74 protein-coding genes, 2 tRNA genes and 1 pseudogene are annotated in these 82,716 nt (G+C 66.9%); 40 read left to right on the top strand and 37 right to left on the bottom strand.

The genetic code is table 11. The features are described from left to right. The 3 genes and pseudogenes from NS1_RS41045 to NS1_RS32820 form a co-directional block, all read left to right on the top strand. A pseudogene (locus NS1_RS41045) lies at positions 1-539 on the top strand (serine/threonine protein kinase); the annotation flags it as partial. Then, positions 536-2,431 (top strand): Stk1 family PASTA domain-containing Ser/Thr kinase, encoded by a 1,896-nt coding sequence (pknB, locus tag NS1_RS32825; protein ID WP_062990788.1) that lies wholly within the window; start codon positions 536-538, stop codon positions 2,429-2,431. The pseudogene NS1_RS41045 and the gene pknB, both read left to right, overlap by 4 nt. Positions 2,432-2,534: 103 nt before the next feature. Continuing rightward, positions 2,535-2,954 (top strand): CBS domain-containing protein, encoded by a 420-nt coding sequence (locus NS1_RS32820; RefSeq protein WP_056822566.1) that lies wholly within the window; start codon positions 2,535-2,537, stop codon positions 2,952-2,954. 1 nt (position 2,955) lies between these two features. Here the strand turns inward: NS1_RS32820 and NS1_RS32815 are convergent, their stop codons facing one another. From NS1_RS32815 to NS1_RS32805, 3 genes are all read right to left on the bottom strand, one after another. Next, on the bottom strand, positions 2,956-3,414 hold the full coding sequence (locus NS1_RS32815) for a deaminase (protein ID WP_056822568.1): 459 nt from the start codon (positions 3,412-3,414) through the stop codon (positions 2,956-2,958). Between the two features lie 144 nt (positions 3,415-3,558). After that, positions 3,559-4,239 (bottom strand): RibD family protein, encoded by a 681-nt coding sequence (locus NS1_RS32810; RefSeq protein ID WP_062990787.1) that lies wholly within the window; start codon positions 4,237-4,239, stop codon positions 3,559-3,561. Further along, positions 4,236-4,898, bottom strand: coding sequence for an aminodeoxychorismate/anthranilate synthase component II (locus tag NS1_RS32805; protein WP_062990803.1), 663 nt, complete (start codon positions 4,896-4,898; stop codon positions 4,236-4,238). Before NS1_RS32805 ends, NS1_RS32810 begins: the two co-directional genes overlap by 4 nt. Before the next feature lie 93 nt (positions 4,899-4,991). Here NS1_RS32805 and crgA point away from each other — a divergent pair, with 93 nt between their 5' ends. Beyond that, on the top strand, positions 4,992-5,255 hold the full coding sequence (gene crgA / locus NS1_RS32800) for a cell division protein CrgA (RefSeq protein ID WP_056822573.1): 264 nt from the start codon (positions 4,992-4,994) through the stop codon (positions 5,253-5,255). An 84-nt stretch (positions 5,256-5,339) separates the two neighbouring features. Next, positions 5,340-5,789 (top strand): PH domain-containing protein, encoded by a 450-nt coding sequence (locus NS1_RS32795; RefSeq protein WP_062990786.1) that lies wholly within the window; start codon positions 5,340-5,342, stop codon positions 5,787-5,789. A gap of 71 nt (positions 5,790-5,860) precedes the next feature. Here NS1_RS32795 and NS1_RS32790 read toward each other — a convergent pair whose 3' ends face one another. After that, positions 5,861-6,394, bottom strand: a complete 534-nt coding sequence (locus tag NS1_RS32790; RefSeq protein WP_062990784.1) for a peptidylprolyl isomerase — start codon at positions 6,392-6,394, stop codon at positions 5,861-5,863. Positions 6,395-6,446: 52 nt separating this feature from the next. Between NS1_RS32790 and NS1_RS41040 the strand changes: the two genes are divergently transcribed. Continuing rightward, complete coding sequence (locus tag NS1_RS41040; RefSeq protein WP_165610294.1) at positions 6,447-6,596, top strand: hypothetical protein; 150 nt, start codon at positions 6,447-6,449, stop codon at positions 6,594-6,596. 13 nt (positions 6,597-6,609) lie between these two features. Here NS1_RS41040 and NS1_RS32785 read toward each other — a convergent pair whose 3' ends face one another. Further along, on the bottom strand, positions 6,610-7,404 hold the full coding sequence (locus tag NS1_RS32785; protein WP_062990801.1) for an ABC transporter permease: 795 nt from the start codon (positions 7,402-7,404) through the stop codon (positions 6,610-6,612). 56 nt (positions 7,405-7,460) lie between these two features. Continuing rightward, complete coding sequence (locus NS1_RS32780) at positions 7,461-8,462, bottom strand: ATP-binding cassette domain-containing protein (protein WP_062990781.1); 1,002 nt, start codon at positions 8,460-8,462, stop codon at positions 7,461-7,463. A gap of 607 nt (positions 8,463-9,069) precedes the next feature. Between NS1_RS32780 and NS1_RS32775 the strand changes: the two genes are divergently transcribed. Continuing rightward, positions 9,070-10,653, top strand: coding sequence for a serine hydrolase (locus tag NS1_RS32775; protein WP_062990779.1), 1,584 nt, complete (start codon positions 9,070-9,072; stop codon positions 10,651-10,653). Here NS1_RS32775 and NS1_RS32770 read toward each other — a convergent pair whose 3' ends face one another. From NS1_RS32770 to dnaA, 11 genes are all read right to left on the bottom strand, one after another. Next, entirely contained in the window at positions 10,654-11,553 is a 900-nt protein-coding gene (locus NS1_RS32770; RefSeq protein ID WP_062990777.1) for an acyl-CoA dehydrogenase family protein, read from the bottom strand. 5 nt (positions 11,554-11,558) lie between these two features. Then, positions 11,559-11,631, bottom strand: a tRNA-Ala gene (locus NS1_RS32765). A 32-nt stretch (positions 11,632-11,663) separates the two neighbouring features. Next, entirely contained in the window at positions 11,664-11,771 is a 108-nt protein-coding gene (locus NS1_RS41380) for a DLW-39 family protein (RefSeq protein ID WP_214516728.1), read from the bottom strand. A 29-nt stretch (positions 11,772-11,800) separates the two neighbouring features. Continuing rightward, positions 11,801-11,874: transfer RNA gene (locus NS1_RS32760), tRNA-Ile, on the bottom strand. Positions 11,875-12,007: 133 nt separating this feature from the next. Continuing rightward, positions 12,008-12,979 carry a DUF3566 domain-containing protein gene (locus tag NS1_RS32755; protein WP_062990775.1) on the bottom strand — a complete coding sequence of 324 codons (972 nt, stop codon included), beginning with the start codon at positions 12,977-12,979 and terminating at the stop codon, positions 12,008-12,010. A 42-nt stretch (positions 12,980-13,021) separates the two neighbouring features. Beyond that, entirely contained in the window at positions 13,022-15,529 is a 2,508-nt protein-coding gene (gyrA, locus tag NS1_RS32750) for a DNA gyrase subunit A (RefSeq protein WP_056822588.1), read from the bottom strand. A 58-nt stretch (positions 15,530-15,587) separates the two neighbouring features. Beyond that, the gene (gene gyrB, locus NS1_RS32745) at positions 15,588-17,621 is read right to left on the bottom strand and encodes a DNA topoisomerase (ATP-hydrolyzing) subunit B (RefSeq protein WP_062990773.1); all 2,034 of its coding nucleotides are present in this window, start codon (positions 17,619-17,621) and stop codon (positions 15,588-15,590) included. Between the two features lie 408 nt (positions 17,622-18,029). Then, positions 18,030-18,566 (bottom strand): DUF721 family protein, encoded by a 537-nt coding sequence (locus NS1_RS32740; protein ID WP_056822592.1) that lies wholly within the window; start codon positions 18,564-18,566, stop codon positions 18,030-18,032. A gap of 132 nt (positions 18,567-18,698) precedes the next feature. After that, positions 18,699-19,901, bottom strand: coding sequence for a DNA replication/repair protein RecF (gene recF, locus NS1_RS32735; RefSeq protein ID WP_062990771.1), 1,203 nt, complete (start codon positions 19,899-19,901; stop codon positions 18,699-18,701). 25 nt (positions 19,902-19,926) lie between these two features. Beyond that, on the bottom strand, positions 19,927-21,102 hold the full coding sequence (dnaN, locus tag NS1_RS32730) for a DNA polymerase III subunit beta (RefSeq protein WP_056822597.1): 1,176 nt from the start codon (positions 21,100-21,102) through the stop codon (positions 19,927-19,929). A 787-nt stretch (positions 21,103-21,889) separates the two neighbouring features. Continuing rightward, positions 21,890-24,154: a chromosomal replication initiator protein DnaA gene (gene dnaA / locus NS1_RS38685; protein WP_063816338.1), complete on the bottom strand. Its 2,265-nt coding sequence runs from the start codon at positions 24,152-24,154 to the stop codon at positions 21,890-21,892. A gap of 649 nt (positions 24,155-24,803) precedes the next feature. On the opposite strand from dnaA, the gene rpmH reads away from it, so the two are divergent. From rpmH to NS1_RS32675, 9 genes are all read left to right on the top strand, one after another. Continuing rightward, positions 24,804-24,947, top strand: coding sequence for a 50S ribosomal protein L34 (gene rpmH / locus NS1_RS39550; protein ID WP_082843828.1), 144 nt, complete (start codon positions 24,804-24,806; stop codon positions 24,945-24,947). 22 nt (positions 24,948-24,969) lie between these two features. Then, on the top strand, positions 24,970-25,389 hold the full coding sequence (gene rnpA, locus NS1_RS32715) for a ribonuclease P protein component (protein WP_062990768.1): 420 nt from the start codon (positions 24,970-24,972) through the stop codon (positions 25,387-25,389). Then, positions 25,386-25,685, top strand: a complete 300-nt coding sequence (gene yidD / locus NS1_RS32710) for a membrane protein insertion efficiency factor YidD (RefSeq protein WP_056822602.1) — start codon at positions 25,386-25,388, stop codon at positions 25,683-25,685. The genes rnpA and yidD overlap by 4 nt, the downstream gene beginning before the upstream one ends. Positions 25,686-25,689: 4 nt before the next feature. Next, positions 25,690-26,769 carry a membrane protein insertase YidC gene (gene yidC / locus NS1_RS32705; protein WP_062990766.1) on the top strand — a complete coding sequence of 360 codons (1,080 nt, stop codon included), beginning with the start codon at positions 25,690-25,692 and terminating at the stop codon, positions 26,767-26,769. A gap of 26 nt (positions 26,770-26,795) precedes the next feature. After that, positions 26,796-27,332 carry a Jag family protein gene (locus NS1_RS32700; protein WP_062990764.1) on the top strand — a complete coding sequence of 179 codons (537 nt, stop codon included), beginning with the start codon at positions 26,796-26,798 and terminating at the stop codon, positions 27,330-27,332. Between the two features lie 86 nt (positions 27,333-27,418). Beyond that, entirely contained in the window at positions 27,419-28,165 is a 747-nt protein-coding gene (gene rsmG, locus NS1_RS32695; protein WP_062990762.1) for a 16S rRNA (guanine(527)-N(7))-methyltransferase RsmG, read from the top strand. A gap of 2,287 nt (positions 28,166-30,452) precedes the next feature. Then, a complete protein-coding gene (locus NS1_RS32685; RefSeq protein ID WP_062990758.1) occupies positions 30,453-31,448 on the top strand; it encodes a ParA family protein in 996 nt (331 codons plus the stop codon). 34 nt (positions 31,449-31,482) lie between these two features. Continuing rightward, a complete protein-coding gene (locus NS1_RS32680; RefSeq protein WP_062990756.1) occupies positions 31,483-32,520 on the top strand; it encodes a ParB/RepB/Spo0J family partition protein in 1,038 nt (345 codons plus the stop codon). Between the two features lie 80 nt (positions 32,521-32,600). Next, on the top strand, positions 32,601-33,326 hold the full coding sequence (locus NS1_RS32675) for a hypothetical protein (protein WP_056822618.1): 726 nt from the start codon (positions 32,601-32,603) through the stop codon (positions 33,324-33,326). A gap of 55 nt (positions 33,327-33,381) precedes the next feature. Here NS1_RS32675 and NS1_RS32670 read toward each other — a convergent pair whose 3' ends face one another. The 6 genes from NS1_RS32670 to NS1_RS32645 form a co-directional block, all read right to left on the bottom strand. Beyond that, positions 33,382-34,581, bottom strand: a complete 1,200-nt coding sequence (locus NS1_RS32670) for an N-acetylmuramoyl-L-alanine amidase (protein WP_062990754.1) — start codon at positions 34,579-34,581, stop codon at positions 33,382-33,384. A gap of 132 nt (positions 34,582-34,713) precedes the next feature. Further along, positions 34,714-35,046 carry a thioredoxin gene (trxA, locus tag NS1_RS32665; RefSeq protein WP_056822621.1) on the bottom strand — a complete coding sequence of 111 codons (333 nt, stop codon included), beginning with the start codon at positions 35,044-35,046 and terminating at the stop codon, positions 34,714-34,716. 32 nt (positions 35,047-35,078) lie between these two features. Beyond that, a complete protein-coding gene (gene trxB / locus NS1_RS32660; RefSeq protein ID WP_062990752.1) occupies positions 35,079-36,065 on the bottom strand; it encodes a thioredoxin-disulfide reductase in 987 nt (328 codons plus the stop codon). A gap of 122 nt (positions 36,066-36,187) precedes the next feature. Then, positions 36,188-36,958: an RsmA family anti-sigma factor gene (locus NS1_RS32655; protein ID WP_157125512.1), complete on the bottom strand. Its 771-nt coding sequence runs from the start codon at positions 36,956-36,958 to the stop codon at positions 36,188-36,190. A gap of 84 nt (positions 36,959-37,042) precedes the next feature. Then, complete coding sequence (gene sigM, locus NS1_RS32650) at positions 37,043-37,576, bottom strand: RNA polymerase sigma factor SigM (protein WP_062990799.1); 534 nt, start codon at positions 37,574-37,576, stop codon at positions 37,043-37,045. Between the two features lie 358 nt (positions 37,577-37,934). Beyond that, the gene (locus tag NS1_RS32645) at positions 37,935-41,552 is read right to left on the bottom strand and encodes a murein biosynthesis integral membrane protein MurJ (protein WP_157125513.1); all 3,618 of its coding nucleotides are present in this window, start codon (positions 41,550-41,552) and stop codon (positions 37,935-37,937) included. A gap of 918 nt (positions 41,553-42,470) precedes the next feature. Between NS1_RS32645 and NS1_RS40490 the strand changes: the two genes are divergently transcribed. Then, positions 42,471-42,800, top strand: a complete 330-nt coding sequence (locus tag NS1_RS40490) for a hypothetical protein (RefSeq protein WP_131816843.1) — start codon at positions 42,471-42,473, stop codon at positions 42,798-42,800. Positions 42,801-42,872: 72 nt separating this feature from the next. Here the strand turns inward: NS1_RS40490 and NS1_RS32635 are convergent, their stop codons facing one another. Next, a complete protein-coding gene (locus tag NS1_RS32635; RefSeq protein ID WP_062990746.1) occupies positions 42,873-45,332 on the bottom strand; it encodes a DUF6049 family protein in 2,460 nt (819 codons plus the stop codon). Continuing rightward, a complete protein-coding gene (locus tag NS1_RS32630) occupies positions 45,329-45,784 on the bottom strand; it encodes an NUDIX hydrolase (protein WP_056822633.1) in 456 nt (151 codons plus the stop codon). Before NS1_RS32630 ends, NS1_RS32635 begins: the two co-directional genes overlap by 4 nt. A 549-nt stretch (positions 45,785-46,333) precedes the next feature. On the opposite strand from NS1_RS32630, the gene NS1_RS32625 reads away from it, so the two are divergent. After that, positions 46,334-47,797 (top strand): CCA tRNA nucleotidyltransferase, encoded by a 1,464-nt coding sequence (locus NS1_RS32625; protein ID WP_235569875.1) that lies wholly within the window; start codon positions 46,334-46,336, stop codon positions 47,795-47,797. A 15-nt stretch (positions 47,798-47,812) separates the two neighbouring features. Here the strand turns inward: NS1_RS32625 and NS1_RS32620 are convergent, their stop codons facing one another. Further along, a complete protein-coding gene (locus NS1_RS32620; protein WP_062990744.1) occupies positions 47,813-48,628 on the bottom strand; it encodes a hypothetical protein in 816 nt (271 codons plus the stop codon). 138 nt (positions 48,629-48,766) lie between these two features. Between NS1_RS32620 and NS1_RS32615 the strand changes: the two genes are divergently transcribed. The 7 genes from NS1_RS32615 to NS1_RS32585 all read left to right on the top strand — a co-directional run bounded on the left by NS1_RS32615 (position 48,767) and on the right by NS1_RS32585 (position 54,468). Next, entirely contained in the window at positions 48,767-49,165 is a 399-nt protein-coding gene (locus NS1_RS32615; RefSeq protein ID WP_062990742.1) for a TOBE domain-containing protein, read from the top strand. After that, complete coding sequence (modA, locus tag NS1_RS32610; protein ID WP_062990740.1) at positions 49,162-49,914, top strand: molybdate ABC transporter substrate-binding protein; 753 nt, start codon at positions 49,162-49,164, stop codon at positions 49,912-49,914. The genes NS1_RS32615 and modA overlap by 4 nt, the downstream gene beginning before the upstream one ends. Then, complete coding sequence (locus tag NS1_RS32605; RefSeq protein ID WP_084504700.1) at positions 49,911-50,780, top strand: ABC transporter permease; 870 nt, start codon at positions 49,911-49,913, stop codon at positions 50,778-50,780. Before modA ends, NS1_RS32605 begins: the two co-directional genes overlap by 4 nt. Further along, positions 50,777-51,970: a sulfate/molybdate ABC transporter ATP-binding protein gene (locus NS1_RS32600; protein WP_062990738.1), complete on the top strand. Its 1,194-nt coding sequence runs from the start codon at positions 50,777-50,779 to the stop codon at positions 51,968-51,970. Before NS1_RS32605 ends, NS1_RS32600 begins: the two co-directional genes overlap by 4 nt. A 99-nt stretch (positions 51,971-52,069) precedes the next feature. Further along, positions 52,070-52,819 carry a LamB/YcsF family protein gene (locus NS1_RS32595; RefSeq protein WP_062990736.1) on the top strand — a complete coding sequence of 250 codons (750 nt, stop codon included), beginning with the start codon at positions 52,070-52,072 and terminating at the stop codon, positions 52,817-52,819. 15 nt (positions 52,820-52,834) lie between these two features. After that, complete coding sequence (locus tag NS1_RS32590) at positions 52,835-53,509, top strand: 5-oxoprolinase subunit B family protein (RefSeq protein ID WP_062990734.1); 675 nt, start codon at positions 52,835-52,837, stop codon at positions 53,507-53,509. 68 nt (positions 53,510-53,577) lie between these two features. Next, complete coding sequence (locus NS1_RS32585) at positions 53,578-54,468, top strand: 5-oxoprolinase subunit C family protein (protein WP_062990732.1); 891 nt, start codon at positions 53,578-53,580, stop codon at positions 54,466-54,468. Here NS1_RS32585 and NS1_RS32580 read toward each other — a convergent pair. Continuing rightward, complete coding sequence (locus tag NS1_RS32580; protein ID WP_062990730.1) at positions 54,437-55,960, bottom strand: DUF4185 domain-containing protein; 1,524 nt, start codon at positions 55,958-55,960, stop codon at positions 54,437-54,439. The two genes, NS1_RS32585 and NS1_RS32580, sit on opposite strands and share 32 nt — an antisense overlap. Before the next feature lie 92 nt (positions 55,961-56,052). Here NS1_RS32580 and NS1_RS32575 point away from each other — a divergent pair, with 92 nt between their 5' ends. Continuing rightward, positions 56,053-56,289, top strand: a complete 237-nt coding sequence (locus NS1_RS32575; RefSeq protein ID WP_062990728.1) for a hypothetical protein — start codon at positions 56,053-56,055, stop codon at positions 56,287-56,289. Positions 56,290-56,299: 10 nt separating this feature from the next. On the opposite strand, the gene NS1_RS32570 is transcribed toward NS1_RS32575, so the two are convergent. After that, positions 56,300-57,628 (bottom strand): MFS transporter, encoded by a 1,329-nt coding sequence (locus NS1_RS32570; protein WP_062990726.1) that lies wholly within the window; start codon positions 57,626-57,628, stop codon positions 56,300-56,302. A gap of 199 nt (positions 57,629-57,827) precedes the next feature. On the opposite strand from NS1_RS32570, the gene NS1_RS32565 reads away from it, so the two are divergent. Next, positions 57,828-58,547 carry a pirin family protein gene (locus tag NS1_RS32565; protein WP_062990724.1) on the top strand — a complete coding sequence of 240 codons (720 nt, stop codon included), beginning with the start codon at positions 57,828-57,830 and terminating at the stop codon, positions 58,545-58,547. 2 nt (positions 58,548-58,549) lie between these two features. Here NS1_RS32565 and NS1_RS32560 read toward each other — a convergent pair whose 3' ends face one another. Beyond that, positions 58,550-59,080: a hypothetical protein gene (locus tag NS1_RS32560; protein WP_056822668.1), complete on the bottom strand. Its 531-nt coding sequence runs from the start codon at positions 59,078-59,080 to the stop codon at positions 58,550-58,552. Between the two features lie 221 nt (positions 59,081-59,301). Between NS1_RS32560 and NS1_RS32555 the strand changes: the two genes are divergently transcribed. From NS1_RS32555 to NS1_RS32535, 5 genes are all read left to right on the top strand, one after another. After that, entirely contained in the window at positions 59,302-60,156 is an 855-nt protein-coding gene (locus NS1_RS32555; RefSeq protein ID WP_062990722.1) for a helix-turn-helix domain-containing protein, read from the top strand. 10 nt (positions 60,157-60,166) lie between these two features. Continuing rightward, entirely contained in the window at positions 60,167-60,532 is a 366-nt protein-coding gene (locus NS1_RS32550; protein WP_062990720.1) for a DUF397 domain-containing protein, read from the top strand. A gap of 42 nt (positions 60,533-60,574) precedes the next feature. Beyond that, positions 60,575-62,590: a M13 family metallopeptidase gene (locus tag NS1_RS32545; RefSeq protein WP_062990718.1), complete on the top strand. Its 2,016-nt coding sequence runs from the start codon at positions 60,575-60,577 to the stop codon at positions 62,588-62,590. After that, positions 62,590-63,411: an MBL fold metallo-hydrolase gene (locus NS1_RS32540; protein ID WP_255284777.1), complete on the top strand. Its 822-nt coding sequence runs from the start codon at positions 62,590-62,592 to the stop codon at positions 63,409-63,411. Before NS1_RS32545 ends, NS1_RS32540 begins: the two co-directional genes overlap by 1 nt. Positions 63,412-63,517: 106 nt before the next feature. Next, positions 63,518-64,699 carry a Fic family protein gene (locus NS1_RS32535; protein WP_062990714.1) on the top strand — a complete coding sequence of 394 codons (1,182 nt, stop codon included), beginning with the start codon at positions 63,518-63,520 and terminating at the stop codon, positions 64,697-64,699. An 11-nt stretch (positions 64,700-64,710) separates the two neighbouring features. Here NS1_RS32535 and NS1_RS32530 read toward each other — a convergent pair whose 3' ends face one another. From NS1_RS32530 to NS1_RS32500, 7 genes are all read right to left on the bottom strand, one after another. Next, on the bottom strand, positions 64,711-65,787 hold the full coding sequence (locus NS1_RS32530; RefSeq protein ID WP_062990712.1) for an ABC transporter ATP-binding protein: 1,077 nt from the start codon (positions 65,785-65,787) through the stop codon (positions 64,711-64,713). 68 nt (positions 65,788-65,855) lie between these two features. Beyond that, complete coding sequence (locus tag NS1_RS32525) at positions 65,856-67,184, bottom strand: ABC transporter substrate-binding protein (protein WP_084504699.1); 1,329 nt, start codon at positions 67,182-67,184, stop codon at positions 65,856-65,858. Between the two features lie 21 nt (positions 67,185-67,205). Next, positions 67,206-68,072 (bottom strand): carbohydrate ABC transporter permease, encoded by an 867-nt coding sequence (locus NS1_RS32520; RefSeq protein ID WP_062990710.1) that lies wholly within the window; start codon positions 68,070-68,072, stop codon positions 67,206-67,208. Then, on the bottom strand, positions 68,069-68,980 hold the full coding sequence (locus NS1_RS32515) for a carbohydrate ABC transporter permease (RefSeq protein WP_373864381.1): 912 nt from the start codon (positions 68,978-68,980) through the stop codon (positions 68,069-68,071). Before NS1_RS32515 ends, NS1_RS32520 begins: the two co-directional genes overlap by 4 nt. A 265-nt stretch (positions 68,981-69,245) precedes the next feature. Then, on the bottom strand, positions 69,246-70,136 hold the full coding sequence (locus NS1_RS32510; RefSeq protein WP_255284776.1) for a L,D-transpeptidase: 891 nt from the start codon (positions 70,134-70,136) through the stop codon (positions 69,246-69,248). Positions 70,137-70,455: 319 nt separating this feature from the next. Continuing rightward, positions 70,456-71,793 (bottom strand): cytochrome P450, encoded by a 1,338-nt coding sequence (locus NS1_RS32505; RefSeq protein ID WP_062990706.1) that lies wholly within the window; start codon positions 71,791-71,793, stop codon positions 70,456-70,458. Positions 71,794-71,829: 36 nt separating this feature from the next. Continuing rightward, on the bottom strand, positions 71,830-72,990 hold the full coding sequence (locus NS1_RS32500; protein WP_062990704.1) for a serine hydrolase domain-containing protein: 1,161 nt from the start codon (positions 72,988-72,990) through the stop codon (positions 71,830-71,832). A 231-nt stretch (positions 72,991-73,221) separates the two neighbouring features. On the opposite strand from NS1_RS32500, the gene lppU reads away from it, so the two are divergent. Together lppU and NS1_RS32490 are read left to right on the top strand one after the other, a co-directional pair. After that, positions 73,222-73,839, top strand: a complete 618-nt coding sequence (lppU, locus tag NS1_RS32495; protein ID WP_063816339.1) for an LppU family putative lipoprotein — start codon at positions 73,222-73,224, stop codon at positions 73,837-73,839. Between the two features lie 82 nt (positions 73,840-73,921). Further along, positions 73,922-75,334 carry an MFS transporter gene (locus NS1_RS32490; protein WP_062990702.1) on the top strand — a complete coding sequence of 471 codons (1,413 nt, stop codon included), beginning with the start codon at positions 73,922-73,924 and terminating at the stop codon, positions 75,332-75,334. 65 nt (positions 75,335-75,399) lie between these two features. On the opposite strand, the gene NS1_RS32485 is transcribed toward NS1_RS32490, so the two are convergent. Next, positions 75,400-76,068 carry a S1 family peptidase gene (locus tag NS1_RS32485; RefSeq protein WP_056822702.1) on the bottom strand — a complete coding sequence of 223 codons (669 nt, stop codon included), beginning with the start codon at positions 76,066-76,068 and terminating at the stop codon, positions 75,400-75,402. A gap of 483 nt (positions 76,069-76,551) precedes the next feature. On the opposite strand from NS1_RS32485, the gene NS1_RS32480 reads away from it, so the two are divergent. The 6 genes from NS1_RS32480 to NS1_RS32455 all read left to right on the top strand — a co-directional run. Next, the gene (locus NS1_RS32480; protein ID WP_373864380.1) at positions 76,552-77,412 is read left to right on the top strand and encodes an MlaE family ABC transporter permease; all 861 of its coding nucleotides are present in this window, start codon (positions 76,552-76,554) and stop codon (positions 77,410-77,412) included. A gap of 3 nt (positions 77,413-77,415) precedes the next feature. Continuing rightward, a complete protein-coding gene (locus NS1_RS32475; RefSeq protein WP_056822703.1) occupies positions 77,416-78,279 on the top strand; it encodes an MlaE family ABC transporter permease in 864 nt (287 codons plus the stop codon). Positions 78,280-78,286: 7 nt separating this feature from the next. Then, positions 78,287-79,786, top strand: a complete 1,500-nt coding sequence (locus NS1_RS32470; RefSeq protein ID WP_062990700.1) for an MlaD family protein — start codon at positions 78,287-78,289, stop codon at positions 79,784-79,786. Beyond that, positions 79,783-80,808, top strand: coding sequence for an MCE family protein (locus NS1_RS32465; protein ID WP_062990698.1), 1,026 nt, complete (start codon positions 79,783-79,785; stop codon positions 80,806-80,808). Before NS1_RS32470 ends, NS1_RS32465 begins: the two co-directional genes overlap by 4 nt. Continuing rightward, entirely contained in the window at positions 80,805-81,800 is a 996-nt protein-coding gene (locus NS1_RS32460; protein ID WP_062990696.1) for an MCE family protein, read from the top strand. Before NS1_RS32465 ends, NS1_RS32460 begins: the two co-directional genes overlap by 4 nt. Continuing rightward, positions 81,797-82,716, top strand: a 920-nt coding sequence (locus NS1_RS32455; protein WP_062990694.1) for an MCE family protein, incomplete at its 3' end; no start/stop codon positions are given. The genes NS1_RS32460 and NS1_RS32455, both read left to right, overlap by 4 nt.

Raw genomic sequence — 82,716 nt, 5'->3', positions numbered from 1 at the left:
CGGTCGGTCCGCCGACCGGCGGTTACAGCGGTCCGGCCACCCAGGCGGCCGCGCCAGCGCCGGTCCCCGCGAGCAACGCCAAGAACAACCAGAAGTGGCTGATCGCGCTCGGTGTCGGCGCGCTGCTGCTCGGTGGCGGCGTGCTGTGGTTGCTGTTCGGCGGTGAACCGAACCGGGATTCGGGCACCACGACCACCACCGTGCAGACCACCAAGCCGGTGCCGCCGCCGGTGACCACCACCAGGCCCGTGCCGCCGCCGGTCGTCACCGAGGAACCGCCGACCACGACGGAACCGCCGCGTCCGACGACCACTACCGAGCCGCCGACGACGACCACCGAACCGACCACCACCACGGCCCCGCCGACCACCACCAGCAAGACCAAGCCGACGACGACGCCGAAGACGACCAAACCGGAAGCGACCACTACAGCGCCCGCCGGGGGAACCACCACCGTGGGTCGCCCTCGGCTGCCCACCTTCGACCTGCCGTTCCCCGATAGCGACACGGCCGTAGGCCCGACCATAGGACAACCATGACGACCCCGAAGAATCTCTCCTCTCGGTATGAGCTGGGCGAGATCATCGGGTTCGGCGGCATGTCGGAGGTGCACCGCGCCCGCGACGTTCGCCTGTCCCGCGACGTGGCGATCAAGGTGCTGCGCGCCGATCTGGCCCGCGATCCCACGTTCTACCTGCGGTTCAAGCGCGAAGCGCAGAACGCTGCCGCGCTGAACCACCCGGCCATCGTGGCCGTGTACGACACCGGCGAGGCCACCGTCGACGGCGGGCCGCTGCCATACATCGTCATGGAGTACGTCGAGGGCGACACCCTGCGCGACATCGTGCGCGGCAAGGGACCGCTGGCGCCGCGCAAGGCGATGGAAGTCGTGGCCGATGTGTGCGCCGCGCTCGATTTCAGCCACAAGGCCGGAATCGTGCACCGTGACATGAAGCCGGCCAACATCATGATCAACCGCGCCGGTGCGGTGAAGGTGATGGACTTCGGCATCGCGCGCGCGATCGCCGACAGCGCCAACCCGATGACGCAGACCGCCGCGGTGATCGGCACCGCCCAGTACCTCTCACCCGAGCAGGCGCGCGGCGAGACCGTCGACGCGCGCTCCGACGTGTACTCGGTCGGCTGTGTGCTGTTCGAGATCCTCACCGGGCAGCCGCCGTTCACCGGTGACTCGCCGGTCGCTGTCGCCTACCAGCACGTGAAGGAAGACCCTCCGCTGCCGTCGTCGGTCAACCCCGGCGTACCGCGCGAGCTCGATTCGGTGATCCTCAAGGCGATGGCCAAGAACCCGGCCAACCGGTACCAGACGGCCGCGGAGATGCGGGCCGACCTGATCCGGGTGCTCGGCGGGCAGAAGCCGAGCGCGCCGATGGTGATGAACGACGAAGACCGTACCGACTACGACGACGAGCCGGGCCCGCGGACCTTCCACGACCGCCGCGACGACACCTCCGAGCACCCTGCGGTCGGGCCGCCCGGCGAGGAACGTAACCGCACCGGGCTGATCGCGCTCGGTGTCGCGGCCGCGCTGGCCGTGGCGTTCGGGTTGTTCTGGGTGCTGGTCGGGCCGGGCAGCCGGGCTGATCAGGTGGCCGTTCCCGACCTGTCGGGCAAGCCGGCTCAGCAGGCGCAGAACGAACTACAGCAGTCCGGTTTCTATGTCGCCGTGCAGGAGAAGCCGGACGGCAAGGTGGCGCCGGGCAATGTGATCGCGACCCAGCCGCTCGGCGGTTCGCGCATCGACGAGGGCAGCACGGTGACGTTGCAGGTCTCGACCGGCCCGACGCAGGTGCAGTTGCCGCGACTGTTCGGGATGAGCCAGACCGAGGCCGAGCAGAAGCTGAATTCGATCGGCCTGCAAATGGATCCGAACGTGGTGCGCAAGGCGTCGAGCACAGCCGAGAACGGCAAGGTGATCGCGCAGGATCCGAGCGAGGGCGTGCGGGTCGACATCGACCGGCCGATCATCGTCACCATCGGCAGCGGTCCGGAGCAGGTCCGGGTGCCGACCGTGGTCGGCCAGGACATCTCGATCGCCCAGCCGAATCTGGTCGACCCCGCCGGTTTCAAGGTCGAGATCCAGGAGGTGAAGTCCTCGCTGCCGAAGGGCCAGGTGCTCGCCACCAACCCGGCGGGCGGCAGCAACGCGGAGAAGGGCTCGACCATCACGGTCCAGGTCTCCGCCGGTGACCGCATCACCGTCCCCGATCTCACCGGGCTCACGCCTGTGCAGGCCCAGGAAAGACTGCGCGGCGAAGGGTGGACCGGTCAGCTCAGCCAGACCACGGTGATCACCCTCGACGGCAATGCCTCGGGCAAGGTCGTCGGGCAGAGTCCGGCGGCCGGTTCGACCGTGACGATCAACGGCAATGTGGTGCTGCATGTAGGAGCTTCACCGATTCCGCGTTGAGGTCTCGATTGGATGGCGAACGCGTCTGTCACGCCTACACGGGCGCAGAATGAGGCTGCTTTCATCCCCATCCAGCGTTGCTGACGAGGAGGTACAGCCCCTTATGACGACAGCCAGGGACATCATGAAGCCCGGTGCGCAGTGGATTACCCGCGGTGACACCGTGGCGACCGCGGCGACGGCGATGGCCGATCTCGGGGTCGGGTCGCTCGTCGTCGCCGACGACGACGAGCGCATGTGCGGCATCATCACCGACCGCGACATCGTGGTGAAGTGCGTCGCGCTCGGTCTGTCTCCCGATCTGACGACGGCCGCGGAACTCTGCGAGTCGACACCACGATGGGTGAGCGCGGACGCCGATGTGGAAGACGTGCTCGACCAGATGGAGTCGCACCGGGTGAAGCGGATGCCGGTGATCGAGAACAAGCGCCTGGTCGGAATGATCAGCGAGGCCGACCTGGCTCGCCACCTCGACGACAATCAGCTCGGCGAATTCGTGACCGCCATCTACGGACGGCCGTGAGCTAGCTCAAATCCAGGTGGGTGTTCATCGACATGGCTTCGGTGGCCAGGTCGGTGAGCTCCACTACACGCACGCCGTGGGTGCGGAGTTTGTCCACACCCTCGCAGGCGGCGACGAACAGGCTCGGCTCACGCCAGGCGATGACCACCGTGGGAATGCCCGCGGCCAGAATGCGATCGGTGCACGGCGGCCGGGTCGCGGTGGCGCGGGTGGAGCACGGTTCGAGGGTGCTGTAGATCGTCGCCCTGGTCAGGCGGGGGTCGTCGGGGTCGAGCTTGTTCAGCGCGGCCTCTTCGGCATGTACCTTCGCATCGGTTTCGCGGGAGAAGCCGGTCGCGATCTCCACCCCGTCGGCGACGATCACCGCGCCGACCGAATAGGCCGTCTCGCTGGGGGGGCAGTTCCTGGCGAGTTCTATCGCCCTGTGCATGAACCGGTGGTCGGTGTCGTCGTAGCTCATGTCTTTTCCCTGTGGTGGGCGAGTTATCCACAACCCTCGCGTGATGTGGAATCGGTCATGTTCAGGTGTGGAGAAAAGTTGTCCGCGAACTGTGGACAGTGGAATTTTCCCAGGTCAGTGCAGTGATTCCATTCGCGGTACCACTTAGTTGCGGGGCCTGGAATCGGGGCTGACCAGGTAGTTCAGCACAGCGACATCCCCAAGTTGTTCCACACCCGCCAGGTGCAGCCTGCGACCGGCGCCGCCGGGGAAATCGGCCGGTCCGACGAAGCGTGGGGCCGCCGGGTCGCCGACCAGGATCGGAGCGATCGCCAGGCGGATCTCGTCGACCAGGTCGGCGGCGAGGAAGCCGGTGTGCATGCCGGTGCCGCCTTCGACCATGAGCCTGTGGATGCCTCGGTCGCCGAGGTCGGTGACGAGAGCCGAGAGCGCGAGTCGCTCACCGAGGCTGACCACCTCGGCGAGTCCGTCGAGCCGGTCGCCCAGCTTCGCGGCGCCCGCGCTGGAGGTGTAGACGAGTTTGTCACCGCCGGTGTGCCAGAAGCGCAGGTGTGGATCGAGATCACCGGAATCGGTGACGGTCACTTTCACCGGATACTCCGGTTTGCCCGCCGCCACCCGCGCGGCCCGGCGCTCGGCGCTGTTCACGAGCAACCGGGGATTGTCGGTGCGCAGTGTCTGCGCACCGATCAGGATCGCGTCGGATTCGGCGCGGATCTGGTCGACCCGATCGAAGTCGGCCGGGTTCGACAGCAGGAGTCGCTGCGCACTCGCGTCGTCGATATAGCCGTCGAGACTGGCCGCCACCGACAGCAAAACCTTCATTTGGTCACCAGCGCGGCAACCTCCGCCTCGAGCGTGGCGACGAGTGCCTCCGACGGACGTTCGCCGCAGACCTCCAGCCAGTTGGCGAGCATCCGGTGCCCGCCCTGGGTGAGCACGGACTCGGGGTGGAATTGCACGCCGTGGATGGGCAGGGTGCGGTGACGCACCGCCATCACGATGCCGCTCTCGGTGTGGCCGACGACCACGAGTTCGTCGGGCATGGTTTCGGGGAGAACGGTCAGCGAGTGGTAGCGGGTGGCGGTGAAGGGGTCGGGCAGCCCGGCCAACACGCCGGACCCGAGATGGAACACGTCGCTGGTCTTGCCGTGCAGCAGTTCGGGCGCCCGGTCGACGGTACCGCCGAACGCCTCGCCGATCGCCTGATGCCCCAGGCACACGCCGAGCAGCGGCATGTTGTGCTTCGCGGCCGCGTGCACGAGCGGGATGCTCGCGCCCGCCCGGTCGGGGCTGCCGGGGCCGGGGCTCACCAACACGCCGTCGAACGCGCCGCCCTCGTCGCCGGTGGTGAGCAGGGTGTCCAGATCGTCGAGGCGGGGATCGTCATTGCGCCAGACCACGACGTCGGCACCAAGCTGGCCTAGGTACTGGACCAGGTTGAACACGAAGCTGTCGTAGTTGTCGACGACCAATACACGCATGCGTCGAGGGTACGTGGCGACCCAGTAGGTCGTCGCATCCATTACCTGGTGGGATAGCCTAGGAGTTACCTGTACTCCGAATTCGAGGACGTCATGCCCAAGTCCAAGGTCCGCAAGAAGGCCGACTACACCCCGAGCCCCGCCAGCCGTACGCCGGTGAAGGTGAAAGCGGGGCCGTCGCCGGTCTGGTACGTCGCGATCATGCTGGGCTTCATGCTCGCCGGCCTGGTGTGGCTGATCGTTTACTACCTGGCACAGGACCACATCGCTTTCATGCTCGATCTGGGCGCCTGGAACTTCCTGATCGGGTTCGGCCTGATGGTCGTCGGCCTGATCATGACCATGCGATGGCGCTGATCGCGGCGGATTACACCCGTGTTATTCATGCACACCTGTGGATAACCCTGTGCACAACTCGAGGATAGAGGGGCGAACAACCGCGTGAACGACGCACAACCTGTCTCGTGGTCGACCCCTACCGCAGGCCTGCTCGTCGTCACCGGCGGCGGAATCTTGCTGGTCGTGGCCGCAATTCTCGCTCAGGACGGGCCGAGCAGGCTACTCGTCGGCGTCGCCGCTGTGGCGGTGCTGGCAACGGCCGTGCTCGGTTTCCGGCAGCGCCCCCGGCTCACCATGATTCCCGGCGCCGCGCCGCGCCTGGTGGTCGGCACGCTCACCGGTCCGAAGGACTACCCGATCGACCGGATCGACCGGATTCGGATGGTGTCCTACCGTCGCCTCGGCCGCAAAAGCGCGATGCTCGAGGTCGACGTGCACCACGAGGGCACCGAGCGCTTGCTGATCTTCGGCCGCTGGGACCTCGGCACCAACCCCCACGATGTGTACGACACGCTGGTCGTCAACGGCTTCGCCTCGGTGACCTCCGACTGACGTTGTTTCACGTGAAGCAAAGAAACTCCCCGCCGCGATTCGTCACGGCGGGGAGTTTTTTGTGGCTGTGATCAGCCGATACTCACGGCTGAGATGATGACCGGGTCGGTCGGGCGATCATTGCGATCGGTCTTCACCGAGGCGATCGCGTCGACCACCTTGCGCGAATCGGGGTCGACCACCTCGCCGAAGATCGAGTGCTTGCGGTTGAGATGTGGCTGCGCGCCGACGGTGATGAAGAACTGTGAACCATTGGTCTCGGTACCGGCGCCCGCATTGGCCATCGCGAGCAGATAGCCGCGGTCGAAGCGCAGATCCGGGTGGAACTCATCGGCGAACTCGAAGCCCGGCCCACCTCGGCCGGTACCTGTCGGATCGCCGCCCTGGATCATGAACCCCGGGATGATCCGGTGAAAGACGGCGCCGTCGTAGAACGGGCCACTTTCCGTACCGCCGGCGTTGACGGTGGAGTACGGCGCGGTGCCGTCGGCGAGACCGACGAAGTTGCGCACCGTCTTCGGGGCGTGGTTACCGAAAAGCGCGATCCTGATATCGCCGTGGTTGGTGTGCAGAGTCGCCACGGCCGTCTGGTTGGGTGAGGTCACGCAGTTATGGTGCCACGCGGCACGCCGAATCCGTTTGTGCCACAGTGGTCGAATGAAGCTTCGTAATCCACTGCTCGCGTCGCTCGCGCTCGCCGGGGCGGGCGCCCTGGCCTACCTGGCCCGCGCCAAGCGCCCACAACTGCCGGAACCGGCCGCCGAGCCGCCGCGTCTGGGGTATTCCCGCAACGGCTCGGCGCACTAGTTCCGGCTGTCGATCAGCGGCTGACCGACTTCTTGTACTGGATCTGAGCCAGCGGCACGAAGACGATCAGGATCACCACGATCCACACCAGTGTCGTGGTCACCGGATGCTGCATCGGCCACGCCTGCGAGGGCGGCGCCATCGGGTTCACGTTGCCGAACAGATCACGCACTGCCTGGGTGAGCGCCGAGACCGGATTCCATTCGGCGAACACCCGCAGCGGAGCCGGCATGTTGTCGAGCGGAACGAACGCGTTGGACAGGAACGTCAGCGGGAAGATCACCATGAAGCTGGCGTTGTTGAAGACCTCCGGCGCGCGCACGATCAGGCCGACCACGGCCATCATCCACGACAGCGCGTAGGCGAACAGCAGCATCAACGCATACGCCAGCACCGCGTCGAGGAACGAACCGCGGATCCGCCAGCCGACGACCAAACCGGTCAGCGACATCACCACCAGGCTGACGATATTGATCACCACATCGCTGATCGTGCGCCCGACCAGCACCGCCGACGGCGCCATCGGCAGCGACCGGAACCGGTCGATGATGCCTTTCTGCATATCTTCGGCCAGGCCCGCACCGGTGAAGGTGGCACCGAACACCACCGTCTGCGCGAAGATGCCGGCGATCAGGAACTCCCGGTAGCCACCTTCGAGCCCGGGGATCGTAATCGCCGAGCCGAAGACGTAGGCGAACAAGAGCACGAACATGATCGGCGACATCGTCGTGAAGATCAGCACGTCGGGCACGCGCTTGATCTTGATGACATTGCGTTTGGCGATAGTGATGCTGTCGCTCACCACCATCGACAGTCGTTCGCCGAGGCTGGGACGGTGCACCTCGGCCTTGTCGAGTGCGACGCTCATCGGTTATTTCCTTCCGCGGCGCCCACGGTCTCCGACTCGCGATCGCCGTTGACGAGTTCTTCGGCCTCGTGCCCGGTGAGCGTCAGGAAGACGTCGTCGAGCGAGGGTCTGCGTAGTGCGACATCGTTGATGTCCACCTTGTGCTCGGTGAGCCTGCCGATGGCGGTGACCAGGTCCTGCGATCCATCGGCCACCGGAACGATGAGCTTGCGCAGGCCGGGTTCGAGATGGATCTCGCCATCGGCGAGCCCACTGAGCACCTGCTGGGCGACGGCCAGTTGGTCGACGGCGCCGACGGTGAGTTCGATCCGGTCGCCACCGACGAGGGCCTTGAGTTCGTCGGCCGTGCCGCGCGCGATCACCTTGCCGCGGTCGATCACCGCGATCGAATCGGCGAGGCGGTCGGCCTCGTCCATGTACTGGGTGGTGAGCAGCAGCGTGGTGCCGCCGGCGACCAGTTCCTCGATGACATCCCACAGATCGAGCCGGGCACGCGGGTCGAGACCGGTGGTCGGCTCGTCGAGGAACAGCACCGGCGGATTGGCCACCAGCGCGCCCGCCAGGTCCAGGCGCCTGCGCATGCCGCCGGAGTAGCCCTTCACCGGACGGTCGGCGGCGTCGCTGAGCCGGAAGCGGTCGAGCAGTTCGCGGGCCCGTTCCTTACTGCGCTGGGTGCCGAGGTGGTACAGCCTGCCGACCATCTCGAGATTCTCGAAGCCGGTGAGGTATTCGTCGACCGCGGAATACTGGCCGGAGGCGCCGATGCGCGAGCGCAGGGCCTGTGGATCGTTGAGCACGTCGATGCCCGCAACGGTGGCGGTGCCCTCATCGGGTATGAGCAGCGTGGTGAGAACGCGAACAGTCGTGGTCTTTCCCGCGCCATTGGGGCCGAGAAGCGCGGTGACGGTACCTTCCGGAACGGACAGGTCGAGTCCGTCCAGGGCGACGAGCTGCCCGTACCGTTTGACCAGACCCTCGGCGACGATTGCGTCGGGCATGATTCTCCTGAAGTCGTGGTTGGCGATGTTTTGCCCAGTATTGCCCTACCCACCGACAAGTCGCACCCCAAATTTCAGCGGGCCCGCGCATCAGATGTACACAATTGTTCGACATGCCGACGCGATGCGACACGCGGCGAATCGGACTGATTTTCTGTCGCAGAGCACGAACGAGTACGTCGGTTCCCTGGGTGGTTGCCAGGCGCGGCACGAGAACATGTTCACCGGCAATTCCCCGTAAAACCTTGCGTACCAGCCGATTCCGTTCTTCGTAAGACACCTGACAGGTATCGAGCGCCCACACCGGCCCCTCGCCGCACCCCGGACCACCACCGACACCCGCGCCGACACCCGGAAAATCTCGCCAACTCGCCAGGTGCGCGCACACTAATTCCGCGCGTATCGCGTAGGATCGTTCACGTCGGCCCCTCCCCCCCGGGCCGACCCTACGCGGGCCTCGGCTAACTCCCCCCCTTCGCCGAGGCCCGCTCCCCATTTTCCGGCAAGGTCGCAGCTCGGTACACCACCCGATGCGCACCGATACGCCGAGCGTCACAGTCCGGCCACGTTCCGGCGATCACCCGGCTACCAGGGTTATCGTCGCCCCATGGTGCCTGGTCGCGGTGCGATCGCCGGGGTCGTCTTATCGATGACGATCCTGGTCGGCTGCACCGGCTCCACCGACGACGAACACCCCACCGCGACGCCCTCCGCCGAGGTCCCCCCGAATCAAGTCGCCGGCGTCGCCCTGCCCGCCGACGCGGTCGACAAGGCCATCGGTCGCCTCGACGAACTGGCGGGCTCGCTGATGGACTCCAGCGGTATCCCAGGGATGGCTGTGGCCGTCGTCCACGGTGGAAAGACCGTGTATGCCAAGGGTTTCGGAGTTCGCGAAGCCGGCGCTCCGGACAAGATCGACGCCGATACCGTCTTCCAGCTCGCCTCGGTGTCGAAGTCGCTCGCCGCGACCGTCGTGGCCAACCAGGTCGGCGCGAACACGGTCGAGTGGACGACGCCGGTGGTCGCTCACCTCCCGTCGTTCGCGCTGGCCGATCCCGCCACCACGGCCCAACTCACCGTCGGCGACCTGTTCGCGCATCGCAGTGGCCTGCCCGACCACGCGGGCGATCGGCTCGAAGACCTCGGCTACGACCAGGCCGCGATCCTCGACAAACTTCGCCTCGAACCCCTCGACCCGTTCCGCGTCACCTACCACTACACCAACTTCGGGCTCACCGCCGCGGCCGAATCCGTAGCCGCGGCGGCCGGAAAGGACTGGGCCAAGCTGTCGGCCGATGCCCTCTACACACCGCTCGGCATGCGCGACACCAGCTCTCGCTTCGACGACTTCCGTGCCCGTCCGAATCACGCGGTGGGGCACGTGAACATCGACGGCGAATGGGTCGCCCGCTACGTGCGCGACCCCGACCCCCAGTCCCCCGCGGGCGGCGCGAGCTCGTCGGTGAACGACATGGCCCGCTGGCTCACGATGCTGCTCGGCGACGGCACGACGGGCGCGACCACCATCGCCCCGCCCGAAGCCCTGCTACCCGCCGTCACACCCCAGATCGTCTCGGCGCCGCCCACGACCCCCACCGCGCGGGCAGGCAGCTACGGGTACGGCTTCAACGTGTCGGTCTCCTCGGCGGGTCGCACCGCCAACAGCCATTCCGGCGCTTTCTCCCTCGGCGCGGCGACCAACTTTTTGGTGATCCCGTCCGCCGACGTCGCCATCGTCGCGTTGACGAACGCGGCGCCGCTGGGCATTCCGGAGACCCTGACCGCCGAGTTCGGCGATCTGGTGCAGTTCGGCGAGGTGCGTGAGGACTGGCGCGGGCTGTACCGCGACGCGTTCGTCGCGGCCGACGCACCGGAAGGCGACCTGTCCGGCAAGACTGCCCCGTCCGATCCGGCTCCCGCACAGGCACTGTCGACCTACACGGGCACCTACGACAGCGACTACTGGGGCCCCGCGACGATCTCGGCGACACCAACGGGCCTGGTTCTCACCATCGGCCCGGCACGGCGGGAATACCCACTGCGGCACTGGGAGGGCGACACCTTCGCCTTCGAGCCCAGCGGCGAGAACGCCCCGCCCGGCAGCGTCTCCTCGGCACGGTTCACCGACGGCAGGCTGACCATCGACTACTTCGACGAGAACGGCCTCGGCACCTTCGCCAAGAGCGGTTGATCAGGCGAGCGCGCGCCATGCGGTCGCCAGCCGCGCCGCCCTGACCTTGCCCGCCACCCCGAGCAGCGGAACGTCACGTTCCCAGCGCTTCCTGACCTCGGGGTCCACCGGCGCCCACAGCGGCTCCAGTTCGGCCCGCAAGCCGGTCAGCCGATCGAAGAGACCGCCGAGCGCGATGTGCACGCCCGGCGAGCTCGGATCCTCGGCGCCGACCCCACGTACCGCCGCAAACAGCGCCAGCAGCTGTTCTACGGGCTCAGCGGGCCATTGGGACAACCTGGCCACCCGAACCAGCTGACCGAGCACAGCGGCCACCACATGCAGGTCCTCGACCGTCCGGAACGGCTTCAGATAGTCCGTGTAGCCGTCACCGGGCAGTACTTGGCCCGGCGCGGCATCGAAGGTGACTCCCGCGTGCGGGATCTCGGGCGCGAACGGCAACGCCGGCAACGGCGACACCGCGGCGGCCGCACCGGCGGGCACCAGCACAGCGCGCAGGATCGGCCTGCCGTCGGGCTGGGTACCGGATCGGGCGATCACCAGGAACCGATCGGCGAACGTACCGAGCGTTGCGAAGGATTTCGTTCCGCTGACGGCGCCGTCCTCGCCCACCGTGGTGGTCATCGTCGACGGCCGCGCACCGGCGCCTTCGGTCGCGCACATCGAGGACAGCTCGGTGGGATCGAGCGAGGGCACCAGCGCGTGCAGCGCTTCCTGATATCCCCCGAGAAACGCGGGACCTGTGCCGGCACTGTCGAATCCGGCGATCGCCGCGCGGTCGATGGAACTCGCGAAATCGCGGGACCGTGCGCGGTGACGTGCCCATTCCGCCGCGAAGTCAGTCGAAACCGAGTCGGCGGGGGTGGCGGTGAGGAGAAAATCGAATACCGAGGAATTCACAGATGTGGAGCCTAGGGGAATCGAACCCCTAACCCCTGCCTTGCAAAGGCAGTGCTCTGCCAATTGAGCTAAGGCCCCTTACTGGTCGCTGACCAGTTGGCAACCCGAAATCAGCGGGTGGTGACCTCGCGCCAGAGGTCTGCGTCGTCGCGCTTGCGGAATTTGTTGACACCGATGAGAACGGCGATCACAACACCGACCATGAGGACAATCTTCATGATTCCCACCCTACTGTGCTGTTCGGGAGTGGGCCTAGGAGGACTTGAACCTCCGACCTCTTCGTTATCAGCGAAGCGCTCTAACCGCCTGAGCTATAGGCCCGAACTCATTTCGATCCCCTGCCGGAGCAGTGAACCGCAACGAGAAACGAGGTTACCTTACCTGGCTGCCGATAACCAAAACGGCCGGTCAGGCCCAGTTTCCTGAGCCGACCGGCCGTTCGGGAAAACCCGTCCTAGTCGGGATCAGCCAGGGTTACCTGGATGCCGCCGACCAGATCGCAGCACTGGTTGTAGATGAACACGCCGACGGTGGCCAGCGCGGTGAACAGCACCACGTTGATCAGGCCGATCACACCCGCGTAGCCGAACACCGTGCCCGCGTCGATCAGGCTCGACGAGTTGCCCTCCGGGTTCAGCATCTCGCCCAGCGAGTTGTCCAGGTTGTCCCAGACGCCCATGCCGGCCAGGACGATGTAGAGCAGGCCGACGGCCAGCATCCACACGAAGAACAGTGCGACGCTGATCACCAGCGTGATCTTCAGGGTCGACCAGGGGTCGATCCGGCGGATCTGCACCGTCGCGCGTAGTGGCTCGCCCGACGCGGCGGCCGCGATGGCCACCGGTACCGCGGGCGAGACCGTGCCCGCCGCGGCTGCCCGCGCACTCGGCCCCGGGTTGTACTGCTGGGGCTGGGGCGCCATCGGTAGCCCTGGCGGCGCCACCGGCGCCTCGGGTGCCGGGTGACGCACGTCGGACAGGTCGGGCATGTCCTTGACGAGTTCCGGGCGGGCGATGCTGCGAGTCGGCCCGTCGATACCGACGGACTTCACCATCGCCGCTTCCTTGCGAGCCGCCTTGGCCGCCAGGTCGGCGGTGGTGCGTGCGTTGGACGCGCCGCTGCCCTTGAGCCCGCCTGCCGCGGCCCCGGACGAGGGCCGGCCCTGGCTCGGCGCTTCGCCGGGCCGGTACAGGTTCGACTGCGGTTCACGCTGCGGAAGCTGAGCCCACCCGTCCTGGTAGGGCGAGGATTTGCTGCCCTTACCGTCGAGCGAATCGGCACCGGCCGCACCGGATTCCGGCGCCGCGCCCTCGGCCGGACCGCCCTGGCGTGGGATCGGTCGCGGCGGGATCGGAGACGTGGCGATTCGCTCGGTGACGCCGTTGGTCTGGTTCCGATCGTCGTTCGACTGATTCGGTGTGGTCAATGGAATCCTCAGATCCGTTCGTTGCCGCCGCTATTTGGTGTGTTACTCCGAAGCCACGTCGCCGAGGAGCTGATCGGGATCGGGCTCGTCGGCGTTGCGCGCGATCGCTAGCAAGGTATCGCCATCCGCGAGGTTCATCAATCGCACGCCCTTGGTCTGGCGTCCGGCTTTACGAACCTGCTTGGCTGCGGTGCGGATGACACCACCACTGGAAGTGATCGCGTACAACTCGTCCTCGTCGTCGACGATGAGCGCACCCACCAGGCTGCCACGTTTCGGGTCGTACTGGATTGTCAATACGCCTTTTCCGCCCCGGCCCTGGGCCGTGTACTCCTCGATCGCCGTGCGCTTGGCATACCCACCAGCGGTCGCGACAAGCAGATACGTCTCCAGACGCACCACGTTGAGCGAGAGCAATTCGTCGTCGGTGTTGAAGCGCATGCCCTGCACGCCGGAGGTGGCCCGACCCATCGGACGCAGGGCCTCGTCGGTGGCCGCGAAGCGGATCGACTGACCGTGCGCCGAGACCAGGAGCAGGTCGTCGTCGGACGAGCACAGCACCGCGCCGACCAATTCGTCGTCGTCGCGCAGGTTCACCGCGACGATGCCGCCGGACCGGTTGGAGTCGAAGTCTGTGAGTTTGGACTTCTTCACCAGGCCCGCGCGTGTCGCGAGCACGAGGTACGGAGCGTCCTCGTAGGTCTTGAGCTGGATGATCTGGGCGATCTTCTCGTCCGGCTGGAAGGCCAGCAGGTTGGCCACGTGCTGACCACGCGCGGTCCGGTTGGCCTCGGGCAGCTCGTAGGCCTTGGCCCGGTAGACGCGCCCCTTGTTGGTGAAGAACAGCAGCCAGTCGTGCGTGGACGACACGAAGAAGTGCTTGACGATGTCGTCCTGCTTGAGACCCGCGCCCATCACGCCCTTGCCGCCGCGCTTCTGCGAGCGGTAGAGGTCGGTCTTGGTGCGCTTGGCGTAGCCGGTCTCGGTGATCGTGACCACCACGTCCTCGCGCGCGATCAGATCCTCGTCGGCGACGTCACCGTCGGCGGCGATGATCCTGGTCCGACGGTCGTCGCCGTACTTCTCGACGATCTCGGCCAGCTCGTCGCGCACGATCGCGCGCTGACGCTCCGGCTTGTCGAGAATGTCCTTGTAGTCGGCGATCTCGATCTCGATCTTGGCCAGATCGTCGATGATGCGCTGACGTTCCAGGGCCGAGAGCCGACGCAGCTGCATGTCGAGGATGGCGGTCGACTGGATCTCGTCGATGTCGAGCAGCTGCATCAGGCCGGTGCGCGCGGTGTCGGTGTTGGCCGCGCCGCGGATCAACGCGATGACCTGGTCGAGCATGTCGAGTGCCTTGACCAGGCCGCGCAGGATGTGGGCCCGCTCCTCGGCCTTGCGCAGCAGGTAGCGGGTGCGCCGGACGATGACCTCGAGCTCGTGATTCACGTAGTAGCGAATCATCTGGTCCAGGCGCAGGGTCCGCGGCACGCCATCGACGATCGAGAGCATGTTCGCGCCGAAGCTGGTCTGCAGCTGGGTGTGCTTGTAGAGGTTGTTCAGCACCACCTTCGCCACCGCGTCACGCTTGACCGTGACCACGATGCGCATGCCGACACGGTCGGAGGACTCGTCGTGGATATCGGAGATACCCGCGATCTTCGCGTCCTTCACCTGCTCGGCGATGGAGTTGACGAAGTTGTCGGTGTTGACCTGGTACGGCAGTTCCGTGATGACGATCGTGGTGCGACCACGCGCGTCTTCCTCGATCTCCACCACACCGCGCATGCGGATGGAACCGCGACCGGTGGTGTAGGCGTCGTGGATGCCCTGGCCGCCGACGATCAGGCCGTGGGTCGGGAAGTCGGGGCCCTTGACCCGTTCCATGCAGGCGGCGAGGGTGGATTCCTCGTCGGCCTCGTAGTTCTCCAACGCCCAGTAGATGGCCTCGGCCAGCTCGTTGAGGTTATGCGGCGGGATGTTGGTCGCCATGCCGACCGCGATGCCGTTGCTGCCGTTCATCAGCAGGGCGGGCACGCGCGCGGGCAGCACGGTCGGCTCCTGCGAGCGACCGTCGTAGTTCGGAACGAAATCGACCGTCTCCTGGTCGATATCGCGCAGCATCTCCATCGCGAGCGGCGTCAGACGGCACTCGGTGTACCGCATGGCGGCCGCGCCGTCGTTGCCGCGGGAACCGAAGTTGCCCTGGCCGTCGACCATCGGGTAGCGCAGCGACCACGGCTGGGCCATGCGCACGAGGGTGTCGTAGATCGACGAGTCGCCGTGCGGGTGGTAGTTACCCATGGTCTCGGCGACCGGACGCGCGGACTTCACATAGCCGCGATCGGGGCGGTAGCCGTTGTCGTACATCGCGTAGAGCACGCGCCGGTGCACCGGCTTGAGGCCGTCGCGCACATCGGGCAGCGCGCGGCCCACGATCACGCTCATCGCGTAGTCGATGTAGCTGTTCTGCATTTCGGTCTGGATATCGACCGGTTCGGTCCGGTCGCCCGCACCGCCGGACGGTGGCAGCGTGGTCTCAGTCATCAAATCTCCTTCGAGGGGCCGACATGCGAGCGGGCGCGCCCTTCAGGCGCTGCGCCGCTTACACATCGAGGAAACGGACGTCCTTGGCATTGCGGGTGATGAAGCTGCGACGTGCCTCCACGTCCTCGCCCATCAGCACGGAGAACAGCTCGTCGGCCGCAGCCGCGTCGTCGAGCGTCACCTGACGAAGTACCCGAACCGCGGGGTCCATCGTGGTTTCCCACAGCTCCTTGGCGTTCATCTCGCCCAGACCCTTGTAGCGCTGGATGCCGTCGTCCTTGTTGATCTTCTTGCCCGCGGCGAGACCGGCCTCGACCAGCGCGTCGCGCTCACGGTCGGAGTAGGCGAACTCCGGTTCCGAACGCATCCACTTGAGCTTGTACAGCGGCGGCTGGGCCAGGTACACGTGACCGTGCTCGACCAGCGGACGCATGAAGCGGAACAGCAGCGTGAGCAGCAGCGTCGCGATGTGCTGACCGTCCACGTCGGCGTCGGCCATCAGGATGATCTTGTTGTAGCGCAGCTTGGCGATATCGAACTCGTCGTGGATACCGGTGCCGAACGCGGTGATGATCGACTGGACCTCGTTGTTCTTGAGGACGCGGTCGATGCGGGCCTTCTCGACGTTGATGATCTTGCCGCGCAGCGGCAGGATCGCCTGGTACATCGAGTCGCGGCCCGACTTCGCCGAACCACCGGCGGAGTCGCCCTCGACGATGTAGATCTCGCACTTGCCCGGATCCTTCGACCGGCAGTCGGCCAGTTTGCCCGGCAGTCCGCCCAGGTCGGTCGCCGACTTGCGGCGCACCAGCTCACGCGCCTTACGGGCGGCCATCCGGGCCTGCGCCGAGGACACCGCCTTCTGCACGATGGTCTTCGCGTCGGCCGGGTTGGCCTCGAACCAGTGCTGCAGGTGTTCGTTGCAGGCGCGCTGCACGAACGACTTGACCTCGGTGTTGCCCAGTTTGGTCTTGGTCTGGCCCTCGAACTGCGGCTCGCCGACCTTGACGCTCACGATGGCGGCGAGGCCCTCGCGGATGTCGTCACCGGTGAGGTTGCCGTCCTTCTCCTTGAGGAGCTTCTTCTCCTTGGCGTACTTGTTGACCACCGTGGTGAGCGCCGCGCGGAAGCCCTCTTCGTGGGTGCCGCCCTCATGGGTGTTGATCGTGTTGGCGAAGGTGTGGACCGACTCGGAGTAACCCGAGTTCCACTGCATCGCGACCTCGAGCTCGTGGCCGGTGCCCTTGACCGTGTAGCCGACGACCGAGTTGTGGATGGCCGACTTGGTGCGGTTGATGTGGCGGACGAAGTCCACCAGGCCGCCCGGGTAGTGGTAGGTGCGGGTCTTCACCTTGTGCTCGGCCGCTTCCGCGGCGACCACCTCGGCGTCCTTGGGCGCCTCGGCGGTCTCACTGACCACCTCGTCGATGACGTCGCCCACGGCGACTCGCTCATCGGTGAGCTTGATGGTGAGGCCCTTGTTCAGGAAGGCCATCTCCTGCAGGCGCCGCGCCACGGTCTCGAAGTTGTAGGTGGTGGTCTCGAAGATGTCCGGGTCGGCCCAGAACCGCACCGTGGTGCCGGTGGCCTTGGTCGCCTCGCCCTGCGCGAGCTTGCCGGGCTTGGCGTCCTTGTAGGTCTGGGTCCAGTGGTAGCCGTCGACGTCGATCTCGACCTCGACCTTGGTCGAGAGCGCGTTCACCACCGAGATACCGACACCGTGCAGACCACCCGACACCGCGTAGGAGTCGGAGTCGAACTTGCCACCGGCGTGCAGCTGGGTCATGACGACCTCGATCGTCGGCACGCCCTGCGCGTGCATCCCGACCGGGATGCCACGACCGTCGTCGATCACCTCGACGCCGCCGTCGGCGAGCAGGGTCACCTCGACCTTGCTCGCGTAGCCGGCCATCGCCTCATCGACCGAGTTGTCCACAACCTCCCAGATGAGGTGGTGCAGACCGCGTTCACCGGTGGACCCGATGTACATGCCAGGGCGCTTGCGCACCGCCTCGAGGCCTTCGAGGACCGTGATGGAAGAGGCACCGTAGCCTGAATTGTTGCCCGATGCGTTGGAGTCGTTGGCAGCCACTTCTCGGTAGCTCTCCTTACTTGCTGATCCCTGGCGCAGCGATCCGGGCAGCACGCGCACAGCTCGGAAAGAGCCATCAGATATCACGGACTGCACAGCACGCGCCGAAGGTTCGCCGCTGGTTACGTCACCATCCTACTGGTAAGCCCAACTTACAGTGCACCTACGACACCCCTGGCGTCGCCGTGAATGCAAGAAATCGCCCAACCGCGGGACATTTCCGCCTCTACGGGAATTTTGACGGTCGTGGGAGCGAATAGGCGGGCGCGTCCGAGGCGGCGGGCGCGTGGTGCGAGATCCGGCATGTCGCTCTGGGTAAAAGTTATCCACAGGCGTTGTGCACATGTCCACAACTCGAGGCGCGAGAGCGGCGCAGGCACAACGGATCTCGCCCCGGTCACCGCGCGGCTACCCGTAGGTATCGCGCGGGCCACGGCCCTTGATGTGTCGATCGCCCTTGCGCCAGCTCGGCGCGGCGGGGCCGGTGATGCGCAGTGAGGTAACCACGCCGTGACCGACCGCGGCGTTGATCTTGGCCAGGATCTGGCTCTGCAACATGCGCAGCTGGGTAGCCCACGCGGTGGACTCCGCGGCGATCTTGAGCACACCGCCTTCGAGGGTCACCGGGGTGGCGTGTGAGGCGATGTCCTCGCCGACCACCCGTGGCCAGCTGCCGAACACCGTGCCCTCGGCTACCTTGCCTGACCAGCCACGATTCTTCGCCAGCGAGCCGCTGAGCGCGCCGAGGAGCTGGGGATCGCGAGCGTCGGGGCCCGACCCCGACCAGCCGCTGCGGCGCCTGCCGCCTGCCCGCAACTTGCGTACCGGCGAGGCCCTGCCCTGCCCGATGGACTTGCCACTCGCCTTGGCCGCGGCACGCGCCTCTTCCAGCGCGCGGCGGGCCAGATCGATGCCGCGCAGCTCCGGTGCGGGTTCTTCCGGCACGGGTTTCCGCCTTCCGGTGTCGGGGGTGGCCGAGTGTGGATGGAGTCTACGCCGGGGCGCCGACTGGCTCGTCGAGCACCGATCCGGCATATGTCCAGCATGTTGCCGGTTTTCCACAGGGGCTGGGGATAACTATCGCAATCTGTGCATATCTTCGGCGTGTTCGACGGCTTCGGCGACGATATGTGAGGTACGCCGGTCGGCTTCGCCGGTCGTTTGCACACGCAACGGTTCGGCGGCCAGTTCCGACGGCACGTCCTCGGCCACCGCGGCCGTGATCAACACTTGCTCGGCACCCGCGGCCACCTCCGCGAGCGCGGCGCGGCGGCGACGATCGAGTTCGGCGAACACGTCGTCGAGTAGCAGCACCGGTTCGGAACCCTCGCTGCGCAACAGCTCGAACGAGGCCAACCGCAGCGCGAGGGCGAACGACCAGGATTCACCATGACTGGCGAAGCCCTTCGCGGGCGCGCTGCCGAGCAGCAACTCCAGATCGTCGCGATGCGGGCCGACCAGACAGACCCCGCGATCGAGCTCCCGGTTCCGTGCGGCGGCCAGCTCGCGCAGCATGATCTCGTGCAGCAGCGGTGCGTCACCGGCCTCCGGCGCCCTGGCCGGATCGAGCAGTTCCGGTGGGAGATACCCCGAGCGGTAAGTGATTGCGGCAGGACGTGATTCGGGCGCGATCGACCGATATGCCTGGGACAGATGGGGATACAGGTCGTGCACAAGGCGCAGCCGTTCGGCGAGCAGCACCGCCGCGTGGTCGGCGAGATGTCCGTCCCACACGTCCAGAGTGCCCAGATCGGCGCGCGAACGCGATTGGCGCCCAGCGGTTTTCAACAGGGCCGAGCGTTGGCGCAGCACCTTGTCGTAGTCGGCTCGGACACCGGCGAGCCTGGGCAACCGGGCTGTGGACAACTCGTCGAGGAACCGACGCCGCTCACTCGGATCCCCACGCACCAGCGCCAGATCCTCCGGCGCGAACAAGACGGTGTGCAGAATCCCCAGGATTTCGCGGGAGCGGCGCACCGGCGAGCGATTGATCTGCGCGCGATTGGCACTGCCCGCCTTGAGTTCCACGTCCACGCGCAGTTCCCGGCCGGTGTTCACCACGGTGGCCCCGATCCTGGCCTGGGTGGCGCCCATCCGGATCAGTGGGGCGTCGGCGGAGACCCGGTGCGAGCCGAGCGTCGCCAGATAGCCGACCGCCTCGAGCAGATTGGTCTTGCCGTTGCCGTTTGCTCCCAGCAGCACTGTGCGCCCTGGGGACAACTCGAGGTCGGCGTGCTCCCACGAACGGAAATCACGGACCGACAGCTCACGAATGAACATGCGGACCTTACCGGCGCCTGCCGGCTCAGCCGGGCAGCCGGACCGGCATCAACAGGTAGATGTACTGGCTCTCCAGCGCCGCGAACGCGCCCGACTCGAGCACCTTGGGCTCCTCGTCGGAGGCGGGCAGCAGCACGGCGGGACGGCTGGGGGTGGTGAACCCGAAGGTGACCCGGTCGGTATGCAGCGCAGCGAGGCCCTCGGTCAGGTAGCCGGGGTTGAACGCGATGGTGAGCGGTTCGCCACGGAAATCCGCCTCCAGCCATTCCTCGGCCCGGCCCGCGTCGTCCCCACCCGCTGACAACAGCACGCCGTCTGTGGAGAACTCGAGCCGCACCTGGGCACCGCGCTCGGCCACCAGGGCGACGCGTTTGATCGCCTCCGACAGCACGGCGACGGGCAGGGTGGCGATGGAGGTGTGCTCCTTGGGGAGCAACTGGCGGAACTTGGGGAATTCCGCGTCGAGTAGCCGGGTGGTGGTGCGCCTGCCGCCGTTGACGATGCCGAGCAGGCCGTCGGCGCCGCCACCGCTGCCCAGCGACAGCTGCACGGGCGCCTCGGCGGCACCGAGGGTCTTGGCGGCCTCGGAGAGCGTGCGCGCGGGGATGAGCACCGCGGTCTCGATATCGGAGCGGGTCGGCTGCCACTGCAGGTGGCGCACGGCGAGGCGGAAGCGGTCGGTGGCGGCGAGCACCACGTCGTTGCCCTCGATCTCGACCCGGATGCCGGTGAGCATCGGCAGGGTGTCGTCACGGCCGGCGGCGACAGCGACCTGGCCGACTGCCTCGGCGAACACGTCGACGGTGAGTTCACCGGTCTGCTGCGGTACCTCGGGCAGCTGGGGATAGTCCTCGACCGGCATGGTCGGCAGGGAGAACTTCGCGCTGCCACAGGCGATGAGCACGCGGGTGCCGTCGACCGAGACATCGACCGGCTTGTTCGACAGCGACTTGGTGATGTCGGCGAGCAGGCGACCCGAGACCAGCACCTGACCGGGACCGGCGACCTCGGCCGCGACGCGCATCTGCGCGGAGACCTCGTAGTCGAACCCGGAGACCGTCAGGCCGTTCTCGTCGGCCACCAGCAGCACACCGCCCAGAACAGGCACCGGAGGCCGGGACGGGAGACTGCGCGCCACCCAGGCCACCGATTCGGCGAAGTCCTCTCGGGCGACCCGAAACTTCATGCTCGCAAGCTCCATCGCCCGATTTGTCCTCTCCGAGTTTCGAATCCGTGTGCGGGGGTGTGTCAGCGGAGTTGAACTGCTGTGTCGGCCGCGCATTGAGTCTCGCACAACCAACCGACAACCAAACGGTACCCGTGCAGTGCGCGAACTCCGCATCGACCCTCCCGGTCGATTCCTGTTCGTCGAACTACCCCTGTTCCTCCTTGCCTGCTTGTGAGTGGACAAGCGACGAAGCCGAGCCTCCCCAACCGAGTTTCCACACACCCTGTTTTAAAAGAGTTCTCTCTAGAAGGAGAACCGAAGTAGTAGTAGGCACTGTGGAATCTGTGGATTTCGACCGAATCCGCAGGTCAGAGCGCTTGGTGGCATGGGGATGGCCTTGGGGTGACTCGAGGATGAATCGGCGGTGGCTGTGGAGGGGCGGAGTTGTCCCCATTCCATCCTCGAGTTGTCCTCGAGTTGTTCCACCGGATTCACCCAGTTGTTCACACGTCGGGCCAGCCTGGTGGCAACGGTGGGGATTCCTCGAGGACTCCACAGGGACTCCTCGAGGAATCCACAGGCCGGATTCGGTGACATCGCAGGTCACCGCTAGTGCACAGGTGTTAGTGGAGCGTCTTGTGGATGATGTGGACAACTGCCTGTGCATGAACGCTGCACACCCGCGCCCAACACCCTGTGCACCGACCGGTGCACAAAGGTGTGGATTCCTCGAGGAGTCCACAGGAATTCCTCGAGGAATCCACAGGGCAAAAAAGAACACCGCCCCAGGTCAGGGCGGTGTTCGAGGTTGGGGATGAAATCAGCGGGAGCGCTGTTTAATTCGGGCTGTGAGTTCTTGGACCTGGTCGTAGACGCGACGGCGCTCGGTCATCTCCTTGCGCACCTTTTTCTCCGCGTACATCACCGTGGTGTGGTCGCGACCGAACGCCTGCCCGATCTTGGGCAGCGACAGATCGGTGAGTTCACGGCACAGGTACATCGCGATCTGACGGGCCTGCGCCAGCGGACGCGCCTTGCCGGGCCCGGTGAGCTCCTCGAGCGTGGTGTTGAAGTACTCGGCGGTGACGGCCATGATCGTCGCCGCGTTGATCTCCAGGGCCGCGGTGTCGGGCATCAGGTCGCGCAGCACCACCTCGGCCAGCGAGAGGTCGAGCGGCTGGCCGTTGAGCGAGGCGAAGGCCGTGACCCGGATCAGCGCGCCCTCGAGCTCGCGGATATTGCGCTCCACCCGGCTGGCGATCAGTTCGAGCACGTCGTGCGGCACATCGAGCCGGTCCATCCGCGCCTTCTTGCGCAGGATCGCGATGCGAGTCTCCAGCTCAGGGGGCTGCACGTCGGTGATCAGGCCCCACTCGAAGCGGGTCCGCAGCCGTTCCTCCAGGGTGGCCAGCTGCTTGGGCGGGCGATCCGAGGACACCACGATCTGCTTGTTCGCGTTGTGCAGGGTGTTGAAGGTGTGGAAGAACTCCTCCTGGATGCCTTCCTTGCCCTCGATGAACTGGATGTCGTCTACCAGCAGGATGTCGGTCTCGCGGTAGCGCCGCTTGAACGCGACCTTGCGGTCGTCGCGCAGGCTGTTGATGAAGTCGTTGGTGAATTCCTCGGTGGAGACGTACTTCACCCGCATGCCGGGGAACAGTCGCTGCGCGTAGTGACCCGCCGCGTGCAGCAGGTGGGTTTTGCCCAATCCCGAAGCGCCCCAGACGAACAGCGGGTTGTAGGCGCGTGCGGGCGCCTCCGCGATGGCGACCGCCGCGGCGTGCGCGAACCGGTTGGACGCGCCGATGACGAAGGTCTCGAACGTGTATTTGGCATTGAGACTGGCCGACGAGGACGACTGCGGCGGCGCCTCGGGCGACTTGTTGAAGTAGGTCGGCCAGTTGTTGCGGTTGCTGACCACCGGTTCGTCGTCGACCGGCTGAGCGCCGGGTTGGCCGGGGAACGGCTTGTCCTGGCCGTCGGCGTTCGACTCCTCGGCGCGGGCCGGTGCGGGCTCTTCGGACGGCCTGCGGTTGGGTGCGCGCTGCGCGGACGGCTCGGGAGTGAACAGCGACTCCTGCCCGGAGTGGTCGCGGCGCGGCGCGGCCGGCTGCTCACGGCGTGCGGGCGGTGCGGTCTCGGGAACACGCTGGTCCGGACGCGCACCGCGGAACTCACCGCGGCCGCCGAACTCGCCACCGGGGTAGTCGGGTGCCGGATACGCAACGGTCGGCTCGAAATCGCTGCCGGGGAACTCGTTGCGTTCACCCTGGTACTCGGGTTGCTGGGTGTATTCGGAGGGTGGCTGCTTGTACTCCGGCTGCTGGCCGTACTCCGAGGGCGCCTGCTGATATTCGGACTGCTGGCCGTATTCCGACGGAGCCTGTTTGTACTCCGTCGGCTGGCTGAATTCCGCGGGTGCCTGCTGGTACTCGGGCTGTTGCTGCTGGTAGTCCGGTTCGATCGGGTACTCGCGGTGCCCGGCGTAGTCGTTGCGCTCGCCGTACTCGCCGGCCTGTCCGGGGTACTCACGGCCGCCGTAGCTGTTCGGGTACTCGCCATTGGCCGGATAGTCGGGCGACGACTGATAGTCGTTGCCGTACTCGCCGCCCTGGACGGGGTACTCGCCCGCGCCGTAGCGCGGCCTGCCGTACTCACCACGGGCGGCATAGTCGGGAACACTGAAATCGGGGCCGGGATATCCGGCGGGCGGACGGACCTGCTCGCGCGGACGCTCCGGCCTGCTCGTCATCCTGGCGTGCCGAGGCGAACTACCGGCCCGCTCCCCCGCGGCCGGGCTCGGCGCGGCGATGCGCACGCCGAGTCCTTCCACTTGGGGACCCAATCGGCGGGCGAGCGAGCGCAGGATCGGCTCGCGCAGATCACGCTCGATCGCCTCCTGTGCCAGCGACGACGGAACCGACAGCAACGCGAAACCCTGCGCGACGGTGAGCGGCTTCACCAGCTTCAACCAGGCCTGCTGTGCGCGACTCACCGCGGGGATGGCGCCGTCGGCCGAGCCGGTGGTGAGTTCGGCAACCACCTCCGGCCACACTGTGGCCAGCACGTTCTGCTCGTCGTCCATACAGCGTCCTCCCCGGACCGGTTTGTTGGGGCCCACGGCCTTCGCGCACGCCGGAAAGCACCCGTGAACAGGTGTATTCCAGTGATCCTGCGTACAACCGAAGCCGGTTCGAACGCTGTGGTCCGGTGATTCCGGACTGCGGCGCGGGCACCGACGGCCCTACGAATATGCCACTGCGGCCGTCTGTCCACATAATTATCCACAGATGTGGACAAACCTGGGGATAAAGGAATTCTGCCAGCGTGTGGCAGTGAATGGGGCTGGACCTGCGGTTCTTCAGCAATCCCCCGGCTACAGAGGTTAGCTGGCCGCGCCACGCAACGCCAGGGGTGTGGAAGAACTCACGAAAAGTGGCCGGATGCGTCACTGTAGCCCGGGCGTGTCGTGCCTGGTCGGGCCGATCCCCTGGTCCATTCGGGAGTCCGGTAGCCTTGACCCGTGCCGGTGACAGGTACGTGGGGGCCGAGTTTGACCCGTTCCTTCGGGGTAAGTACCCTCGTACAGTCACCCCTTGGCGCGGTTGGCGGCTGTCTGCTGCACATCGATCGCCAAGGCAATCTGTGCGTAGACCGCGGTCCGCAGCGCAGACAAATCATTTGTACAGACTTCGGGCGCCGAATGGTGCCCACCTACTACAGGAGTGTTGACCGTGGCCAAGGGCAAGCGGACGTTCCAGCCGAACAACCGTCGTCGGGCGCGCGTCCACGGCTTCCGTCTCCGGATGCGGACCCGTGCGGGCCGCGCCATCGTTGCGGCGCGTCGCCGTAAGGGCCGTACCGAACTGACTGCCTGATCGCGCGTAGTCGGACGCTCGGGTGTTGCCTGAGCCGTATCGGTTGCACCACCGTGCCGAATTCTCCCGCACGGTGCGCCGCGGTCAGCGAATCGGGAGGCGAGATCTCGTCGTACACGCGCTAACGCACGGGTACGACGATGTCGCCGACGGCGATTCCCTGGTCCACGTAGGCGGTCCTCGGTTCGGGCTGATTGTCAGCAAGGCGGTGGGTAACGCGGTGGTTCGCCACCGGGTGGCCCGCCGCCTGCGTCATATGTGCGCCCAGGTGGTCGACGAAATACCGGTCGGCACCGACGTTGTGATCCGGGCCCTGCCCGGCGCCGCTACCGCTGATTCCGCCGAGTTGCTGCGCCAGCTGCGCACCGGCCTGCGCAAGCTCGGCTTGCGCGGGGAACCGGAGCTCGCGCTCGGTCGCACCTCGGCCGGTGAACGGCGATGAGGACCCTCACCCGCCTGCCCGCGAAAGCCCTGATCGCCCTGATCGAGCTCTACCGGACCTATGTCTCCCCCACCCGGATGCCGATCTGCCGGTTCACCCCCACCTGCAGTGAGTACGCGGTGACTGCCTTGCGTACCCGCGGGTTGCTCGTCGGATCGGCGCTCACGGTCGTGCGGCTCGCGAAATGCGCGCCCTGGCACCCTGGAGGGTGGGATCCCGTGCCTGAGCGCGGGTCGAAAGCCTGCACACAGTCATCGCCCGCGCTGATCGGCGATACGAACGACGGGAGTACCTAGAGCCGTGCTCGACATCATCTATTGGCCGGTATCCGCAATTCTGTGGTTCTGGCACAAGGCCTTCGGCTTTGTGTTCGGGCCTGACAGCGGTCTCACTTGGGCACTGGCGATCGTGTTCCTCGTGTTCACGCTGCGCCTGGTGCTGTACAAGCCGTTCGTCAAGCAGGTACGCACAACCAAACAGATGCAAGAGCTGCAGCCCCAGATCAAGGAGCTGCAGAAGAAGTACAAGAACGACCGCGAGACCATGGCGAAGGAGATGCAGAAGCTCCAGAAGGAGCACGGCTTCAACCCGCTCATGGGCTGCCTGCCGGTCCTGGTGCAGGTGCCGGTCTTCCTCGGTCTGTTCCACGTGCTGCGCTCGTTCAACCGGACTGGTACCGGCTGGGGCCAGGTCGGGATGTCGAACTACGACAACGCGCACACCGCGAACTACATCTTCAGCGCGACGGATGTTCAGTCCTTCCTGACCGCCCGCATTTTCGGTGCGCCGATCGCGGCGTTCATCACCGCGCCTCCCGAGCAGCTCGAAGCCTTCGCGGACTGGGGCGGCACCCCGACGAAGTTGAACATCGCGCTCGTCGCCGTTCCGCTGATGATCATCGCCGGTCTGGCGACCCACTTCAACGCCCGTGCCTCGGTCCAGCGGCAGACGCCAGAAGCCGCCGCCAACCCGCAGGCCGCCATCATGAACAAGCTGTCGCTGTGGGTCTTCCCGCTCGGCGTGATGGTCGGTGGCCCCTTCCTGATGATCGGCATCCTGCTCTACTGGGTGGCCAACAACATCTGGACTTACGGACAGCAGCACCTGGTGTTCGGCCGGATGGAAAAGGAAGACGAAGAGCGCAAGCAGAAGAAGCTGGAGCTGCGGGCGCAGAACGCACCCAAGCCCGGTGTCAAGCCTGTCGACGTCCGCAAGAAGCAGGACGCCCCGGTCGACGACGAGTCGTCGACGAACGGCACCGCGGCGACCAACGGCACCGCCCCCAAACAGTCGGCCAAGCAGAGCGGCGGCAAGCGCAGGCCCGGCGGGCAGCAGCGGCCGGGCAACCGTGGCCGTGCGAACCAGAAGCGTAAGCGCTGAGACGGCGATCGGATAGAGGGAATCCAATGACTGTTGAGACCGAGACCGACGGAGGGGACGCCACTGTGGCGACGACTGCTGTTGACGTCGTGAACGACGCCGAAGAAGCGTTGATCGAAGAGGGCGAGATCGCGGGCGACTACCTCGAGCAGCTACTCGACGTGCTCGACTTCGACGGCGATATCGACCTCGATGTCGAGGGCGACCGCGCCATCGTGAGCATCGACGGGGGCCGCGATCTGACCAAGCTCGTCGGGCGCAATGGTGAAGTGCTCGACGCGCTGCAGGAGCTGACCCGGCTCGCTGTGCAACAGGCGACCGGCGTGCGTAGCCGGCTGATGCTAGATGTCGCCGGTTGGCGTGCGCAGCGCCGGGCCGATCTGAGTGAGATCGGCATCGCTGCCGCGAAGCGGGTGCTCGAGTCGGGAGCGCCCGAGGCGTTGTCCGCGATGACCCCGTTCGAGCGCAAGATCGTGCACGACGCTGTCGCCGATATCGAGGGTGTGGCGAGCGAGAGCGAAGGCGTCGAGCCGAATCGTCACGTGGTGGTAGTGCCCGAGTAGGCTGACTTCCGCCGCAACCACGAACGATGTGATTAGGCCTCCGGTCTCGGACCGGGGGCTTTTTCATTTGCCCTCAACGGAGAAGGATGTTTCACGTGGAACGAGATTTGGGTGCGTCGTCCGACGAGCAGGAACCGCCCGCCGCCGCAGCCCGAGTGTTCGGCGACCGCTTGGACACCGCCCGCCGGTACTACGCAGCCCTGGCGACGGCCGGCGTGGAACGCGGTCTCATCGGTCCCCGTGAGGTTCCCCGGCTGTGGGAGCGCCACATCCTCAACTGTGCCGTCATCGGCGAGCTGATCGATGAGGGTGCTTCGGTTGTCGATATCGGCAGCGGCGCCGGGCTTCCCGGCATCCCTCTCGCGATCGCCCGTCCCGACCTTCGCATCACCCTCGTGGAACCGTTGCTGCGTCGGACCATCTTCCTGAGCGAGTTCATCGAAGAAGCAGGGTTGGATGTCACGGTGGTTCGCGGTCGTGCGGAGCAGTCCGGCGTGATCAAGGAAGCGGGCGGAGCGGATGTTGTTACTTCGCGCGCGGTGGCTCCGCTCGCCAAACTTGCTCACTGGTCGCTCCCCCTTCTCCGTGACCACGGACGCATGCTTGCTCTCAAAGGAACCAGCGCCGCCGAAGAACTCGAGCGCGATGGTGCTGAGTTGATTCGCGACGGTGCTACTGATCTCCGTGTTGTCGGGTGCGGTGCCGGCATCGTGGAAATCCCTACGCTTGTCATCAGTGCCGAGCTACTCCCCCGTGCCGAGCGTCCGACTCGTCGTAGTGAACGGAAGGCTGCCGGGGCGGAGAAGAAGGCTCGGAAGCGTCGCGAAAGCTGATCGGGTTGAAATTTCTTTCGCCTTGCGGGTTTGTGCGTTTCGTAACGTGACGAATTGTGGCGAGGGTCGTTGCATGGGGCTCGGGCGGGGCTATTTTCGGTAGTTGCGGAGGGGTGGCGTGTTCGTGGAGCGGAAGTGTTTCACGTGGAACGCGACGGCCCTTTCCTCGCTTCGTTGCTGACCGAATTTCGCGATAGTCGTGCAGTCCGCTAGGAGGATCGTCCGCATGGCGGATTCGCTCGCTCGCCTTGTTCGCATCGAGATGCTCTTGATAGCTGAGTGAGTCGACGGCTCTGTCGGACGTGAGTGAGCTGAGCGGCATTGTCTCGGAAGCGCTGTGTGGTGGGTTGGGTCGTGCCCTGCGGGATCGGATCTTCGGCTCGCTGGAGGGGTGATCGCCGGGTGGGGTCTGTCGGGTGGGGTGAGGTTCGGCGGAATCGAGGGTGGGAATGTGGTCGTTTGTCGTGTGGAAGTTCCGGGGATGGAAGTCGCCGTGGGTGAGTGTGTTCCAGGCGCACGAGGCTGACGAACGCTTCGCAGGCATGGAGCCCGACCTGTTCTCCAGGCACTCCCTGCCGCCGGCTTCGCTCGCCCGTTGTCAGTGCTTAGAGGGCCAGCCCAAGTGCGGCGCGGCAGTTCGCGCTTTCAGTTCGGTATTGGGCGTTGGTGTTCCGATGGGAAGTTGCGCGGCTTCGGTTCTTCTTGCCGGCAGTAGGGTTCGCTCGTTGAGTGCGGCGATGAGGGTCGAGTGGAGTTCGGTGTGGGAGGAAGTCTGATGGTTGTCTGGGCGTATCCGGTCCGGGTCTGAGGTGGGTTCGGAAGCTTGGAGGTCGGATGTCAGCTGGGGATGTGAGCTGACGCCTTCGCTGAAACTGCGTGCGGCATATGGATCTGCGCGCGGTAGGTGTTCGGGGGTGGGTGTGGGTGAGCGGTGAATGTGGGAGCGAGATCGCGGCACTGGCTCCGCGGGGTGGCAGTTCGGTGCCCCCGCGGAGCACTGCGCCCGGGCGAGTGGGTGACTGTCTGCGGTAGCCGATGTTCGTTCGAAGGCCGGTGTTGATGGGGTGGTGGGTGGGTTGATGCTGAGGGGTGTTCTCGGCTGGACTCGGGGGTGGCTTGGTGGTGGGGAGTGCGGGGGTGGGGTGGGTGGGATTGGATGTTCGGTAGTCCCGGGCGGTTTGACGCTGTGTTTGTTGGCGCGCTGGCGCGCGCGTGTCCGCGGCCCTGAGGGGCCGCCGGTTAGCGCTCGAGACTCGCGCCTGCGGCGCATGCGCTTCGAGCGCTAACCGGCGACCCGGCCGCGGACCGGCCACTGCGTGGCCGCCGCTCCCTAGGGGTCGCTGGTGCGGGGTTGGGAGTGCGGTCATGGCGGATCCGGGGAGCGCCGCGTGGCTGGGAGTGCGGGAGGGTGTCGGACTTTGGTGTTGACCGGTGGGACGCTGGGAGTGCGGGCGGGCTTGGGCTTTTGGCCGGCGTGGCTGGGAGCGCGGGAGGGTGTGGACTTATGGCGGCATGCGGGAGGGTTTGGACTTGGGGCGCGGTGCGGCTGGGAGTGCGGGCGCGTGGTGGTCTTCGGTAGGTACGGCGTGGCGCTGGAAGAGCGGCGCGCGTGTGGTTGGGCGTGTGGGAGGGATTGGTTCGGGAGGAGCCGGGGAAGCAGTTGGTTACCGGGGAAGCGGATCGGATCCAGTGCTAACTGGGCGGGCTAACTCTGCTGCGGGGCGAACGCGGTGATGCATCGAACCCTCCGGGCCGACCCCTTGTTCCGCACGCCCAGTTGGTTGGGAGGTAGTCGGGTGCGGACTTCGTGAGGTGTAGGCCGGTGCGTGGGGCCGGTGCGTGTAGGTGAAGTTGCGCGTGATCCCGGACTCGCGGGCCGGGCCGGGCCGGGGTAGGCCGGGGCGGGGCACGGCGGGACGGGGCACGGCGGGACCGGGCACGGCGGGACGGGGACGGGGACGGGTTGGAGTGGGAGCTGTTTGGACGAGCTCGCCTAGGTGCTGTGACGCTCAACGGTCGTCGGATTGTGGTGCCCCACTCCCCCGTTGTTTCCCGTGAAACATCGATCGCGGGATTAAATCCGTGAGTGTTGGGTGTGTCCTTGTCGGCGTGCCGCGATTCAGCTTTCCTAACTGTCTTGGGGCTGGCAAGCTGTCAGAGTCGGGCGGGAGTGAGCCACCCTCCTCGAGTCTTCGAGTTCTCCACCGACACAGTTTGTTTGTGACGACACGGCGCCGACGTTCGTCGGGGATACGTGATCTGAAGTTTCTCGGGTTAGGAGCAATCTATGTCGAGCGGTCCGGCGAATGTTTCACGGGAAACAGCGTCGCGGGTCCCGGGGATGCTGGATTCCAGCAGCTTCGACGCGGAGACGTTCGGGAATACTCCTTTCGGGCACATCTCCCCGGCCGAGACCCCGATCGCGGCGGAAGCGCAACGCGCCAGCCAGATTCTGCATCCAGGAAAGGTCAATGTGCCGAAACCTCGCGAGCAACGGATCATCACTATCGCCAACCAGAAGGGCGGCGTCGGTAAGACGACTACGACGGTCAATCTCGCTGCGGCGCTAGCGCACCAGGGAATGACGGTCCTTGTGGTCGATCTGGATCCGCAGGGCAACGCGAGTACGGCGCTGGGCGTCGCGCACAACTCGGGTGTGCCGTCCAGCTACGAGCTGTTGATCGGCGAGGTGACGGTCAAGGACGCGATCCAGGTGAGCCCGCACAGCGAACGCCTGCTGTGTGTTCCGGCCACGATCGACCTGGCCGGCGCCGAGATCGAATTGGTCTCGATGGTCGCCAGGGAAGGTCGGTTGAAGACCGCGATCCGCGAGGCGGGCATGGTCGGCTTCGGCATCGATTACGTGCTGATCGACTGCCCGCCCTCGCTGGGCCTGCTCACGGTGAACGCGCTCGTGGCAGCCAAGGAGGTGCTGATCCCGATCCAGTGCGAGTACTACGCGCTCGAAGGCGTGGGTCAGCTGCTGCGCAATATCGGTTTGGTCCAGGCGCACCTCAACCCGGAACTGCACGTGTCGACCGTCCTGCTGACGATGTACGACGGCCGCACCAAGCTGGCGGACCAGGTGGCCGAGGAGGTGCGCAACCACTTCGGCGACGTGGTCCTGAAGTCGATGATCCCGCGCAGCGTGAAGGTCTCGGAGGCGCCGGGCTACGGAATGACCGTGCTGGATTACGATCCAGGCTCGCGCGGTGCGATGAGCTACATGGACGCGGGACGCGAGCTCGCCGCTCGTGCGCAGCTGAAGCAAGACGCGTCTTAAGCGTGAGTTGGAACGAGAAAGGGATCGGTAGCCGATGAGTCAGGCGAAAAAGGGCGGTCTCGGTCGCGGGTTGGCCGCATTGATCCCGACGGGTCCGGCCGTGGCGCCGGGCTTGAGTAGTGCCGCGGCGAGCGTGATCGGGATCAATCCGATCGGTCCGCAACCGGCCGAGGCATTCCTGCATCGTGTCCCGGACGCGGAGCCGGAGTCCGAGCCCGAGCCTGCATCCGATCTGGTCTCCCCCGGCGGCGCGGTGTATCGCGAGGTCCCCGCGGAGCTGATCGAGCCGAACCCGAAGCAGCCGCGTCAGGTCTTCGAGGAAGACGCACTCGCCGAGCTGGTGCACTCGATTCGCGAGTTCGGTCTCATGCAGCCGATCGTCGTGCGCCGCGTCGAACCGGGCGTCGACAAGTTCCAGTTGGTCATGGGCGAGCGCCGCTGGCGCGCGTGCCAAGAGGCCGGACTCGCCACGATCCCGGCGATCATCCGCGACACCGACGATGGCTCGATGCTGCGCGACGCACTCCTGGAGAACATCCACCGGGTGCAGCTGAACCCCCTCGAGGAGGCGGCGGCCTATCAGCAGCTGCTCGAGGAATTCGATGTCACCCACGAGGAATTGGCTTCGCGAATCGGTCGCTCGCGACCGGTGGTGACGAATATGATTCGTCTGCTGAAGCTGCCGATTCCCGTGCAGCGTCGGGTGGCCGCCGGGGTGCTCTCGGCTGGACACGCCAGGGCGCTGCTCGGCTTGGATGCCGGCGCGGACGCACAGGAAGTATTGGCGGCGCGGATCGTCGCCGAGGGTTTGTCGGTTCGGGCCACCGAGGAAGCGGTGACTCTCGCCAACCGCAATCCCACGGAGACCGCTCCCCCGGCGCCGAAGCGCAAGCCGATCCACATGCCGGGTCTACAAGAAGTGGCCGAGCGGCTGTCGGGTTCCTACGACACTCGGGTCACCGTGAGCCTGGGCAAACGTAAGGGCAAAATCGTTGTCGAGTTCGGGTCCGTCGAAGATCTCGAGCGCATCGTGGCGCTGATGGAGCAAGTCGGCCCCGAAACGTCACTGTGACTGAAAGAGGCGGCACGTACTGTGGATAGTGATGTGGCGTGAGCGTGGATGAATCCGACAGCTGGAGGCTGAACAAGGCGGTGCCGACCAGCGTCACGGCTTTGACTCTCGACGGGTTGGGTCAGCTCCCGGCGCACACCCGGCGGTGTGTGTTCTGGGAGCTCGATCCGGCCGTCGCCGAGGACTCGCACGCATTCAGCGATCCGGTCTTCGAGAAGGAAGCCTGGCTCTCGACGGTGATGCTCGAGTGGGGCTCGTGCGGGCAGGTGGCGCACGTGGAGAACAACCTCGCGGGCTGCGCGCTGTACTCCCCTCCGAGCGCCGTGCCGCGCTCCGCACTGTTCCCCACCTCCCCCGTAAGCCCGGACGCGGTCCTGCTGACCACGCTGCAGGCCGAATTCCCCTACGACGAGGCCGATGTAGCCCACCGCCTCGTTCAGGCCGTGGTGGCCGATCTGGTGCGTCGTGGCGTGCGAGCGCTCGAGGCGTTCGGCATTCGCAACGGCCCACCGTCCAGTTCGGTGGCCGATCGAGGCTTCGGATCGTCGATGCGGCTGATGGAACGGATCGCGGCGCCACTGCGTGACCCGTCGTCGGCGACGAGGTGCACCCCCGAAACCTGCATGATCGACGCGGACTTCCTCGCCGAGGTCGGTTTCGAAGTGGTGGCCCCGCATCATCGCTTCCCGCGCCTGCGGCTGGAGCTCGACTCCGACCACGGCTGGAAGGAAGACGTCGAGCGCGCGCTGGACCAACTCCTCGCCGCCGCGTCGATGGAACCACCGTCGCGCGTCGGCGCGCACTGACCCGAGACGAAACAATGGCCCCGCGGAAACCGCGGGGCCATTGTTGTCTGAAGAACTACACGCGCGGGGCCGCGTCTGCGGCAGCCAGCTCTTCGGCCAGTAGCTCGGCGAAGGTGTAGGTGCCGGTGGGCTGGTCGTCCTGGCCGAGCAGATAGAGCCGCTTCACCGAGATGAGAATCGCTTCGGCGATCACGTCGCGCATGCGCGGGTTGGTGAGTACCGAGGCGTCGTAGTCGTTGGTGAGGTAGCCGAGGTCGACCTGGACGGTCGGCATCTTGGTCAGGCGCAACAGGTCCCAGGTGCGCTGATGAGTCCGGCAGTCCTGCACCGAGGTTCGGGCCACCACTTCGCGCTGGATGAAGCCTGCCAGTACCTGACCGATCATCGACACCGAACCGTGCGAGTTGCCCCAGTAGAAACCGGCCACTCCCTTGGCGGACGGGTTGTCACTGGTCGCGCAGCGCAGCGAGATCATCAGATCGGCGTCGAAGGCGTTGGAGGTGTCGGCGCGTTCGACATCGGTGGGGTTGGCGCCCCACGGCCGGGACAGGAAGGTTTCCATGCCGGTCGCGGCCATCCGGCCCTCGAGTCGGGATGCCAGATCCCACAGGATCTCCGACTCGAAGACATCGCCGAATTCGGTGGGCACCGCGAAACCCTTGTCGGCGCCGCCGAATCCGGGATCGATGACGATGCGCTTGCCGGTGAGCTGCGGGCCCGCCCGATGCACCACTTCTTCCTCGGCGATGCGATGCGGGTTGCCGCCGGTGACGCGCGCGCCGAGCAGATCCAGCGAGCGCAAGGTGTCGGGTCCACAGATACCGTCGGCGGACAGGCCGATCTCGCGCTGGAACGCGCTGAGGCCATCGTGGGTGTGCGGGCCGAAGTGCCCGTCCACCCGGTATACGTAGAAGCCGAGGTCCTGCAGCTTGCGCTGCAGGGTGGCCACGTCGTCACCGTAGAGCGGCGCCGACAATTGGTAGATCAATGTGCGAGCACCCAGCCGGTAGGAGGCTTCCTTCAGCGCGCGGTAGGTGGCCGGACCGACCACCCCGTCGACGAGAAGACCGCGCTGCTGCTGGAACGCGCGGATCGCCGAATCGAGCGGCCGGTCGAACACCGCCTCGGTGTCCTTCCAATACTCCGGTCCGTCAGTGGATTCGACGTGTGGGAGATGCAGGAAGCCGAGGCTTGCGAGGGTGCTCCGAACCTCTGCGACGGCTGGTCCTGAATCGCCGTGACGAAGTCGGTGCATGCGTAAGAGCCCTTTCCTTCGGCCGGAGCGTCCGTCGATTGTCTCAGACCCGGGCCGCTTTGCGGGAATCCCGGGTCCAGGCATCCTACGGCGCGTCGGCCGGTAGGAGACGCTTTTATCGGATGCTCTGTGTTAGATGAGGCCGTCGAGCTCGCGCAGTAGTGCGGCCTTCCCTTTGGCGCCGACGATCTGCTTCACCGGCTTGCCACCCTGGAACAAGATCATCGTGGGCAGCGACAGGATCTGGTAGTCGCGGGCGATACCGGGGTTGGCCTCGGTATCGAGCTTGGCGATGGTCAGCTTGTCGGCGTGGGTGCCCGCGATCTCCTCGAGTACGGGGGCGACCATCTTGCACGGGCCGCACCAGTCGGCCCAGAAGTCGACGAGCACCGGCTTTTCGCTGAGCAGGACGTCATCGGCGAAGGACTGGTCGGTGACGGTGATGGTGTTGGCACTCTCGGCCATGGGTGTCTCCTCGACAGGGGTGGAACTCGAAATCAGTTGGTGCGCACGGCGGCCGGGCCGTCGGCGTGGTCGAGCGTGTTGGCGGTGATGTCGCCCTGCTCGGCGAGCCAGCGTTCGGCATCGATCGCGGCGCGGCAGCCGGTGCCGGCGGCGGTGATCGCCTGCCGGTAGGTGTGGTCGACGAGGTCGCCCACGGCGAACACGCCTGCCACGTCGGTGGCGGTGCCCGGATCGGTCACCCGCACATAGCCTTCGCCGTCGAGCGCGATCTGGCCCTTGACGAGTTCGCTGCGCGGGTCGTGGCCGATGGCCACGAACAGCCCGGTCGCGTCGAGCTCGGACTCCTCGCCGGTGCGGGTGTCACGCAGGGTGAGGCTGGTGACGCTCTTCTCCCCGTTGACCTTCACGACCTCGGAGTTGAGCCGGAACTTGATCTTCTCGTTGGCCTTGGCGCGCTCGAGCATGATCCGGGAGGCACGGAACTCCTCGCGGCGGTGCACGATGGTGACGCTCGCGGCGAACTTGGTGAGGAAGGTCGCTTCCTCCATGGCGGAGTCGCCGCCGCCGACCACCACGATGTCCTGGCCCTTGAAGAAGAAGCCGTCGCAGGTGGCGCAGGCGCTCACGCCGCGGCCGAGCAGGTCCTGCTCCCCCGGCACGTTCAGGTAGCGCGCGGCCGAGCCCATCGCGAGGATGACGGCGTAGGCCTCGAAGGTCTCGTCACCGACGGTGACCTTCTTCACGGGGCCGGACAGGTCGATCGCGTCGACGTCCTCGGTGCGCAGCTCGGCGCCGAAACGCTTGGCCTGGTCGCGCATCTGTTCCATGAGGTCGGGACCCATGATGCCGTCGCGGAAGCCGGGGAAGTTCTCCACCTCGGTGGTGGTCATCAGGGCGCCACCGAACTGGGTGCCTTCGAAGACCAGCGGCGAAAGCTCCGCGCGGGCGGCGTAGACGGCTGCCGTATAGCCGGCGGGTCCTGAGCCGACGATGATCAGGTCGCGAACTGGCGTGCTCATGGGGCCCTTCCGAAAAAACAATCTGGGGACGTGTCGGTCAACAACACCCTAATCGGTGTTGTTCCCGGTGATGGCTTCGCGGCTGGCACCGCTGCTTCTCGGTGCCGGTTCGCCGGCGGCTCTCAGCCGATGTCGCGCAGGGTCAGCTGCTCGGGGGCGCCGGTGGTGCAACCGGTTCCGACGACGAGTGCGGTGATGGTGGGAGCCTCGGCGCCCTGTACGAGGACGAGGACGGCGTCGGAACCACGGAAGGTGATATTCGACGCTCCGAGCACCGCTCGGTCGATGCCGTTGGCTTGCACACAGCGGGTGAGGGCGGCGTCGTCGGCCAGCGGGCCGATCACGTCGCGTTTGCCCAGTGTGCGCAGTGCGGCGGCGGTGGTGAGCTCGTCGGCGGCCGCCGGTTCGGTGAACGGTGCCGCCGTGGGGGTGCCCTCGGTGGTGTCGAACGTGCTGAACACGGCACCGGCGCCCGCCAGGACGGCCACCGTGGCCGCCGCGGCGGCGAGTAGCCCCAGTCGGCGCCGGGAACGGTAGCGGTCGAGCGAGACGGGAGCTTCGTCGGTGGTGGATACCGGCTCGGCAGAGGGCGCCTGGGCGGTCGAGAGCGGCGTTATGCGGTCGGTCGGCCCGTCGCCCGCATCGAGTTGGGCGACGAAACGGAACATGCGGTCGGCCACGTCGTCGGGCATGCGGTGGGTGACCCGCTCGTCGGTGGCCAGCGTGCGGAGGTGGGTGTTCACCTCGTCGAGCTTGTTCAGGTAGTGCAGCGCGTCTACGTCGGTGCGGACCACGGGCCACAGTTGCTCGCGCACTTCGGGCGCGAGATTGTCGGCATGCAGATCGGCCAGCAGTTCCGACGGGAACGGAGGCTGCGGCACGGATCGAGACATCCTCGCACCTCCCCTGTTCTGTCGATATCGGATCGCAGGATTTACATCGCTGACTTACTCGTCACTGTTAATGACGCATCCCGGCTACATCCGGTTCCCTGGATCCCGGAAAAATTCCAAACGTTCTTGCAAACGTACGCGCGCTCGGGCGCATCGGCTCTTGATCGTGCCAGGCGCCACGCCGAGCGCAGCGGCGGTTTCGGCGACGCTGCGGCCTTCCATCTCGGTCATGACCAGGGCCAACCGCTGTTCGTCAGGGAGGGTGAACAGCGCCTCGCTCACGACGGTGGACAGCTCGTAGTCGGCGAACGCGTCGTGCGGGTCGACTGCCTCGGGCATGGTGTCGGGCAGGATCGAGACGGCACGGCGGGTCTTGTTGCGCCGGATCCGGTCGAGGCAGGCATTGACCACGATGGCGTGCAGCCAGCTGCGCACTTCGGACTCGGCGCGGAACGAGGCGGCGGTGCGATGGGCCGAGAACAGGGCGTCCTGCAGACAGTCGGCGGCGTCCTCGCGGTTGTAGGAGGTGCGCAGCGCGGTCTGCCAGAGATGGTCGGAGTGCCTGCGTAGTAGTTCGGCGAAGACATGCGGTTCCCCGCGCACGTGGGCAGCCAGCAATTGCTTGTCGCTGCCGTTCTCGAGAAACGAGCGGACGCTGGATGCGACCTGCCGCGGAGGCTCACCGCGGACTTGCTCGTTGACTTCCGGCGACAAAACGGACCCCTCGGACAGCGCTCGTTACGGCGACTTCGAGTCGGCGAAACAAGGCCGATCCATCACCTGACCACAACGCGGCGTCCAGGATCGACGTCGACAAATCCTGGGTAACTCTCAACCGAGAGCGCGCAGGGATCATATCGTTGATAACAATTACGCACCAACCGGACCGCAGTTCGACAAAGCTCGGCGATGGACCCGGAAATGATCGACCACCTGCGGCGATACGGAGGCGGGAGAGTTTTACGGCGCAGTGAGACTAAGGGGCCGCGTCGAAGCGGACGTCGGCGATCGCGGTCTGGAACTGACCGCCGGAGTTGGCGAGCCCGGTGATCCAGACCAGCACGAAACGAGCGGCCTGATCGGTCTGCACGGCGATATCGGTGACCCCGTCACCGAGCTTGGCCGAACCGATCAGCTGGGTCTGGTCGAGGGTGGGCGCCTCGGTGGGCGAGGTGCGGATCTCGACGGTGCTCCCCGCGGAGGGCGAGGTGATCGACACATTGGTCAGCTTCGCCGGGGTGGGCAGCGTGGCCAGCAGCCCCACGCCCTTCTTGAGGGAGGGGAACTGCTGGAAGTACTGATCGGTGCGCCACACCGTCGCCGCGTTCTGGTCGAGCACCGCACCCGCCGCCGCGGCCCCGTCGGGAGTGCCCTCCGGGGAGAACACCGCGGCACCGGTGACCGGCACCGGCACACTCGTCGGCGGTGCCGCGGGGTCGTCGGCGGGCGGTGCGGACGCCGCGGGCGGCGCCACACTCGAGGTGAGCCCGATATTGATCTGCTGGTCGAGTGGCTTGTCCGACGCGCCGGGCGCGAAGATGCTGACCATCCACCAGATCAGCACGCCGACCACCAGCGCCGCGAGCACGCCGAGGGCGACCATGATCCACATCATCCGCTTGGAGCGTTCCCGCTCGGCGGCGAGCAGTTCCGGGTCGGCGAGCGAATCGGCGCCGGGGGCAACCGCCCGCTGACCCAGTCGTAAGACCGGAATGAAGTCGGTCTTCTGGTCGACGACCGAGGCCTGCTCGAGCACGTGCTGCACGGTGGCGGCGGTGCGCACGCCCTTGTTGGATTCCAGCGAGCGAACCGCGACGGCCGAGATCTCGAACGGCACCTCCGGCCGGATCTGCCGCGGTTCCACCGGCGTGCCGTCGGGCCCGAAATCGGCCAGTCGCAGACCGCCGATGGTGGCCGCCGAGCCGGTGACGCCGCCGACGCGAATCGGCCAGCGCGCGGTGATCAGGGCGTAGAGCATCGCGCCGAGGCCACGGACATCGCCTTGCGCGTCGGAATCGCCGAGGGTGCCGGGGAACGCGAGGACGGCGTCGCCGGAGGCGCTGATCCGGATCCGATCGGGATGATCGATCGACAGCGAGCCGCCGCCACGGTGGGCGAGTTCGGCCGCCGAGGCGAGCGCCCTGATGGCCCTGGCCGCGCCGACCGGGGACGGCACGGTCTCGGCCATCTCGCGCAGCGAACGGCCGGGGGTCCACTCGGCCACGACGATGCCGCCGGAGCTGCCACGGACCACGTCGAGGACCCTGGCCAGGCCTGGCGCATTGATCCGGCCCAGTCGCAGCGTGCGCGACAGCACCGCCTGCGGGCCGTCGTGACCGGAATTCTCGCCGGAGGTCTGATCGGCGTCCACGAAGGTCAGCGCGACCTCGCGATCGAGCTTGATATCGAGTGCCTGCCAGAACTTCAGCCCACGCGCACCGCCGTGACCGGCCAGCAATCGGTATCGGCCACCGGCGACGGACGCGCCGGGGATGAGTTTGGGGCCACGCTGCCCACGGTTGGCCGCGGCGCTCGGGGGCACCTGCGGCGGAATCGGCAGCATGCCGGTGTCGTATGTCGTATCGTGCGGCGGCATGGCCGAACGCGCGTCGTCTTCGTGCGTATCGCCTTCGTCTGGCGCGTCGGTATGCTCGGAATCCGTCGAGTTCGGCGCATCGGGCCCGACCTCGGTGGACATTCCTGCTGCCGCGCGCGCCGCAGAATCAGCGGCCGGGACGCCGCCCACCGCGTCATCGCTCACCCTCGGTCCTCCTTCGGCCTGAAAACCCGTGTCGGTCTGCGGAACAGCGTACGGGAACTGTGCTTTACCGGTGCTGTCAACAGCGCCCGGTCGAATGACGGGGAGCACCATGGTCTGGGTGTCCAAAGACTGCCCGTATGCGGGGAATCCATAGGTATCGGGCCGGCGGAGCACGGTGGTCGCGTAGATGTCGTCTGCCGGGGGGTCGTCGAGTCCGAGATCCGGCGCGGGCGGGGTGATGCCGAGCTTGCGCGAGATCGCGACGGTGATGGCGACGACCTCGGGGATACCGGCCAGACGCATCAGGCCGAAGGCCACCGAGAACATCACCACCGAATCGATGACGACGCGCAGCAACGAGCCCGCGCCGCCGGAGACCCGGTCGAGTCCGGTCACCGTGTCGACGATCAGCATCACCGCGCCGCCCGCGATCGAGGCGAGCAACACTCTGGTCACAGTTCGGCCGACATTGACCATCCGCAAGTCGCCGAGGCTGCGGTGCAGCAGCACGCCGCCGATCACCGCGCCCGCGGTGAATCCGAGGCCGGTGGCGACACCGAGCACGATCACCACGTCGTCGCTGTCGCGGGCGATGACCGGTGCCAGGGCCGAGAGCAGGATCTTGATCGTCGTGATGCCGAGGATGATCCAGGTCGGTGTCCAGGCCTGCTCGCGCGCGTAGAACACCCGCAAATGGATGAGCACGAGCGAATACGGGATGAGCGAGAACGCCGACCAGCTCACGGCGCTGCCCAGCCGTTCGGCGTCCCCGGAGAATCGCGCGTAGCCGTAGAGGGCCTGGCCGATCTCGGGGCCCGCGAGGGTCATGAAGGTGACGATCGGGATCATCGCGATCATCGTGAGTCGGGTGGCTACGGACAGGTCGTCGACCACCGCGGGGGTGTCGTCGTCGGCGGCGCTGCGGCTCAGCCTGGGCATGATGGCGGTGAGCAGGGTTACCCCGATCACGCCGTAGGGCAGCTGCAACAGTGCCCATGCGTTCGCGAAGATCGCGGGACCCGCCACGTCGGCCTGGGAGGCGACGTTGTTCGCGACCACCAGGCCCACCTGGCTGATCAGCACATACAGGATGATCGCGATGCCCATCTTGCCGAACTGCTTGAGGCGCGCGTCGACTCCCCACAGCGGCCGCAAGTTGATCCCGTGCCTGCGGATCGCGGGCAGCAGGCACAGTGCCTGTGTCGCCACGCCCGCGGTGATACCGAGGCCGAGGACCAGCAGTTTCGGATCGCTCATCCGCACCGGATCGAGGGTGATCTCGCCGGGTGTCAGCGCGTAGACCGCCAGCACCGTCAACGCGACCAGATTGTTCATCACGGGGGCCCACGCACCCGGCTTGAACGCCTGCCTGGTGTTGAGGATCGCGGTGAACAATGCCGACATGCCATAGAAGAGCAGCGCGGGCGCCAGTAGGTAGGTGAGCGCGACGGTGAGGTTCGTGTTCACCTTGCCGTCGGAGGAGACGAGCACGTGACCGGCCAGGATCGGCGCGGCCGCCAAGGTCAGCACGGTGGCGACGAACAGCACAGTGAAGGCCGCCGTCACCAGTCTGCGCACGAACGTGGCGCCGTTGTCGGCGTCCTCCTGCTCGGCACGGATCAAGGTCGGCACGACGATGGCGGTGAGAACGGCGCCCAGGACGAGCTCGGCGACCATGTTCGGGATCAGGTTCGCCGAGATGAACGCACTGGCGATGGCCGGACCGAGGACCGTCAGCAACAACAGTTGCTTGGCGAACCCGGTGATCCGGCTGATCAGCGTCGCGACCGCGATCGAACCCGAGTCCTTGAGCAGCTTCGCGTTGGCGCTCATCGGGGCGGTGCCCGCTTTGTGGGCAGGTTCGGCCGCCACCTTCTTCGGCCTGGCGATGACCTGAGTCCGCTCCGCCGACCGATCAGCGGCAGGCGGACCGCCCACGGCTCGTCCACGGTCGTCGAATCCTGCCTGGCGCCCGTCCCGCGCGGTATCCGCGGCAGGCATCCCGGGGAAACTTCCACGCGGTGGCGGTACAGGCCGCCCCTGCTCCGGCGAAACCGGTCGGCGTCCACCGGCCTGATCGGGCCGATCCTGTCTCGGAATGGCGCCGGAAGGCGCACCACGCGGCGGGAGCGGTCGTTGCTGGGGGAACTCGCCCGAGGGGTTCGGGCCGGGCCGCCGTGGGGCGAACCCGTCGGGCCCGGGGCGCTGCTGTTGTGGGAACTCGCCCGAGCGCGCGGCGGAACCCGGTGCGCGGCGTTGCGGTGGAGGTACAGGCCGACCGTCGGGGCCGTAAGCAGCAGGACGTGGTGGTTCGCCGGAGCGTCCGGGAGGACCGCCGGGGCGCTGAGGCGGCACGCCGCCGGGACGTTGCTGCTGGGGGAACTCGCCCGAGCGATTCGCCGGACCGGGTGGCTGTTGACGCGGGTTCGGGACCGGCCCTGGCCGTTCGCCCTGCGGCGGACGCTGCGGATCCGGGGAGCGGTAGCCGGCGGGTGGTTGGGGCGGACCCGGTCGGGGTCCTGGGCGCTGTCCAGCGGGCACGTCCGGTCCAGGGCGGTACCCGGGCGGCGGCGGTTCAGGGCGATAGCCCGGCTGACCCGGCGGCATGGCAGGGCGGGGGCCGCGATGCGCCGAGGGCGGCGCCGGTGCGCCGGGGTCGGCGGATCCCGGCCGGTAACCGGTCTGTTCGACGGGTCGGTAGCCGCCACGACCCGGATTCTCGGGCGGAAGTTCGGCGCCGGGGACACCAGGATGACGAGGTGTGCCGGGCTGGCCGGCAGCGGGATGACGAGGCATCGCATGCGGATCGACGGCCGGATCACCGGGTCGGACCGGCGGACGGCCGTCTCGGGGCGCGACGAACTCCGGTCGATGACCAGGCGCGCCAGGGCGCCGATCCACGTGCGGCACGGCCTCGTCGCGATCGGCGTCCTGCCCGGCCGTCATCCCACGTTCCCACGGAGCGCTGGGGGCCCGGCGCAGGGTCGGGTCGTCGTCGTGGTCGCGCCGATGAGCGGAATCATCGTCGCCCATCATGCCTCCTGTACCCGGCGTAACCCGCGAATCCCGCCGGTCCGATGAGCGTTTCGCTCACCAGTGCCACTCTCGTCCTTGTCTGTCATGGTCCCCTGACCGCGCGTCAGGCGCGGGGGTTCACTGCCGTTGCAGCCGCTGACGTGCGCGTCGCAGCCGACCCGCCCGTTCGACCGTCTCCGGGGCGAACCCTTCGTCGGCGGGATCGGGTTGCCCGCGGAACCGCCGCAGCAGTCGGCGCCCGGCGAGCAGCAACAGCAGTATCGCGGCACATGCGGTAATTATGGCCAGCGCCTGACCGTAGGCGTTCGAGCGCACCGAGACCGAGGTGGCCTCTCCTAGCGCTATCCCGTCCGGGGTGGTAAGGGCGATCGGAATCACCAGCTTACGGCTGTCGCTCACCTCGGTCGGGATCTGGAACGACCGGGTCCCGGACGGCGGAAGCAGCTGTTCGCCGATATCGGTGATGTTCGTCTCGGCCGGAGCTTCGATCCGGAACATCACCCGGATGGCGACGGGCAGTTCATTACGCGCCACCAGCAACAACGGGCTCTGTTCGGAGGCCAGCGTGTACACCCCGCCCGGCGGCAGCACCGACACCGAGGAGAACATCGTGTCCAGTTCTCGGGTGGCCTGATCGACGCGTCGCTGGGCGTGCAGGTCGGCGAGTGTGTCGTTGTCGGCCCTGCGGTCGGACAGGCTCAGCGCGCGCAGCAGATCCTCGCGCGCGGGGGTCAGGAACGCGTGCGGCGTGAGCTCGGATTCGGGCAGTTCGACCAGAGCGCGCATCAGTTCGGTCACCCGGGCGCCTTGGGCGCGCACCGGTCCGATGAACTGTTCCGGCGCGGCGTCCTGGGCGGCGCGCGGCAGATACTCCAGCGTGAACGGGCGCGGATCGGGCGCCTGGGCGACGAGCTCGGTGAAGCTGCGCGGACTCGCGAGGTTGTTGCGGGTGAGCAGCTCGACCTGCTTGAGCAGCGCCACACCCTCCTCCCGGCTGGCGCCCCACTGCTGCGGCGGCATCAGCAGCTGCGAACGCGGCCGGTCCGGCGCCGGATTGAGCGCGCTCCAGGCCATCGCGCCGAGCGCGTCCTGCAATCGGGCCGCGCGCGAGTCGTTGGTGACGTCGAATCGCACCTTCGACGGCGTGAACGACGGCGTCGGCGGATTCGAACCCACCGCGGCCAGCGCGGTCGCCGACCAGATATCGAAGGTGGTCACGCGCAGCGCGGGATCGGTTCCCGCGGCGGCGCCGACGGGCGGGGCGACGCTCACATCCGGCACCCGGACGACATCGGGCGCGGGCTGTTCCCCTCCGACGACGACATCGGGCGTGAGCGTGGTCGGGGCGGTGGTGAGCGCGTTGTCGGTATCGGCAGGCGACCCGTCACCCGAGACCGCCGAACCGGCCAGCACCGCCGTGCCGTATCCGTGCTCGCGCAACAACCGTCCGGCCGGATCGTCGATGCTGCCCGAATCGGGCAGGCTCACCCCGCGCAACGACTGCGTGCCGAGGATCGAGTCCACCACATCGGCGGGCGCGAGCAGGGCCCGCGCGGACAGTCCCGGATCGTTCACCGCGGCCAGCGCCGACACGTCGACCTGCGCGAACGGCAACGCCACCGTGCACATCGAGCCGGCCAGCGAGCGCAACCGGTCGAGCCAGGCCAGCGCACTCGCCGCCCCGGTCCCCTCCCTGGTCGCCCCGCTCGGATCCGACGGACTCGCCAGCACCCGATAGCCGCGCGTCATGGTCTGCACGGTCGAGACCAGGTCCGGATCGATGCCGATACACACCGATCCGGCCACACCTTTGTCTTTGCCCGGCGCGGGCACCACCGATTCCAGCGCCGCGACGAGCTGTTCGAGACGCCCGCCCTTGCCGACCGAGGCCGCCAGTTCGTCATCGAGCAGTTCGGCCTGGCCGTTCACCGCGCCCGGTTTGCCCGCGACCATGCGCGGCCGGTCGGCCAGCGGCCAGATCATCGTGGTCGCGACGGGCGTGGCCTGCGGCGGCGTCGACACCGGTGGGTTGGCGTCGTCGGTGCCGGGCAACCCGAGCACGGGCAGCAGGAAGCGCGCGTCGTCGAGCCTGGCCTGGGTGCCGTAGGCGGGTTCGCCGTTGACATTGAGCAGCAGCGGATACACCCCGGGATCGGTCAGTCCGAGCGAGGCCTCCGAGCCCGCGCGCAACGCGATGCTCACGGAGAACTGTTTGCGCTGACCGGGACTCAACTGCGGCGCCACATCCTGGAACGGACCGGTCACCTCGTAGTTCACCTGGTCCAGGCGCAGCGAACTGCGCAGCCCGCTCGGCGAATCCACCGCGGGCGCGCGCTGGATTCGCACGCTCACATCGTCGACAACCCGATCGCCGATATTGGTGACCGTGCCCGACACGGTCAGCTTCGGATCGCTGCCGGTGGTCACCGTGCCCGGCGCCACCGCGTCCAGGGTGAGCTTGAGAAACTTCGGCGTTCCCGACCCGTCCGTTTGAGCGTGCGCGTGCGCGGGCAACAGCGTCATCGAACCCAAGATGGTCAGGACCGCCGTGATCAGCCGGATCAGTCCACCCGTCATCGCTTGCCGGTCTCCATCCGGTCGATCAATCGATTCGCCACTTCGGCCAGCCGCCGCTCGTCGGCGTAGGCCAATCGGGAATCCAACTCGCTCAACGGAACCCACGCAACCTGGGTGACTTCGACGTCGGCGTCGGACAGCTCACCGCCGAGACATCGCAGCAGGAAATGGTGCACGGTCTTGTGTACCCGTCTGCCCTCGGTCACGAACCAGTAATCGATACTGCCGAGTTCGGCGACCACTTCGCCGTCGATTCCGGTTTCCTCGGCGACTTCGCGGATCGCGGTCTGCTCGGAGGTCTCGCCTGCTTCGATGTGGCCTTTGGGCAGCGACCACAGGAGACGGCCTCTTCTGTCGGTCCGCCCGATCAACGCGGCGGTGCGCTGCTCTTTCGGACCGTCGAGACCTTCTACGACCAGCCCGCCCGCGGAGGTTTCCCGGACGGTGCGCATGCGCGGTTTACCGGCAGTGTTCGCCGAACCGCGCCGCCGCGGCTGGCGGCGTCGACTGTTCGCGCGATCGGCCGGAGGAGACACTCGCCCAGCTTAGCTGTGCAGATCGAGTGCGGGCGCGAGTGAGGGGGCGGGGGCGGGATTTGGTGTTCGGTAGTCCCAGGAGGTTTGGGGCTGTGTTTATTGGAGCGCTGGCGCGCTCGAGTCGCGGCCCTGAGGGGCCGCCGGTTAGGCGCCGTTGCTTGCTCCTTCGTCGCCTACGCAACGGCGCCTAACCGGCGACCCGGCCGCGAACCGGCCACTTCGTGGCCGCCGCTCCCTATGGGTCGCGGGGCGGGGTCGGGTGTGCGGTCATGGCGGATTCGGGGTGGGTGGTGTGGCTGGGGGGCTGGTTGTGGGGGATTCGGGGTGGGTGGTGTGGCTGGGGCTGGGTGTGTGGTTGTGGGGGCTTCGGGGTTGGTCGTGGGGTTATGGCGGGCTCGGGTGGGGTGTTGGAGGGCGGTGGTGGACTGGGGGGAAACGATTCGACGGGGTCGGTAAAGTGCCTATGTGGTTTCTCCCGATGTTGTCCCTGATGCTGTGGCGGATCGTCGTGCTCGCCTGCTGGCGGGGGCGGCGGTGACGTTGGGGCAGCTCAATGATGTTTTGGCGCCGTTGGGGGGGATGTTCGCCGAGCGGGGGCACACTCTTTATCTGGTCGGTGGCAGTGTGCGTGATGCGGTGCTCGGTCGGCTCGGCAACGACCTGGACTTCACCACCGATGCGCGCCCGGAGGTTGTGCAGGAGCTGATGCGGGGGTGGGCCGACCATCTGTGGGATACGGGCGGCCTCGCGTTCGGCACGGTCAGTGCGGCCAAGGACGATCAGCAGCTCGAGATCACCACTTTCCGCGCCGATACCTACGACCGGGTCTCGCGCAATCCCGAGGTCACGTTCGGTGACACCCTCGAAGGCGACCTGGTGCGCCGCGACTTCACGGTGAACGCGATGGCGGTCAAGATCGCCGCCGACGGGTCGCTGGAATTCGTCGATCCGCTCGACGGCATCGACGCGCTGCTCGAGGGCGTGCTCGACACTCCTGCGGCGCCGCAGGATTCGTTCGACGACGACCCGCTGCGCATGCTGCGAGCCGCGCGCTTCGTCGCCCAACTGGGATTCCAGGTGGCGCCGCGGGTGCGGGCGGCGATCGTCGAGATGGCCGATCAGATCGACCGGATCACCGCAGAGCGGGTGCGCGCCGAACTCGACAAGCTGATCGGCGCCGACCACCCGATCGACGGCATCAACCTCATGTGCGACACCGGTCTGGCGCAGCGGGTGCTGCCGGAGGTGCCCGCGATGAAGCTCGAGATCGACGAGCACCACCAGCACAAGGACGTGTATCAGCATTCGCTGACCGTGCTGCAGCAGGCGATCGACCAGGAGGAAGGCGACCCCGACCTGGTGCTGCGCTGGGCGGCGCTGCTGCACGACATCGGCAAGCCCGACACCAAGCGCAACGAGCCGGCAGGCGGCGTCAGCTTCCACCATCACGAGGTGGTCGGCGCGAAGATGGTGCGCAAGCGGATGCGGGCGCTGAAGTACCCGAAGGCGTTCACCGAAGAGGTTGCGCGCCTGGTGTTCCTGCACCTGCGTTTCCACGGCTACGGCAAGGGCCAGTGGACGGATTCGGCGGTGCGCCGGTATGTCACCGACGCCGACGACCTGCTCGATCGGCTGCACAAGCTCGTACGCGCCGACTGCACCACGCGCAACAAGCGCCGCGCCGCCGCGCTGAGCTCGACCTATGACGAGCTGGAAGAGCGGATCGCGACCCTGCGCGAGCAGGAGGATCTGGCCCGGGTGCGACCCGACCTGGACGGCAACGCGATCATGGAATTGCTCGGGCTGCCGCCGGGTCCGCAGGTGGGTAAAGCGTGGAAGTATCTGAAAGACCTGCGCCTCGACCGCGGTCCGATGACGCGGGAAGAGGCCGAAGCGGCCCTCCAAGCGTGGTGGGCCCAGCAGAACTGAGCCCAGCAGAACTGATCAGAAGACGATCAGTGTCGTGCCCGCGATGATGGCGTCGCGGATCTGGGTCAGGTCGAACGAGCCGGTGGTCTCCGGCAATTCGAGCCGGAACTTCACCACGTCGCCGCGGCGGTGCGCGTAGGAAATACTCGCCCGGTTGGGCAGGTCGTCGAGCAGCAGCGCGGGTGCGGGGATGACCCGTTTGGGGAGCCGGATGCCGTACCAACTGGCCCTGCGGATGTCGAGGGTGAGCAGGTTGTCGTAGACCTGTCCGTCGACGACCGCCCGCATCTTGCGCGTGCGATGCGTCGCGACGATGTGTCCGCGTTCGTCGAGCCGCACCCGCCAGTCCAGGTTCTGGGCGTCCACCCATTCGGCCATCGCGCCGATCCCGATGGTGCCCTCGATGTCGAGTTGCTGAACCCGGACCTTGGTCGGCACACCGGGAATCAGCCGCACGCCGTGCGCGACCACGGTGACCGTGTCGAAGGGGTGCGAGTCCCACACCAGGTTCGACAGCACCGTCTTGCTCTGGAAGTGAGCGCCGCGTCTGCGCAGCTTGAATGAGTCGAGGGTGGCGGTGAGGTCGTGCTCGAGCAGCGTGGCGCTGATCTCCTGACCGCCGAAACGGCTGAGGATGCCCTCGCTGAGGACGGTCATCAGCACATCGGGCATGAGCGCGGTGACGGTGCCGGAGCCCAGGTCGGCGACGGGATCGGCCCAGGACGTGGTGAAGCCGAGCCACTGGTCGATCCAAGACGGGTCGAGCAGGCGTTTGCCCATATCGACAGCGCCCGCCAGTGACCAGGACTTCGGATCGAAATACGTGGCCATGATGGCTATGAGCGTACTTGGCCGGATCGTCGGTGGCCATGAAGTGTGACCCGATTATGGGATATCACGACCCGTTCTTTCCGAAGGTGCGGAGTTGTTTTCTTGTTATGCCCGAATCTGCGGAACTATCCTGATCGCGTGGCGAAACTGCGAATCAAGGAAGCGGCCGATCTGCTCGGCGTCAGCGACGACACGGTGCGTCGCTGGATCGATACGGGCGCCCTGACGGCGACCAAGGATGCCGCGGGCCGCCTGGTGCTGGACGGCAGGGAGCTCGCCGAACACGCCGTCGACCAGGCGCGCACGCCACAGACCCGGGTGGGTAGTGCCAGCTCGGCACGCAATCGGTTCCCCGGTCTGGTCACCCGCGTCGTGTCGGACACGGTGATGGCACAGGTGGAGATGCAATGCGGTCCTTTCACGGTGGTCTCGCTGATGAGCAGCGAATCGGTGCGCGAGCTGGGGCTCGAGCCGGGCAGCGTCGCGCTGGCGAGCGTCAAGGCCACGACCGTGGTGGTCGAGAAGGCCGCCGAATGATCCGCCGGGTCGCGGTCGGCGCCGCGCTGGTGGTGCTCACGGCCAGCGGCTGTGGGGGCGAGAACAGCGGCGACACAGCGAAATCCACGCTGACGGTGTTCGCCGCGGCTTCGTTGAAGAGCGTCTTCACCGGCCTGGAGAAGGACTTCGAAACCGCCAATCCCGAGGTGGACGTGCAGTTCTCGTTCGCGGGATCGTCCGACCTGGCCGCGCAACTCCAAGCCGGTGCTCCCGCCGATGTTTTCGCGTCGGCCGACCAGCCGACCATGGACAAGGCGGTCCACAGTGGCCGGATCACCGCTACGCCCACCACTTTCGCCACCAATGTCCTCACACTGGTCATCGCTGCGGGAAACCCCAAGGGCATCAACGGGATCAACGACCTCGCTGACGCCACCCTGGTCGTCTGCGCCCCCCAGGTCCCGTGTGGCCGGGCAACGAAGAAGGTCGCCGATGCCGCGGGTACCACGCTGCGTCCCGTGAGCGAGGAATCTTCGGTGGCCGACGTCCTCACCAAGGTGACCTCCGGACAAGCCGACGCCGGGTTGGTCTACGTCACCGACGCGTCGGGGGCGGGCGCGAAGGTGAGCACCGTCGCGGTACCCGAGGCGTCGGCTGCGGTGAACACGTATCCGATTGCGGTGGTGGCGGATTCGAAGCAGGCCGCGAACGCGCGGAAGTTCTCCGATTTGGTCACCGGGCCCACCGGGCGAGCAGCCCTTGTCGCCGCGGGGTTCGGCGCGCCGTGATCGGTGCGGGTCGCCGCCGCGTGACCGCCGGGCTGCCCCGGTGGTTGCTGGTGCCCGCCGTCGTCGGGTTCGCGCTGGTGGTGCTTCCGCTGGCGGCGTTGGCATGGGGGGTCGAGTGGGGGCGATTCGTCGAACTCGTGACTACCGAAGCATCAAGGGAAGCATTGTGGTTGAGCCTACGAACGGCGACGACGAGCACCGCGTTGTGTGTGGTGTTCGGGGTGCCGATGGCCGCGGTGCTGGCACGGGCTCGATGGCGTGGGTTGCCGGTACTTCGGGCACTGGTGTTGCTGCCCTTGGTGTTACCGCCGGTGGTCGGTGGTATCGCGCTGCTCTACGTATTCGGTCGGCGTGGGCTGTTGGGCGAACATCTGGAGGCGGCCGGAATTCATATCGCGTTCAGCACGACCGCGGTGGTCCTGGCGCAAACCTTTGTGGCACTGCCCTTTCTGGTGCTCACGATCGAGGGGGCGCTGCGGACGGCGGGTAGTCGCTACGAGCAGATCGCCGCGACGCTCGGTGCGGGCCCGAGCACGGTCTGGTGGCGGATCACCCTGCCCCTGCTTCGCCCCGCCCTGATCTCCGGCGCGGTCCTCGCCTTCGCCCGCGCGCTCGGCGAGTTCGGCGCGACGCTCACCTTCGCGGGCAGCTTGCAGGGGCGTACCCGCACCCTGCCGCTGGAGATCTACCTCCAGCGCGAAGCCGATCCCGATGCGGCCGTCGCGCTCTCGGTGGTGCTGATCATCGTCGCCGTCCTGATAGTCCTGCTCGCCTACCGTCGAACCAGTCCGATCCCCGGCACACAACTCCGCAGCGCCGGCACCCGGACGACCGGTGACGCGCCGATGATCGGCGGTGCGAAGTGACCAGGGATTCGACCGGGCTCTCGGTCTCCGCGCGGATCGCCGCCCGCGATCTCGACCTGCGGATCGACGTCGCCCCCGGCGAAGTCCTGGCCGTGCTCGGTCCGAACGGCGCGGGTAAGTCCAGTCTCTTACAGGTGATCGCCGGGCTGATCGTTCCCGACGAAGGACACGTACGACTCGGCGACCGTACGCTCACCGACTCGGCGAAAGGCATCGCGCTCCCCCCACATCGACGCGCGGTCTCCCTCCTCGCCCAGGATCCCCTGCTGTTCCCCCATCTCAGCGTGCTCGACAACGTCGCCTTCGGCCCACGCAGCCGCGGCGCGAAGAACTCCGCCGCGCGAAGAATCGCCACCGACTGGCTGACGGCGGTCGACGCCACCGACCTCGCCGACCGCCACCCCGGCGCACTCTCCGGCGGCCAAGCCCAGCGCGTCGCCCTGGCCCGCGCCCTCGCCGTCGACCCCGACCTGCTGCTCCTCGACGAACCCATGTCAGCCCTCGACGTAGACGTAGCCCCGGCCATGCGCACCCTGCTGCGCCGCGTCCTGCGCGACGAACCCGGCCGCGACCACCCGCGCTGCGCCGTCCTGGTCACCCACGACATCATCGACGCCATCACCCTCGCCGACCGGCTCGTCGTCCTTCAGGCAGGCCGCGTCGTCGAATCCGGTCCGGTCGCCGAGGTGATGTCGCACCCTCGCAACCCCTTCGCCGCCCGCATCGCCGGCCTCAACCTCCTGCGCGGCACCGGCGTCGAGTCAGCGCTGCCGGCCGAGGCTCAGTCCTGGGATCAGCCGAGTTCAGGCGCCGGCGAACCGTCGATGCCGCGGACGCACCTCGGCGATCGGGCCCCGACCTTCGGGACCGTGCTCGTCGAAGACCTCGGCGTCGACGGCTGCGTCGTCGGCGATTTCGTCCCCGGCGCCCGCGCGGCCGCGGTGTTCTCCCCGTCCGCGGTGTCGGTGTTCCGCACCCGGCCGGGCGGCAGCCCACGCAACGTCTTCACCGTCGACATCGCGGAGATCACCGACCGCGGCGGCATCGTCCGAGTCCGTGGTGACGCACCGCGGGCGCCCGGCCTGTGTGCCGACCTGACTCCGGCCGCCGTCGCTCAACTCCAGCTCACCGTCGGTGCGCGGGTGCACTTCGCGGTGAAGGCCACCGAGGTCCGCGTGTACGCCTGCTGAACCACGCCCTCGGTGATAACGGTATGAATCTGTGCGTTCATGCTCGAATTACCGGGGTACATACCCGGCGAGTGACCCGCGAAGACCGGAGGGCAGCACATGCCGCTGGACCTGAACAGTGATCTGGGCGAAGGCTTCGGCCCGTGGCGGATGGGTGACGACGCTGCCATGCTCGACATCGTGACCAGCGCGAATATCGCGTGTGGATTCCACGCCGGCGACCCGACCATCATGCGCCGCACCTGTGAACTGGCGGTGGCCAAGGGTGTGCGGATCGGCGCGCATGTCGGCTATCGCGATCTGGTGGGTTTCGGCCGCCGCGATGTCGCCATCGCCCCGGCCGATCTGCGCGATGAGGTGCTCTATCAAATCGGCGCCCTCGCCGCCTTCGCGCGGGCCGCAGGCGATCGGGTGCGCTATGTGAAACCGCACGGTGCCCTCTATCACGCGGCCGCGCGCGATCGTCTGCTCGCCGAGGCCCTTGTCGCCGCGGTGGCCGAGGCAGAACCGGGCCTCACGTTGCTCGGTCCGGCGGGCACCGAACTGGAACGTGCCGCGCAGCGCGTGCGTTTCGTCGGTGAGGGATTCGCCGACCGGGCCTACACTGCAACAGGTTCGCTGGCCCCGCGCGGAGTTGCCGGGGCGGTGCTGTCGGCCGACGACGCCGTGGCGCAGGCGACAACTCTTGCGCTGTCGGGGACCGCGCGTACCGTAGACGGTCCCGGTACGGTCGCCGTGTCCGTGGCCAGCGTGTGCGTCCACGGCGACTCTCCGGCGGCCGTCGAGATGGCTCGCCGGATCCGGGGAGCGCTCGACGAAGCCGGAATACCGGTGGAGTCGTTCAGCTGAGGGGTGGGAGGCACGATGGACATCGATTGGAACGCGCGGATCCGACCCGCGGGTGACCGCGCCGTGCTCATCACCCTCGACGACCCGCGCCCGGTGCAGCGCCTTGCCTCGGCGCTGCGCGTGCACGCGATCGCCGGTGTCGAGGATGTGCTGCCCGCGGCGGAAACCGTGCTGGTCACCATGCATTCGGTGAGCTACGGCGTGCAGGTCCGCCGGGAACTCGTCGCGCTGCTCGACCGGCTCGATCACGAGCCACCGCAAGCGGATTCGCCGGATGTTTCCCGTGGAACAGTGCCCGATACGGAGTCGGTCGTGGAGATTCCCGTTCGCTACGACGGCGCGGATCTGCCCGAGGTGGCCCGGCTGCTCGACCTGTCGATCCCGGCGGTGATCGCGGCGCACACCGGCACCGTCTGGCGGTGCGCGTTCGTGGGCTTCGCACCCGGTTTCGGCTACCTCACCTCGCCTGACGGCAGGCTCGCGGTGCCGCGTCGCACCAGCGCCCGCACGGCCATCCCGGCGGGCGCGGTGGCACTCGCGGGCGGATATTCGGCGGTGTATCCGCGCGGCACACCGGGCGGATGGCAAGTGATCGGCACCACCGATCTGCGAATGTGGGCGGTGGATCGAGATCCGCCCGCGCTGGTGCGGGCGGGTTCGGCGGTCAGATTCGTCGCTTCCGAGGAATAGCCGCTTCGGCGGAAAACAATGGCTGCTCAATGGTGTGCCGCCTCGACAGCGAATCGGGGAGAGATCGCATGCTGATCTTTATCGAGCGGGTGGGGCCGCTCGCGACGGTGCAGGACCTGGGTAGACAGGGCTGGTTCGATTCCGGCGTCGGTCAGGCGGGCGCGGCCGACCGCGGGTCACTGCGGCTGGCGAACCGGCTGGTCGGCAATCCGGAGAATTTCGCCGCCATCGAAGTACTGCTCGGCGGCCTCGCCCTGCGCGCCGACGGTCACCTCACCGTCGCGGTCACCGGTGCGCCCGCCCCCGCCACCGTCGACGGCATTCCGGTCGGACATGCCAGCGTGCTCGAACTCGACGAGGGCCAGGTGCTGCGATTGGGCTCGGCGAGCACCGGTCTGCGCAGTTACGTGGCGGTGCGCGGCGGCATCGATGTGGCCAAGGTGCTCGGCTCGCGCAGCCGCGACACGTTGTCCGGCATCGGCCCCGACCCGCTGGCAATCGGCACGCAGTTACCGGTCGGGCCCCCGCCGCGCACCCTTCCGACCGTGGAGTTCGCGCCGGTTCAGCGGCGCCCGGAACTACTCACGATCCGTGCGTGTCCGGGCCCGCGCGCCGATTGGTTCACCGATCCCGACCAGCTGTTCCGTGGTTCCTGGATCGTTTCCGCCGATACCGACCGGGTCGGCGCGCGCCTGGATCGCCTCGTCGGACCGCCGCTGGTGCGTTCGGTCACGCGCGAATTGCCCTCGGAGGGCGTCGCCTTGGGATCGGTGCAGGTGCCGCCGAGCGGTCAGCCGGTGGTGTTCCTGGCCGACCACCCGATCACGGGCGGCTACCCGGTGATCGCTGTCGTCCTCGATACCGATGTCGACCGTGTCGCGCAGGCCCGCCCGGGAGAAAAACTGGTGTTCGTGGCGGCACCGGCGATCAGCGCGGCGGATTCAGCTTTGCGTGCATGAGATACACGTTGTAGCTGTCCCACGCCGACATCGTGAAGTACAGATCCTGCGCGGTCGACCACGGATGGATGAAACCGCCGTACGCCTTCGGAAACATCTCGGTGGATACCAGCGGCACGGTCGATGTCCACGCGCCCTGCGGCTGGCCCGCGGTCCGCAGCACGATCTGGCCCGCGGCCGAGTCGAGATAGACCATCTGCCACTGCCGGCTCTCCTCGTCGTACCGCACCGACAGCTCACTGGCGGTGCCTTGCACGAGCGGTGTCGCCGAATTCTGGGCCGCCGGAGCCCAATTACCGTCCACCCAGTACTGATAGGCCGTCTTGTTGAGCACGTCGGCCTTGCGCACCCTGGCCAGGCCGATCATCCCGATCCGGCCGTTGGGAGTGCCGAACATGTAGACGTAGTCGCCGTGCGGCACCATCGCCGCCACCTGGAATTGTCCGAGCCCGAACATGTTCTCCCAGCGGGCATGCTGATCTTTTGTCCAGGTCGAGCCGCCGTCGTCGGAGTAGGCCAGTCCGCCGTAGTTCGTCATCCACATGCCGGGGATCTTCGACCAGTGGTTCACCGACATGTAGCTCATGAACTGCCGTTTGCCGAGCGCGAACCCCGAGGTCGGGATCGTGGTGGTCTCCCAGTTCCTGATCTTGCGGCTGCCGAGGAGCTCGGCGGCGTGACAGGCGCTGTCCTGCACCATCGAGTCGATGGTGATCCCGTCGCTCAGATCCTTGTCGGTGCTGTAGGCGAGCACATTCGACCGCCAATCGGCGGAATCGGAGCCCGCGCCGCCGTAAGCCCAGCCCTCGCCGAAGGTGTCGCCGAAAACCATGGCCACCTTGCCCGGTTCGGTTTCCCAGAACAGCCCGAGGTCGGTGCCGTCGACCTGCCAGCGCATATCGGTCCGGTTGGCCGAGCCGTGCCCGGTGACCTGGTCGACGAGCCGCACGGACTCCACCTTCGCGGGCATGACCGGCGCTCCCAGCGGGCCCCGCTCGATCGGCCGCTCCACCGGCTCGGGTGCTTCCTGGGCCGGCTCGCCCTCGCCGCCGGGTACCGGGATCGGGATGGGCTCGATCTCCGGATTGATTCTGATCCGCGGCAACGCGACCGCCGAACCGGTCGACGTTGTCTCGTCGGTACTTTCCGGTTCCGGTTCCGGCGTGTCCCGTACCTCCGGGCACGGATTGCGGCACGGATCCGAGGGCAGCGGAACCTGTGCCACGCGCGTGTTGTCGTGCGGCGGGTCGGGAATCGGGACCGGCGTCAGCTGCGGCACCCAGATCGGGATATCGATGCTCGGCGGCAGGATCGGCGCGGGCGGCGCGGCCGGGTCGGGCAGCCGGTTGACCGGGTCGAATCCCGTTTCCCCGCAGATATTCACCGGCGGCGGCAGCCAGGGCAACGGTCCCGCCTGCGCGGGAACAGCGAGGATCGCGGACAGTGCCACACCCACGGCGGCAGTTCCGTGCGATACCGGTCTTGCGCGCATCTGGCTCCCTGGAATCGGTGTCGGCGAGGAACACCTGTGATCTTGTGAGAACTTACCGGAACCGATCGCTGTTGCCGTGCGTCCAAGCAGATGTGAGCGAAATCGAGTACGTCTTCGGAACCGGCGACGCGGTCGTGCACCACTGGTCGAGCCACGACGAACTGGCCGACACGAGCGTCGTCGACGCCCTCTGGGTCGACTACGACTCCGGCATCGACTACGACGCTTTCCTCCCCGACATCCCGCTGTCGACCGTCGACCACCGCACGGTCCTCGCGCAGGAACCCGCGGGCGCCCTCAGCAACGGCGACGATGGCGCACTGCCATAGGCGTGTTCGGCTATCCCCGGAGTTCAGCTGGGCCCACCCTGGCTCGACGGGAATTGAGCGCGATGGCCGCGATGCCGAGCACGTAGACCCCGGCGCCGGCCAGCACGACCCCGATGGAGCGTCCGTCGGCCGGAATCACCAGCGCGGTCACCGCGATCGCCAAGACGAAGCAGACGTTGAAAACCGTGTCCTGCAGGGCGAATACCTGCCCGCGCTGATCGTCGACGATGTCGATCTGCATGCTCGCGTCGCCGGTCAGCTTGATCGTCTGGCCGGCGAGGCCGAGCCCGAACGCGCCGATCAGCAGCAGCCGGTGCGCATCGTCGACGGCCGGACCGGTGGCCAGCGCGATCGGTGTCACCAGCGTGAGCTGCACGATCACCGCCGTCGTGAGCCCGAGCAGCACGGTGCGCGGTCTGCCGAGACGCGGGATCAGGATCGGCGCGCCGACCGCGGCCACCAGCATCCCCGCCGCCGCGAACCCGATCGCGACCCCGAAGCCCACCAACCCGCCGCTCATCTCGTCGCTGCCGGTCGGCTGACGCAGCACCAGGACCATGATCAGCGTGTTCATCCCGAACACGATGCGATGCGCGCCGATTCCGATCATCGCCGTCGTCACCTGCGCCGAATGCCAGACCGCCCGCGCGCCGGTGCGAAGACCGGTCGCGATGGCGTGCACGGCGGTCTCGGTCTCGGCCGAACCGCGATCCGGCCCGAGCACATGCGGGCGGAATCCGTAGGCCAGCACCACGCCGACCAAGGAGCCGATGCCACTGAGTGCCACCGCCGCCGACGAGGCCGCGTCACCCGCGCCGATCAGCGCGATCACCGACACCGATGTCGCCGCGCCGATGCCGGCACACACCGAGGCCACCGTCGCCAGCACCGAGTTCATCGGAACCAGACAGCGCTGTTCGAGCACTCGCGGCAGCGCCGCCGACACACCGGCCAGCACGAACCTGCTGATCCCCACCGTCGCCAAGGCCAGCACCAGCAGCGGCGTCTCCCCCACCCCGACGAACAAGGTGATCGCGGCCGTGGCGATCAACATCGCCCGCGCCGCACTCGCGACCAGCAGCACATTGCGCCGATCCCATCGATCCAGCAGCGCGCCCGCGTACGGCCCGAGCACCGAATACGGAAGCAGCAGTACCGCGAAACCCGCGGCGATGGCCAGCGGATCGGTCTCGCGTTCCGGATTGAACAGGATCGCTCCCGACAGGGCAGCCTGGAACATCCCGTCACCGAACTGCGCGGCCAGGCGCAGCAGGGCGAGGCGCGGCATCCGCGGGTTTCGACGGATCACCTCGCGGGTGTCGCGAAGCAGATGTCTCATCGAGATCGGCTGCTCATCCGCCGTATTCGAGCCGTCAGAGGGATGAGTCGACACGCCATGACCCTAGTGCCACGGCGAACCGGCCCGCGGACCACGCACACCGTGAGCGGTACATCGCCACGATTGATGCCAGAATTGAACTGTGACGCCCCCATCGACGACACCCCCGCGGTTAGAACTACACCGCGGTGGCGACCGGATGAAGACGCGGATCCCGTGGCTCGACTCCAAGCATTCGTTCTCGTTCGGCGAGCACTACGACCCGGACAACACCCATCACGGGCTGTTGCTGGTGAACAACGAGGACGTGGTGCTGCCCGGCGAGGGCTTCGACACGCATCCGCATCGAGACATGGAAATCGTCACCTGGGTGCTCGGCGGCAGCCTCGTGCATCAGGATTCGCTCGGACACAACGGCGTCATCTACCCGGGTCTGGCCCAGCGGATGAGCGCGGGCACCGGCATCCAGCACTCCGAGAAGAACGATTCGTGGCGCCTGGACGGCAGATCCCACGACGAGCCCGTACATTTCGTGCAGATGTGGGTGGTCCCCGACGAGCCCGGCGTCGACCCCGGCTACCAGCAGCTCGAGATCGATGACGAACTCGCACGCGGCGACCTGGTGACGGTCGCGTCGGGCCTACCTCGCTATCGCGACCGCACCGCCATCGCGATCAACTCCTCACACGCCGCCATGCACGTCGCCAGGATGACCGCCGACAGCCCCGGTGTGACCCTTCCCGATGCGCCTTACCTGCATGTCTTCGTCGCGCGCGGCGAGATCGACGTCGAGGGACTCGGCACCCTGTCCCAGGGCGACGCGATCCGGCTGACCCGCTCCGGCGGCCAGTTGATTCGTCCGCACGGCGATGCCGAGGTGCTGGTCTGGGAGATGCACGCGCGCCTCGGCGGAGGGTGAACTCAGGCCGAACCCGGCTGGCGCGCCAGGGTCGCCGACTTGGCGTTGGTCCGGGTCACGGCGACGATCGCCGCGAAATCCGGTCGGAAATCACCGTCGGGCGCCTGCATCCAGGTGCGGTATCCGCTGCGCTCGTCGGCCGGCGACGGCAGCACGATGTCGCTGCCCGGTAAGGCGACCGAGGCGCACACCCGGAACAGCTCGGCGAACAGCACGGTGTCGAGGTAGGAGTTGTCGACCGGCCCGGTGAGGAAGGTCCAGCGACCGGACCGTGGATGGGCGATGATCGGCCCGCAGCGCAGGCCGCGCGTGACGAGCAGCCCGCGGACCCGTTCGCCCAGCGTCGACGGCATCACCACCGCGCCGACCGCGCCGATCTCGAGCACGATCCGCCCCAGTGCGGCGTCGACGACGCCGTAGAGGCCATGGTGCTTGCGGTAGTGGCGACAGCGCGCCAAAGCGTCCTGGGTGGCCGAGTACTCCTCGGCCGCCGTATACCCGCCCTTGTCCTCATCAGTGTGCAACGTGCTCATCACGACCTCGTCTCTGTCGACGGTGGCTCGATGTAGCTGGGAGTTCGCTCGCTCTGGGCGAATCTCGGTAAGGGGTGGACCATCAAGGCCCGGTGGCGCGGGAAACTTTTTCATAACGGCAGGACATGAGAGAAAAAGACCGTTCCGGACAGCCTATAGCCGCACAACCGTGCTGACAATAGTCAGTAGCTAGCGTGTCGATAAGCGTACGATATTCGCCCATGGCTCCCGTTTCGCCGACCGTCGCACGGTGGGAACTCGTCCTGCGCCTGCGTGAACTGCGCGAGCAGCGCGGGTTCGATTCGGCCGGGTTCGCCCGCCGCGTCGGGTTCACTCCCGCCAATTGGTCCCATGTCGAGAAGGGCAGGCGGGTGCTCACCCGCACCACGATCGAGCCGGTCCTCGACGTTCTCGACGTCACGCCTGACGAACGCCGCGAACTGCTCGCCCTGCTCGCGGCGAGCAAGCAACGCGGCTGGTGGACGACGGCCTCCTCGGCTCTGATCGGTCCCGAATTGCAGCGGTTGTACGGGATGGAGGCGGGCGCGGAGAGTATCCGCAGCTACGACAGCATGATCGTGCCGGGGCTGTTGCAGACCGAGGCGTACGCGCGGGCGCTGATCAGCGCCGATGTGATGATCCGCCCGGTGCAGGTAGACCAATTAGTCTCTATACGACTACGTCGTCAGCGGCGGCTGCGCGAACCCGATCCGCTCGAACTCACCGCCGTACTCGGCGAGGCCACTCTTCGTCAGCAGACCGGCGGTAATGCGGTGTTGCGTGAGCAGTTGCGTCACCTGGTCACGCTGGTGCGTGAGCTCGACACCGTCGACGTGCGCGTCATCCCGTTCAGTGCGCCCGAAGGAGCCGTGCTCGGCGGTTCCAGCTTCCATCTGCTCGACTTCGCAAGCGATCAGCTACCGACCTTCGCATGGGCCGAGAGCGCGGTGTTCGGTGGTCATGTCGACGATGCCGAACAGGTCCGCGATCTCGGCTTCGCCTACGTGCGTGCCCGCGAGCAATCTCTTTCTCGCACCGAATCTCTCGCCCTGATCAGGGAGTATGCAAGCGTGTAAGATTCGAGGTATGTCCACCACCGCTCGTCGCCACCCGGCCGAACACGGCTGGTTCAGCTCGTCGCACTCCAATAACGGCAACCAATGTGTCGAGGTTCGTTTCGATGGAAACACTGTCCAGGTACGAGACAGCAAATTCCGCCGCAACCCGATGAACACCGGCCTGGACGAGCCCATCATCACCGTCGACGCCCCCCTGTGGACAGCCTTCCTGCACTACCTCCAGACTGCGCGCCGCCACCCCGACCTCGTCGCCCACACCTCCCCCGACGGTTCGACCACCCTCCGCCACGAAGACGTCCTCCTCCACTTCACCGCCCCCGAATGGGAAGCCTTCGTAGCCGGCGTCCGAGACGACGAGTTCGCCTGCGTGTAAGACCACGTCGCCGACCACCGGTGTTTCGGCATACTGGGGAGCGTGACTTCTGATCTGAGTGCTCCCTCCGGTATTGATCTGTCCTTCCGCGATCAGGATGTGCGGGTGCAGGACGATCTGTTCGCGCATGTCAACGGGCAGTGGTTGGCCGGGTACGAGATTCCGGCCGACCGGGCCGTCGACGGTGCGTTCCGCACGCTCTACGACCAGGCCGAGCTCGATGTGCAGGCGATCATCACCGACAGTGCCTCCGGTGCGGCCGACGATGCCGATGCCCGCAAGATCGGGGAGCTGTTCTCGAGCTTCATGGCCACCGATGTGGTCGCGGCGGCCGGGTTCTCCCCGATCGCCGACGAGCTGCGCGCGATCGCCGAGGTCGCCGACCCGAGCGCGTTCGCCGCGCTGCTCGGACGCTTGCAGCGCACGGGAGTTCGTGGCGCGCTCGCCTACTACGTCGACACCGACGACAAGAACTCCACCCGGTACCTGGTGCACGCGACCCAGTCGGGCATCGGGCTGCCCGACGAGTCCTACTACCGCTCCGAGGAGTTCGCGCCGATCCGCGCCGCCTACCTCGCGCACATCACCAAGATGTTCACCATCGCCGCCGCCGACGCGTCCTTGGACGGTCTGCTCCCGGCGGATCCGGCCGACGCCGCCCGCCGCGTGTTCGAGCTGGAACGCACACTCGCCGCAGGCCATTGGGATGTGGTGCGGCGCCGCGATGCCGAAAAGAGCTACAACCTCACGACGTTCGCCGACCTGGTCGCCGAGCACCCGGAATTCGACTGGGCCGCCTGGGTGGAAGGCGTCGCCACCGGTCTCGACCGTGACGGCGAGGATCTGTTCGCCGAGCTCGTCGTCCGTCAGCCCGACTACCTGCGCGCCTTCGCCACTGCGTGGGCCGAGGTGCCGCGAGCGGATTGGCAGGCGTGGACGGCGTGGCAGGTGCTGCACGCGCGCGCCGGATTCCTCACCGACGAGATCGTCGAGGAGTACTTCGACTTCTACGGTCGCACCCTCACCGGCGCCGAGGAGAACCGCGAGCGCTGGAAGCGCGGCGTGTCGCTGGTGCAGGAACTGCTCGGCGAGGCGGTCGGCAAACTGTATGTGGCCCGGCACTTTCCGCCGCAGGCCAAGGCCCGCATGGTCGAGCTGGTGGCCAACCTTCAGGAGGCCTACCGGCGCAATATCGCCGACCTCGAGTGGATGGGCCCCGACACCCGCGCCGCCGCGCTCACCAAGCTGGAGAAGTTCACCCCCAAGATCGGCTACCCCGACACCTGGCGTGACTACTCGGCGGTCGAGATCGACGCAGGAGACCTCGTCGGCAACTACCGCCGTGGCCACGCCGCCGACCACGATCGCGACCTGGGCAAACTGGGTGGCGAGGTAGATCGCGGCGAGTGGTTCATGACCCCGCAGACGGTGAACGCCTACTACAACCCCGGCATGAACGAGATCGTGTTCCCCGCGGCGATCCTGCAGCCGCCGTTCTTCGACATGAACGCCGACGACGCCGCCAACTACGGCGGGATCGGCGCGGTGATCGGCCACGAGATCGGTCACGGTTTCGACGACCAGGGCGCCAAGTACGACGGCGACGGCAACATGCAGGACTGGTGGACCGACGAGGACCGCGCCGAGTTCGGCAAGCGCACCAAGGCCCTGATCGACCAGTACAACGTGCTCTCCCCCGCCGAACTCGACGACGAGCACACCGTGAACGGCGAGTTCACGATCGGCGAGAACATCGGCGATCTGGGCGGGCTGTCCATCGCCCTCGCCGCCTACCGGATTTCGCTCGACGGCAAGGAACCCCCGGTCATCGACGGCCTCACCGGGCTGCAGCGCGTCTTCTACGGCTGGGCGCAGGTCTGGCGCACCAAGGCTCGCACCGAGGAAGCCATCCGCCGCCTCGCCGTCGACCCGCACTCCCCGCCGGAGTTCCGCTGCAACGCGGTGATCCGCAATATCGACAGCTTCTACGAAGCCTTCGACGTGACCCCCGACGACAAGCTGTTCCTGAAGCCCGAGGAGCGCGTGACAATCTGGTGATGCGACTCGACCCTGCCGGTGGCCTGCCCGCCGGTAGGGTCGAAATCCATCGCTCCGGAGAGGGACCCATGCGTCACCAGCAGGTAGCCGACAATATCTTCACCATCGCGGGCACCCATGTGAACATGGTCCTGCTCCGCGACGGCCGCGATCTGACGCTCATCGACGCGGGCTGGCACGGCGATGCCACCACCATCGAGAAGTCGATCCGAGCCCTGGGCCACCGCCCCGAAGACATCAAGGCGATCCTGCTGACCCACGCCCACCTGGACCACGTCGGCGCACTGAACCACCTGCACCGTCACTACGCGATCCCGGTCTACACCAGCGAAATCGAAGTCGCCCACGCCCGTGGCGAGGTCCACGAATCCGCCACCCCGCTCGATGTGATCAAACGCCTCACCGACCTCGACACGATCGGCTGGGCAGCCCGCATCACCGCCGCCGGCGGCCTTCGCAAGAACCCGGTCCCCCACATCCAGCCCTTCCCCGCCGAAGGCGCCCTCGACTTCCCCGGCAACCCGATCCCGATCCCCTCCCCGGGCCACACCTCCGGGCACAGCGCCTTCTATCTGCCGAACGCGGGCGCGGTAGCCACCGGCGACACACTGGTTACCGCCCATCCCACGTCGAAAATCGAAGGCCCCCAACTACTCCCCGACTTCTTCAACCACTCGACCCCGAAAACCCTGGCAGCCCTGGCAGCCCTCGAATCACTCGCCGCCGACCTGGTCCTTCCCGGCCACGGCGACCCCTTCACCGAGGGCATCGGACAAGCCGTCGCCCGAGCCAGGACCCACGCGGCAACCGATCTCACCTGACGACGCAAGCAGCGACTAGTCAGCTCGCTACTGTCGTTCCCTCCGAAAAACGCGAGTAGCTGACAAGTTAGTGGCGTTTTCGATAGCGAAAGTATAGTAAAAGCACATGAGTTGGCCGGCTCACCGCACGGAGCAGCGTCCCTGGACGGCGCGGGACGGACGCGGGCCACGGGTCGGCCCCATGCCGGAGCGCGTCGCGGTGTCGATCCCCCCGCGCATCGCCGAACTCGACTTCGCCTCCAGGCGAACAACATCGGCCAGCGAAGCCGCGGTGATCGCGGTGACTCATCTCGAGGCCGGCCAGGGCCAGTATTCGCCACCGCTGCGCGAATTCCTGCTGCGCAGCGAGGCAGTGGCGTCCTCGCGAATCGAGCACATCGATGCGGGCTGGCGAGCATTCAGCAAAGCCTTCGGCGGCGCGACGACCCGCGCCGAGGCGGAGTCACAGGTCGGCGCGGTGCGATCACTCACGGGCCTGGTCGACACGGCGGCGACCGGCAGGATCACCGAAGCGAGTCTGCTCAGCGCCCATCGCGTGCTGATCGCCCCGGAGTGGGAGAAGGCCGGGCGCTTGCGCACGGTCCAAACCTGGATCGGCGGAAGCGATTACACGCCACTCAACGCACTGTACGTGCCGCCGCCACCAGAACTCGTGCCCGAATTGATGGCCGACTTGCTGGCCTTCGTCGCGCGCGGCGACCTGCCGATCCTCGTCCAAGCCGCGATCGCGCACGCCCAGTTCGTGTCGATCCACCCTTTCGTCAGCGGCAACGGCCGGATCGGCAGGGCGCTGGTGAGCGCCATTCTGCGCAGACGCGGGCTGACCGACAGAGTGACCGTTCCCTTGGCGTCGGTCATGCTCGCCGACACCTCGCGCTACTTCGCCCAACTGGCGGCCTACCGAGCCGGCGCCGCCGACGAATTCGTTCTCTATCTGGCGCTCGCGGCGGTGTATGCCAGCGAGGCGGCGATCGACTCGGCCCGCACCCTCACCGCTCTCCCCCAGCGATGGCGAGACCGCGCCCGCCCACGCGGCGGCTCCGCGGACGAAGCGCTACTGGCGAACCTGCTCGAGCACCCCATCCTCACTATCGCCGGCGCGAACGCCATCACGGCGACGACCGACTCGGCCACCTACCGAGCCCTCGAACGACTAGTCGACGTAGGCATCCTCGAAGTCGTCTCCGACTCCAAACGAAACCGGATCTGGGCCGCCACCGACATCCTCGCCGAACTCGACGCCCTCAACGCCGCGATCGGTCGACGCACCGCGGCGGGCCTGTCCTGACCCCCCGGGTCTCAGCGCAGGCGCAGTTCGGTGTCCGCGTCGAAGAAGAACACCTCTTCGGGCTTCGGCCGTAGGTGCAGCGTCTCGCCGAGGGTGGTCTGAAACCGTCGGTCCACGCGGACGACGATCCTGCCGGAGCGGGCGGACCAGTCGGTGCCCGCGCCGTGGGTGTAGACGAACGATTCGGCGCCCAGTTCCTCGAGCAGTTCGGCGACGACGGTGATGCCGGCGGGATCGGTGGTGACCTCCCAGGACTCGGGACGGATGCCGAGCACCACGCGAGCGCTGGAAATGCCGCGCGGTAACGGGATTCGTAGTCCGTCGAGCACGGCTTCGCCGTCGAGCACGGGTGCTTCGAGCAGGTTCATGCCGGGTGAACCGATGAATCCGGCGACGAAGGTGTTCAACGGATTGTCGTAGAGCTCGCGGGGAGACGCGATCTGCTGCAACGTGCCCTCGCGTAGCACCGCCACCCGGTGGCCCATCGTCATCGCCTCGACCTGGTCGTGCGTGACGTAGACCGTGGTGGTGCCCAGACGCTGCTGCAACGCGGCGATCTGGGAACGGGTACTCACCCGCAACTTCGCGTCCAGGTTGGACAGCGGCTCGTCCATGCAGAACACCTGCGGGCGGCGCACGATGGCGCGGCCCATGGCGACGCGCTGCCGCTGGCCGCCGGAGAGCTTGGCCGGTTTGCGGTCGAGCAGCGGCTCGAGTTCGAGCATCGCCGCGGCTTCCTTCACCCGAACCAAGGTGTCGGACTTCGACATTCCCGCATTGCGCAGGGCGAAGCCCATGTTCTCGGCGACGGTCATATTCGGGTAGAGCGCGTAGCTCTGGAACACCATCGCCACGTCGCGGGCGCGCGGCGGCAGGTCGGTGACATCGCGTTCACCGATCCGAATCGTGCCCGCCTCCACGGATTCCAGTCCGGCCAGCATGCGCAGACTCGTCGACTTGCCGCAGCCGGAAGGGCCGACCAGCACGAGGAATTCACCATCGGCGATGTCGATGTCGAGTGCGTCGACGGCGGGGGCGTCGGCGCCGGGATAGCGATGGGTCACACCGTCGAACTGCACTGTCGCCATGGGGAATTCTCCTAGCAGGGAATGCGAAACGGGCCGGTGGTCCAACGAACCACCGGCCCGTGGGGGAACTACTTGGGCAGCTTGGGCGTGATCTGCCGGTCGATGATCGCCTGCACGTCGGCCGCCACCTTCGCGAGAACCGTTGCCGGATCGGCGTTCTGGAGGCCGATCTGCTCGTAACCGGTGCCGATGATCTGATCGGCGCCGGGCACGAACACCCGCGCGTAGTCCTGCGACTTCGCTACCGAGAGCTGGTCGATGGCGACCTTGGAGTTCGGGTTCTTCGCCAGGAAGTCGATCTCGCTAGGGTCGGTCACCGCCGACTTGCGCACCGGCATGTAGCCCGTGTTCTGCGTGAAGTACGCGGTGTTGGCCGCGTTGGTGATGAACTCGATGAACTTGAGCGCGTTCACCTTTCGCGCGTCGGAGATCCGTGAAGGCACGGCGAGACCCGCGCCTCCGGTGGTGACGCCGGGACCGTTCGGATGCGGCAGGAACGCGGTGCCCACCTCGAACTTGCCGTCGGCGTTCTTCTTGATGCCCTTCAAATCGCCGGTGGACGCGATGGTCGAGGCGGCGACGCCGGTGCCGAAGTCGACCGCGATCTGCGGGCGGATCGCGGCGTACTTCTTGACGTTGATCGAGTCGCGCAGGTAGGTGGCCGCGGCGATCGAGCCCGGATCGGTGAACTTCAGCTTCCACTGATCGGAGTAGGCGCCGCCGAAAGTCCAGTTCGGGCCTTGGAAGGTCCAGCCCAGGTAGTTCTTGGCGTCACCCCAGGCATGCGCGAACTTGTCGGCGCCGACGAGCGACTGAAGCTTGGGGCCCCACTCGTCGAATTCCTGCCAGGAGTTCGGGCCGCGGTCGGGCAGTCCGGCTTTCGCCCAGACGTCCTTGTTGTAGTAGAACAGCGGCGTCGAACGGGCGTAGGGCAGCGCGTAGTGCTTGCCGTCGAACAGGTAGTCCGCGGCGAGCGAGTCGACGTAGTCGCTCAGCTGCACACCCGCGGCGCCGAAGTGCCCGTCGAGCGGCTCGATGGCCTTACTCAGCGCGTAGTTGAACCACCAGACATCGGACAGCACAACAACATCGGGCAGTTCACCGCCGGTGAGCGCGGCGTTGAACTTCTGCGCCACCTCTTCGTAGTTCTTGCCCGCGTCGACCAGGTTCACCTTCAGGTCGGGGTGCGCGGTCTGGAAGCGGTTGATCAGCTCCAGCTCCAGCTCCTTGGAGGTGCCGGGGTGGTTGGACCAGAAGGTGATGGTGCCGGCGTCCCCGGAATCGCCGGATCCGCCGCCGGTGCCCGCGCACGCGGACAGCGCGGCGGCAGCGGCGACGCCGCCGGTCAGGCCGAGGAAGCCACGGCGACTCAACGCCGGGAATCGTGAGTTGGACACTGGCGAACTCCTGTTCGAGATTTAACCCTTGACCGCACCGGAGGTGAGGCCCTTGATCATGTGACGTTGCAGGGCAAGGAAGACGATGAGGATCGGCAACATGGTGAGCACGGTGCCCGCCATGACCGGCCCCCAGTTGGTGACGCTGGGGTTCTCGGTGTTCTGTAGCAGGGTCAGGCCCACCGGCAACGTCGCGACGTCGGCGGAATCGGCCATCAGGAACGGCCAGAGGTACTCGTTCCACTCGTTGACCAGCGTCACCACCGCGAACGCCACCATCGTCGGCCCCGACATGGGCAGCACCACGCGGGTGAGCAGCCGCCACCAGTTCGCCCCGTCCATCCGCGCCGCCTCGATCACCTCGGCGGGCAGCGACAGGAAGTGGTTGCGCATCAGGAAGGTGCCGAAGGCGACGCCGCAGAGCGGAACGATGATGCCCTGGAAGGTGTTTCGCCAGCCGAGCTGCGCGATGAACGCGTAGTTGGAGATGACGGTGATCTGGTTGGGCACCATCAGCGCCGCGATGATCACCAGGAACACGATGTTCTTGCCGGGGAAGCGCAGGAACACCAGGCCGTAGGCGCTGAACACGCCGAGCGCGAACTTCACCACCGACACCACGCCGGTGACGATCAGCGAGTTCCGCAGGAACGTCCAGAACGGCACCGTGGTGGTGGCGTGGCTGTAGTTCTCCGGGTGCCAGCTGTGCGGCCAGTAGACCGCGGGCTGGGTGTAGATGTCGGAGCGGTCCTTGAGCGAGGTGATCAGGATCCAGAACAGCGGGACCCCGACGATGATCAACACACACGCCATGGCCGCGTAGCCGAGGAGGGTGACGGCGCGTTCGCGACGCTGGTACGAAAGCGTCTGCGGGCCCACATGTTTCATCGTTCGCCTCGGTCCATCACGCGCACCTGGATCAACGTGACCACCAGCAGCACCACGAACATGATCGTGGCCACGGTGGCGCCGTACCCGGCCCGGAAATTGCGGAACGACTCCTCGTACACCTGGAACACCATCGTGGTCGTGCCGTTGCCGAGCGGTCCGCCGCGCGTCATCACATTGATGATGTCGAAGACTTGGAGCGAGTTCAGCAATACGGTGATCGACAGGAAGAAGGTTGTCGGGCGTAGTTGTGGCAGAAGGACTTTCGTGAATCGAGTCCAGCTGTTCGCACCGTCCATTTCGGCGGCTTCGAGTAATTCGGCGCGCACGCCTTGCAGCGCGGCCAGATAGATCACGAAGGCGTAGCCGAGGTTCTTCCAGATGTAGGTGAGCGTCACCATGAACAGGGCCCATTCCGGGTCCTGATAGAAATCCGGCACATTGTCTACGCCGACCCGGTGCAGGACATCTTGTACCAGACCGAAACTCGGATCGAAGATGAATTGAAAAGCTACCCCGATCGCCGCGCCCGAAATCACGAACGGCGCGAAAATGGCGGAGCGGACTACATTGCGCCCGAACAGTTTTCGATCGAGCAGCATCGCGAGTGCGAGGCCGAGCGCCATACTCACCACGACGGCCGCCACGGTGAAGATCACCGTATTGCTGACGACCTTCCATGAGTCGTCTCGCTGCCACCATTCGATGTAGTTGTCGAACCCGACCGAATTCGCCACCGGATCAGCGATATTCCAGTCGGTGAACGACAACCGGATGTTGTCGGCAAGCGGTCGGTAAACGAACAGGGTGAGCAGCGCCAGGTTCGGCACCACGAGTACCACGAACAGCGCGTAGTCCTGCCACGGACGGTTTCTCCCGGGGAGCACCCGCTCCGGACTCTGTCGCACCGCGGCAGCTTTACGGCGCATGGCGAACCGTTGGTTAACCCTGCCCGCCGATTTTCTGAACATCGGGCACACAGGACTGATTACAGCAAAGGGCCGAACAACACGGCCTGTTTGATCGTATTGTTCGGCCCTTCTTCAGCGAGTACATGGGTAACTCACCGGGAACCGGCTGACTCTGCACTCACCCGACTGTCGGCCGCGTCGCCGACAACCAACCCGCCTGAGTCCGGCCAGAATACGCGGAGAGGCGGATGAGCTCAGTACATCAGTTCCAGTCGCCGAGACCGTCACCCGCACTGAGGGTTCCGCCCTGGGTGCCGGTGATGACCACGGCGTCACCGCGGCGCGAGTTCTCCAGGAACCACTTCGCGTCCTCGGTGCTCACATTGAGGCAGCCGTGGCTGGCGTTGGAATAGCCCTGCTGCGCGACCGACCACGGTGCGGCGTGGACGAAGATGCCGCTGTTGGAGATGCGGGTGGCGTATTCGACCTCGAGCTTGTAGCCCTCGGGGTCGGTGACCGGCACGCCGTAGGTGGACGAGTCCATCGTCATCTTCTCGAGCCGCTCACCCACGATGTAGGTGCCGTTGGGGGTCTCGTGACCGGTCTTGCCGAGCGAGGTCGGCATCTCGCGCACGACCTCACCGTTGATCGTCACGACGATCATCTTGGTGGCGTCGTCGACGGTGGCGACGAACGCGTCACCGATGTGGAACGCGCTGGTGGTGCCACCCGCGGCCACGGTCACGTTGGTGTTGGCGGGCCAGAACTCGGCGGGCTTCCAGCGGACCTGCTTGCTGGAGGTCCAGTAGAAGTAGCCCGGCGCGTTGGTGCTCGAGGTGACCTTGATGGCCCGCTCGGCGGCCGCGCGGTCCTCGACCGGCTCCTGGAAGGTGATGATGATCGGCTGCGCGACGCCGACGGTCTCGCCGTCGGCGATGTTGATGTTCGGCGGCGCGAACGGCGCCTGCTGCGCGGGCTCGTTCACCGCGGGCTGGCTCGAACCGGCGCCGAAGCCCGGCAGAGTCGGCTGAGCCTGCGCGGGCACGGCGATCAGCGCGCCGGTCGCCGCGATCGCCGCCGACAGCAGCAGACCCCGGCGGAGCCAGCGCGATTGCCGCATATTTGCCTCGTAGTGCATAGGTTTCTCGTCCATTCCATCTCTCGTTCCGCGTGCGGCGGCCCGAGATCTACTCATTGACGCTTTTTCTCATTGACGCAGAGGCCGCAACGGGTCTCTACGGGGTAACGACGTCCCCGACCCTGACCCTCCATTACTACCCGCACCAGGTGACCGGGTGCCAGCCGTGTTGCGCGGTGATAACAGGGCGGCAACTATGTGCCGTGCGTCACATAACGTGCTGTTATTCATCGGCTTTCGTCAAACGCCGCGCTCACAGCGGCGAGTCGATGGCAGTGCGTGCGAACAGCCGGGAAGCACAGGGGTGTGAGTCTCAAACGTCACGTGAGGCATATCACTCGGTCCGTGTGAAGTGGATCGCTCGATCCGGCGCGGTCGCGAGATTGCGCGGCACCGTGCGTGGTCGCCTACCGAGCGCCAGCGACGGCTCGAGGGCCAACCTGACCTCGGTCAGCAGCGTTGCCAGCACGATCCGCAGCTCGTAGTCGGCCAGCGTCGCGCCGATGCAACGGCGGTGGCCGCCGCCGAACGGCGCGAACTCGAACGGGGTCACCACGCGGCCGAGGAATCGGTCGGGATGGAACAGGTGCGGCGCCGGCCAGGTGGACGGCTGGCTGTGCAGGACGCCGACGGCAAGGCCGATGGTGGCGCCCGCGGCCACGTCGACTCCGCGCCAGCGCAACGGCTCCTTCACCGTGCGCAGCACGATCGGTACCGGCGGGTGCAGGCGCAGGGTTTCCTGGCAGACGGCGTCGAGCAGCGGTAGCCGGGTCTGTTCGGCGGGGTCGTCGCCCGCGGTGGGCAGCTCGGCGAGCACGCGATCGAGCAGGCCGGGTTCGCGGTGCAGGTGATAGAGCGCCCAGGTGAGCGTGGTCGCGGTGGTTTCGTGGCCCGCGACGAGCAGGGTGCGTAGCTGGTCGCACAGTTCGGGGTCGGTGGGCGCGGTGCCGTCGTCGTAGCGCAGGGCGAGGAGGAGATCGAGCAGATCACCGTCTGACGGGCCGGTGCGGCGGCGCCGGGTGATGTCGGCCGTGATCAGCTCGTCCAGTCGCTCCCGAGTCGCGGTGAACCGCTCCCACGGACCGAAACCGCCCATGCCGTGGCGTAATACGGGCGCCACCATCAGCGGGGTGGTGAACGCGGCGAGGAAATCGGTGACCGGAAGGCCGTATTCGGCCGCGCGATCGGAATCGGAACCGAACACCGCGGCGAGGATGACGCGCAGGGTGATGGCGCGCGCGGCCGTGAGCGCATCGATCCGAGTGCCGAGTTGCCAGGGACCCCCTGCACCACAATGGATTTCGTGCAGTGCGGCATCCCGGATCACCTTCCCCAACAACCGCATCCGAGCGCCGTGTAACGCCGGCGCCAGCAGCGCGCGATCCGTGCGATGCCGCGTCCCGGAACTGAGAATCAGCGACGCGGCCCCGACCATCGGCTCGATCGGATTGGGTCGAGGCGGCTCGAGCAGTGCGACGGGCGCCCGGAACAATTCGCGCGCGCCCTCGGCCGTTCCGGTGAACAGTACGGGCGGAAACCCGGGGAACCCGACCGCGAACGGATCACTGCGCGCCCCGCGTCGTCGCAGGTAGCCCTCGAAATCCCGCCCCGCGGCGACGCCGTGCAGCAGCGAAAGGCGCGGCGCGGCGGGCGCGGGGCTCAGCGAACTCATGTCCTCTACTACGGCGGACTCCTCCCGGCGGTTCGATCAGCGACGCGCCGCGCGTACGGTCCCCTGCGCGATCGCCGCCAGCTTGGCCAGCCGCGCGTCACCGAGCGCCGTGACGGCCCCACCCAGCCGGTTGGTGACGAACGCGATCGACATCCCCAGATCAGGATCGGCGTAGGCGCCCGATCCGCCGACGCCATAGTGGCCGAAGGCATTTCGCGGCTGCTGTTTGGTCATCAGCACCGGCCGGTGGTAGCCGAGAGTGAACCGCAGCGGAAGTCCGAGGACATAGTCGCGGCTGCTGGTCTGCTGGGTCCGGTTGATCGTCTCGATCGTCTCCGGCCGCAGGAACCGCACCTCACCCACCTGGCCGCCATTGGCGAGCGCCCCGTACATCCTCGCCAGCGCCCGTGCCGAGAACACGCCGTTCCAGCCGGGCATCACCGCATCGTGCACCCGCGGATCGCGGACGAGTTCGTCGAAACTCTCCGGCATGCCCGCCTCGGCGAGCCCGCGCGCGGGCCGCACCCACGACAACACCGACGACGCGGTGTTCCAGCGAATCCCCGGTGGCGCCAGGTGCGGAAAGATCTTCGCGATCCGGTGCCGCTGGCCCGGCGGTACCTGGAACCAGAACTCGTCGATACCCAACGGCTGGGCCACTTCTCGACGCAGTACCTCGGTGAAGGGCTCACCGGTCACCCGCTGCACGATCTCGGCGACCAACCAGCCGAAGGTGATCGCGTGATAGCCCGAGGTACGGATGCGGCGCGGGTCGGCGGGGCTCTCGGCGAGGGCGGTCACCACCGCGTCGTAGTCGAGAATGCCCTCGCGACCGGGGACCAGGCCGCGTACCCGATGCAGGCCCGCGCGATGGGACAGCACGTCACGCACGGTGATGTCGTCCTTGCCGTGTGCCCCGAACTCCGGCCAGTAGGTGGCCACCGGCTCCTCGTAGTCGATGAGCCCGCGCTCGGCCACCCGGTGCAGCACAGTGGCGGCGACGCCCTTGCCGGTGGAGAAGGTGAGCGCGATGTTCTCGCCGGTCCAGCGCAGATCCTTGGCCGCCCAGCCCGCCCAGATATCGACCACCGGGCGCCCGTCCAGGTAGATGGCCAGCGCACCGCCACCACGACTGGGCTGGGAGAACATCCCGAAGAAATGATCGGCGAGGCGGATGAAGCGCGGATCGACCACCATCTGCCGTGGGGCCGCGAAATCACCGACCGGCGCCGGGTTACTACTCACGATGTGCGTGGACTACTCGGACGGCCTCGCCTCGGAAACACCATGGCTACCTCCTGATACGCGATCGGGGGCCCCGCTCCGCACTCGGCGACCGGAATCCCAAGGGTATCGCAGGCAAGACCCGCCGGGTTGGAGTCGACGGGGGTAGCTCCGGTGGTGTATTCACAGTAGGTGTTTGCAGATTTGCCAATCGGCCGGCTCGTCGGCGCGATCGCCATCACCGTGACCGCGTTCGTCTCGACCGGTTGCGGAGGCACCATCGACGGCCACGCACAGCCGGCGATCGACGTCGTCCCCGCGACGAGCAGTGCGACTCCGACCACCAAGCCGGGCAAGACCACCGGCAAACCCACCGCGAGCAAGCCGGCGCCGACGTCGAGCAAGGGCGGCAAGACCGACTTCCAGGCCAATATCGGCGATTGCGTGTCGCTCGGCGGCACCGTCGACGACGCGACCATCGAGAAGGCCGCGTGCGGTAGCCGCTCGTCGAACTACAAGGTGATCGGCAAGGCCAAGAACAGCAACGGCTGTGTCGGCGACCGCGACAACTTCTACGCCGAGACGCTCAACGGCATCGAGACCGGCGCGCTGTGCCTCGACATCGACTGGGTCATCGGCGGCTGCATCGACGTGGGCGGCGACGAACCCAAGCGCATCGACTGCAACGCGGGCGGGACCGAACCGGTCAAGGTGATCACGATCAACAAGAACTCCGACAGCGTCGACGACTGCCCCGACGCCGCCGATTCGGGCTTCAAGTACGCCGAGCGCCGCGTCGTCGTCTGCGTGGAGAGCCTGTAGTCCGACGAACGACGTGCGTGGCGGCTAGTTTGGAGTCGTGCCACAGACGGTTCGGCTGAACTCGGCATCGGGTCGGTGGATTATGCTCGCCACCATCCTCGGCTCGTCGATGGCGTCGCTGGACGCCACCGTGGTCTCCGTGGCGCTGCCACGCATCGGCGAATCGCTGCACACCGATGTCGCCGGGTTGCAGTGGACCGTCAACGGATACACCCTCACCCTCGCCTCGTTCATCCTGCTCGGCGGTTCGCTCGGTGACCGGCTCGGTCGCCGTCGCGTCTTCGTCTGGGGGATCGTCGGCTTCGCGATCACCTCGCTGTTGTGCGCGGCCGCGGTGAATATCGAGATGCTGGTCGGCGCGCGGTTGCTGCAGGGCGTGGCGGGGGCGCTGCTCACCCCGGGGAGTCTGGCGCTGATCTCGGCGTCGATCGATCGGCGCGATCAGGGCAGCGCGATCGGACTGTGGTCCGGGCTCGGCGGGGTGGCCGGTGCGTTCGGGCCGCTGCTCGGCGGTGGATTGATCGATCTGGTCGGCTGGCGGGCGATCTTCCTGCTCAATGTGCCGCTCGCGGTGGTGGTCGCCGTCGTCACGCTCAGATACGTGCCGGAGAGTCGTGATCCGCAGGCGCCCGCCCGGATCGACGTACCGGGAGCGGTGATCGTCGCGCTCGCGCTCGGCGCCCTCACCCTGGGACTCATCGATTCGCGGGTCGTGCTGATGACTGTCGGCGTGGTCGCGCTGGTGTGTTTCGTGCTGGTGGAACTGCGCAGCCCGAATCCGCTGGTACCGCCGTCGCTGTTCCGTTCGCGGATGTTCACGGTGGCGAATCTGGTGACGTTGCTCGTGTACGCCGCGCTCGGCGGCGTCTTCTTCCTGCTGGTTCTGCAATTGCAACTGGTCGCCGGCTACTCGCCGATGGCGTCGGGCGCCGCGGGATTGCCTGTCACGCTGCTGATGCTGGTGCTCTCGGCGCCCGCGGGACGGTGGGCGCAGCGCCATGGGCCGCGGATTCCGATGACGATCGGTCCGCTACTGGCCGCGGGCGGGGTGTTCGCGCTGCAACGGATCGGACCCGGCGCGGACTATGTCACCGATGTGCTGCCTGGCGTGTTCGTCTTCGGGCTGGGGCTTTCGGTGCTGGTGGCGCCGTTGACCGGTGCGGTGCTCGCCGCGGTGCGCGAGGGCGAGGCGGGTATCGCGTCGGGGGTGAACAACGCCGTCGCGCGCACGGCGCAGCTGCTCGCCGTGGCGGCGTTGCCCGGTCTTGCCGGGTTGTCCGGTGCGTTCGACGACCCCGTCGCCTTCGCCGCGGGCTTCGACACCGCGATGCGCTGGTGCGCACTGCTGTTGCTGATCGGCGCGGGCATCGCGGCGGTGCTGCTCCGGGTGCCGCGTCAGGCGCCGCAGCCCGAACGCGTCGACTGCCTGCCGCATTGCGCGGGCGCCGACGGCCCCGCGCTCGCACCGAAATCGCTTGCCGTACACGACGTATAGAAAAGGAGCGGGTCGCGTGGACAACCACGCGACCCGCTCGACATCCGGGGAGTACAGGCGAGGGACTAGATCGGGCGGTAACCCGAACCCACGCCGCCGCGGCCGTTCATGTCGTCCATGATCGAGTTCATATTGGTGCCGACCTCGGGTCCGACACAGGCCAGGGCCAGATAGGCGTTGACCATGCCGACCAGGGTCGAGCCGACGACGACCGGCGCGCCGGAATCGCCTTCGACCACGCACATCTGCGACCAGGTCTCGGTATTGGTCGCGAAGACGTCGCCCCAGGTGATGCCGCAGGTATTGCCGGTGGTCCGGCCTTCCTTACAGACGATCGTAGGGAACTGCGCGGGTCCGCCGACGCCGGTGATGGTGACGTTGCCGATCCGGTTGACCGGGGTGATCCGGCCCGGCGTGAACTGGATGACCGCGTAGTCGAGTTCGGAGTTGCTGTACACGAAACGGCCGATCTCGCCGTAGCCTCGATCCGCCTCGGCGCTGACCGTCGCGCCCGCGTCGCCGCAATGGCCCGCGGTCAGGCCGACCAGCCTGCCCGCGCCGTCGTAGCCGACCGTGGTGACTGTGCACTCGAACGCGTTGTCGATCACGATGCCGGAGCCGCCGCCGATCACCGGGGGGCCTGCTTGCGCGTTGGCCGCGCCGGTGCCGAGCAGTGCTGCACCGAGGGCGAGGGCGAAGGCGGTGTTGGCCACCTTGGCGAGTTTGCTGAACATGTCCCTCCAGATGTCGGAAGCTCGCACGATATCAATACGGTCTGTCTATCGTGCCTGTATTCGATCCCGGGCGCGCCCTCGGACCGGTGTGTTTGCCGCCGAGTCGTACAACCCTTCCCGAGTGGTTGTCATAGCGATTCCCTATTGGAATCGTGTCGCAGCGCGTCGTTCGTGTTTCTCGCGTGATGTGTTCGGATAATTCGGCGTGGAGTTCGTTATGAATGACAAACTTCCGCAATATTTCTTTACCGCGACCGCCGGTACTGGGAAACCATGTAGGAAAAGGCCTCCGAGCGTAATCTCCGGAACCCTGGAATTATGGGCTGTAGGGTCCGGCATGGCAGGTCTCATAGCAGTTTCGGACAGTGACCTCTATCTATGACAGCGCTCACATGTCGGTGATGTGTTCTGCGCTACTCCGTAGTAAGGTGCGTCAAGCAAACAAGTCGCCGGAGCGTTGAGGGTCCGGCGTCGAGAGGGGTTATGGCAGTGCAGTCGACCGAGAGTCCGCCCACACGTTCACGAGTCAGCGAGGCTGTCGACTGGACGAAGGGCCTTTGGGACGACCACCCGAAGAAGTCGCTGGAAACCTTCGGTCGACAGATCACGATGGGTATCGAAGCGATCACGGAGTTGTTCGTCGCGATCTTCCGTCGGCGTTTTCCTTTCGATGAGTTCGTCCGGCAGTCCGCCTTCATGGCCAGTGTCGCCGCGGCGCCGACGCTGCTGGTGGCCATCCCGATCGCGGTGATCGTCTCGATCCAGGTCGGCGCGGTCGCGGGTCAGGTCGGTGCCACCTCGTTCATCGGTGCGGCCAACGGCCTCGGCATCATCCAGCAGGGCGCCCCACTGGTCACCGCGCTGATGATCGCGGGCGCCGTCGGTTCGGCCATCTGCGCCGACCTCGGCTCACGCACCATCCGTGAAGAGATCGACGCGATGAAGGTCATGGGCGTCGACCCGCTTCGCCGCCTGGTGGCTCCCCGCCTCGGCGGTGCGATGCTGGTCAGCTTCCTGCTCTGCGGCTTCGTCGTCTTCGTCGGCTTCCTCACCGGCTACATGTTCAACATCTTCGCCCAGGGCGGTACGCCCGGCTCCTACATGAGCACCTTCGCCTCGTTCGCGGTGACCCGCGACCTCGCGGTGGCGCTGTTGAAGTCGGTCCTGTTCGGTCTGATCGCCTCGATCATCGCCTGCGACTGCGGCCTCAATGCGCGCGGCGGCCCCGGCGGTGTCGCCAACGCGGTGAACTCCGCGGTGGTCAGTTCCACCGTCATGCTGCTCGGTGTCAACGTGGCGATCACCCAGATCTACGCCGCCGTCTTCCCCCCACAGGTGGTCTGAGCCATGTCATCTACTTACGTACCTCCGCTACTGCGGCCGATCCGGTCGCTGCAGAAGGCCAGCAAGGCGCCCGGCGACCTGCTCGCCCGCCTCGGCCATCAGGTCTTCTTCTTCCTGCGTTCGGTCGGCTCCATCCCACTGGCCTTCAAGCAGTACCCGAAGGAGGTCTGGCGTCTGCTCACCGACGTCACCTGGGGTAACGGCAATATCGTCGTCGGTGGCGGCACCATCGGCGTCATCCTGATCATCAGCGCCTTCGGCGGCATGACGGTGGCCATTCAGGGCCACACCTCGCTGAACCTGCTCGGGTTGAGCCCCATCACCGGCGCGATCTCGGCCTTCGCCACCACCCGCGAGCTCGGCCCGCTGCTGGCGGCATTGGCCTTCGCCGCCCAGGCGGGGTGTCGATTCACCGCACAGCTGGGCGCGATGCGCATCTCCGAAGAGATCGACGCACTCGAGTCGATCGCCATCCGCCCGCTGCCCTACCTGGTCAGTACCAGGATGATGGCCGCGGTGATGGCGATCGTGCCGCTGTACGCCGTCGGTCTGACGACCGCGTACCTGGCCTGCTCGGTCACCGTGCAGTTGATCGGAGGTACCGCGGCAGGCACCTACTCGCACTACTTCTTCCAATTCCTGGTGCCGACGGACGTGCTCTACTCGCTGCTCAAGGTGATCATCTTCGTCATGATCACGACGTTCATCCAGTGCTACTACGGCTTCTTCGCCTCGGGCGGTCCCGAAGGCGTCGGCGTCGCGGCCGGCCGCGCGATCAAGATGTGCATCATCCTGGTCGTGTTCGCCGACCTCGTCATGACATTGGCGATCTGGGGCATCAACCCCGGCATCAGGATCTCGGGGTAAGGGCGCGATGATCATCGATCCGAGTGGGCGCGGTCCCACCATGAAGCAGTTGTACGTGGCAGGGGCCGCCGGTTTGATCGTCTTCGCGATCATCCTGGGTTTCCTCACAGCCAGGTACCAGGGCTACTTCGTACCCAAGGTCAACGTGGTCGCGAACCTGTCGACTACCGGCGACGGCTTGCCGTCGGACGCCGATGTGAAGTTCCGCGGCGTGCTCGTCGGCGTTGTGAAGAACGTCGACATCGGCGAGAGCGCCGAGCAGAAGGTGAACATCGAGCTCAAGCCCGAGTTCGCCGACGGCATCCCGAACACCGTCACCGCACGCGTCGTGCCCTCCAACCTGTTCGCGGTCACCTCCGTGGAGCTGGTCTACAACGGTGCGAACAGCCAGCACCTGAAGGAGGGTTCGCAGATTCCCGAGGACCGCAGCCAGGGCACGATCGCGCTGCAGGACACGCTCACCACGGTGCGCGACATCCTCGACGAGGTCGACCCGGTGCAGTTCGGTCGCGTGCTCGGCACGCTCACCCAGGCCCTCGACGGCAGCGGCCGGGTTCCCGGCTCGACCATCCAGCGCCTCGACCACTGGCTGACCACGGTCGCCGACGCGGGCCCGAACCTGGGCGGCATGCTGGACAACTTCTCCGACTCCGCGCACGCGCTGAACCAGTCGGCGCCGGAACTGCTCGATGTGCTCGGCTCCTCGGTGCAGACCGCGAACACCATCGCCACCAAACGCGAACAGCTGATCGCGCTGCTGGCCGGTGCGAGCGCCACCACCGATCGGGTGAACGACCTGTTCGCGTCGAACCCCGACGTGGGCAAGGAAGTCACGGTCGGCATGAACGCCACCCTGGGTGCGCTGGCCGCCGACCCCGCGTCGATCACCAAGACCTTCCAGGTCTTCGGTCCCTCGCTGGCCCAGCTCAACACCACCTTCCACGGTGGCCCGAGCGGCAAGCAGATGGTCTGGAACGCCGGCATCACGTTGACGCCGTACCAGCCCAACACCGTCGCCGATTGCCCGCGCTACGGCGATCTGCTCGGACCGAGCTGCTTCACCGCACCGGCCGAGGTCTCCCTGCCGCCGATTCCGGAGAACCTGCGTCCGCGCAGGCTCGACTCGGCCGCCGGCCTCCCGCCGTTGGTGTCGATCCCTGGCATGCCCGACATCCCGGGTCTGACCAGTCCCGGCGTCTCGCCGATGCACACGGCCAACGGCACCGAGATCAAGCCGTTCCAGGGCACGCCGCTCGAGGGACTCGTCCCGTCGATCCAGGTTCCGGGTCTGCCCGGTCTGCTCGGTGGTACGCCCGCTCCCGCGGCCGCTCCGGCCTCGGCGCCCGCTCCGGCGACGGTGCCTGCCGCCACACCGATCTCCTACTCCGGTGACGCGGCGATGACTCAGCTGCTCGGTCGCAAGCCGAACGCGTCCGAATATCTGCTGCTCGGTCCGATTTTGAAGGGCGGAACCCTGCAAGTGTCCGAAAACGGGGGTGGCGCATGAGTATCCGTAAGCCACTGATCGGGTTCAGTATCTTCGCGCTCGTCTCACTGCTCGTCACCGTGGTCGTGTGGAACACACTGGCTCGCACGGTCGACGGTGACACCCGCAAGTACACCGCGATCTTCACCGATGTTCTCGGGCTGCGGCCCGGCGACGATGTCCGTATGGCCGGCGTGCGCGTCGGCAAGGTCGAGGCCATCGAGCTCGACGGCAAGAACGATGCCAAGGTGTCGTTCATCGTGCAGAGCGACCAGACACTGTTCAACGACACCAAGGCGCTGGTCAGGTACCAGAACCTGATCGGCCAGCGCTATGTGGCGCTGACCCCGGGCGCGACGCCGAGTCCGGAGGCGCTCGAGAGCGGCTCCACGATTCCGCTCGACCGCACCGAGCCCTCGTTCGATATCTCGGCCCTGCTCAACGGTTTCCAGCCGCTGTTCCAGGCGCTCGAGCCCGCCGAGGTCAACGCGATGTCGGAGACCCTGATCCAGGCCCTGCAGGGCGACGGGGTTTCGCTGTCGGCGTTCATCATCCAGGCTGCCCAGCTCGCCACTGATTTCCAGCGTCGCGACGCGATCCTGTCGGACGTGATCACCAACCTGTCCGGTGTGATGGCCGGGTTGGCAAAGCGAGGGGACGAATTGGAGACCCTGATTACCCAGACCAGGGCGCTGATCGGCGGGCTCTACGACCAGGGACAGTCGCTGCAGGCTTCCACGGTCACCCTCGCCGATTCGACGACCGCGCTGGTCGGGATGATGAGCAAGATCCAGCCGAAGCTGGCGGCGACCCAGAACTCGACCACCGCGGCGCTGAATCTGTTGCTCGCCAACGGCGCCAAGCTCGACCAGGTCGCGATCGACATGCCTTCGATGCTCGCCGACCTCGGCCGCATGACGTCGGAAGGCACTCACGCCAACGCCTACCTGTGTGGCCTGGACGTCTCGCTGTACGGGGTCCTCTTCCCGCGCGGTCTGTTCAGCCAGATCGGTGGCAACAGCCATTCCGAGGTGTGCAGATGAGCAAGATCAAGTCAGCCTTCGCCGGCAACCGCAACTTCTGGCTGGGTGTGATCGGTGCGCTGTGCATCGTGTTGCTGCTGGTCGGTTCGAGTATCTACCAGTTCATCGGGCTCGGAAAACAGTCCATCGACGCGGAGTTCGTGCAGGCCGCGGGCATCAAGACCGGCGACAAGGTCGCGGTCTCCGGTGTGCAGGTCGGCACGGTCTCCGGCGCCAAGATCGAGGGCGATCACGTGGTGGTCACCCTCGACGTGGACAGCTCGCTCGAGCTCGGTCCCGACGCGCACGCCGCGATCAAGATGGCGACCCTGCTCGGCGCGCGCTACGTCGACCTTCAGCCCGGCGACGGTTCGGGTCTGAAGGACAAGACGATCCCGCGCAGCAACACCGACGTGCCGTACAACATCGCCGATGTGGTGCAGGTCGGTACGCCGAAGTTCGAGGCGCTCGACACCAAGAAGCTCGCCGCCTCGCTCAACACCATCAACTCCCAGCTCGGCGATTCGCCGGAGCTGGTGGCGCAGGCGCTCGACAGCGTCGGCGCGGTCGCCAAGGTGGTCGATCAGCGCAAGGGTGAGGTCGACAGCCTGCTCAAGGACCTCAACCGGGTCACGCAGTTGCTCGCCGACAACCGCAACTCGATCCTGCTCGTCATCACCCAGGGCGAGGCCATCGCCAACCGGGTGATGGAGCGACAGAGTCTGCTGCGCCAGCTGCTCGACAATGTCGCCACGCTGACCCGTCAGCTGGAGGAGATCGGCGCTCAGAACGGTGACCAGTTCGGCGGCACCATCAGCCAGCTCAACACCATGGCCGAGGGCCTGCAGAAGAACAAGGACAATCTCGACAAGCTGCTGCAGATCGGACAGCCGACGGCGCGCTACTTCAACAACGCCCTCGGCAACGGCAACTACGGCTCGGTCGCGCTGCCGTGGTTGTTCCCCGACAACTGGCTGTGCTTCGTTCAGGTGATCCAGGGGTGCCAAGGATGAAACTGACCAACAAACTCCGCATCGCGCGGACGATGATGATCGCCACCACCGCGCTGGCCCTCGGTAGCTGCTCGCTGCTGCCGAACCAGTTCGACGACGCGCTCGGCCGCTCGACCAAGATCACCGCCGACTTCGAGAACATCGCGGGCATGTACGAGGGCAACGAGATCATGGTCCTCGGCCTCGCGGTGGGCAAGGTCGACAAGATCGTGCCCAAGGGCACCTACGTCGAGGTCCACATGACCATCGACTCGGGAGTCAAGATCCCGAAGGACGCGATCGCGGCGATCATCTCGCCCTCGATCGTCACCGACCGTCACATCGAGGTGAGTCCGCCCTTCACCGGCGGTGAGACGCTGAAGTCCGGCGATCACCTGCCCAAGGCGCGGACCAGGACACCGGTCGAGCTGGACACGATGATCAAGACCATCGACCAGTTCGCCGCGGCCCTCAAGCCCGAACCCGGCCAGGAGGGTCTCGGCCCGCTGTCGGGCCGGGTGCTCTACCCGGTGCTCAACGGCAACGGCCAGAAGATCCGCGAAACCCTCGACGCGCTCTCGGGTGCGTTGAAGGTCGGCGTCGACAACAAGGACGCCATCTCCAACATCATCATCAAGCTCAACGAGCTCACGACGATGCTGGCCGACAACGATCAGTCCGTGCGCGACTTCAGCGACCGGGTGACCGCCATGTCGGGACTGCTCGCCGACCAGGCGCCCGGCTTGCAGGCCACCCTCGACCAGCTCAACCAGTTCCTGAACAACACCTCGACGACCTTCGCCGGGCATCAGGAAGAACTGGCCGCCTCGCTGACCGGCCTGACCACGGTCACCAACCAGTTGCGTGCCAACTCGGGCGCGATGATCGAGATCGTCGACGTGGTGCCGCTGCTCATGGAGAACATCGACGGCGCCAT

The organism is Nocardia salmonicida NBRC 13393 (genome assembly GCF_001613085.1).
GTDB lineage: Bacteria > Actinomycetota > Actinomycetes > Mycobacteriales > Mycobacteriaceae > Nocardia > Nocardia salmonicida.
This window is presented reverse-complemented; position numbering and strand designations above follow the sequence as displayed.

Coding starts and splice junctions, on each gene's coding strand:
- pknB (WP_062990788.1), top strand. CDS start 536: ATGACGACCCCGAAGAATCTCTCCTCTCGGTATGAGCTGGGCGAGATC.
- NS1_RS32820 (WP_056822566.1), top strand. CDS start 2,535: ATGACGACAGCCAGGGACATCATGAAGCCCGGTGCGCAGTGGATTACC.
- NS1_RS32815 (WP_056822568.1), bottom strand. CDS start 3,414: ATGAGCTACGACGACACCGACCACCGGTTCATGCACAGGGCGATAGAA.
- NS1_RS32810 (WP_062990787.1), bottom strand. CDS start 4,239: ATGAAGGTTTTGCTGTCGGTGGCGGCCAGTCTCGACGGCTATATCGAC.
- NS1_RS32805 (WP_062990803.1), bottom strand. CDS start 4,898: ATGCGTGTATTGGTCGTCGACAACTACGACAGCTTCGTGTTCAACCTG.
- crgA (WP_056822573.1), top strand. CDS start 4,992: ATGCCCAAGTCCAAGGTCCGCAAGAAGGCCGACTACACCCCGAGCCCC.
- NS1_RS41040 (WP_165610294.1), top strand. CDS start 6,447: ATGAAGCTTCGTAATCCACTGCTCGCGTCGCTCGCGCTCGCCGGGGCG.
- NS1_RS32785 (WP_062990801.1), bottom strand. CDS start 7,404: ATGGTGGTGAGCGACAGCATCACTATCGCCAAACGCAATGTCATCAAG.
- NS1_RS32780 (WP_062990781.1), bottom strand. CDS start 8,462: ATGCCCGACGCAATCGTCGCCGAGGGTCTGGTCAAACGGTACGGGCAG.
- NS1_RS32775 (WP_062990779.1), top strand. CDS start 9,070: ATGGTGCCTGGTCGCGGTGCGATCGCCGGGGTCGTCTTATCGATGACG.
- NS1_RS41380 (WP_214516728.1), bottom strand. CDS start 11,771: ATGAAGATTGTCCTCATGGTCGGTGTTGTGATCGCCGTTCTCATCGGT.
- gyrA (WP_056822588.1), bottom strand. CDS start 15,529: ATGACTGAGACCACGCTGCCACCGTCCGGCGGTGCGGGCGACCGGACC.
- recF (WP_062990771.1), bottom strand. CDS start 19,901: ATGTTCATTCGTGAGCTGTCGGTCCGTGATTTCCGTTCGTGGGAGCAC.
- dnaN (WP_056822597.1), bottom strand. CDS start 21,102: ATGGAGCTTGCGAGCATGAAGTTTCGGGTCGCCCGAGAGGACTTCGCC.
- dnaA (WP_063816338.1), bottom strand. CDS start 24,154: ATGGACGACGAGCAGAACGTGCTGGCCACAGTGTGGCCGGAGGTGGTT.
- yidD (WP_056822602.1), top strand. CDS start 25,386: ATGAGGACCCTCACCCGCCTGCCCGCGAAAGCCCTGATCGCCCTGATC.
- NS1_RS32700 (WP_062990764.1), top strand. CDS start 26,796: ATGACTGTTGAGACCGAGACCGACGGAGGGGACGCCACTGTGGCGACG.
- rsmG (WP_062990762.1), top strand. CDS start 27,419: ATGTTTCACGTGGAACGAGATTTGGGTGCGTCGTCCGACGAGCAGGAA.
- NS1_RS32685 (WP_062990758.1), top strand. CDS start 30,453: ATGTCGAGCGGTCCGGCGAATGTTTCACGGGAAACAGCGTCGCGGGTC.
- NS1_RS32680 (WP_062990756.1), top strand. CDS start 31,483: ATGAGTCAGGCGAAAAAGGGCGGTCTCGGTCGCGGGTTGGCCGCATTG.
- NS1_RS32670 (WP_062990754.1), bottom strand. CDS start 34,581: ATGCACCGACTTCGTCACGGCGATTCAGGACCAGCCGTCGCAGAGGTT.
- trxA (WP_056822621.1), bottom strand. CDS start 35,046: ATGGCCGAGAGTGCCAACACCATCACCGTCACCGACCAGTCCTTCGCC.
- trxB (WP_062990752.1), bottom strand. CDS start 36,065: ATGAGCACGCCAGTTCGCGACCTGATCATCGTCGGCTCAGGACCCGCC.
- NS1_RS32655 (WP_157125512.1), bottom strand. CDS start 36,958: ATGTCTCGATCCGTGCCGCAGCCTCCGTTCCCGTCGGAACTGCTGGCC.
- NS1_RS32645 (WP_157125513.1), bottom strand. CDS start 41,552: ATGAGCGCCAACGCGAAGCTGCTCAAGGACTCGGGTTCGATCGCGGTC.
- NS1_RS40490 (WP_131816843.1), top strand. CDS start 42,471: ATGACGAGGTGTGCCGGGCTGGCCGGCAGCGGGATGACGAGGCATCGC.
- NS1_RS32635 (WP_062990746.1), bottom strand. CDS start 45,332: ATGACGGGTGGACTGATCCGGCTGATCACGGCGGTCCTGACCATCTTG.
- NS1_RS32630 (WP_056822633.1), bottom strand. CDS start 45,784: ATGCGCACCGTCCGGGAAACCTCCGCGGGCGGGCTGGTCGTAGAAGGT.
- NS1_RS32620 (WP_062990744.1), bottom strand. CDS start 48,628: ATGGCCACGTATTTCGATCCGAAGTCCTGGTCACTGGCGGGCGCTGTC.
- modA (WP_062990740.1), top strand. CDS start 49,162: ATGATCCGCCGGGTCGCGGTCGGCGCCGCGCTGGTGGTGCTCACGGCC.
- NS1_RS32595 (WP_062990736.1), top strand. CDS start 52,070: ATGCCGCTGGACCTGAACAGTGATCTGGGCGAAGGCTTCGGCCCGTGG.
- NS1_RS32590 (WP_062990734.1), top strand. CDS start 52,835: ATGGACATCGATTGGAACGCGCGGATCCGACCCGCGGGTGACCGCGCC.
- NS1_RS32585 (WP_062990732.1), top strand. CDS start 53,578: ATGCTGATCTTTATCGAGCGGGTGGGGCCGCTCGCGACGGTGCAGGAC.
- NS1_RS32580 (WP_062990730.1), bottom strand. CDS start 55,960: ATGCGCGCAAGACCGGTATCGCACGGAACTGCCGCCGTGGGTGTGGCA.
- NS1_RS32570 (WP_062990726.1), bottom strand. CDS start 57,628: ATGAGACATCTGCTTCGCGACACCCGCGAGGTGATCCGTCGAAACCCG.
- NS1_RS32565 (WP_062990724.1), top strand. CDS start 57,828: ATGAAGACGCGGATCCCGTGGCTCGACTCCAAGCATTCGTTCTCGTTC.
- NS1_RS32560 (WP_056822668.1), bottom strand. CDS start 59,080: ATGAGCACGTTGCACACTGATGAGGACAAGGGCGGGTATACGGCGGCC.
- NS1_RS32555 (WP_062990722.1), top strand. CDS start 59,302: ATGGCTCCCGTTTCGCCGACCGTCGCACGGTGGGAACTCGTCCTGCGC.
- NS1_RS32550 (WP_062990720.1), top strand. CDS start 60,167: ATGTCCACCACCGCTCGTCGCCACCCGGCCGAACACGGCTGGTTCAGC.
- NS1_RS32540 (WP_255284777.1), top strand. CDS start 62,590: ATGCGACTCGACCCTGCCGGTGGCCTGCCCGCCGGTAGGGTCGAAATC.
- NS1_RS32535 (WP_062990714.1), top strand. CDS start 63,518: ATGAGTTGGCCGGCTCACCGCACGGAGCAGCGTCCCTGGACGGCGCGG.
- NS1_RS32530 (WP_062990712.1), bottom strand. CDS start 65,787: ATGGCGACAGTGCAGTTCGACGGTGTGACCCATCGCTATCCCGGCGCC.
- NS1_RS32520 (WP_062990710.1), bottom strand. CDS start 68,072: ATGAAACATGTGGGCCCGCAGACGCTTTCGTACCAGCGTCGCGAACGC.
- NS1_RS32510 (WP_255284776.1), bottom strand. CDS start 70,136: ATGGACGAGAAACCTATGCACTACGAGGCAAATATGCGGCAATCGCGC.
- NS1_RS32505 (WP_062990706.1), bottom strand. CDS start 71,793: ATGAGTTCGCTGAGCCCCGCGCCCGCCGCGCCGCGCCTTTCGCTGCTG.
- NS1_RS32500 (WP_062990704.1), bottom strand. CDS start 72,990: ATGGTGGTCGATCCGCGCTTCATCCGCCTCGCCGATCATTTCTTCGGG.
- NS1_RS32490 (WP_062990702.1), top strand. CDS start 73,922: ATGCTCGCCACCATCCTCGGCTCGTCGATGGCGTCGCTGGACGCCACC.
- NS1_RS32485 (WP_056822702.1), bottom strand. CDS start 76,068: ATGTTCAGCAAACTCGCCAAGGTGGCCAACACCGCCTTCGCCCTCGCC.
- NS1_RS32480 (WP_373864380.1), top strand. CDS start 76,552: ATGGCAGTGCAGTCGACCGAGAGTCCGCCCACACGTTCACGAGTCAGC.
- NS1_RS32475 (WP_056822703.1), top strand. CDS start 77,416: ATGTCATCTACTTACGTACCTCCGCTACTGCGGCCGATCCGGTCGCTG.
- NS1_RS32470 (WP_062990700.1), top strand. CDS start 78,287: ATGATCATCGATCCGAGTGGGCGCGGTCCCACCATGAAGCAGTTGTAC.
- NS1_RS32465 (WP_062990698.1), top strand. CDS start 79,783: ATGAGTATCCGTAAGCCACTGATCGGGTTCAGTATCTTCGCGCTCGTC.
- NS1_RS32460 (WP_062990696.1), top strand. CDS start 80,805: ATGAGCAAGATCAAGTCAGCCTTCGCCGGCAACCGCAACTTCTGGCTG.